Consider the following 86,363-nt stretch of genomic DNA (forward strand, 5'->3'; position numbering starts at 1 on the left):
AAGATAAGGTAGAAAAAACAGCATTAAGATATTATCGCTTAAAAGAAACTTTTGATAATCTAAAATACGAGATTTCTGATGATTCAATAAATCAAATATCTAAAGACTATATTGGATACTTACCAAATTTCAATTATTTGTTTGATAATGCAATAGAAGTGTTAGAGTATTTAGAAAGTAAATATCATTTACATATTATTACAAATGGCTTTGAAGAAGTACAAAAATTAAAACTGAAGAAATCGGGAATTCATAGCTTTTTTAAACAGATAATTACATCTGAGTGTGTTGGAGTTAAGAAACCAAATCCTAAGGTTTTTGAATTTGCGTTAGAAAAGGCAGGAGCAAAGGCAGTTGAATCTGTTATGATAGGAGATAGTTATGAAGCAGATATTATAGGGGCAATAAATTCAGGAATGAGAGCAATTCATTTTTCAGAAGAAGTAAATAACAAAGAAGTTCAACAAGTAACTTCATTAATAGATTTGAAAAAATATTTATAAGTTTATAAAAACAACTTTTTTTAATAAACACAACAAAAACTAAAAATGAAAAAAATACTTTTTATAGCATTATTTGTAACAACAGCAAGTTTTGCACAAAAAACAATTAACAACTATAAATACGTTATAGTACCAAATAAGTTTGATTTTGTGAAGGGAAAAGATAAATACCAAACAAGTTCACTAACAAAGTTCTTATTTAATAAATACGGTTTTACAGCACTTTTAGAAAATGAGAAGTTACCTGATGATGTTGTAAACAATAGATGTTTAGCTTTAACTGGCGTAGTTAAAGATGATTCGAGCTTATTTACTACAAAGAGTATTGTAGAACTCAGAGACTGTTATAATAAGGTGGTATTTACCTCACAAGTAGGTAAAAGTAAAGAGAAAGATTACAAAAAGGCGTATCATGAAGCTATTCGTAATGCTTTTAAATCAGTACAGGCATTAAAGTATACGTACAAACCATCAAAAGAAGTAGCTGCTGTAAAAGAAGAAGTAGTAGCGCCAGTGGTTTCAGCTGTTGAGGTAGTAAAAAATAAAACTATTGAAGTTAAAGAGGGAAATACTATAGAAAATACATTATATGCTCAATCAATAACTAATGGATTTCAGTTAGTAAATACAAAGCCTGAAGTTGTTTTTCAAGTATTAAAAACGAATGTAAAAGACGTTTTTGTAATCAAAGATAAAAATGGAATTTTATATAAAAATGGTGATTCTTGGTTTGCAGAATATTATAAAAATGGAACTAAAGTAATAAAGCAGTACCAAATAAAGTTCTAACACATATTTTCACTACTCTTTAAAAAATGATAATAAAGAGTAGTGAAAAAACACTTATGAATATCCATAAAAGAGAAGCAAAAATAATAGGCTTAATACCGCTTTCCTTTAAGTCTTTAATGGTTAAATTCATTCCTATTAAAAATAAAGTTGCTACCAAGAGTCTTTTAGATAATTCTACGATGTTCATCGAAAAATTTTCTGGAACAATTTGATAGCTGTTGAGTAACATTGCTATAATGAAACCTATTATAAAATAAGGTATTTTAATCTTCCTATCACCAGATTTAAAAAGAAACATAGCAAAAAAAGACAAAGGTATAACCCATAAAGTGCGTGCAAGTTTTACGGTAGTTGCTATTTGCAAAGCTTCATCACCATACTCTAAAGCAGCCCCTACTACAGAACTAGTATCGTGAATAGCTATGGCGCACCAAATACCAAATTGCTTTTGAGTTAGTCCTAAAATATGACCTAAAGAAGGAAATATAAATAAGGCAATAGCATTTAAAAAGAAAACGATTCCAATAGCAATGCTAATAGTTTTATGACTAGCTTTAATTACAGGTGAAATAGCAGCGATAGCACTGCCTCCGCAAATAGAAGTTCCTGAAGTAATCAAAAAACCAATTTTTTTATCAATTGTAAAAAGCTTAATAAAAAATAGGCCTAGAATAACGGTTAGAATAATAGATAAAGTAGTTAAAGTAAGCCCTTCTTTACTTGTTTGTATAGTTTCAGTTAATGACATCCCAAAACCTAAACCAATAACAGATATTTTTAAAAGTATTTGAGTTGCTTTTTTCGTTTTTTCAGGAAAAGGATTACTAAAAATATATGTTATAATGAAGCCAGATATTAAAGCAAAAGAACTAGAAATATAACCGGTTAAAGCTAGTGTTATGAAGAATGTAAAAAAGCTAATTTGACAGAATTGTTTCATTTTTTCTAAGAATTTGATGAAACAAAACTACGATTGAAATATAACTAAAGAGTAAATTAAATAGTTATACAAAATAACTAAAAGTTATAATTGGTTTTGATTAATTTATAAAGTAAGTTCATTTTTTTTGATTGATAATTTGTTCTACAAACAAAATCAAATTCACGCTCAAAAGAAAGTCCTTTAATATCAACAATCTTTAGTTTGTTTTGAATGAGCTTTTCTGTTACAGCATGAATAGATAAGAGAGCATAAGAGTTAGAGTAGTGTAAATATTGCTCAATAGCCTCAGTATTGTTTAATGTAATTACTCTGTTTAGTTTAGTAATGTTATTTTTCTTTAAAGTTTCTTCAATTATTTCACGCGTACCCGAACCAATTTCACGACCTATATAAGGTATTTTACTTAGTTCTTGTTTTGATATAGAGTTTTTACTATTAGTATTGTTAGTACTTGTTACCAGTACAATTTCATCTTTAATAAATTTAGAATATCGTAATAATTGATTAGAGGATTTTCCTTCTACAATACCAAATTCTAATTCTTGATTTAAGATCTTATGTTCAATATCTTTAGTATTGCCACTAATTATATTGAATTTTATATTGTTGGAGTTTTGTTGTATTTTAGCAAGTACTTTTGGCATTATATACGTAGCAATTGTCGTGCTTAATCCTAAATTAAATTCAAGAGAAGTGCTTTCTTCATTTAAAAGAAAAGAATTCTCTAATTCTTCAAACAACTCAGTAATTTTATAAGCGTAATCAAGAAAAATTTTCCCTTCATTTGTTAATGAAATAGAATTTCTAGATCGGTTAAAAAAAGATGTATTGTATTCTTCTTCTAATTTAGAGATAGTTTTAGAAACAGCAGGTTGTGAAATATTCAACTCTTTAGAAGCAAGTGTGAAACTTGAATGCTGAGCAACTTTGATAAAAGTTTTTAGTTTATAATTCATAGCCTTTATGGTATACTAACTAATAATTGTACTTATCTTTCCAACGTTGCTTTAACAGTTCTCTAAATTGATTTTCACGAGCATTGTTTCCAGGTTCGTATAATTTAGTGTTTTTAATTTCATCAGGTAAAAACTCCTGGTTTATAAAATTACCTGCGTAATTGTGAGAGTATTGATATTCCTTTCCGTAGTCTAAATCTTTCATTAGTTTAGTAGGAGCATTTCTTAAGTGTAAAGGGACTGACAGGTCTCCTGTAGTTTTAACAAGGTTTTGTGCTTCACCAATAGCTATGTAAGAAGCATTACTTTTAGCAGAATTGGCTAAATAAACAGCACATTGACTTAAAATAATCCTAGATTCTGGATAGCCAATTACTGAAACTGCTTGAAAAGTATTGTTGGCTAAAATTAACGCAGTAGGGTTTGCGTTACCTATATCTTCAGAAGCAGCAATTAGCATTCTACGCGCAATAAATTTTACATCTTCACCACCTTCAATCATACGAGCTAACCAATATACAGCAGCGTTAGGGTCACTACCTCTAATAGATTTTATAAAGGCAGAAACAATATCGTAATGTTGCTCACCAGTTTTATCATAACGAACCGTGTTTTTTTGAATTTTAGATAACACTAACTCATTGGTAACTTCAATTTCATTATTAGCAGCAACTAATAATTCAAAAATATTCAGAAGTTTTCTGGCATCACCACCAGAAACTTGAAGCAGTGCATCAGTTTCTTTTAAGTCAATTTTTTTTTGAGAAATGATTTCATCTTTTTCTATTGCGCGATGTAACAAAGCAATCAAATCATTTTTATCAAAAGAATTTAATATATAAACTTGGCAACGAGAGAGTAGGGCAGGTATGACTTCAAAACTTGGATTTTCGGTAGTTGCTCCAACCAAAGTTACCCAACCTTTTTCAACAGCACCTAATAAAGAATCTTGTTGTGATTTACTAAAGCGGTGAATTTCATCAATAAACAAAATGGGATTTTTCTGTGTGAACAATCCACCACTTTTCTTTGCTTTTTCAATAACTTCACGAACATCTTTTACTCCGGAGCTAATAGCACTCAAAGTATAAAAAGGACGCCCAGATTCATTTGCAATAATATTAGCTAAAGTAGTTTTACCAATTCCTGGAGGCCCCCATAAAATTAATGATGGAATAATTCCTTGTTTTATATGATTGGTTAATATTCCATTTTCGCCTACTAAATGTTGTTGACTAATATAGTCGCCTAAACTTTGAGGACGGATTCTTTCTGCCAAAGGTTGATTCATAATGTAAAAATAGCAAAGATTTATGACAGAACTTCAGAAATACTACTTTGGATTTATTTTTGTTATTTTCAAGGTCATGAATACAGAACAACAGCTAAAATTTTCTCCATCCATTTTTACTATACCTTTTTTATTTGTTATAGTAATATGGTTTGTGTACTGGATAGAAATTAAATTCGGATGGAATTTTAACAAGTTTGGCGTTTTTCCGAGAAGTTTTGATGGTTTAAAGGGGGTTATATGCTCGCCTTTTATTCACAGTGATACTAAACATCTTTTTAATAATTCAGTTCCTTTATTTGTGCTCTCAGCTTGTCTTTTTTACTTTTACAAGGAAGTAGCAGTTAAAGTTTTGTTGTTTGGAGGGATTATGACTGGATTATTAACTTGGCTAATTGCAAGAGAATCGTACCATATTGGAGCGAGTGGAATTGTGTATCTACTTTTCAGTTTTGTTCTTTTTAGTGGAGTTATAAAGAAAAACTACAGATTAGTAGCTGTTTCTTTCATTACTATATTTTTATACGGAAGCATGGTTTGGTATGTATTACCAATTAAAGAAGGGATGTCATGGGAAGGGCATTTATCAGGATTAATAACAGGGATTGCTCTAGCTCTATTATACAGAAAAAGAGGGATTATAAAAGAAAAGTTTGAATTCACTAAAACAGAGTTTGATTCTATGTTCGATGAAGCAGGAAATTATGCTCCACCAGTAATTGAGGAAGAAGTTGAGTTAGAAGTTGAGTTAGAAGAAATTAAATACAAATATTTTTATAAAGAAGAAGAATAAAATAATCCTGCTGAAAGCAGGATTTTTAATATTATAAACGTTGTCTTACAACTTCATACAAAAAGGCACCACAAGCAACAGATACGTTTAGAGATTCTATTTCACCTAGTAACGGTAGTTTAGCTTTATAATCTGCCATTTTTAATACAGAGTTACTTACACCTTTGTGTTCAGAACCCATAATGATTGCAATAGGTTGATTAAAATCAACATCAAAAACTGAATTTTCAGTTTTTTCAGTAGCAGCAGCTAGCTTAATGTCAGCAGCTTTTAGTTGAAAAATAGCATCTTTGATATGATCTACTTTACAAATTGGTATTTTAAAAGCAGCACCAGCAGAAGTTTTAATGGTTTCAGCATTTACAGGAGCACTACCACTTTTTTGAATGATGATTCCGTTTACACCAGTACATTCAGCGGTTCTGATGATAGCTCCAAAGTTTCTCACATCAGAAACTTGATCTAATAATAAGAATAGGGGAGTATCGTCTGATTCTAACGTAGCTTCTATTAAAGTTTCTAAATCTTGAAAATCAATAGGAGAAATTTTAGCTACAGCACCTTGGTGGTTGTTGTGCTTTGATAAACGATCTAACTTCTCTGTAGGAACTACACTAGTTGATATTTTGTTTTTCTTTAAAAGTTTATCTAATTGAAAAAATAACTCTCCTCGTAAGCCTTTTTGAAGGTATGCTTTATTAATTGAAGCTCCACTTTCTATAGCTTCAATAATTGCTCTAATACCAAAAATATTTGTGTTTTGTTCCATGCTGCAAATGTAGTTGATTTTATGGTATAAAAAAACCACCTTGTTAGAGCTAGTTTTGAAGTTAAATAAATGTCTCACCCTGAAATAGCGTTACAAAAAAACAGATTTCAAATAAGAATATACCAAAAAAGTTAATTTATGACCACTGATAGTGGTTACAGTATTATAGAGAAAGTTATAAAAAGTTATTCTTTAAAAACAAAATACTATTTTTAAATAAGAATTTTTGACTCATATTAAAAATGATTCAAAAAATTGTAAATCAAAATCTCACTATTTACACCTCCAAAAGACCTCATATCTCTTATGAATTATTAACACAAGAGCAAATGCATAATAAAGATAAGATTAAAAGTAAAATAAAAAAAAATCTCATTAAAAACGATTGTTTCTAATAAGATTTAGTATTTATCAAACCTCATAAAATTTAATGATTATTAATGAAGTATAATAACTATATTAATTATTATAGTAAGCTATTCTCTCGATGTTATCGAGAGAATAGCTTAAGCTTACTTTTTAATTAATGAATGGATTATTTTGAATTTCAGAGCGAGGAATAGGGTAAGTTAACCTTTCATCGGTATGAGGAATAGATAATCCTGAAAGAAAAACATGATTAGTACCTCTAGTCATCATTTGTTTGTTTCTCTTCATAGATAAGTAGCTCTTACCTTCACCCCATAGTTCAATTCTTGTTTGTAAGATAATTTCGTCTATTAGAGCCTGACCAGAAAGAGCATCTACATAAGCGTAATCAGCAGGATCAGAAAATCTTCTTGAAAGAACTTCTTTTAAAGTTGTTCTAGCATCTGCTACCATACCTTCTTTTGCTGCCATTTCAGCTGATAACAAATACATTTCAGCAACTCTCATAAATACATAATCGTCTTCAACATTTCTTTGCCCTCCAATAACTCTGTCAGCATTATAAAACTTATTTCTAGGTTGCCAATTGTTAGTTGGATCAAATTGAGTCTTTCTAATATCATTGTCATCTATAGAACTGTATAACAAATCATCAATACCTTTATTGTCACCAGCCCACTGATAACTGTATGTAAAGACATCCATTTGTCCCCACCACGAAACAAGATCTAAACCATTAGCTAAGGTGATATCGAATCCCCAAATCCACCCAGGTGTATTTATATCATTAAACCCACCTGTAACTTCACTAGCACTCATTAATGGATATCCCGCAGCAATTACTTGATCCGCTAATTTTTTTGCTTCTAAATTCGAAGCACTATCACCTTTAGCAGCATATACATAAGCAAGTAAACCTTTAGCAACATCTTGATTTATAATAGCCTTTCCTTTTCTTGAAAAACCATCTAAAAGAGTAATAGATTGTGTAAGATCACCAATCATTAAGTCAAAAACCTCACTCATAGGAGATTGTGGTTGTATAGTACCTACTTCAGTATAAATAGGAAGTATTGCTTCAGCACCATCGTATTCTCGTTGATATAATTGAGATAAATAAAAATACGCGTAAGCTCTTAAAGACTTTGCCTGACCTAAAGAATATTTAGCGCTTTCAGATTCAGGTGTTACGTCATTACCTCCAAGAGATTCAATAATTAAATTGGTTGATTTTATAACTCTATAATAATATCTCCAAGGGATATAGTTATCAGTATTAGATGGATCTAAAGTAGATTGTAAGTTTGCAAAATCACCATATCTATTATAGTTATTAGCTGTTAATGCTAAATCACCTGATAAGAAATCAGTATAAATATCATAACCTTTTTGACCAAAATCACTATGATCATCAGTTCCTCCTGTAAAGGTGTTTATCATCATAGAGTAAACACCATTAAGAGTTGACTCTAAAATAACAGGGTTTAGTTCTCCTGATTTACCTGTATCATCAACATTAATAAATTCTGTAGGAGTTTTATCTAGTAGCTCATCACTACAACTAAACAATGTTGTAATTACAGTAAGAGCAAGCACTGTTTTAATTAAATTATGTTTCATTCTATAATTTTTTAAATTAAATTTTAACACGAATACCTAATGTAAATGTAGATAATGGATTATATCTGTACCTAGCAGAAGAACCTACTAATGATGCAGATGGATTAAATCCTTTTCTCTCACTTAATAAGAAAAGGTTATCACCAGCAAACCATATATTAACAGCAGATAATCCTGTGTTTTCTAAATATGTAGTAGGTAAGCTATAACCAATCCTTACATTATTTAACGCTAAATAATCAGATTTTGTTAAAAAACGAGTAGATTGACTAGTAACTCTAATGTTCTGGTTACTATATAACCTAGGTACATCTGTTATATCTCCTGGGTTTTGCCATCTGTCTCTTATATCTACGTGGTAGTTATTCGAACCAGCTTGACCATTACCCATTACACTAGCATAGTTAGGGTCATAACCATACCCCCCTAAACTATATGCAAATTGAGAGCTGATATCAAAATCGTGTATTTTTGCAGATAACCTAAATGCTCCTCTAATTGTAGGAATTGCCGATTTACCAACAAATTTATTTGAAGCTTCAGTATAATCACTAGTGAGAGCTTGTTTTATATCTGCATCAGGGTTTCTAACTTTATATTCGTATAACTCTAAAATTTCTTCACCAGAATCAAAAGAATCATTGTTGTTTGTGTCTACATAATTAGTTTCCCATAAAGGATTACCATTAGCAGGGTCTACACCAGCCCAAACAGGCATGTAATAATCATATCTACTTCCACCTTCAGCTCTACCAAAATTATCATCAATATCAATTATTTTGTTTCTTCCTTCAGGCTCATCATAAGGCATTTCAGTTATTTCGTTATCTAATAATTCACCATTAACAGATAAGTCTAACTTAAAGTTTTCTTTATCAATAATGTGACCAGTTAAATCAAATTCAAAACCTTTATTTACAATTGAACCGTCATTTGTTGTTATAAGAGCATCACCCGTTGAAATTGGAATACGTACATCAAAAAGTAAATCATCAGTATTTTTTATGTAATAGTCAAATGAACCATCAAGAACATTGTTGAATAATCTAAATTCAGTACCTACTTGGAACATTTCACTAGATTCCCATGTTAATTCTGCGTTTTCTATAGCTCTTAGGATTAAAGAAATATCACCGTTTAAATTATCAATATCATAACCATTTTGACCTGAATAGAAATCAGCACCAGCTTGATCTCCCATTATACCGTAACTAGCTTTAAGTTTTAAGTAATTAACAAAGTTTGCATTACTCATAAAGTCTTCTTTACTCATTATCCAAGATCCTCCAGCAGACCAAAAAGTAGCCCATTTATTTTTTGCAAAACGAGAAGACCCATCTCTTCTTATTGTTCCTGAAAGGTAGTATTTATCATTATAACTATAATTAGCTTGTGCAAAATAGCTTTCTAAACCTGTTTCTTCTTTATAACCTTCAGGGTTTGATCCTACATTTACATAGTTAGAAGGATTATCTAAACCATTAAATAAGTTTACAACAGTATTTTTACTTATATAAGTACGGTCTCTTTCCCATTCATTACTTTCGTGTGCTAATAAAGCATTTATATTATGTTTTCCAAAATTTTTATTGAAATTGAACATTTGCAAAAAGTTCTGAGATAAAGCTTGTCTTTGTTCTTTAAACAAACTACCACCTTGTCCTGCAGCAGATCCATAGAAAGGATTATTAATAGCATTATCAACATAACTATAATAATTTGCTCCATACTTTGCAGTAAAAGATAAGTAGTCAGTAAGGTTTACTTTAAATGAGAAATTACCGTTTATTGAATGACGCTTATTTTGATCTAAATCTAAATTTGCATCAGCAATAGCATTTGTTAATCCTCCAAAACCTCTAGTTGTACCATAATCATATTGGTTTCCTCCAAATACAGGATCTTTAACTATATTACCATTAGCATCGCGTAAAAACAAAGGATAAATAGAAGGAATATTATCTGTAAACCAAAAAATAGATCCAGAATCTTCAGATTGTCCATTAGCTGTTTGTGTAGCATAAGAATAATCAATATTTGCATTAGCTTCTAACCAATCAGTAGGGTTATGTGTTAGGTTTAATCTTGTTGAATAACGTTTGAAATCTGAGTTTACTAGGTATCCTTTATCATTTAAATAACCGAAAGATGAAAAATATGTTGTCTTATCGTTACCTCCGCTCATACTTAAATTAGCCTCTGTTCTTATAGAAGATTGAAATCCATAATCAGACCAGTCTTCAGGAGTATATTTTCTAGTTACTCCAGCTCTAACCTTACCAGTGTTCGGGTCTATAAGCTCACTAACATTTGAAATATTCCACATGTTATAATCAGGGCTAATTCCACCACCTGAAAATAAATTTGCGTTAGCATATGCTGCAGGGTCAGCATTACCTAAGAATTCACCTGTATTTTTTAATGACTCCCAAGAAAGTCCTATGTACTCGTCTTGAGATTTCACTACTTCATAAGCAGGTAAAAGTCTCATGTTAACCCCTGTTTTCACATCTACAGAGATATTTGAAACCCCATTTCTACCTTTTTTAGTTGTGATTACAATAACACCATTAGCACCTCTTGATCCATATATTGAAGTAGCCGTTGCGTCTTTCAAAATAGTTGTAGATTCAATATCTGCAGGGTTTATATTGCTAATACTATTTGTATAAGGTACACCATCAACTACATATAAAGGAGCACTATTACCATTAATAGTACCAAAACCTCTAATTCTTATTGTAGCTGTAGAACCTGGTTGGCCTGAACCATTAACAACAGTTACACCTGCAACCTCACCAGCTAAAGCTTGAGATACATTTGATACAGACTTAGCTTCTAAGTTTTCACTCTTAATTACTGTAGCCGTACCAGTATATGCCTGTTTGGTAGAGGTACCGTATCCAGTAACAACAACTTCTTCTAATAAATTGTCTGTTTCTAACACAACGCTAATTTGGTTAGAAGACCCAATAGTTTTTTCAGTAGTTTTCATACCTATAAAACTAAAAACTAAAACATCCCCTGTTTTAGCTTGAATAGAGTAGTTTCCATCAAAATCAGTTTCAGTACCCTGTGTAGTACCTTTTTTTAAGATCGTAACCCCCGGTAATGGACCAGATTCATCTGAAACAGTACCTGAAATCGTTCTTTCTTGTGCAAAGGATATTTGCACAATTAACGCTAGGAATAGCGTTAAAATTCCATTAAACTTTGTTCTCATTATGTAATTATTTGAATTAATTAGCTGCTAAAATCATAAATATATCTTAAATAAACAATTTTTTAACATAAAAAAGTGCCTTGTTAACAAGGCACTTTTAATAAAAGATGTTATATAAATGTTAATTTACGTCCCAAAATAATTTAGACATCATAGTATCTCCATCAGAGAGCCCTTGTCTAGCAGTATCCCAATTAGAATTATTTAATAATTGTTCTTTTTGTGGATAGTTAACTCTGTTAGGTATTGTGTTTAAGCCTGGTACTAAAGTAGTAAAAGTAGCAGAACCAAAAGTGTCACCTGGAACAGTTAATGTATTAGGGTATCCAGTTCTTCTATACTCAGTCCATGCCTCTAGTCCGTCCATATATAAAGCAATATATTTTTGAGTTAAAACATTTTCTTCATTAGCAACAGGTAACATTGTTACATAGTTATCAGCATCAGTATCAGATACACCCCAAAACATCATTGAAGCCTTAACACCATTTTCATAATTTGTTTGATTCCATCCGTTGAATTCAGATCTAATAAATTCCATTTCTGCATAAGATAATAGATTTTGATTATAATCTGGTTTTATTATTTCGGAGCTAGGTATACTTTCATTTTCAACAGCTCTTGCAACAGCATTACCAAATCCATAAGGAATACCAATAATTTCAGTTGTACCTATAGGATCAAAATATTTAGTAACCCTAGGGTCTTCTTCTGTGATTGAAGAGAATGGTCCAACACGATTATATAGTAAGTCTGTAAAAGATAGGGCAGGTCCAAAGTCTTTACGAGCTTCAACAGTAAAAGCGTTATGCCAAGGCCCACCAGTTATATCATCAGTACCGTATTTAAAAACAGCATTATCTTCATTAGAAGTAAAAGCTTTAGTATTAGATTCATTATAAACGGACATAGCTAATGCATTGTCATACTTGTTAATATGAGTTGCTAGTCTAAGCCTTATAGAATGTGCGAATTTAACCCATTTTTCTCCAGTCATTCCATCTGGTGAACGATATATATGGTCTCCTTCTTTGTAAACAGGTTTTGATATGTCTATTTTGTTTGCAGCATCTAATAACTCAATTAATAAATCTTCATAAATAGTTTTTGCATCAGTATAAGCAGGGCTGTTAATACCTTCTTTTAGGCGTAAAGCTTCAAAAGCAGTATTATCTTTTTGTCCATAACTCCAATAAGGTACATTCCCAAAAGTGTCAACTAATTTAGAGAAAGTAAATGCCATCATTATTCTTGAAGCCTGTATCTGATTATTGTTATCGCCATAAGTAGACATTAAAACAGCTGTTTGAGGATCTTCATTTAATTCGATGACTTTTTTTAAGTCAGTTAAAATTAAATAAGGTTCCTGCCATAAATCATCTACTTGCGAAACTCTTAAGGCATATCTATTTTCATCAGTGTAAAATTCATCAGCCCAGTATTGAGCAAATGCTAATGTCGCTCTCGCGCCAGTCCACTGATTATTTAATTCGTAAGCTAAATTAAATTGAGCACTAGTTACTAATTGAGTAGAAGGTGCTGTTACGGGATTGTCAGGGTCATTAATGTAATCTGTATCACATGCTAAAAAAGAACTTAGCAAAAGTGAAGCGAATATATATTTTATTTTTTTCATCTTATTTTATTATTTAGAAAGATAAGTTTAAGTTCATACCAAAAGATCTAACAGAAGGTTGTAAACCTCCTTCTAAGCCTTGAATGTTACCTGAACCTGTTGATACTGTTTCAGGGTCAATTCCATCATAATCAAGTCCCCAGGTATATAAGTTTCTGCCAAATAAACTAACTCTAGCTTTATCAAAAACTTTTAAAAACTCTCCTTTAAATGTATAACCTAGAGATACCTCTCTTATTTTGTAAAAGTCAGCATCAAATACATTTTGAGCATCAGGTGTTCCTAAACCACCGTAGTGTGAAGTACCATAAGTCTGACCAGATATTTTAGTTGTGTTAGGAGCAGTATTGGTTACCGTATAACTACCGTCATCATTATAAGTTACAGTACCAGTTACACCAGGTAGCACAATACCGTCTTCTCTTATGTTATTGTCAACTGTTTCTTGTAGCATACCAGAGTACATACCCCACATATGTGATGTAGAAAAGTATTTTCCACCTTTACTCATTTCTAGTAATATACCTAAATCAAAGTTTTTATATTTAAAGCTATTTCTTAAACCAGCACTGAAGTCAGGGGTAGCAGAACCTAAAGCAACTAAATCATTAGTAGCTGCATATGTACCATCACTAGTAATTACTTTATTTCCTTGATCATCATAAATAAAGTCAGTACCCATAATCGAACCATAAGCTTTACCAACTGTAGCTGCTAATTGAGCTTGGAAAGGAGCATTTGTTAAAAGAACAGAGTTTAGCCCTTCTTTTAATTCAACTAATTTGTTTTCATTTTTTGCAAAATTCACATCAATGTTCCATGTAAAGTTTTCATTAACTATTGGTTTTAATCCTAGTTGTATTTCTACTCCTTTATTAGTCATTTTACCAGCATTAATCCATTGAGAGCCATAACCTGTTCCATAAGAAAGGTCAACAGGTATAATTTGATCTGTTGTTTCGTTACTGTAATACGTAACATCTAAATTTACTCTTCTGTTTAAAAAGTTTAATTCTGTTCCAACTTCCCATGTAGTAGTTGTTTCGTTAACTAAGTCAGAGTTTAACAGGCTTACGGGAGATGTAACTCTACCATCACCTTTAAAAGGAGTGTCTAAAGTTAAGGTGCTTATAACTCTGTATGGATCCGTATCGTTTCCTACTTGTGCCCACCCAAATCTTAATTTACCATAGTTGAACCAGTTTGAGTTAGGGAACAAAACATCGTTGAATACCCATGCAACAGAAGCTGAAGGATAGAAGTATGAGTTATTGTCTTCTGGTAAAGTAGAAGACCAGTCATTTCTACCTGTTAAGTCAATGAATAATTGATTAGCAAAAGATAAACTAACACTTCCAAACAAACTATTCACTACTTTGTCTATATTATCAGCATTTTTCTCTAAAGGCCCCTTACCATTGTTAATATTATAAATGTTAGGTACTGATAAGCCACCAGTGGTTTGGTTGAAGCGATAATTTAAAGTGTGGTTTCTTTTGTTGGCCCCAAACAAAGCAGATAGTTTAAAATTGTCTGAAAAGTCTTTTTTATAATTAGCAGTAAACTCGTAGTTGTATTCTTTAAAATTGTAGGCTCTTTCTAAGAATTCAGATTGAGCTTGAGAACCTATAGCTTTTTGTTCTGTGTTTCTAAAGTTGTATGTGTCAGCATATACACTACCTTTAATACTTAAATCATCTGTTATTTGGTAATTTAAACTGGCATTTCCATATACACGGGTTCTTCTGTCGGTAGGTAAGTTTTCGGTTATATTCCAGTAAGGGTTGTCAGAATATTTAGGTTTAGAATTGTTCCATGCAGTTCTATTCCAAGTTCTTTGGGTTCCGTCATCATTTTTATAGTTCTGTAGTCTTTTGTAGTCTAATTGTCTTTGTCCCCATTGAAAAAACTTTTGGGTAACACTATTGTCATCATAACCAATAACAGGTCTAGAACCAGATGTTTGAACATAATTTATACTACTAACAGCAGTTAAATCATCGGATAACTTTTGATTGATACTAAATTTTGCAAAATGACGATTAACTTCAGTGTTTGGTACAATACCACTGTTTTCTTGAATACCTGCAGAAAATAATACACTACCTTTATCACTAGCTGAAGTTAGTGTTAGGGTATTGTTAGTAGAAACACCTGTTTTAAAAAATGAATCTACGTCGTTTTCAGGTGCTATCCAAGCTCTTGGTTTTAAATAATCATTAGGGAAACTAGCTTGATCAAAAGCATCCCAGTGTAATACTTTTAAGTTTGGGTTATATTTAGGTCCCCAACTTTCATCGGTATTGTATTGAACTAACATGTATTCGGTTCCACCAATGTTTTGTATTGCAAAACCATTGCGACCTATTCTGTTATTGTCATCATCAAAATCTGGAATTATAGATCCTCCACCGTATTCTCTTTGAAGGTCTGGTAAGACAGCTACTTCAGAAAAAGTAATAGAAGAACTAACGCTTACTCCTAGTTTTTTTGAATTCTTACCTGTCTTGGTAGTAATTAAAACAACACCATTAGATGCTCTAGACCCATACAGAGCTGCTGCTGCACCTTTTAAAACGGTAACAGTTTCAATATTACTAGGGTCAATATCATTAATTGTACTACCAAAATCAACACCACCAGCACCTCTTTGAGCGTTAGAACTGTTAAAATTTGAGTTATCCATAGGTATTCCATCAATAACGAATAAGGGTTGATTTTCACCAGTAACAGAATTTGATCCTCTAATTAAGATTCTTTGAGAACCACCGATATTACCAGAAGGAGAGTTGATTTTTAAACCAGCTACTTTTCCTGACAAAGCACTTATGGCATTGTCATTTTGAGCAGCATTTAATTCAGCAGCTTTTACTTTAGGAGCTGCAAAAGCTAAAGCTCTTTCACTTCTCGATTGCCCTAATGCTGTAACTACAACTTCGTCTAATACGTTATCTGTAGCCATTGTCAGGTTTATTGTGTTAGAACTTCCAATTGTTTTTTCAGTAGTTTTCATACCAACAAAACTGAAAACAAGAACATCTCCAGTTTTTGCTTTAATAGAATACTTACCATCAAAATCTGTCTCTACACCAGAAGTAGTCCCTTTTATTAATACGTTAACTCCTGGTAAAGGACCTGTTTCGTCAGAGACAGTACCTGAAATTACTTTTTCCTGTGCAAAGGACATTTGCACAATTAACGCTAAGAGTAGCGTTAAAATTCCATTAAACTTTGTTTTCATTATGTAATTATTTGAATTAATTGAGTCAAAAATCATAAATAAAACTTAAAAAAACAAGATATTTGTTAAATAATTCTAAAAAAACATGGTGTTTTTGTTTTAAGAGTTGTGTTTGTTGTTGTTGTTTAAAGGTCATTCAATTTTTTAATGCTTATATAGAGTTTTGTTGTCTTTTTTGTGTTTTTATGGTGTTGATAAAAGGATTTGGAGAAGGATGATGTAATTAATGATAGAGTTGTATGTTGTTTTTAAAAATAACTTCTTGATATTTGAATAATTAGAAAATTATCGTACATTTGCACTCTCTTAAAATTAGAGTAATTTAAGTACAAATTAAAAACAAGTAATAATTTAGTATGCCAACTATTCAACAATTAGTTCGTAAAGGAAGAACCAAAATAACTAAGAAGAGTAAATCGGCTGCATTACAATCATGTCCTCAAAGACGTGGAGTTTGTACGCGTGTGTATACCACTACACCTAAAAAACCTAACTCAGCAATGCGTAAGGTAGCAAGGGTAAGATTAACAAACGGTAACGAAATCAACGCGTATATTCCAGGTGAAGGGCATAACTTGCAAGAGCACTCGATAGTATTAGTTAGAGGTGGAAGGGTAAAAGATTTACCAGGTGTTAAATATCACGTGGTACGTGGAGCATTAGATACTGCAGGAGTTGAGGGTAGAACCCAGCGTAGATCTAAGTACGGTGCAAAACGCCCTAAAGACAAAAAGTAAAAATTAATTAGTAACTTTTTTAATGTAAAGACATGAGGAAAAGAAGAGCTAAAAAAAGAGTTTTGTTACCGGATCCTAGATTCAACGATCAATTAGTTACACGTTTTGTGAATAACTTAATGTGGGACGGTAAGAAATCTGTAGCATTCAAAGTGTTTTACGATGCAATGGACATCGTAAACGAAAAGAAAACTGACGAAGAAAAGTCGGCTTTAGAAATTTGGAAAGATGGTTTGTCGAATGTGATGCCTCACGTAGAAGTTCGTTCTCGTAGAGTAGGTGGAGCAACATTCCAAATTCCAATGCAAATTCGTCCAGACCGAAAGGTTTCTATGGCGATTAAATGGATGATTTCATATGCGCGTAAGCGTAATGAAAAAACAATGGCACAGCGTTTAGCTGCAGAAGTATTAGCAGCTGCCAAAGAAGAAGGTGCTGCTGTTAAGAAAAGAGTAGATACTCACAAAATGGCTGAGGCTAACAAAGCATTCTCACACTTTAGATTTTAATAGAAATGAGTAGAGATTTAAAATTTACAAGAAATATAGGTATTGCTGCGCATATTGATGCAGGAAAAACTACAACAACTGAACGTATTCTTTTCTATACAGGAGTTTCTCATAAAATTGGTGAGGTGCATGATGGTGCTTCTACAATGGACTGGATGGAGCAAGAAGCTGAAAGAGGTATTACAATTACTTCAGCAGCAACTACTTGTACTTGGCAGTTTCCATTAGAAAATGCTAAGCCATTACCTGAAACTAAAGATTATCACTTTAATATAATTGATACTCCAGGTCACGTTGATTTTACTGTAGAGGTAAACCGTTCGTTACGTGTGTTAGATGGATTAGTATTCTTATTTTCTGCAGTTGATGGAGTTGAGCCACAATCTGAAACTAACTGGAGATTAGCGGATAACTATAAAGTGCCTCGTATCGGTTTTGTTAACAAAATGGACCGTCAAGGAGCAAATTTTTTAGCAGTTTGTCAGCAAGTAAAAGATATGTTAAAGTCTAATGCAGTACCAATCGTGTTAAATATTGGTGATGAAGCAGACTTTAAAGGAATTGTTGATTTAGTTAAAAACCGTGCTATTGTATGGCATGATGATAATTATGGGTCAACTTTCGATGTTGTAGATATTCCAGAAGAATTAAAAGAAGAAGCTCGTGAGTTACGTGGTAAGTTAATCGAAGAGGTTGCTGCTTATGACGAAAACTTATTAGAGAAATATATGGAGGATGAAGATTCAATTACAGAAGAAGAAGTGCACGCTGCACTTAGAGCTGCTGTAATGGATATGTCTATCATTCCAATGGTATGTGGGTCTTCATTTAAGAATAAAGGGGTGCAGTTTTTATTAGATGCTGTATGTCGTTATTTGCCTTCTCCAATGGATAGAGATAATATTATAGGTACTAACCCAGATACAGGTGAAGAAGAAATTCGTAAGCCAGATGCAAAGTCACCTTTCGCAGCGTTAGCGTTTAAAATTGCTACCGATCCTTTCGTGGGGCGTTTAGCATTCTTCCGTGCGTATTCTGGTCGTTTAGACGCAGGTTCTTATATCTTAAATAACCGTTCAGGTAAAAAAGAGCGTATTTCTCGTATCTATCAAATGCACTCTAATAAGCAAAACGCAATCGATTATATCGAAGCAGGAGATATTGGAGCTGGAGTAGGATTTAAAGATATTAAAACAGGTGATACTTTATCAGATGAGAAGAATCCAATCGTTTTAGAATCTATGGATTTCCCAGACCCAGTAATTGGTATTGCTGTTGAGCCAAAAACTAAAGCTGACGTTGATAAATTAGGAATGTCTTTAGCTAAGTTAGCAGAAGAAGATCCTACATTTACTGTAAAAACAGATGAAGCTTCAGGGCAAACTGTAATATCAGGAATGGGTGAGTTACACTTAGATATTATTGTAGACCGTTTAAAACGTGAGTTTAAGGTTGAAGTAAATCAAGGACAACCACAAGTAGAGTATAAAGAAGCTTTAACAGCTACTGCAGATCACAGAGAGGTTTATAAAAAGCAATCTGGTGGACGTGGTAAGTTTGCTGATATTGTGTTTACTATGGAGCCTGCTGATGAAGGTGTAACAGGGTTACAATTTGAGTCTATTATTAAAGGTGGTAACGTTCCTAAGGAATTTGTACCGTCAGTAGAAAAAGGATTCAAAGAAGCAATGAAGAATGGTCCTTTAGCTGGTTACGAAATGGATTCGATGAAGATTACTTTAAGGGATGGATCTTTCCACCCTGTAGATTCTGATCAATTATCATTCGAATTAGCTGCTAAGTTAGGTTACAAAGCTGCAGCTAAAGCTGCAAGAGCTGTAATTATGGAGCCAATGATGAAGTTAGAAGTGTTAACTCCAGAGGAGAACATGGGAGATATCGTTGGAGACTTAAACAGAAGAAGAGGACAAGTAAACGATATGAGCGATCGTGCTGGATCTAAAGTAGTAAAAGCAATCGTTCCTTTATCAGAAATGTTTGGATATGTTACTTCTTTAAGAACATTATCTTCAGGTAGAGCAACTTCTACAATGGAATTCTCTCACTATGCAGAAACTCCAAGTAACATTTCAGAAGAAGTAATCGCAAACGCTAAAGGTTAATTAAGATGAGTCAAAAAATTAGAATAAAGTTAAAATCTTACGATTATAATTTAGTAGACAAGTCTGCTGAAAAAATCGTAAAGACAGTAAAGAGCACTGGTGCTGTAGTAAACGGACCAATTCCTTTACCAACAAATAAAAAGATTTTTACCGTATTACGTTCACCACACGTAAACAAAAAATCAAGAGAGCAATTTCAATTATCTGCCTACAAGAGGTTATTAGACATTTATAGTTCTTCTTCAAAAACTATTGATGCATTAATGAAACTTGAGTTACCAAGTGGAGTTGAAGTTGAGATCAAAGTATAAGTAAATCAATAACTTTCGGTTTAATTTTGTTAAGCCGAAAGTTTTTTTTACTTTTGCACACCGAAATTTTAGTTTCGGAGTGTGAAAATTTCTGAAAAGTATTCAGAAATGACATGTCCTGAGGGTTTCGCGAAGGAAAAACGGTAAAAACAAATTCAGAGAGTGAAGATGTTTTCGCTCTTTTTTTTTGAGAAGTTCAAAGGTAAAACAAGAAACATTTGTTTCAAATATTTATTTTATTAATAGACGCGCTGGATAAAAAAAATATCTAATCGTCTGAAAATTAACAAATATGTCTGGGTTAATAGGGAGAAAAGTAGGAATGACCAGCTTATTCGACGAGAACGGGAAGAATATTCCTTGTACTGTAATCGAAGCGGGTCCTTGCGTTGTTACCCAAGTCAGAACCGAAGAGGTTGACGGCTATAACGCGTTACAACTTGGTTTCGATGACAAAAAAGCAAAAAGCTCTAATAAAGCTTTAGATGGTCACTTTAAAAAGGCTGGTACATCTGCTAAAAGAAAAGTCATTGAATTTCAAGGGTTTGAAGGTGAGTACAAATTAGGTGACTCAATTACTGTTGAACACTTTGCTGAAGGGGAATTCGTTGATGTATCAGGAGTTTCTAAAGGTAAAGGTTTTCAAGGTGTTGTTAAACGTCATGGTTTTGCCGGAGTTGGACAAGCAACTCACGGTCAGCATAACCGTTTAAGAGCTCCAGGTTCAATTGGTGCAGCATCTTACCCTGCAAGAGTGTTCAAAGGAATGCGTATGGCAGGTCGTATGGGTGGAGACAAAGTAAAAGTTCAAAATTTAAGAGTTTTAAAAGTGGTTGCAGATAAGAATCTTATCGTTGTAAAAGGAGCAATTCCTGGTCACAAAAACTCTTATGTAACTATCGAGAAATAATGAAAGTAGCAGTATTAGATATTACAGGAAAAGATACTGGTAGAAAAGTTGAACTTTCTAGCGAGGTATTCGGAATTGAGCCAAATGATCACGCAATTTATTTAGATGTAAAGCAGTATTTGGCTAATCAAAGACAAGGTACTCATAAATCGAAAGAAAGAGCTGAGATTGCTGGTAGTACAAGAAAGATTAAAAAACAAAAGGGAACTGGTACAGCTCGTGCGGGTAGTATCAAGTCTGGTGTTTTTAGAGGTGGAGGACGCATGTTTGGTCCAAGACCAAGAAACTATTCTTTTAAGTTAAATAAAAACTTAAAGCGTTTAGCACGTAAATCAGCTTTAAGTATTCAAGCAAAAGAAAACAATTTAGTAGTTGTAGAAGACTTCAATTTTGAAGCTCCAAGAACTAAAGAGTTTATCAATGTATTAAAAGCTTTAGAATTAGACACTAAAAAGTCTTTATTCGTATTAGGTGAAGAAAGTAAAAATGTTTACTTATCATCTCGTAACTTAAAAGGTTCTAAAGTAGTAGATGCTTCAGGTATTAACACATATAGCGTTTTAAATGCTAGTAAAGTAGTTATTTCTGAAAGCTCTCTAGAAGGAATTGAGTCTAATTTAAGTAAATAGGGAACAAGATGAGTATTTTAATTAAACCTATTATTACAGAAAAAGCTACAAATGATAGCGAGTTAAATAACCGTTATACATTTGTTGTAAATAAGAAAGCTAACAAATTAGAAATCAAAGGAGCTGTTGAAGCTACTTATGGTGTAGCGATTGAATCTGTAAAAACAATGAACTATCCTATTCAAAGAAAAACTAAATACACTAAAAAAGGTTTAGTAACAGGGATAACAAGTGGGTACAAGAAAGCAATCGTTCAGTTAGCTGAAGGAGAAACTATTGATTTTTATAACAATCTTTAAGAAAAGACAGAATGTCAGTTAGAAAATTAAAACCAATAACACCAGGTCAGCGTTTTAGAGTTGTAAATGGGTTCGACACCATTACTACTGATAAGCCGGAGAAATCTTTATTAGCTCCGAAAAAACGATCTGGAGGTCGAAACAATCAGGGTAGAATGACTACACGTAACATAGGTGGAGGTCATAAACAAAAATACCGTATTATCGATTTTAAAAGAGATAAGCAAGGTATTCCTGCAACAGTAAAAACTATCGAGTACGATCCAAACCGTACGGCATTTATTGCATTAGTTAGTTATGCTGATGGTGAAAAACGTTATGTAATTGCACAAAACGGATTAAAAGTAGGTCAAACAATCATTTCAGGAAAAGATGCAGCTCCAGAAGTTGGAAATGCTATGTACTTAAGTGAAATTCCTTTAGGTACTACAATTTCTTGTATAGAGTTACATCCAGGTCAAGGAGCTGTTATGGCTCGTTCTGCTGGAGCTTTTGCTCAATTACTAGCGAAAGAAGGTAAATATGCAACAGTTAAATTACCTTCTGGAGAAACAAGATTTATCTTATTAACTTGTATGGCTACAATTGGAGTAGTGTCTAACTCAGATCACCAGTTATTAGTTTCAGGTAAAGCAGGTAGAAGTAGATGGTTAGGAAGAAGACCAAGAACGAATGCAGTAAGAATGAACCCAGTTGATCACCCAATGGGAGGTGGTGAAGGACGTTCTTCTGGAGGGCATCCAAGATCTAGAAACGGTATTCCTGCTAAAGGATATAAGACTAGATCAAAGACCAAAGCTAGTAATAAGTATATCGTAGAACGTAGAAAGAAATAATAAACCATGGCAAGATCATTAAAAAAAGGACCTTACGTTCACTATAAGTTAGAGAAGAAAGTGTTAGCTAACGTAGAAGCAGGTAGTAAGTCAGTTATCAAAACTTGGTCTAGAGCAAGTATGATTACCCCTGATTTCGTAGGACAAACAATTGCAGTTCACAACGGACGTCAGTTTGTACCAGTTTACGTTACTGAAAACATGGTAGGTCATAAATTAGGCGAATTTTCACCAACACGCTCGTTTAGAGGACACGCTGGTGCAAAAAATAAAGGTAAAAAATAGTAGGAAATTATGGGAAGTCGTAAACATAACATGGCAACACAGTTAAAAGAAGCTAGAAAGTCTAGAGCTTTTGCTAAATTAACTAATTGTCCTACATCACCAAGGAAAATGCGCTTGGTAGCAGATTTAGTAAGAGGAGTAGAAGTTGAAAAAGCTTTACAAATTTTAAAGTTCAGTTCAAAAGAAGCATCACGTAACTTAGAAAAGTTATTATTATCAGCTATTGCTAACTGGCAAGCTAAAAATGAAGATGCGAGTATCGAAGATGCTGGATTATACGTAAAATCAATTTGTGTTGATAGCGCAGGTATGTTAAAAAGGTTAAGACCAGCTCCACAAGGTCGTGCACATAGAATTCGTAAGCGTTCTAATCACGTAACTTTAGAGTTAGGAACTAAAAATAACAGTAATTAATCAAAGTAGAAATGGGACAAAAGACAAATCCAATAGGAAATCGTTTAGGAATTATCAGAGGATGGGAATCTAACTGGTATGGTGGAAATGACTACGGAGATAAGATTGCTGAAGATGATAAGATAAGAAAGTATTTATATGCTAGATTATCTAAAGCAAGTGTATCAAGAGTTATTATTGAGCGTACTTTAAAGCTTGTAACCGTTACTATCACTACTGCACGTCCAGGTATCATTATTGGTAAAGGAGGTCAAGAGGTAGACAAGTTAAAAGAAGAGCTTAAGAAAATTACTGGTAAAGAAGTTCAAATTAATATTTTCGAAATTAAACGTCCAGAATTAGATGCAAAATTAGTTGCAGCTAGTGTTGCTCGTCAAATCGAAAACAGAATTTCTTACAAGCGAGCTACTAAAATGGCAATCGCAGCTGCAATGAGAATGAATGCAGAAGGAATTAAAGTGCAATTATCAGGTCGTTTAAATGGAGCTGAAATGGCACGTTCTGAGCATTACAAAGAAGGAAGAATTCCTCTTTCTACCTTTAGAGCAGATATCGATTATGCACTTGTTGAAGCACATACTACATACGGAAGAATCGGTGTGAAAGTATGGATTATGAAAGGTGAGGTTTATGGAAAACGTGAATTATCTCCATTAGTTGGACTATCTAAGCAAAAAGGTAGTGGAAACAAAGGTGGTGGTAAACGTCAACCTCGCAGAAGAAAATAATTTTTAAAAGAAATTAACAATGTTACAGCCAAAAAGAGTAAAATACCGTAAGGTACAGAAGGCGAAAGGAAATATGAAAGGTAACTCTGGTAGAGGTACTGAACTTTCTAACGGAATGTTTGGTATCAAATCATTAGACCAGAACTTACTTACCTCTCGTCAAATTGAGGCAGCTCGTATTGCGGCAACTCGTTATATGAAAAGAGAGGGGCAACTTTGGATTAAAATTTTCCCAGATAAACCTATCACTAAGAAACCATTAGAGGTACGTATGGGTAAAGGTAAAGGTGCACCAGACCATTTTGTAGCAGTTGTGAAACCAGGTAGAATTTTGTTTGAAATTGGTGGAGTACCAATGGAAGTAGCAAAAGAAGCTTTACGTTTAGCAGCGCAAAAACTTCCTGTAAAAACGAAGTTTGTAATAGCAAGAGATTTTGATTATAACGCTTAATTCTATTAGATCATGAAACAATCAGAAATTAAAGAATTATCAACAGCTGACTTACAAGAAAAGCTAGGGGCGTTGAAGAAAAATTATACTGATCTTAAGATGGCTCACGCCATAACTCCATTGGAAAACCCATTAGAGTTACGCAGCTTAAGAAAAACTGTAGCAAGAATTGCTACAGAGTTAACTAAAAGAGAATTACAATAATTCTAGTCAGTTTTAAAGATGGAAAAAAGAAATCTTAGAAAAGAGAGAATCGGTGTAGTATCTAGTAACAAGATGGAGAAATCTATCGTTGTAAACGAGGTAAAAAGAGTAAAGCACCCAATGTACGGAAAGTTCGTATTAAAGACTAAGAAGTACGTTGCACATGACGAGAATAACGATTGCAACGAAGGTGATACTGTAAGGATCATGGAAACACGTCCTATGAGTAAATCTAAGCGTTGGAGATTAGTAGAAATCCTAGAAAGAGCTAAATAATATGTTACAGACAGAATCAAGATTAAAAGTCGCAGATAACACTGGAGCAAAAGAAGTTTTAGTGATTAGAGTTTTAGGAGGAACAAAAAAGCGTTACGCTAGCGTTGGAGATAAAATCGTAGTATCGGTAAAATCTGCAACTCCAAACGGAACTGTAAAGAAAGGTCAAGTATCTCGTGCAGTTGTTGTTCGTACTAAGAAAGAAGTTAGACGTAAAGACGGATCATATATCAGATTTGATGATAATGCTTGTGTACTTTTAAATCCTACAGAGGAAATGAGAGGAACACGTGTATTCGGACCTGTGGCTCGTGAATTACGTGAGAAACAATTTATGAAAATAGTATCATTAGCACCTGAGGTGTTATAAAATCAGATTTTAAAATGAAAAAATTTAAAATTAAATCAGGAGATACTGTTAAAGTTATAGCAGGAGATCACAAAGGATCTGAAGGGAAAGTTTTACAAATTCTTAAAGATAAGGATAGAGTAGTAGTAGAAGGTGTAAATATGGTGTCTAAACACACTAAACCAAGTGCTGCAAATCCACAAGGAGGAATTGTAAAGAAAGAAGCTCCATTACATATATCAAACGTTGCCTTAATCGAAAATGGTAAAACAGTAAGAGTAGGGTATGACTTTGATAAGGAAAGTGGAAAAAAAGTTAGAGTTTCAAGAAAATCAGATAAAGCAATATAACAATGAGTTACGTACCAAGATTAAAAGAAGAGTACAAGAGCAGAGTTATCAAAGCTCTTACTGATGAATTTGGTTATAGCAATGTAATGCAAGTACCTAAATTACAAAAAATCGTTGTAAGTAAAGGTGTTGGTGCAGCTATAGCAGATAAGAAATTAATAGAATATGCTATTGACGAGTTAACTACTATTACAGGTCAAAAAGCAGTATCTACCATCTCTAAAAAAGACGTTGCAAACTTCAAATTACGTAAAGGAATGCCAATTGGTGTAAAAGTTACGTTAAGAGGAGATAAAATGTACGAATTTTTAGATAGGTTAGTTACAGCTTCTTTACCACGTGTAAGAGATTTTAACGGAATCAAGGCAAATGGTTTTGATGGTAGAGGTAATTACAACTTAGGAGTTACTGAACAAATCATCTACCCAGAGATTAATATTGATCAAGTGAAAAAAATTAGTGGTATGGATATTACTTTTGTAACATCTGCAAATACTGATAAAGAAGCTAAATCATTATTAGGAGAATTAGGATTACCATTTAAAAAGAATTAATAAGATGGCTAAAGAATCAATGAAAGCGCGTGAGCGTAAAAGAGCTAAAATGGTTGCTAAGTATGCAGAAAAGAGAAAAGCTTTAAAAGAAGCTGGAGACTACGAAGCGTTACAAAAGTTACCAAAAAACGCATCACCAATTAGAATGCACAACCGTTGTAAACTAACTGGACGTCCAAAAGGATATATGCGTCAGTTCGGAATTTCACGTGTTACTTTCCGTGAAATGGCTAACCAAGGATTAATTCCAGGTGTTAAGAAAGCAAGCTGGTAAAATAGCTCTTTAGATACAAAATATAAAGGTGTACAACAATACAAAGTTGTACACCTTTTGTGCTTAAAAATAGAGTTGTAATAAGTAGTTTTTTTGAGTTTCATTTTAGATTAAACATACTGGCTAAAACGTAATATTTTGATAGTAAAAATGATAATCATCAAAAAGGTTTGATTTTCAAAAAGTTTATGTATATTTGCACACTGTTTTTGTGAGGTAAATTACGCCTTGTAAGTAAATACTTGTAATAGTATAATGCCTACGAGATTTTACCTTGAAAAGCGAAAAATAAATATTAACTGGTTTCAGGTTTAGTAACTGTACTTTATCAAGTGAAATAGAGTCGCTAAAAACCAAAACCACAATTTAATTAACTATGTATACAGATCCAATCGCGGATTTTCTTACTCGTGTGAGAAATGCTATTGCAGCAAATCACAGAGTAGTTGAAGTTCCTGCTTCAAAGTTGAAGAAGGAAATGACGAAAATTTTGTTCGATCAAGGTTACATTTTAAGTTATCAGTTCAATGAAGATAAAGTTCAAGGAACTATTAAAATAGCTTTAAAATACGATCGTGATACGAAAGAGTCAGTAATCAGAAAGATTCAAAGAATTTCAACACCAGGTTTACGTAGATACGTTGGCGCTAAAGAAATGCCAAGAGTATTAAACGGGTTAGGTATTGCTATTGTTTCTACATCAAGAGGTGTAATGACAAACAAAAAAGCAAGACTAGAGAACGTAGGTGGAGAAGTATTATGTTACGTTTACTAAAAAACATTTTGTAAGATGAGTAGAATAGGAAAAAATCCAATCGCATTGCCACAAGGTGTTGAAGTAAAAGTAGACGGAAATGTGGTAACAGTAAAAGGAAAATTAGGAGAGTTAACTCAAGAAATTAAGTCTGGAATTACTGTAAAAGTTGAAGATGGTACAGTCACTTTAGAAAGACCATCAGAAAGTAAAGATCATAGAGCTGCACATGGTTTATACCGTGCTTTAATCAATAACATGGTTGAAGGTGTAAGTAAAGGTTTTACTAAAGAATTAGAGTTAGTAGGTGTTGGTTATAGAGCATCTAACCAAGGACAGAAGTTAGATTTAGCCTTAGGTTTCTCTCATAACATTGTTTTAAATTTAGCTCCAGAAGTTAAGGTTGAAACTGTATCTGAAAAAGGTAAGAATCCAATTGTAAAATTAACTTCACATGACAAACAATTAGTTGGTCAAGTTGCAGCAAAAATTCGTTCATTCCGTAGGCCAGAGCCTTACAAAGGGAAAGGAGTTAAGTTTGTAGGAGAAGTATTAAGAAGAAAAGCAGGTAAATCTGCATAATAAATAAGAGAAATTATTATGGCATTATCAAAGCTTGAAAGAAGACAACGAATTAAGTATAGAATTAGAAAAATTGTTACAGGTACAGCTGAGAAACCAAGGTTATCAGTTTTTAGAAGTAACAAAGAAATCTATGCTCAGTTAATCGATGACGTTGCTGGTGTAACATTAGCATCTGCATCATCAAGAGATAAAGAAATTACATCTAGCTCTAAAGCAGAAGCGGCTACATCTGTAGGGAAAGCAATTGCTGAAAAAGCTGTTAAAGCTGGCGTAGATACTGTTGCTTTCGACCGTAACGGATATTTATACCACGGTAGAGTTAAAGTATTAGCAGACGCTGCAAGAGAAGCTGGTTTAAAATTTTAAGAAATTATATTATGTTAGGATATAAAAACGTAGAAAGAGTAAAACCAAGCGGATTAGAGCTTGTAGATAAATTAGTAGGTGTACAACGTGTTACCAAAGTAACTAAAGGAGGTAGAGCATTTGGTTTCTCTGCAATCGTAGTGGTAGGAGATGGTAACGGAGTTGTAGGTCATGGATTAGGAAAGTCTAAAGATGTTTCTTCTGCAATTGCAAAAGCAGTAGAAGACGCAAAGAAAAATTTAGTACGTATCCCTATTTTAGAAGGAACATTACCACACGAGCAAAAAGGTAAATTTGGTGGGGCGAAAGTATTCGTTAAGCCTGCTTCACACGGTACCGGGGTTATTGCCGGGGGTGCTGTACGTTTAGTATTAGAAGCTGTTGGTATTAAAGATGTATTATCAAAATCTCAAGGGTCATCAAATCCTCATAACGTAGTAAAAGCAACTTTTGATGCTTTATTACAATTACGTAGTGCGGCAACTATTGCTAAGCAAAGAGGTATATCTTTAGAGAAAGTTTTTAACGGTTAAAATTTAAGACGATGAGTAAAATTAGAGTTACACAAGTAAAAAGTCAAATCGGTCGCCTTAAAAATCAAAAAAGAACGTTAGAGGCGTTAGGTTTACGTAAAATGAACCAAACTGTAGAACATGATGCATCAGCTACAATTTTGGGTATGGTAAGTAAAGTTTCACACTTAGTTTCTGTTGAAGAAATTAAATAAGACAATATAAAGATGAGTTTACACAACTTAAAACCAGCAGCAGGATCTACAAAAAGCGGTAAAAGAATCGCTCGTGGAGAAGGTTCTGGTCACGGAGGTACCTCTACAAGAGGACATAAAGGAGCTAAATCTCGTTCTGGTTATTCTCGTAAAATAGGATTTGAAGGAGGGCAAATGCCACTTCAAAGACGTGTACCTAAATTTGGTTTCACTAACATTAATCGTAAAGAATATGTTGGTGTAAATTTAGACAAGTTACAATCATTAGTAGATAACGGAAAGATAACAGATACAGTAAATTTAGACATTTTAGTAGAAAACAGATTAGCTCGTAAAAATGACTTAGTTAAAATATTAGGTGATGGAGAGTTAAAAGCTAAATTAAATATAACTGTACATAAATTTACAGCATCAGCTAAAGCGGCTATTGAAGCAGCAGGAGGTGAAGCAGTAACATTATAAGAATTGTAAATGATGAATTTTATAAATACTTTAAAAGACATTTGGAAGATTGAAGAGTTAAAAGAGAAATTACTTTTAACCTTAGGTTTAATCGCTGTTTACCGTTTTATGGCAGCAGTTCCATTACCAGGAATTGATCCTACTCAGTTATCAGCATTAAAAGACAGTACTGACAGTGGACTTTTAGGTTTATTAAACGCATTTACAGGAGGGGCATTTGCTAGAGCGTCAGTAATGGCACTTGGTATAATGCCTTATATTTCTGCATCAATTGTAGTTCAGTTAATGGGTATTGCGGTACCATATTTACAGAAATTACAAAAAGATGGAGAAAGTGGACGTAAGAAGATTACGCAAATAACAAGATGGCTTACTATTGCTATTACATTATTTCAAGCACCAACCTATATTGGAGTAATTCAAAATCAAATGGGTTTACCGCAAGAAGCATTTTTAGTAACAGGAGCAACATTTTGGATATCATCTATCATTCTTTTAAGTGCAGGAACAATTTTTGCAATGTGGTTAGGAGAGCGTATTACTGATAAAGGAGTTGGTAATGGAATATCATTATTAATTACCGTTGGTATTATCGCAAACTTCCCAGCAGCATTTATACAAGAGTTAGTTTCTAAGCAAACTGCAGGTGCTGGAGGAATTATGATGATTTTAATCGAATTAATAGTTTGGTTTGTAGTAATCTTGTTAACCGTATTATTAGTTACAGCAGTACGTAAAGTAGCCGTTCAATACGCACGTCGTACAGCAGTTACAAACATTAAAGATGTTGATGGCGCAAGACAGTACATTCCATTAAAATTGAATGCAGCTGGAGTAATGCCAATTATTTTTGCACAAGCTATTATGTTTTTACCAATAGCACTAGGGCAAAAGTACCCAGCATTAAACAGTTTAACTGATATTAACGGTTTATGGTATAACGTTATATTTGCATTATTAATTATTATCTTTAGTTACTTCTACACTGCTATTACTATTCCAACGAATAAAATGGCAGAAGACTTAAAGAGAAGTAATGGTTTTGTTCCTGGATATAAACCAGGTGAAGAAACTGCTAACTTTTTAGATTCAGTATTGTCGAGAATCACATTACCAGGGTCTATATTTTTAGCAGCTTTATCTATTTTACCAGCAATTATTGTAAAGTTTGGAGTTACTCAAAACTGGGCAATGTTTTATGGAGGAACATCATTAATCATTATGGTAGGGGTTGCAATCGACACGATACAGCAAATAAACTCGTATTTATTAAACAGTCGTTATGATGGTTTAATGAAAACAGGTAACAGTAACAGAAAATCATTAAAATAATATGGCTAAGCAACCAGCAATTCAACAAGACGGAACAATTACTGAAGCATTATCAAATGCAATGTTTCGAGTAGAATTAGAAAACGGACATATTGTTACGGCACACATTTCAGGAAAAATGCGTATGCATTACATTAAATTATTACCTGGTGATAAAGTGAAGTTAGAAATGAGTCCGTATGATTTATCAAAGGCAAGAATTACTTACAGATATTAAAAACACACACTGATGAAAGTAAGAGCATCAATTAAGAAAAGAAGTGCCGACTGCAAAATTGTACGCAGAAAAGGCAGATTATATGTAATTAACAAAAAGAATCCTAGATTTAAACAAAGACAAGGGTAGTTATGGCAAGAATCGCAGGTATAGATATTCCAAAGAATAAAAGAGGTGTTATCGCTTTAACTTACATCTTTGGTATAGGAAAAAGTAGAGCTAAAGAAGTTTTAGCTGCTGCTAATATAGATGAGAGTATCAAAGTTCAAGATTGGACTGATGATCAAATTGCGGCAATTCGTGAGCAAGTAGGAGCTTTCACTATTGAAGGTGAGTTACGTTCTGAAGTTCAATTAAGCATTAAGCGTTTAATGGACATCGGATGTCAAAGAGGTATTCGTCACAGACTTGGTTTACCATTAAGAGGTCAAAGAACGAAGAATAACTCTCGTACTAGAAAAGGTAAGAGAAAAACTGTAGCTAACAAGAAAAAATAATCATTGATTATTTTTTACTAATAGTAAAGAATCATGGCAAAGTCGAAAGTAACAAAAAAACGTAAAGTTGTAATAGAATCAGTTGGTGAAGCTCACGTAACTGCATCGTTCAACAATATTATTATTTCTTTAACAAACAAAAAAGGTGACGTTATTTCTTGGTCATCTGCAGGTAAAATGGGTTTCAGAGGTTCTAAAAAGAACACTCCTTACGCAGCTCAGTTAGCAGCAGAAGATTGTGCTAACGTTGCTAAAGAGGCAGGTTTACGTAAAGTAAAGGTGTATGTTAAAGGACCAGGTAATGGTAGAGAATCTGCAATCAGATCTATCCACAATACAGGTATCGAGGTAACAGAAATTATTGATGTTACTCCAATTCCTCACAATGGATGTCGTCCACCAAAAAGACGTAGAGTATAAGTTGAATTAATTTTCAACTTATATTTTATTTAAGTGTACTATTGTGCACAAAAAATAAATATTTTAACAACAGTAGGATATACAGATTATCGAAGGAGTAAGCCTTAATTCATAATCCCTACTAAATTAATTAGAAATGGCAAGATATACAGGACCAAAAACTAAAATTGCTCGTAAGTTTGGCGAAGCAATCTTCGGAGACGATAAAAACTTCGAAAAAAGAAATTACCCTCCAGGACAACATGGTGTAGGTAAACGTAGAGGAAAAAAATCTGAATATGCTATCCAGTTAATGGAAAAGCAGAAAGCTAAATATATGTATGGTATATTAGAGCGTCAGTTCCGTAATTTGTTTAAAAAAGCATCATCTTCTCAAGGAGTTACAGGTGAAATTTTATTACAATTATGTGAGTCTCGTTTAGATAATGTTGTTTACCGTTTAGGTATTTCACCATCTCGTAGTGGAGCTCGTCAATTAGTTTCTCACCGTCACATTACAGTAAATGGTGAGATTGTAAACATTCCATCTTACAGTTTAAGAGAAGGAGATGTTATTGCGGTTAGAGAGAAATCTAAATCTTTAGAAGCTATTGAAAATTCATTAGCATCTAACAGCAATGTTTATGAGTGGTTATCTTGGAATGCTGATCAAAAATCTGGAACATTTGTAAAAGTACCAGAAAGGTTACAAATTCCTGAGAATATCAAAGAGCAGTTAATCGTAGAATTATACTCTAAGTAATAAATTAATCATATTGGTGTTCAGCCAAAGGGTTTGTTTGTATTTCTTCACACTTATAAATCGCGCAACTGAATAACAATTAAAACGAAGAAAAAAAATATGGCAATTTTAAATTTTCAAAAGCCTGATAAAGTAATAATGATTGAATCTACTGATTTTTCAGGAAGATTCGAATTCAGACCTCTTGAACCAGGTTTTGGATTAACAGTTGGTAACGCTTTAAGAAGAGTATTATTATCTTCTCTTGAAGGATTTGCCATTACATCATTACGTGTTGACGGAGTTGATCATGAATTTTCAACAATTCAAGGTGTTGTAGAAGATTTAACTGAAATTATCTTAAACTTAAAACAAGTGCGTTTTAAGAAGCAGATTGAAGAATCTGATAGAGAAACAGTTTCTATAGCAATATCAGGACAAGAGCAATTAACAGCTGGTGATTTACAAAAGTTTATCTCAGGTTTTCAAGTACTAAATCCAGATTTAGTAATTTGTAACATGGATAAATCAGTAACGTTAAATGCTGAAATTACCATTGAAAAAGGTAGAGGTTTTGTACCAGCAGAAGAAAACAAAAGAGCTGGTGCTCCTTTAGGAACTATTTTTACAGATTCTATTTACACTCCAATAAAGAATGTAAAGTATGCTGTTGAAAATTTCCGTGTAGAACAAAAGACCGATTACGAAAAATTAGTTTTCGATATTGATACTGATGGATCTATCAATCCTAAAGATGCCTTAACAGAAGCAGCTAAGATTTTAATCCACCACTTTATGTTATTCTCTGATGAGCGTATCACTTTAGAGGCAGATGAAATCGCACAAACTGAAACATATGATGAAGAGTCATTGCATATGCGTCAGTTATTAAAGACGAAATTAGTTGATATGGATTTATCAGTTCGTGCTTTAAACTGTTTAAAAGCTGCAGAAGTAGATACTTTAGGAGACTTAGTATCATTTAACAAAAGCGATTTAATGAAGTTCAGAAACTTTGGTAAAAAATCATTAACTGAATTAGATGAGTTAGTGGCTAACAAAGGTTTAAATTTCGGAATGGATTTAAGCAAATACAAATTAGATAAAGATTAACCTTTCATATTTTGCTCCCCTAAACTAGGGTTAGTAGCAAGATGAAAGCTAAAACCAAATGTCATGAGACACGGAAAGAAATTTAATCATTTAGGAAGAAAAACAGCGCACAGAAAAGCGATGTTATCTAACATGGCTTGTTCTTTAATAGAGCATAAGCGTATCAATACTACTGAAGCTAAAGCTAAAGCTTTACGTAAGTTTGTAGAGCCTTTAATTACAAAATCTAAAGACGATACAACTCACAACCGTCGTACAGTATTTAGTTATTTACGTAGTAAGGAAGCTGTAACAGAATTATTCAAAGAAATTTCTGTAAAAGTAGCAGACAGACCAGGAGGATACGTACGTATCATCAAATTAGGAAACCGTCAAGGAGATAACGCTTCTATGGCAATGGTAGAATTAGTTGATTATAACGAATTATACGATCCAAAAGGAAACAAAGCTAAAAAGACTACTCGTCGTAGCCGTCGTGGTGGAGCGAAGAAGACTGAAGGAGCTGCTGTTGAAACTAAAACTTCACAAGAAGAAGAATAAAAATGAAAATTTTTATAAATTATATCAAAGGGATAAACATTTAATGTTTGTCCCTTTTTTTATATATTTTTGCAAACAAATTACACAACACACTAAATGAAATATCAAACACGTAAAAAAGCATTAGTTCTATTAGCAGACGGAACTATTTTCTACGGGAAATCTATTGGAATAGAAGGAACCGCAACAGGAGAAATTTGTTTTAATACAGGTATGACTGGATACCAAGAGATTTTTACAGATCCTTCTTACTTTGGACAATTAATGGTAACTACCAATGCACATATTGGTAATTATGGAGTTAATAATGAAGAAATAGAGTCTGAAGGAATTAAAATTTCAGGATTAATTTGTCGTAACTTCAGTTTTACACACTCTCGCGTAGATTCTGATGGAAACTTATTTGATTGGTTCGAGAAGCATAATTTAGTAGCCATTTCAGATGTTGATACACGTGCGTTAGTATCTTATATTAGAGATAATGGAGCCATGAATGCTATCATTTCTACAGAAGTAGATAAAATTGACGAATTAAAAAAGCAATTAGCTGATACACCTAACATGGAAGGATTAGAGTTAGCTTCAAAGGTATCAACCAAAGAACCTTATTTTGTTGGTGATGAAAATGCCTCAATTAAGATATCAGCATTAGATATTGGTATTAAGAAAAACATTTTAAGAAATTTAGCAAAAAGAGGTGCTTATGTTAAAGTATATCCATACAATGCTAGTTTTGAACAAATGAGTGAATTTAATCCAGATGGGTATTTTATTTCTAACGGACCTGGAGATCCAGAACCATTAGAAGAAGCTCAAAATACAGCAAAAGAAATTATTGAGAAAGATTTACCATTATTTGGAATCTGTTTAGGGCACCAAGTAATTGCATTAGCCAATGGAATTTCTACTTATAAAATGCACAATGGTCATAGAGGTATTAATCACCCTGTAAAAAACTTATTGACAGGAAAAGGAGAGATAACTTCTCAAAATCATGGTTTTGCTATTAATAGAGAAGAAACAGAAGCGCATCCTGATGTAGAAATTACACATGTACACTTGAACGACAATACAGTGGCAGGTATCAGAATGAAAACAAAAAATGTATTTTCTGTTCAGTATCATCCAGAAGCCAGTCCTGGTCCACACGATGCAGAATACTTATTTGACGAGTTTATCGAAAACATCAAAAAAGTAAAAGCTTAAATAAATAAAAATATAGAGATTCTCGTAGACTAAAATTCACGGGAATCTATAATGAAAATAAATTACAGATCACTCTTGGCATTGTTCAAGAGAAAAAAATAAACACTATGAGTATTATCATCAACATTCACGCACGTCAAATTTTTGATTCAAGGGGTAATCCAACAGTAGAAGTAGATGTAACTACTGAAAACGGAATCATAGGTAGAGCAGCAGTACCATCAGGAGCCTCTACAGGAGAACATGAAGCTGTTGAGTTACGCGATGGGGGAAATGATTATATGGGTAAAGGAGTGTTAAAAGCAGTTGAAAATGTAAACACTGCTATAGCGCAAGAATTATTAGGAGTATCAGTTTTTGAGCAAAACATGATTGATCAACTAATGATTGATTTAGATGGAACTCCAAATAAATCAAAACTAGGAGCCAATGCCATTTTGGGAGTTTCTTTAGCAGCAGCGAAAGCAGCAGCAAATGAGTTGGGTTTACCATTATATCGCTATGTAGGTGGAGTATCAGCAAATACGTTACCAGTTCCAATGATGAATATCATAAATGGGGGTTCACATTCAGATGCACCAATCGCATTTCAGGAGTTTATGGTTATGCCAATTAAAGCCCAAAATTTTACTGAAGCAATGCAAGTAGGTTCTGAAATCTTTCATAACTTAAAGAAAGTACTACACGATCGTAATTTATCTACAGCAGTAGGAGATGAAGGAGGGTTTGCACCAACATTAGAAGGAACAGAGGATGCTATTGAAACAATTGCTTTGGCAACTAAAAATGCTGGATATAAATTCGGAGACGAAATTATGATAGCGTTAGATTGTGCTTCCGCTGAATTTTATGTAGACGGTAAATATGATTATACTAAATTTGAAGGAGCAAAAGGTAAAGTTCGTACTAGCCAAGAACAAGCAGACTACTTAGCAGAGTTATGCGAAAAATACCCTATTATTTCTATTGAAGATGGAATGGACGAAAATGATTGGGATGGATGGAAATACTTAACAGAAAAAGTAGGAGATAGAGTTCAGTTAGTAGGAGACGACTTATTTGTAACTAATGTAGAGCGTTTATCAAAAGGAATTGAGAATGGAATAGCAAATTCAATTTTAATAAAGGTAAACCAAATTGGTACATTAACAGAAACAATTGCAGCTGTGAATATGGCACATAATGCAGGGTATACTTCTGTGATGAGTCACCGTTCAGGAGAAACAGAAGATAATACCATTGCAGATTTAGCGGTAGCATTAAACTGTGGGCAAATTAAAACAGGTTCAGCTTCACGTTCAGATCGTATGGCAAAATACAATCAATTATTACGTATTGAAGAACAATTGGTTGATGTAGCTTACTATCCACAAGAAAAAGCGTTTAAAATAAAATAATTTATTTTAATGGAGTCTTTAAAGCTTGCACATACATGTGCAAGCTTTTTTTAGTTATTACTATTTTTTTTTAAAAAAAAAGTAGGGTAATGTCCTTTTATTCTGTTATTTAATTATAAAAATTAACTATGAAAAGAACAATGCTATTTATCAGTAGCTTAATAACTATGACATTATTTTCTCAAGAAAAACTAACGCAGCGTGTTTGGAGAGTAAATTTTTTAAACCCAGGAATTGAATATGAAATGCCTATTGGAAATAACTCAACCCTTTCTATAGGGGTAGGAATAGGATATAGTGGAAGTTATCCACACTCTTCAGCTTCTGATGTAGATACAGGGTTAGTATATGCCATAAACCCTTTTTTAGACGTGCAACAGAGATGGTTTTATAATTTTGATAAACGTAAAACTAAAGGTTTGAATATAACCAACAATTCAGCAAATTTTATATCAGCTCGTATTTTAACAAGAGGTAAAACTCTTTTTGGAGATGATGTAGTAACTGATAATTTAGATTTTGCTGTCGGACCTACTTGGGGTATCCAACGTAAATACGGTAAAAACTTTCACTTATTATTTGATATGGGACCTATTTATTATTTTGATGTAAATGGAGGTCATGGTTTTTTCCCCTTAATGTTACAACTAAATTTAGGGTTTGATTTATAGAAATATGAAATACTTATACATATTACTTGCTGTTATTGTAATTACGTCTTGTAATTCGGTAAAATACACTCATTCAGGAGATGTAAATTCACGATTAGATTTCAGAAAAGGAAAGTGGTTGTTAAATGATGTTACCTCTTTTAAAAACATTAGAAAAGATGGTTTAACTGAAATGGCAAATGAACGATTTTCTGAACTTATAGGTAATAGACTTTTGGTGGTTAGCAACATGAAAGGACTATTAATTCCTAGTAATATTTCACCTAGTCTTGATAAATCTATTTTAAAAGATATAAAAAACGGCACAGGTTATGATTACTTTATTGATATTAGAACTAAAAATATATCCAATGAAGTAGGTGTTTTAGGGGCAAGTAATTCTCAAACTGATCCTTCAAAAAACATAGGTGAGGTGGTACTTAGTATCTACGATTTAAATATGTTTAAAATAATATATAGTCAAACAGTAGTTGGTAAATTAGTTGTTTCTGAAAAAGATAATGATTATGCGCTTTCAAAAAACTCAAACCTTATTATTCATAGTGCTTTGAAAAGAATTATGAAGAAGATCAAGAAAAACCAAATCAAGGTTAAGTAGTATAAAAATAAAAAAAACAAAAGCTGTCTTACATGTAAGACAGCCTTTGAAATTCAATTCAATTCGTTTATTTTAGTTGATTATATTTTAATTTAAGTTTAAGAATTCTTCTTCAGAAATTTCTCCTGAAGCAATTTTTTGTAACTCTTCTAAGTGTGCTACAATATGCTCGTGCTGACTTTGTTCGATAGTAGAAGGCTTAACCAATTCTAATTTTAATCTACCACCTTTTACATAATAGTCATAGTAGTAAAAAAAGTTTGAATCAAAGTTTTTGTTAGAATAAGTACCGTTATCCCCTAATAAGTAACCTAACCTAAAAGCAGACCTTCTTTGTGCAGCTGTACCATGAGAACTACCATTAGGACCAGCTAATGTTTGTGAGAAGTTGTAAGCACCCGCTGCAGTATTCCAATCACTAGTATAAGTTCTACGAATAAAATATCCTCCAAACCCATCGGCTTCTAATTCAGTAGCACTAACATGATTACCACTAGGAATAGTGTTGTCTCTAAACTGTACCTGATGTGCCATTTCATGAGCAGCAACGTAAGCAATAGCAACATTACCATAATTTAAAGCACTAGCTAATAACTCTTCTCCCCATACTACGTAACCATTAGAATAAGAAAGAGCATTGAAAGTTCCGTCGCCACCTGCTAAGTATAAAGGTACATTACCCATTCCAAAAAAACTCGCAGCTTCGTTGTGTTCAGTCTTTAAAAAATTAGTAGTAGATTGGTTAACTATATATTCAGCCCAATAAGAATTTGGACCAAAACCATCAACAGTGTAGCACTCAGCATTGTTAATTTCTAACATACTTGGAGAGTTAATCCCCATAGGCGAGTTGTCACTTGTTAAATTGCTTTCTTCTTGGGTGCATTGTACAGTAAAAAAGGATATGCATAATAATGCAATAATAAATTTAAATTTTTTCATTGTGAAAGGGTTTTATGAATTGAATTAATTTTTTCTAAAAATATATGTTTATTGATTATTAATGAAATAATAACAAAAAATTAACATTTTTTTTAATAATGTTATTTAATGTGTGAGGTGTAAAGAAATATCCATTTTGTATTTTAATCTTTTTATCAATAAAAAAATCATATACCTAAAAGAGCACGAGAACTATCATATTAAAATGAGTTTGTAAGGGTGAAAAAATAAAATAATCTAGATAAAACTAATTTTGTAAGGAAAATTCACACCACTTTTTTCTATATAAAACATTGTATCACAGGTAAGGGGGGGGGAGTGTTTTCAAGTTTATTTTAAATAAAATAAATTGATTTTTTTATATTAAAAATCTATTAATAGAGCCTTTTAAAATAATCCAAAAAATGGTATCTTCGCAATTCACTTCAATCATAAAAAATTATAGTTAAAAAATGTCAGATATAGCAAAAATACAAATTGGCGAAAATACGTACGAGTTTCCTTTAGTAAAAGGAACAGAAAATGAAACTGCAATTGATATTAAAGCCTTAAGAGGAGCCATGGGTGGGATTATAACCATTGACCCAGGATACAAGAATACAGGTTCATGCCAAAGTGCTATAACATTTTTAAATGGTGAAGAAGGAGTTTTAAGATACCGTGGATACTCAATTGAAGAATTAGCAGCAAAAGCAGATTTTTTAGAAGTAGCTTATGCGTTAATTTTTGGAGAGTTACCAACTAAAGAGCAATTAGATAAATTTTATGGTGATATCTTAGATGAAGCTATTGTAGATGATGATATCAAAAAAATTATTGATGCTTTTCCAAAGAATGCACATCCGATGGGAGTGTTATCATCGTTAACATCAGCATTAACAGCTTTTAATCCATCTTCTGTAAATGTTGATTCAGAAGAAGATATGTATAAAGCTATTGTTAAAATAATGGGGAAATTCCCAGTATTAGTAGCTTGGACTTTACGTAAGAAACAAGGGTTACCATTAAATTATGGGTCTCGTAAGCTAGGTTATGTTGAAAACATCTTAACGATGATGTTTCAAAAACCAAACGATGAGTATGAGTTAAATCCAATTGTTAAAGATGCATTAGACAAATTATTAATTTTACATGCAGATCATGAGCAGAACTGTTCTACATCTACAGTACGTATCGTAGGATCATCACATGCAGGGTTATTTGCATCGTTATCAGCAGGGATTTCAGCTTTATGGGGCCCTTTGCATGGAGGAGCAAACCAAGCAGTACTTGAAATGTTAGAAGCAATTAAAGAAGATGGAGGAGATACTAAAAAGTATATGGCAAAGGCCAAAGATAAAAACGACCCTTTCCGTTTAATGGGGTTCGGACATCGTGTGTATAAAAACTTCGATCCAAGAGCGAAAATTATTAAAAAAGCTGCTGATGAAGTACTAAATAACTTAGGAGTTGAAGATCCAATCTTAGATATCGCAAAAGGATTAGAGCAAGAAGCATTAAATGATCCATATTTTGTTGAAAGAAAGTTATATCCTAACGTAGATTTCTATTCAGGAATTATTTATAGAGCTATGGGAATTCCTGTAGAAATGTTCACAGTAATGTTTGCCTTAGGACGCTTACCAGGTTGGATTGCTCAATGGAGAGAAATGCGTTTAAACAAAGAACCAATAGGTCGTCCACGTCAAGTTTACGTTGGAGAGAACTTAAGAGATTTCGTAGAGTTAGACAAGAGATAAACTATTTGAAAAGTGTCATTTAAAATAATTAAATGACATTTTTTTTATATAAAATAACTGATGATGAAAGAAATTAAAATTATTAAAAATAGATCAGATATCGGAGCAGGGACTCGTGGTTCTGATATGGGGGTAGATGCAATTGAAATTGCAGCTATAAATCAAAAAAGTAATTACTTTGATTCGTATGATTTTGAAGATGTAATTACAGAGAATGAATCTATTTACAATAAAGTAAATAACTCATTTGCAAAACGAATTGATAGCGTCTTCAATCAATGCAAACGCTTAAGTAATCATGTAAAAGTAAATTTACAAGAAGGGAAGTTTCCAATTGTATTGTCAGGAGACCACTCTTCAGCATTAGGAACAATTAGTGGTGTAAAAGCAGCAAACCCAACTAAAAGAGTTGGAGTAGTTTGGATTGACGCCCATGGAGACTTGCATTCACCTTATACATCACCATCTGGAAATATTCATGGAATGCCTTTGTCAGCTGCTATTTCAGATGACAACTTAGATTGTCAAATTAATGATGTAGATAGGGAAACATCAGAGTTATGGGAGCGAATGAAAAATATAGGAACTTCTGGACAAAAAGTTTTACCAGAAGATATTGTATTCTTTGGAGTTCGTGACACAGAAGAACCTGAGGATAAACAAATGGAAAAATATGGTATTAAAAACTATATGGTAGCAGAAGTTCGTTACCGTGGATTAGATGTTTGTGTGAATGAAGCTTTGGAAAAACTTTCTAACTGTGATGTGATTTATGTGTCGTTTGATGTAGATTCAATGGATTGTGACATGATTTCTTATGGAACAGGAACTCCAGTACCTAAGGGATTTGATCAATACGAAATCATCAATCTTATAAACGGATTATTAGCAAGTAAGAAAGTAGCTTGTTTAGAGTTTGTAGAAGTAAACCCGTTATTAGATTTAAGAGGTAATAAAATGGCCGAAACCGCTTTTGAGGTGCTTGAAGAAGTAACAAAAAAAGTAAAGAGTTTATAAAAAACATACAAGAAATATTTTGAAAGAAAGCGGGCTTTTTAAAGCCCGCTTTCTTTTTTGAATAAAAAACGTTAACGAAAAAGAATATGCTTAATTGTTTTTGTTTATATAATGAACAAACGTTGCTTTAATAGTAAAATCATTAAAGAAACCTTCAACACTTAAAGTACCTTCTTGAAACCCTGGATTTAATGAAATATTTACTTTGGCTTTAATAGGTTTAGGTGCATTAGGTCTTATAGTAATAGTTCCGATAGAATTTGCTTGGATGCTTGTATATCCCGTACTACCATTAAAGTTACCTGTACCAGTAAATTTAAGATTGGTATACGATCCCAATCCTCATAGTGTATTAATCTCTATTTCTCCAACTGCAACTTCCTTGTCAGAGTTGTTACCAGAAAGAGTTAATTCTAAAGTGCCAAATGGTCCGTTGATGGAATACGGGTTTTGAAAAGCATATTTTGCTATAATTCCAACTTCTCCAGAAGCTAATTTTTCTAACTCTTGATTTGACTTAACGTGAGTTTTTTCTATTGTAGTTGCCATAATTTTTAGTTTTTAATTATAAACGGATAATTCCAATAATTCTAGGTTTACCATTAATAGGTTTATAAATTTCTACAATAGCTTCCCAAACTACTTCAGCAGGAGGCATAGAGGCGGTACATTTAAAACGATAGTTAACTCCGTTAACTATTTGGGTAGATACAGCAAAAGGAGTATAGTCAATCCCTAATGGTTTTGGAGTTTCATTCCAAATAACTTTGTCTTCAGAGGTTAAATCTCTGTAAGGAGACCATCCTCCAACTAAATTTTCAGTGTTTTGGTGTAAAGTTTCAGTTTTCATAATAAATAAGGTTAGTTTTACCTACTCATAAGGCTTTTCAGTTTACGGCCTTCTGTTATTAACTCAACAGAAAGAGTCGTTTTTTTAAGAGGGGCTTCTCCACTTAGGTATATAAATTTCATAAAATAAAACAAGAGAAATTGGTTTAATGTTTTGTATGTTAGTTGTTTAGGTGTGAGTGTCGGAAAATGAGGTAGAAAAAGTAAATAAGAAAAAAATAAACATCTATATTTGTTGCGTAAACTTTAGGAGTAGCTAGTTCACTAGTTTGAGAAACATCCTTAGAACCTGATATGGTTAACACCAGCGTAGGGAAAAGTTGTAGTATTGTATGCTAGTATATAAGGTTAATAATAACCACGTTATATTTCTTCTTCTATAGTTTACTTTGAAAAATGTTAATACAATGACAATAAGAGTAAACGAATCTTTAAGAGAATTTTCAAGTACATTAACGTTACAAGAACTAATAAATGAGCTACAGGTTCAAGTGAACGGTATTGCTGTTGCTGTTAACGAGAATGTAATAAAAAAAGAAAATTGGAATTCATATAAACTTAAAGGAAATGATAATGTGTTAATTATTAAATCTACACAAGGAGGATAATTCGAACAATTAACAAACAACAGTATACAAACTAATAGCCTTAAAAAATGAAAAAAAAGGACACAGCACCTAAAAAAAGTGGTATTACAAGACATCCATTTCCTAATTCAAAAAAAATATACGTTCAAGGAAAGGTTTATCCAGAGATAAACGTAGCAATGCGTGAAATCGAATTAAGTGACACGGTGGATTCGATGACAAAAAAAAGAACCCCTAACGAACCCGTAACAGTGTACGACACTTCAGGACCTTATACTGATCCAACTAAAGAAATTAATATTCATAATGGGTTGGAACGTATTCGTGAACAATGGATTTTAGACAGAGGAGATGTAGAGGAATTAACAGAATTTACTTCTGAATATTGTAACGAACGATTGAATGATAAAGGCTTAGATCATTTACGATTCAATTTAAAAAGTAAACCAAAGAGGGCTAAAAAAGGACATAATGTAACACAGCTACATTATGCTAAAAAAGGAATTATTACTCCAGAAATGGAATACATTGCCATTCGTGAAAATCAGCGAATAGATGAAATGACGCGTTTGTCAGAACAACATCAAGGGCAAGATTTTGGAGCGAGTATTCCAGCAAAAATTACTCCAGAGTTTGTAAGAGAAGAAGTAGCTAGAGGTCGTGCAGTAATTCCTTCTAACATAAACCACCCAGAAGCCGAACCTATGATTTTAGGGCGTAATTTCTTAGTGAAAATCAATGCTAATATTGGAAATTCAGCGACAACCTCATCAATAGAAGAAGAGGTTGAAAAAGCAGTATGGGCATGTCGTTGGGGAGCAGATAATATAATGGATTTATCTACAGGGAAAAACATTCATGAAACACGTGAGTGGATTATTCGTAACTCACCTGTACCTGTAGGAACTGTACCTATTTATCAAGCATTGGAAAAAGTAAATGGGATTGCTGAAGACTTAACTTGGGAAATTTTTAGAGATACTCTAATTGAACAAGCAGAGCAGGGAGTAGATTATTTTACGATTCACGCAGGAGTTCGTTTGCGTTACGTACCTATGACGGCTAAACGTATTACAGGGATTGTATCAAGAGGAGGGTCTATTATGGCAAAATGGTGTTTAGCGCACCATAAAGAGAGTTTTTTATATACCCATTTTGAAGAGATTTGTGAAATAATGAAAGCTTATGATGTTGCCTTTTCGTTAGGAGATGGTTTACGCCCAGGTTGTATTGCCGATGCGAATGACGAAGCACAGTTTGCTGAACTAGAAACCTTAGGGGAATTAACAAAAATAGCACGTAAGCATGAAGTACAATGCTTTATAGAAGGTCCAGGTCACGTGCCAATGCACATGATTAAGGCGAATATGGATAAGCAATTGGAAGCCTGTGATGAAGCACCTTTTTATACCTTAGGGCCTTTAACAACTGATATTGCTCCGGGGTACGATCATATTACTTCAGGTATTGGAGCAGCGATGATTGGATGGTTTGGTTGTGCTATGTTGTGTTATGTTACACCGAAAGAACATTTAGGTTTACCAAATAAAGAAGATGTACGTACAGGAGTCGTTACTTATAAATTAGCAGCTCATGCAGCTGATTTAGCAAAAGGACACCCAGGAGCGCAACACAGAGATGACGCGTTGAGTAAAGCACGTTTTGAATTTCGTTGGGAAGACCAATTTAATTTAGGATTAGATCCAGAATTAGCTAGAGAATATCACGATGAGACTTTACCAGCAGAAGGAGCTAAAATTGCACACTTCTGTTCTATGTGTGGACCAAAATTCTGTTCTATGAAAATATCGCAGGAAGTGCGCGACTTTGCAGCTGAAAATAAAGTAGAAGGAGATGAAGTCTTTGCAAAAGGAATGGAAGAAAAATCAAAAGAATTTAAAGACAAGGGTTCAGAAGTTTATCTATAAAATATAAACTTAGAATTATGAATTACGAGTTGACAATTTCTAAATTCGTAATTCATAATTTAAAATTCACTATATGATTGTTTTAATAGCTCCAGAAAAAGATATTCCCAATGAAATTGAAACCCTTCAGCGATTATTTAAAGAAGGATTGGAATATTATCATTTCAGAAAACCAGAGAAGAATTATGAAGAGCATGTGGCTTATTTGAATCAGATAGACGAACAGTATCATGATAGAATAGTTACTCATTATTTTCATGAACTCATTAATGAATTCAAACTAAAAGGAATTCATTTTCAAGAACAAAAAAGAATTGATGCTTTAGAGAATGGAAGTGAATATTTTATAGGATTAAACATGATAGGAAAAACGATGAGTAGCTCTTTTCATGAACCTTCAGTTCTGGCGAATTGCGACATCGAATTTGATTATCATTTATTAAGCCCTATTTTTTCTTCTATATCTAAAAAAGGATATGAAGGAAGAGGTTTTGATGTAAACCATATTGATAAGACTATTATAGGCATGGGAGGAATCAATACAGATACCGTTCAAGAAACCTTAGCATTAGGTTTTCAAGGAATTGGTGTTTTAGGAGGAGTTTGGAATGCAGAAAACCCAGTAGCAAGTTTTAAAAATATTAAGAGTCATTATAAGGAATGTACAGAATAGTCTTTTGATTAAAGTTAGTAGAACTAGATAAAGTCATAGTCAAATCGAGTCATTAAAATCCACCACAAGAAGTGTTAAAAATGAAAAGCTATTTGAACGAAGTGAGTTCTTTTCATTTAACTTCGAGGATGAGATTTTATGAACGAAGAGGTGACAAGACTAGATTTTTTTGTTTCTTTTTTCATCAATGGAAAAAAGAAAGTATAGTAAAAGAATGAAGCGAAAAAATTACATATTAACAATTGCAGGATTTGATCCGTCAAGTGGAGCAGGATTGACTTCGGATATTAAAACTTTTGAGGCACATGGTTTATATGGGGTATCGGTATGTACTGCGGTTACTGTTCAAAATGATGTTGATTTTAAGGAGTGTACTTGGATTGATAGAGAAACAATTATCAATCAAATAAGAATACTTTTTGAACGCTTTGATATTTCTGTAGTCAAAATAGGAATTATTCAATCTTGGGAAGTATTATTAGAGGTTGTTCAAGTGTTAAAAAGTTGTAACCCTACAATAAAAATAGTGCTAGATCCAATATTAAAATCGAGTACTGGATTTGATTTTCATTCCAAAGAAAACTTAAAAGTATTTGAAAAAGTATTGCTGCATTGTGACTTTATAACTCCAAATTATGATGAAATAAAAGCTTTATTTCCTAAAAAAACAATCGAAGAAACCGTTGAGTTTATCACAGAAAGAACCAATATCTATTTAAAAGGAGGTCATAGAGAAGAAAAAAGAGGATGGGATGAAATATACCATAGTAAAATAGTACAACTAAATATTCCACCGATTACAGGTTCGGTTTTTGAAAAACACGGAAGTGGTTGTGTGTTGTCTTCAGCTTTAGCTTCAAATATAGCAAATCAACTTCCTTTAGAAGATGCTTGTAAAAATGCCAAGTATTATACAGAACAATTTTTGAATTCTAATGACTCACTTCTGGGAGAACATTCTTATAAGTAATTGAGTGTTTTAGGAGTTAAGGATTATAGGAGAAATAGTACTGAAAAAATAAGCATATGAATAAAACAACATCATTTGAAGATTTATTGGTTTGGCAAAAAGGACATCAGTTTGTATTAGAAGTGTATAAAATGTCAAAACAATTTCCAAAGGAAGAAGTATATGGTTTAACATCACAATTTAGAAGAGCAGCCATATCAATAACAGCAAACATAGCAGAGGGTTATAAAAGAATTAGTGATAAAGAAAAACTACGGTTTTATAATATAGCGCAAGTATCATTAGAAGAATGTCGTTACTTTTTAATTCTATCTAAAGATTTAGAATATGTGAAAAGTATATCCAAAGAAAAAGGACTACTAGAAGAAGTAAGTAAAATGCTGAATGCATATTGTAGAAGTATTCTAAAAAAATCTTAATATTTGATGTCCTTAATTTCTTAACTCCTAAACTTCTAAAAAAACAGTAACAACTAAAAACAAAATGATAAGTAAATTACATTATATAACGCAAGGGAAAACTTCCGAAGAACATTTAGAAAATATTCAAAGAGCTTGTGCTTCAGGAGCGGAATGGGTGCAACTTAGATTAAAGAATCTGGATCCGAAAACAATTTTAGAAACAGCACAAAAAGCGAGAGAAATTACAAGTCATTTTCAAACACGATTAATTATAAACGACTATTACAAAGTAGCCAAAGAAGTAAATGCAGATGGCGTTCATTTAGGGAAAAAGGATATATGTCCGTTAAAAGCCCGTGAGTATTTAGGTAAATGGTATGCTATTGGAGGAACAGCTAATACTTTAGAAGATTGTAAAATTCTACTAGAAAAAAAAGTAGATTATATCGGTTTAGGACCTTTTCGATTTACAGAAACAAAAAAGAATTTGAGTCCTGTTTTGGGAATTAAAGGTTATAAAATACTACTTGAAAAATTGCAAACCGAAACTCCTATAATAGCTGTTGGTGGAATTACTTTAGAAGATGTTTCTGATATTATTAGCATTGGGATATATGGTGTTGCCGTTTCAGAAGCCGTTACTCAAAATTTCAATTTGATACCGACTTTTCATAAAATTTTAAACGCACCGAGTACCAACGAGCAAGTGTATAAATTAGGTGATAACAACTAGTAAAAATGAACACAAAATTAACGATAGCCGATAAAACGTTTACCTCTCGATTATTTACAGGAACAGGAAAGTTTGGTTCATCAGAATTAATGAGAGATGCTTTATTCGAAAGTGAAAGTGAATTAATAACGGTGGCATTAAAAAGAGTAGATGTGCAGAATGAAGAAGATGATATTTTAACACATTTAAATCACTCTCGAATTAATTTATTACCCAATACATCAGGAGTTAGAACAGCAAAAGAAGCCATTTTTGCTGCTGAATTATCAAGAGAAGCGTTAGAAACAAATTGGGTGAAATTAGAAATACATCCAGATCCAAGATATTTATTACCAGATCCTATAGAGACGTTAAAAGCGGCTGAAGAATTAGTGAAAAAAGGGTTTGTAGTGATGCCTTATATTCATGCTGATCCTGTATTATGCAAACGATTAGAAGAAGTTGGAACCCAATGTGTAATGCCGTTAGGAGCTCCTATTGGAAGTAACAAAGGACTAAAAACGTTGGAGTTTTTAGAAATTATTATAGAACAATCAAATGTGCCAGTAGTGGTAGATGCAGGAATAGGTTCTCCATCGCATGCAGCAAATGCGATGGAACTAGGTGCGGATGCGGTGTTGGTAAATACCGCAATAGCAGTTTCACAAAACCCAGTAGCAATGGCAAGAGCATTTAAAATGGCAGTTGAAGCAGGAAGAATGGCCTATGAAGCAAAACTAGCCCCTGTAAGAAAACAAGCAGAAGCAAGTAGTCCGTTAACCAGTTTTTTAGGTTAGAGCTTTTGACTTTTGCCTTTAGCTTTTTTAAATTGATAGTATGTTACTAAATAAAACAAAGAGTAATACTCAAAAGCTGACAACCAATAGCCAAGAGCTAAAGACTAATAGCTTTAAAACAATATTCAACCAATATAATTGGGATGAAACCTTGCAAAGCATTTTCAATAAAACAACCATTGATGTTGAAAATGCTTTAGCAAAGGACAAACTTGATTTGGAAGATTTTAAAGCGCTCATTTCTCCTGCAGCAAAACCATTTTTAGAGAAAATGGCGCAAAGGAGTCGTATGCTTACCAAAAAACGATTTGGAAACACGATTCAGATGTATGCTCCTATGTATTTGAGTAATGAATGTCAGAATATATGTACGTATTGCGGATTCAGTTTTACAAACAAAATTCCGAGGAGAACTTTAACCGATGCCGAAATACTGAAAGAAGTTACTTTTTTAAAAGGAAAAGGCTACGATCATATTTTGTTAGTTACAGGGGAAGCCAATAAAACGGTTGGTGTTGATTATATAAAAAATGCTATTCAACTTATCCGTTCTCAGTTTTCAAACATTACCATTGAAGTACAACCTTTAGACCAAGATGAATATGAGTTGTTAATTGAAAACGGATTGTACGCCGTATTAGTATATCAAGAAACGTATCATCAAGAAGAATACAAAAAACATCACCCAAAGGGAAAAAAATCTAATTTTGAATATCGTTTAGAAACTCCTGACAGATTAGGAAAAGCAGGAATTCATAAAATTGGTTTAGGAGCTCTATTTGGATTGGAAGACTGGCGTGCCGATAGTTTTTTTACCGCATTGCATTTAAAATATTTACAGAAAACCTACTGGAAAACGAAGTATTCTATTTCTTTTCCAAGGCTTAGGCCACATTCAGGAGGTTTAGAACCTAAGGTTGAAATGACAGATGCAGATTTGGTGCAATTAATCTGTGCTTTTCGTATGTTAGATGAAGATGTTGAATTATCAATGTCAACCCGAGAAAGTGAAGTTTTTAGAAATAATATAGTTAATTTAGGGGCTACCTCAATCAGTGCAGAATCTAAAACAAACCCTGGGGGGTATAGCGTTGAACCACAATCGTTAGAGCAGTTTGAAATTTCAGATGAACGAAGTACCGAAGAAATTGTAGGGATGCTAAAAGGTCAAGGGTTAGAAGTAGTTTGGAAAGATTGGGAAACATTTAATAACAAAATGTAAAAGAATAAAAGATGAAATTATATACAAATTGCCAATCTTGTAAAAAGGATATAGTTATAAAGTCAAGTGCTCAAACTAGGCCTGATTTGCAAATGGAAAAAGGAGAAGAGCTTACAGTAAATTGTTTGAATTGTGGTAAGGTAGAGAAAAAGCATGTAAATGATATAAAAGCAAAATCTAATAGTTTTATATTGTTATTAGGTTTAGTCATTGGAACTATAATGACCAGTATTTTATGGTTCTTTTATGGAGCAATAGCCAGTATAGTATTTGCAATACCTTTAGTATTTTGGCAACAGCAGATGAAAGCAACAAAATCGTTTAACTCATATATGATTAGACGAAAGTAAAAGCTAATCAATAGCCAAAACCCAATAGCCAAATGCTAACAAACGAAGAACAAAAACAATACAACCGTCATCTTATTCTCGATAAAATAGGAGAGAAGGGACAACTCAAACTAAAACAAGCAAAGGTTTTAGTAATTGGAGCTGGTGGATTGGGATGCCCTGTATTACAATATTTAACAGCAGCGGGTGTAGGGATCATTGGAATTATTGACGATGATGTGGTAGATCAAAGTAATTTACAACGTCAGATTTTATATGCGGTAGATGATATAGGAAAATCTAAAGCAGCAACAGCAGCAAGTCGCTTATCAAAATTGAATCCGTTTGTTCAGTTCAATGTATACAGAGAAAAACTAACCAATCAAAATGCAATTTCTTTATTTCAGCAGTACGATGTAATTGTTGATGGGAGCGATAATTTTGCCACACGCTACCTAACAAATGATGCAGCAGTATTAACTCAAACACCTTTGGTATATGGTGCTATTTTTAAGTTTGAAGGGCAGGTAAGTGTGTTCAACTACGAAGGAAGTGCTACGTACCGATGTTTATATCCAACACCACCCAAACCAGAAGAATCTCCGAATTGCTCAGAAATTGGTGTACTAGGTGTTTTACCAGGAATAATAGGAAGTTTACAAGCCAATGAAACTATTAAAATTATTTGTAGAATAGGAGAAGTGTTGGCTAATAAATTATTGATGTATGATACATTAAGCATGCGTCAAATGATATTAAAGTTTGAAAAGACCGATAAGGCTGAGGTTACTGAATTAGAAAAAGATTATGAGTTTTTCTGTGGAATTAAAACAGCCACTCACGAAATAACCTTAGAAGAATTGCAAAACAATCTGTCAATCTATAATTTGTTAGATGTTCGTGAAGATTGGGAACGGGAACAGCAGCATATAGGTGGACAGCACATTCCTTTAGGAGAACTTGCCCATCGATATGATGAAGTAAATACAGAAAAACCTGTAGTGGTTTATTGTAAATCAGGAATACGTAGCCAACGAGCTATAGATTTTTTAGAACAACAATTTGACACCGTTACTTTTATAAATTTAAGGGAAGGAATGTAAATACTTAGATAAAGGTTGTTATATACCTGTAAACTTCTTTCTTGTAAAGGATTAACAATGTTTTAAGTGGAATTAAGCGAAGGCTATAAGAAAAAATATTATAAAAGAATAAAACTTTTGTTGTGATTATAATTTTCATTTAATTTGCAGGCTATTAAAGGGAAATAAAAAATTAAGTTTACTATAAAAAACTATGTTAAGGGAAATTGCTGTTTTCGTTCTTTTGTGGTTGTTTACTGTTCAGGTAACAATTGCTTCAGAAGACTATAATGATATTAGAGAAATACCAAAAGGTAACTCAAAGGTTAAGTCTATAAACTCTTTTTCTAATTCTTTATTAAAAGAAACTTATGAAATAGAAACTTCACAAAAGACAAAAGAGTTTTCTTGGACTAATATTAAAAAGTGGTATCCAACTCCTTCACTTGTAATTAATGATAAGGAAAAAGCGTTAGCTTCATTTGAACAAATTGAAAAACATAAGTCTTGGGTAGACAATTTTTCAAATGAAGATATAAAAGAACTTCCGGTTGGGGTTAAGCATACTAGAGAAAATATTCAATATGCCATAGGGATAACACAAGCCAATATTTATAAAGACTATACAGAATTAACTGTTTTTGCAAGGGTGCGTTTGCCTCAAACTAATGAAAATGGTTATCCGATAGAACTATTTTTTGGAGCTAATAATGTAAAGTTATCGCATGATGGAGGTATTATAGGAGATGCTAACTTGGTGCTATTGGGAGATATGCATATACCTTTTAATGGAGGCAAATGGATGCTAACTTTAAAAGGAGGGTTTGATTATAGAACAGGTATTACTCAAAACAAAACGTATGTAACCATTAATTGTGATGGTGTTAAAGAGTTAGGAATAGAAGGAGAGGTTGAGTTTTCGAGAGAGTTGATATTACCTTTAGAAGAAAATGGAGAGGTAAATGAAGGAAAAACAAAAGTACCTTATAAAGTAAAAACAGAAAATGGAACGCAAACTCTTCAGGTACCTTATCGTGTAAAAGGGGCTTTTAAAGCGATTGCTTCAGATTGGAATGATTTATTGGTTGGAATAAGCTTACAGCCGTTTGTGTTGGCAAAAAAAAGAAATAAAAAAGACTATGGTGGAAATTTTCAATTTTATTTGAATGAAGCTGTCTTAGATTTTAGTGATTTACGAAACTCTCCTAGTGTTAAATTTCCTGAGCATTATCATAAAAACGGATTATTACTACCAAATCAAAATATTTGGAGAGGAGTATATGTAAATACATTAGATGTTAAACTACCTAAGGAGTTTAAAACTTCAGAAACCATATCACAAGGAGGTAAAAGAATAGCTTTCGGAGCTCATAACCTATTAATTGATGGTCATGGAGTTTCAGGTTCTTTTTATGCAGAAAACATTTTTCCTTTAAATGAAGGAAGAACAAATAAAGAAAAAGCTTGGGCATATTCTTTAGATAAAATAGAAGTGTCATTAGCAGCAAATAAATTAGTAGGGGCATCTTTTGATGGTCGTATTCAATTACCTGTTTCAAAACCAGAAGGAAAAAATAAAATACTTGGGCTAAAATATACAGGAATTATTTCAGAAGAAGAATATTTGTTGAATGTACGTAATGATTCTATTATTGATTTTAACTTATGGAAGGCTAAAGGAGAACTATTACCTAATAGTGCTATAGAATTAAAAATACATGACGGAGAGTTTAAGCCGAAAGCAATACTTCATGGTCGTTTAGCAATAAGCGCCAATCAAGTTAAAAGTTTAGAAAATGAAGGAGAAGAAATAGCTGATGCATCTGGTAATAAAAAGCTTGTAGAGTTTAAAGGGGTAGTTTTTCAAAATTTAGTTTTACAGACAGAAAGTCCAGTTTTTTCAGTGGATTACATGGGGTACCGCGATAAGGTCGCTCTAGCTGGCTTCCCTGTGTCAATAGAGAATATAGGGATTACGGCAAATAAAACAAATGCAAACTTATATTTTGACTTAGGGATTAACCTAATGGGTGAAAATAACGGTTTTGCTGCAAAAACCAGCTTAGGTATTATAGGAGTCTTTGAGGAAGAGAATTATAGACAAAAGTGGAAGTTTCAGGAAATAGAACTCAATGCTATAGCCTTAAAAGCTGACTTAGGAGGTTTTTCTATGGAAGGAAACCTAACATTAATGAATGATGACCCAGAGTATGGTAATGGTTTTGCAGCTAATTTGAAGGCTGAGTTTAAGTCAGGAAATGGAATTAAGGTGGAAGCTAAAGGAGTTTTCGGAAAAACTACTTTTAGGTATTGGCAGTTTGAAGCGATGGTAGATGATTTACCTCCGGGGACAGGATCGGGAATACTGAATTTAGAAGGTTTTTCAGGAGGAGCTTCTTATCGAATGAAGCGTACCGATTTTTCGTCTTCTTTTTCACCTTCTGGTATAGGCTATGTTCCAGATAGTAAGGTTGGTTTAGGTGTAAAGGCTATGGTAATGTTTAATGCTGTTAAGAAAGAGTTAGTAAAAGGAGGAGCTGGGTTTGAAATTGTTTTTAACAGTAGAGGAGGTGTTGATTTTTTAGGTTTTTATGGGCAAGCAACACTTATGGGAGTAGAAATTCCAGGAATGGGAAAAGTAAGTCAGTTAATGTCAAAGCTAAAGGAAAGTACTGTAGCCAAAGAAAAATTTTTAGGGGTAACTAATGAGAATATAGACAATTCTTGGACAGGAAGAAATCTCTTAAATAAAGCATCAGGAGATTTTCCACAAACACCAACAGATAAAATGGCTATTAGTGCTAAAGTTGGAATAACTTATGACTTTCAAAATGATGTGCTTCATGGTGAATTAGACGCTTATGTAAATGTAGCTGGTGGTTTTGTGGAAGGTAGAGGAACAGGAGGTAGAGCAGGTTGGGCGGTCTTACACTTTTCACCGGAAGATTGGTATATATATATAGGTACACCAGAAGATCGTTTAGGATTGCGCATAGGTGTTGGTCCTGTAAGTGTAAAGGCAGGAGGGTATTTTATGGTAGGGTCTAAACTACCAGGTTCTCCACCACCTCCGCCTATAGTTGCTGAAATTTTAGGAGTTGACGCTAATGAACTTGACTATATGCGAGATGAAAATAGCTTAAGTAATGGGGGAGGATTTGCTTTTGGAGCTGATATCTCTATTGATACAGGAGACTTACGTTTTTTAATCTTTTATGCTCGTTTTCAGGCAGGGGCTGGTTTTGATATTATGTTGAAAGATTATGGGGAGGCAAAATGTTCAAATACAGGAGATCAAGTAGGAATTAACGGATGGTATGCTAATGGACAGGCGTACGTGTACTTACAAGGGGAGTTAGGGATTCATGTTAAGTTATTCTTTATAAGTAAAAAAATACCTATTATAAAAGCTGGCGCAGCTGTATTGTTACAAGCTAAAGCTCCAAACCCTGTATGGATGAGAGGTTATGTTGGAGGACATTTTAATGTTTTAGGAGGATTGATTAAAGGGAGATTTAGGTTTAAATTAACATTAGGAGAAGAGTGTGTGTTTGAAGATGCTTCTCCGTTAGGTGGACTAAAAATAATTACAGATGTTACACCTGATGATGGAGGTAAAGATGTAGATGTATTTGCTATACCTCAAGCTACTTTTAGTATGAAAGTAGGTGAACCTATTATAATACCAGAAGATGAAGGAGATAAAACATATAAGATTATTCTTGAAAAATACAGAATATTAAATAAAGGTAAAGAAATACCAGGAGTAATAGAATGGTCTAATTATAAAGATAGAGCCAACTTTATTTCTACTGATATTTTACCACCAAATGAAGAATTAACAGTTGAAGTTGAAGTAAGTTTTAAAGAAAAAGTAAAAGGAGTCTTTAAAACAATAATGATAGATGGTAAAAAAGCTATTGAAATAGAAGAAAGAACCTTTATTACAGGAGGAGCACCAACAGTAATTCCGTTACATAATATTACCTATGCATACCCTGTTTTGGATCAAAAGTATTTTTTAGAAAAAGAATATGATAAAGGATATATCCAGTTAAAAAGAGGGCAAGATTACTTATTTGATGATACACAATGGAAGAGTCATATAGCATATAAAAAAGAAGGAGAGTTACCTGCAGAATATATTTTTAATTACAATACATCAGACAATATACTTACATACAATTTACCTAATGTAGCACAATCATCCAAATATCATTTAAGTATTGTAAGTAAGCTAAAAGGTACTATATCTAGCACCAACATTTCGTCAAAAGAAAATAATACTTCTGAAAATGAAAGCTCTTATAATAATAATGTAGAAAGTACTGAAGTAGAAGTTAAACAAAGTAAAGCTGAAAATATTTCAAAGGATGGAGAGATAGAAAGATTAGCCTATGATTTTAGTACTTCGAAATATAAAACGTTCAAGGATAAAATAAATTCAATAAATACAAAGGAATATAACTGGGGTAAAATTTATTCAGATGTTATTTATTTAAGCAATAGAATAGAGAGCCATGAACCATTTGATATAGTAGAACTATTAGGAACAAGTTACACCGATAATGTTCCTTTAGTGACTATTGAGGCAACTTTAGAAGACGATTATTTTGAAAAAGATATAAATCCACCATTGTACGCACGATATCCGTTAGGAGGTTACCGAGTAAAAAGACGTGATGAAAACGAATTAGGAGCACCTCCAAAATATGCACTTCCATTATTAAATACCTATGTAAGTAACGCAGAGTATGAGGTAAATAAAAAGATGTTAGAAACGACGTTTCCTTTCAGATATAATTTAGGGTACGTATACAAACAAGATTGGATAGATATACAATCACAAATAGTAAATGACTATAGTGACGGAATTATAAACGATGGAAATTCAGTATTGAAATTCTTAGATAAGAATTATTTATTTATGAGGTATGGAGATTATAAAATAAAACTGTTCTATACATTACCAAGTGGAATAAAAGGAACTAGTGCCGTATATAAATTTAAAAACCCTAATAAGTTTAGGTAAACAAGTAACTTAATTATAAACCCAAATAAATTTTAAAAATGAGAACAATTAAAAATGCAATGATTTTAACCTTAGTAGTATGTGTAAATGTATTTTTTACATCATGTAGTGACGATGATACACCACAAGATACATTAATAGGAAAGTGGCAGATACTTAAAGATGTAGCGTCTAATGGAGAGGTAGATGAACTTACCGAGTGTGAAAAAAAAGCAGTATTAGAATTTAAATCGGACAACACTTTTAAAGATGTTTCTTATGAGGAAAATATGAATAATGAGTGTGTTTCGTATACGGAAGAAGGAAAATGGAAGGAAAAAGGAGATAATATATTGGAAGTAACTAGAGAAGGGGAGATAGAAGAGGTAAAATATTATTTTGTAGATGGAAACTTGAAATTCTTGGGAGAAGATGAAGAAGGAAAAGAAAATGGAAGTTATACCCTCTACCAAAAAATATAATTAAAATAAAGGGTAGGTTATGCTAACTAACACCTACCCTTTTAATTAATAAAAAAAGCTTAAAAAGGCATGAAGAAGTTATTTGCTGTATCGTATTTGCTAATTGTAAATTTTTTAGTTACTCAAGGAGTTTTTTCGCAAGTAAAAGAACTCCATCAGTCTAGTGTACAAATACTTGCAAGAGTACAAAAAGATAAAATTTTATTACGTTGGGCGGTAACTACAGCAAATGCTTGGAAAAAGACAAACAAAAGTGGTTTTACATTAGAAAAATACGTGCTTTCTCGTGATGGTAAACGATTACCAAGTTTAGAAAAAGTATGGGCAAAAAAGATACAAGCAGCTCCGATTGAAACTTGGCAAGAAATTGTAGAAGAAGATAACAACGCAGCCATTATTGCACAAGCGCTATTTGGCGAAAGTTTTTTTATAGAAGGAGGAAGTGAAGGACAATTGGCAGATATTTACAATTTAGTGAATGAAAATGAACAGCGTTTTTCATTCTCTTTATTAGCGGCTGATATGAGTTTTGAAGCTGCAAAAAAAGCAGGGTGGGGGTTTGAAGATACAGATGTAAAACTTCATGAAAAATATGTGTACAAAATTAAACCTGCAACTATAGAGAATACTTCAGAAATTGTTAAAATAAAAGGAACAGCTACCATAGCTAGTATTAAAGAATATGAGCCATTACCTGCTCCGATAGATTTTCAAGGGATTTTTGGAGATAAAAATGTAATTCTAACATGGGAGTATCAACTGTTTAAAACAATATATACCTCTTATAATTTAGAACGTTCAGAAGATGGTGTAAACTTTACATCGTTAAGCAAAGAACCTTTGGTGAACTTAAATGATAAACCAGAAGCCCCAGCCAAACGTATGTTTTATATTGATTCCTTGGCAAATAATACAAAGACGTATTATTATAGAGTTAACGGAATTTCCCCGTTCGGAGAAAAAGGATTGTATTCTACAATAATTTCAGGAGAAGGAAAGCCTATTTTGCCTTACACGCCTAGAGTTTTTGATGTACAACTTACCAAAAACACCAATGAAGCCATAATTACATGGGAGTTTCCCGAAAAGGGAGAAACATTGCTAGAAAAATTCCAACTATTGATTGCTCCAGTAGATAAAGGTCCATACGTAGTAGCCGTAGATAATATTTCTCCGCAACAACGTAAACTTACCTATTCCAAATTACAAGCATCAAATTATGTCAAAATAAAAGCAATAGGAAAAGATCCAAAACAAGAAAAAACATCGTTTTCAACACTGATACAACCTTTAGATAGGATTCCTCCGGCTATACCTACAGAATTAAGCGGAAAGATAGATAGTTTAGGTGTGGTTCACATAACTTGGAAACAAAATATAGAACCTGATTTCTTAGGGTATCGAGTTTTTAGAAGTTTTTTAAAAGATGAAGAACCTTCACAAATAACAGTATCTCCTATAAGCCAAAATAGTTTTATTGATACAGTAACAGTAAAAAACTTAAATGCAGAGGTTTTTTATAGTATAGTAGCTGTTGATAAGCGTCACAATCACTCCGAAAAATCAGAAGTGCTAATACTAGAAAAGCCTGATGTAATACCACCAACAGCTCCTGTTTTTTCAGGATATAAAATAAAAGAAGGAAAAATTATCATAGAATGGATACCTTCTTCAGAAGAAAAAGCAACACATGTTTTGTTAAGAGAGAATCTTACCGAAAAGAAGGAGTTAGAAACTGTATTTAGTACTAATGATACAATACATCAATATATAGATACCAAATTGAAATCGAACAATAGGTATCGATATCATATCAAAGCCATTGATAAAAGCGGGTTGACTTCGCCCCCTTCCACTCCTTTAACTATTGAAATGATAGATTTAACACCAAAGGAGTATATAAAGGGATTAGACTTTGTAGTAAATAGAGAAACCAATCACATAGAGCTTTTTTGGAGAGCAAATAAAGATGAAATAGCTGAATATACCATTTATAAACAGTTAAAAGAAGAGCAGCCCAGTACCTGGCGAATTGTACCATCAGATATTAAAAAGGTGGTTGATACAGAAGTAAGCCCTAACGAAACATATATCTACCATATACGAGCGCTACTCAAAAAAGGCGGCTACGCTAAAGTAAAAACGATTGAAATAAAATTTTAGAAAATGAAGAAAGCCATTTTTTTTCTTATGCTAACTTTTTCAAGTATAAATACTTTATTTTCTCAATATTATAATTTTGAAATAAAAGGGAATATTAAAACTGTTGGAACAAGAGCCACTTGCGGGCATTTATTTAGAATTGAAAAAATCTTGATGAATGGCTCTAAAGAAGTAATAAAAGATGTTAATTTAGGAGGAAAAGAAAACAAAAGCTTTTCAATAGATGTAGTAGAAAAATACCATTTGGATGAAGTAAAGAAAATTAAAAAAATTAATTTTTATGCAAAAAGAGGCAGGAAGAGTTGGGGAAAATGTAAAACTTATGGAAAGTCATCTCAAGCTTATGATATTAATACTTCTTGTGATTTATATACAATCTCAAATGTATTTAAAGGTGATGGGGATGTTATAACAACTAATAATACGCTAGAGGTATCACTTAATCCTATCATTTCTATAGTACAACCCACGAATAATTTAATAGGTCATGAAGATAACTTTACTGTAAGTGTAGTTTCTAATTCTTTAGGTTTTGATTCCTCAGTTTATAATTGGCAATATCAGGTGGTTGCTAGTGGTACACCAAAATTGAATAATTGGAAAAATATGCCAATACATACCAATGCAAAAGGGAAACCTTCATTTACAGTAAAACCGTCCTCATTTTTGTCTATAGACGATGTAGGCAAAAGAGTTTATTTCAGAATTAATACTTGTAATTCTCAGGAGTCACAAAATATAGTTTTTTATACTCTACGTCTTTCTGCTCCACATATAAATTCAAAAGAAGTAAAACCTGTGAACTGTTATGAAACCAAAGATGGAAGTGTGAAGATTAATTTTGATAGGTCTTTGAAAACATCAGAATTGCTTAGTATATCTTTAAAAAACAACACCAATGGTTTAGATTATTCTGTTTCAAATATAAATAGGCTAGAAGTAGATAATTCATACAAAATTAACAATTTACCACCAGGGAATTATATAGTTAAGTTGTTGGGGTCAGTTCCTGGGTATAATGGACAAATATTTAATACATATACAGAAGGAACTAGTCATGAAACAACGTTTACAATTAATCGTCCAAAACCTATAGAATTTTCAGCAAGTTCTACTAGTGTTTGGTGCCATGGGGGAAGTGACGGTACCATTACTATAAAAGCCAGTGGAGGACAAGATAGAAAAAAGTATAAATATTTATTACGAGATAAAGGAGATACAAGCCCTGTGTTAGATAGTGATTGGATTGAATTTAAAAACCTAGCAACTTTTACAGGAACCTTTCCATATGTAAAACGAGAAGCTACCCAAGTTATCACAGGAAAACCAGCTGGAGATTATATTATTCAAATAAAAGATGCTAATAATTGTATCGCTAAAGTGCCTGTAAGAGATGGAGCAGGAAATATAATAGGCTTAGGAGAAGAAAAAAAAGAACCTATAAAAATTGATGAGCCTAAATCACCTGTAAAAATAAATTTTGTACATGAAGAACAACCAACAGCTTTTGGGTTTTCAGATGGAAGAATCCGTGCTGAAATTACAGGAGGAACTCCATTACCTAATGGGAAGTATAATTTTACGTGGAAACACGAAAATGGTACTACATGGAATACCTTTAGTGATATTGTAAATGCCGACGGGTGGTACCTAACGTTGGAAAATGCAATTGCAGGAAAATATAGACTAACTATAACAGATGCAAATTATAATAAAGCTACAAATAAAGAAGGGTGTACGATGGTTAATGCTGAATATACCTTACAGCAACCACCGAAATTAAAGTTAAAAATAGAAGAAACGAATTCCATTTCTTGTAATAGTAGTAATACTTATGGAGATCCATCTAGTGACGGAGAGCTTACAGCTATAGCTTCAGGAGGAGTTCCTTTTAGTCCACTTATACAAGGTAAGTACAAGTATAAATACACTTGGAAAAAGAAAGATGCATCAGGTGTTTATCAAATCATACCTGGAGAAACAGGAAGTGTACTTAAAAATAGAGGAGCAGGAGAATATGCAGTTAATATTAAAGACGCAAATGGAATTATTATAGGAACATATACCAATAATACATTAGTCAATCCAACAGATATAGAATACGAGCTACAACAGCCAGAATTATTAAAAATAATATACACTAAACAAGATGTATTTTGTCATCAAGGGACAGATGGAGCCATTAATGCAACAATAATAGGAGGAACGGGGAGCTATACCATCTCTTGGAATACAGGAGAAACTACAGAAGATATATCAAACTTAGTAGCAGGAGATTATACCATTGAAGTAACCGATGAAAGAGGTTGTCAAGCGCAAGAAACAATTACTATAAAAGAACCTCAGAATCCTATTAAAATAAGCTACACTTTTTTTGAACCAACATTTGCTGGAGCTACAAACGGGTGGATTAAAGCTACAATAACTGGAGGGACTCCTTTAAATGATGGCTCTTATACTTTTATTTGGCAAGATGCCAATGGAAATAATTTAAATACTCAGGTAACTACAAGATTTAATGCTGGGAGTTATGAGTTAACACTCAATAATATTGGTGAAGGAACGTATAAGTTAACAATTCAAGATAAAAACTACCCTTTAGCAGTTGATAAAAAAGGGTGTACTGTAATTGAAAGTGAGTATTATATTGATGATCCAGAACCATTAAAAGCAGGTATTGAATTAAGAAAACCAATTTCATGTAATAGTAGTAATAGTTATGGAGATCCTTTTTCTGATGGCGTTTTAGAAGTAATAGCTGAAGGAGGGATAAAACTACAACCCAATGAAAATAATGGTTTATCCTATTACTATACTTGGAAAAAAGAAACAAGTCCAGGAGTTTGGACAATATTGACTACACAAACCTCAAATATAGCAAGCGGATTAGACGCAGGAAATTATGCCGTAAATATTAAAGACGCAAATGGTATTATTTTAGGTGTATATAAAAATAACCTATTAGTAACACCAACAGATGTAATTTATAATTTTGAAGAGCCGGTATTACTGGAATTAACCTTTGAAAAACAAGATGTATACTGTTATGAAGGTAGTGATGGTTGGGCAAAAGCAATTATTAAAGGAGGAATACCTCCATATAACATTGAGTGGGAAAGAGGAAACAAAGTAGCACAAATAAATTCCCTAACAAAAGGAGAATATAGTGTAAGGGTTACAGATACTAGAGGTTGTCAAGTAACGGGGAGTGTTTTAATAAAACAACCAGAGAATCCAATAAGTATAGATTTTACAGCTTTTGCTACGCCTTCTACAGGACAAGCATCAGATGGTTGGATACAAGCCGAGATAGAAGGAGGAACCTCTTTTGCTGACGGTAGTTATACTTATTATTGGCAAGATGAAAAAGGAGCAATATTGAATGGGCAAACGGAAACAAGTATCGTGAATGGTAAATTTCAAATAAAAATTAACAATATCCCCAAAGGGTTATATCACTTGACTATTGAAGATGCAAATTATATGGCAGCAACGACAAAAGAAGGGTGTACTTATGTAGAGAAAGAATTCATCTTATATGATCCAATAGAAGCCACTATTAGCATTGAAAAACCAATTTCATGTAATCAGAATAATAGTTTTAACAATCCTTATGCGGATGGAGCTTTGAAGGCGAGTGTAACTGGAGGTTTACCGTTTAGTACAGGGGAATCGTACATATATTATTGGAAAAAGAAAAATAGTAGTGGAATATATGAAGATTTGAATCAAAACAATCCAATAGCCACTGATTTATCAACAGGAGAATACGCTTTAAATGTAGAAGATAGTAGAGGAGTTATAATAGGTGTTTATGAAAGTTTACAGTTAATCAATCCATCAGATGTATTGTTTAGCTTTGAAGAACCAGAATTACTTGCACTATCGTTATCTGCTACAGAAATTTCTTGTGATACAGGAAACGATGGAACTGCAACTGTGGTTATTTCAGGAGGAATCCCACCATACAACATTCAGTGGTCTAATGGAGCAACCACTACCATGGCAGAAAACTTAATAGCGGGAAACCATTTGGTGTTTGTTACCGATGCTAGAGGGTGCGAAGCAACAGGAAATGTTACAATTGGACAACCAGGAGGGTTAAAGATTGAAGTAAATAAAAAAGACCCTACTTGTTATGGTGCAAATGACGGAGCCATTTCTTTAGATATCTCAGGAGGAGAAGCACCATATACTTACGAATGGGAAACAGGAGAAAAAGCTACAAGCTTACTGAATTTGGTAGAAGGAACTTATAAGTTTTCATTAATAGATGCTAATGGGTGTAAAGCTTTTTCAGAAATAAAGTTAGAAAATCCTGAAAAATTAACTATAGATTTAGGAAGTGACAAGACCTTATGTATAGATCAAACCTATCTTTTAGACGCCAGCATTGATGATGAAAATGCAACCTATAGTTGGGCATCAAATAATGGGTTTAGTTCAAATGAAGCATCAATAATTATAACAAAAGGAGGTACTTATACTGTTACAGTAACATCTTCCTTAGGTTGTGTGGCTACTGATACCATAATAATTAATTACAGTAACCAAGAAATAAATGCTGAGTTTTTAATGTCGTCACAAACCTATATTGATGAAGAAGTTGTTGTCTTTCATACAAGTAACCCCACACCTGAATCTTTTGATTGGATGTTGCCAAACGAAGCAAAAGTAGTAGAAGAGAAGGAAAAAGCAGTAGTGCTTAGTTTTTCTAAAGCAGGAACCTATGAAGTAGGTTTATTAACAAAAGTTGGCGACTGTGTACAAGAAACATATAAAAAAGTAGTAGTTGAAGAAGAAAGTGGTTTAGTCGACCCAGGAGATACAGAAACTCCATTTATTGAGGTGTTTAGTATTTCTCCAAATCCAAATAAAGGAAATTTTGAGGTTAGCATAGATTTAGTAGAAGCAACCCCTATTTCTCTCCGTATTTTTAACACACAAGGGCAATTTATAACAAAACATATACCCAATGAGACATTAGAAGAATATAGTATTCCATTTACAATGAATTTAGCTTCAGGAATGTATGTAGTAGTGCTAGAAACAGCAAAGCAAACACAGGTAAAAAGAATGATTGTAGATTAAAAAGAATGAAGAAAACTTATAACTATACATATATTTTACTAGCAGTAATTTTTGTGATGACTGCATGTTATAAAGAGACCCCAATTTTTATAAAAGCAGATTTTGAAACTTCTTTTGTTAATGAAGATGAATCAGTACCTGTACAAATAAGTATTCGAAACAAAACTGAAGGAGCAGATACTTACGAATGGACTTTTGAAGGAGCAACAATAATTTCTTCTTCAGATAAAAACCCAGGAGGTATTGAATATACGAAAGCAGGAACATACACAATAAAATTAAAAGCCTCTAATTTTGATGGTTTGGAAGAAACCTTAACAAAAGAGATTACAGTTGTAGAAGGAATAGACATACAGTTTTCAACAGAAATAATTAAAAGTAATTACCCACCGGTAGAAGTTAAATTAACAAATAATACAGTTGGAGAAAGCTTAACGTATGAATGGACTTTTGAAGGAGGAAAATCAGTAAAGTCAACAGATAAAAATCCTACAAATATAGTTTTTGAAGAACCAGGAGAACACCGTATACAAGTCGCGGTGTCAAACGGTTTTGAAACAATAACTAAAGAAGAAACCATAACAGTTTTACCAGATATAGATATAGATTTTGATTGGGAAGTCGATTTTTTTGATGATGATTATCAAGCTCCAGTAACTATTACCTTACAGAATAAAACAACCGATGCCATAAGTTATCAATGGACTTTTGAAGGAGGAGCACCTAGCAAAAGTATAGAAGAGAATCCAGAGGTTACTTTTCAAAATATAGGGACATATACAATCAAGTTGATTGCTTCTAATGGGAAGACAGAAAAGACAACAACAAAAACTATACAGATTAAACCAAATACTAATTTAAGAACATTTACAGATGTTAAGTTAGGAATCAACTCTGCCCATGGTAACAATAATGTGGGAGCCTTTTTTTCAACAGAATTAAGAAAAACAGTTACTGCAAATGAAGTAACTGCAGAAAACGGGTCCAAAATAGATCTCGTTTTTCTGGGACTTAGTAATGGTTTTACCTATAATAAATTTCTGTCACCAACCGAAGCAGGTTCCAATGGTTTTGTATCAATACCTAATGCACAACAAACTAAATTAATTAACTCTCAAGAAAGTTGTAGCTGTGGGGTAAGTTTTAGTGTTGCTCAATTTGATGCAATGAATAATGACACTCCTTTACAAACTATAACAATTACGGAAACTCCAAACGGATTATTACATTTTGATAGTACTATGAAACCAAGAATTGTACTGTTTCAAACTGTTGATGGAAGAAAAGGAGCTATAAAAATAAAGGAGTTTGTAGATAACGGAAGTAATTCATACATCCTTTGTGATATTAAAGTTCAAAAATTGCCTTAGAATGAATGTATCGAAATTAAAATATAGATTAAAACAATCATTGTTTTTTTATTGCTTACTTATAGTTGTAGGAGTATATGCACAACGTTATCCAGTACAGGTAACGCAAACCATTATTCCTCCATATTCAACAAAATTAAGTGATTATGCAACGGCAAGCGATGTTAAGTTTCGTTTAAACTTGCTATTAACTGATGTTGTAGCCAGTAATAAACAAGTACGATTAAAACTACATATCAAGGGGAATGGTTTTGATATCCAGTCAACAGATTTTGTTGCGGGAGCTTCACAAGTGACTTTGAATGGGGGAGTACTACAGCAGTTTACAAATATCGATTTAGCTGCTTATTTTCAGCCTAATAATTTAATAGGTATTTCGCCTCAACAATATAATAAACCTTTGCCAGAAGGTATGTACTCCTTTTGTTGGGAAGTATACGATGCGTATACAAATCAACAATTAAATCACCCAACAGCTGGCTGTTCTAACGTTTATTTATTACTAAACGATCCACCGTTTTTAAATTTACCTTATAAAGGAGATCAAATTGTGGCACAAGATCCGATGAATATTATTTTTCAATGGACGCCAAGACATACGAACGCTACCAATGTATCCTACGAGTTTGAATTACGAGAGTTGTGGGATACGCAAATAAATCCGCAAGCAGCTTTTTTAGCATCGCCTAACTATTATTCAGAAACTACCTATACAACAACGCTGTTATATAATATAGGAAAACCTACCTTATTGCCTAATAGAAGATATGGTTGGCGCGTAAAAGCCAAATCGACTACAGGAGTTAGCGAAAATTCCATTTTTAAAAATGATGGTTATAGTGAAATTTATTACTTTACCTACACTAATGCCTGTTACCCACCAACTTTTGTATTGTCAGAAGTAGTAGCCAAAGATCGTATTAAACTTACTTGGCAAGGGCACCCAGACCATAAAAAATACCATGTACAATATAAAAGAGCAGATATACCCGATGCTGAATGGTTTGAAGTATATACTTATAACACACAAGCACAAATAAGTAATTTACGAGAAGGAAAAACGTATATGTTTCGAGTAGGAGGTACTTGTAATGAACTGACAGATTTTGACCAAAACTATTCGTACAGTCATATGAGTCAGTTTACCATGCCTGCAAAAGACGAAATGGGGAGTAGTTATAACTGCGGAATTATTCCAGAAATACAAATAGATAATAACGACCCACTAAAAAATATAGGAATTAATGAAACTTTCACTGCAGGTGATTTCCCTGTAACTGTGAAACAGATACAAGGAGGAAACGGAACCTTTACAGGAGTAGGGTACATCGTAGTTCCTTATTTGGGCGACACTAAAATAGCGGTAACCTTTGATGCTATAAGTATCAATACCGACTATCAATTGATAGAAGGTGTGGTAAAAACTACCTACGACCCAACTTGGGGAGATGTAGAAGATACCAATGACTGGACTCAAGGAGGAACTGGAAACTCAGAATCAACTAAGGTAGATTTCCCAGTTTCAGATGTACAGATAGATCCGAATGGAGATATATTAGTTATAGGAGGAAATGGAGAAGTGGTAGAGTTACCTGGAGGGGAAGATATTGTAATAACTGATAGTAACGGACAAGTTTGGGCAGTTGATGAAGAAGGTAATGTAACTCCGCAAGGAACACAAGCAGAAGGAGGAGCTAGTAATCCAGAAAACACCAATGGTGTTAATAACAACGGTCAAGCAACAGCTATATCAGCTAAAGGAGTGGTAGTCACCTTTACAAAAGCTACTGATAGTAAATATGGGTTTGATGCTTACGAAAGTAATTATAGTGCTACGAAAGATTTATATAAAAAATTAGGGAACAATTATTATGTTCCTTATAAAGCTGTTGCAAAAAACGATACAGAAACTATTGTAGCGAATTTAGCGATTACAGACAGTAAGATTAAACCTCAAAATATTGTTTTTAAAACAAAAGACGGAGTAGCTATCAAAAAAATAGATAGTACAGCTACTTCTTATACCTTACAATTAAAAGGAATTTTTGACGATGCCGAAATAGAAACACAAGCCTTAGTAAAACAAGGAACCAAATATGAGGTTGCGGGAGCTTTTATACAATACCAAGCAACTTCTAAAAACGTAAAAGTAGTAGTGGTTAATACTTCTAATACTAGTGCACGTACAATAAAAGAAACGTTACAGAACATATATCAACAAGCAATGGTAAACCTTACCATTACTGAAATTAACGATTTTAAAAACGATTTAGAAACCTTAGCTCCAAATGGAACCATACAAAGTGGAGAAAGTGGTTTTGCAGCACAATATACCGAACAACAACGTCAAATAAATAATAAGCTAAAGCAGCATCCACAATACCAGCAAGATGCTTACTATTTGATTGTAACAGACAAAACACCTTCTTCTGCTAACGAGAAAGGATTAATGCCACTCGGCAGACAATTTGGATACATATACACAGCTAATGCTCCCCCTTCGGGGGTTGGGGGGCTTGCTGCTCACGAGTTAGGACATGGAGCTTTCCAATTAAAGCACCCGTTCTCTTCACAGAGTTATCAATATGCACAAAAAGCTACCAATTGGTTGTTAGATTATAAAGATGGTACTAAACTTCCTTTTGTACACTGGCAAACCATACACAACCCTAAATTACGTGTCGGAGTTTTTGATAAGGATGAAGAGGGGCAAAATACAGTTATATCAGGTATTCCAAAAGAATTTGAAAACCCTGATGGTACTTTTAGTTTCTTAACTATGAATGGAAGTTATATAACACTTCCTAAAAAAGTTAGAAAATTGAGTTTTGTGACTGGTGTGGATAAGTTAAATCCTTATGTATACTATCCTACAGGTGCATTACAATCTTTTGAAATAGATAGTGTAAAGTATTCTGCGAGTATAGATAAAATAACGACTCAAGGTGAATACACTATTGAGGATTTTGGGTTTGTTTATAAAGGTTTTAAAGGATATGATGTTGAAAAAAGAAAAGAATTCCATAAAAATATAATTACAGTAGTTCCTGATGGAGATTCAAGACGACTCTTAAAGTCAAAAGTAGAAGCGTTAAGCTTTAAAGAGAACGAAGAGGTAAATATACTTAAACCTAATACTTATAATAAATTACAGACTGTAACAAATAGATCATTTAAAATATATGAAAAGAACTATAAGTATGGAGTTACTACTCCTTATGACGAATCTTACAAGTTAAATCAAAAATTAGTACAACACTTTTTTGGTGAGCATATAGATTGGGGAACCAAATATTTTATAGTATCAAAATTAGCATTTCTAAATAATTCATATCCAGATATCATAAAGAATGAGTTTCCTCAATTAGCCCTAAAAGACAAAGCACAATCTCACGTCCCTTCTGATAAGGCATATCTTGCCCTCAAGGATTTAAGTAGTGATAAATTAATCAATATATATATAAAATTAATCAATGCTGTAAATAAAGAGCAAGGGAATTGTAAAGAAACATTAGATAATATAACGGAAAACTCTTCATTTAGCAGAGTTAAGAACTGTATTGATAATTTATCCAATCAAGAGTTAAAAGAAGTTAGTGTTGCTAACAAAATAATGGCTATAAGTATTTTAACTCAACGAGGTATATCAACAAATAATAGTGCAGAGATAGAAATTATCAGGTTGTTGAAATTTACAAAAAATGAAGATGTAGATAATTTACTTACAGCTTTATTAGGTAAATCTAAAATTAACACTGAAGACTTTTTATTAAAAAGGTTAGCATATAAAATAGACAATGATCATACATGGTTAACAGACGATAACTATAAAAAATTTGTTGAAGTACTGATTGGTTTATCATCAAAATCAGATTTATTTAAAAAGAAAGCTTTAGAGTATACAGATGATGAGTTTGCAGACCGAATTATAAACTTTTATCATAGAGGTTTTTGGGATTTCATGAAAGAAGTGGGCTCAAATGTGCCAACAGCTTTTTTCTATACTTGTACTTTAGATACTAAAGTAGATTGGGATTCGGAAAAAACAGTTGACATTTCTATACATAATGAAATGAGCTGTAATGCTCAAAATGTTTATAAAGAAACCCCAGTTCCTTTATCGCCTTTAGATCCTATATGGTTTGTTAATAAATCATCACTAAGCATGCTTAGTGATTATAACAAAGAAACTCCAGTAATTGCTCCAGCAATGCTTGCGTATTATGCAAATGATGTTGGAGATACTAAAAATACCATAGATGGAATTGAAGCAGCAATAGACGTAGTAAGTTTAGCTACTGGAGCTGGAGCATTAGCAAAAGCACCTTCAACCTTACGTAAAGTTTATATAATTGCTGATATGGTAGGGTCTGGTGTTAATATTACATTAACATCGTCGTCGAAAAATTTATCTCCTAACGCAAAAATATTTTTAGAATCATTAAATATTTTAACAGCAACAATTGCTATTGATGAGTTTTTAAAAGATGGTGTAAAGAGTATTAACAAACTGTATAAAAAAGTAGCTAAGCAGAATACAAAATCGTTACCATCTAAAAAGCAAGTTAATAACTTTATAGATAACATCTTAAACGAAGATTTAACAGCAACTCAAATTGCCGAGATAGGAGCTAATAAATTAAGAGAATCTGAAAAATGGTTAGATAATATTATAGCAGAAGGAAAAATTAATAGTGAATTAACAAATTTAGCAGTAAGAGCTAGAAGTGCTAAAGCAAAAATATTAGCGGTTAAGAAGTTATTAAAAATCGATGCAAAACATCTAAAAAATAGTATTATTGATTTAGTAGGTCCACCACCAGTAGATATAAAAAAGGTAAAGAGTTTTATTAATGAAGGGGATAATTATATAGATATTGTAGTTCATTCAGATGATGCAGGGGAAAACTTTTCTATGTTGATTGAAGTTGCAGGAAAAGTAGAAAATACAACTTTAACAGCTAGTGAATTTGCAAAAGCATTACGAAATGTATCAAAAGAAAAGCAAATACGTTTATTAAGTTGTAACAATTCTGAAAGTGCACAAGAAATAGCGGCTGTTATAGGAAGAAATGTTATAGGCTCTAATGGAGAAATGAGGATTTATGAAAACGGAGTTGTAAAAGCAGAAGATTGGTATAATGCTAAACCTAACGGACAAATTGATGAACTTACCATAAATTCTGGTACACCATCAGGAGAATCGGTATTATTAAAACAAAAGTTTGTTGATAACCTATCTCCGCAGATTAAAGATGACCTTGTAAAAATGTTTAAAGGCACAGAAGGTAGGTATAAAGAATTTGAAGAAATGCTTACCAGAAGTAATTTACCAGGTACATGGAAATTAGAAAAAGTAGGAGAGAAAATACAATTGGTAGATAAAAAAGGAACTGTATGGGCAACGATTACAGATGGTAAAATTGTAGCCAAAGCAGGAGGAAATGGAGATGGATGGAACCACCTATTAAATGTAGACCCACCACTTATGAAAGGGTTTAAGTATGAAGTAGATAACGGACGCTTTATATTTGAAACAGATGAATTGGGTCGAGTAAAAAAGATAACAGACAATGATGTTCGATACGATGCAGGTTATAAAAGAAACGAACCAGCCCAACAAAGAGCTAAAGAGGTAAAAGATGGTGTAAACCCTGGAGACGATGGAGGACACATGGCAAGTGCAGAAAGTGGCGGACCTGCAGAACAAATTAATTACTTTCCACAGAATCCAAAATATAATCAACCAGGAGACCCTGGAACTTGGAGAAAAATGGAGGTATATTTACAGAAATTAAAGATAGATAATCCGAGTAATACATATAGGCTTGAGATTACTCCTATTTTTCCAGGGACATCTAAAAGGCCTGAAAAATTTTATGTGGAAATTTATAATAATGATGAATTGATGGAGATACCCTCACAATTCATAGAAATACCTAATCCTCTATAATTATGATTGATTTTACTAAACTTGTAGACTTTATTAAAGGAAATTTAAAAAAACTTAATTGGGATAAAGCCATATTTAAAATAGAATTTGGAATAGGAAATTCTCGAGGAGGAAAATTGAGATATTATTATCAAGCGCAAGAATTTAAAAAAGTCTTAAGTGTAATTAAATATGGTCCCATTTTAGGAGATATTTTTTATGATTTTGATAAAGGCATAAAAAAAAGAGATTTTAACAAAGTAATTATAACCATTACAAAAGAAGACTATTCAGTAGAATATGAGATGGATGAAGAAAAGATAATAGAAGAAAGACAAAGCAGTGCACTTCTTTTTTCTAATTATTTATATGAAAGTATGCGTACTCAAATTTTTGAGCATGAACAAGCCAATAATTTACTGATACCTATTTATGATGAAGATGGAGAGTTTTTAGAGTATGAAGATACGTGGGATAGGGGAGTTTTTACATTTATAGTAGATAGTAAAGCTGAAGAAATAAAATATACAATAGAATTATTTAAAAATGGTATTAAGCGTTTGGTTCCTATAGAATTAACAAAAGATTATAAAGAATCTATTTTATATCACCATAAGTTAACACATAATGAATTAAAAAAATATTGGCAGCCGTGGAATAAAATAATATTAACAGCACCAGGCGATTTTATTCCTTTAGGTAAAGAGCAAGAGTATATAGAGTATTCACAAATAAACTATTCAGAAGGAGTTTAAAAATTTCGTTGAATTAGGTAGAGTATTTAAAGCAAAAATGAACCCTGTTACCATTGATAAATCAGTAAAAAGAGGTGAAGTATTTCAAGCAAAAACAAAAGAAATAAAAGATGGGGTTCAACAGTAAATACCGATGATGGAGGGCATATTTTTAGAAATGAATGGGGAGGTTTAAGTGAACAAATTAACTATTTTTCACAAAATGCAGTAGAAAATAGAACAGGAGCATGGTATAAAATGGAAGATACCATTTCAAAAATGTTAAAATCAGAGAACCCACCAACTGTAAAAATTGAAATGGAGTTTAATTTTACAGGAAATTCTAAGAGACCAGACTCTATAGATGTAGACGTCTATACTAATAATAAATTAAATGGTAACTTAACTGATACTTATCAAAATCCATTATAAAAATGAAAAAATTAAAAAAAGATTTTATTGATGAAGTAAGTTCTTTATTGCCAATAACTAATTGGAAAAAAATACTTATAAATATATATATATCAAAATCAAAACTAAGTTTAAAGATAAAATATTCGAATGAAAATAACCAATCAGAGGATCTTGTAGTTAGTTCTAGGTATTTCAAAGAATTTAAAAAAGAACTTTATAATCTTTATCTAAAGAATATAGAAAGTAAGAAAGAACGCTTTAACAAACTTCAATATTTAGTGGTTCCAGAAGGGAATTTTGAAGAAAATTATTACTGGGATGAAACTAAAGAAAAAGAAGATAAACTCACAGCAGCTAAATATTTTTATCAATGGGTAAATGAAACGATGATGAACCGCATTTTCGAGTATGAAAAAGAAAATAAACTATTAACTCCAAACTATGATGAAGAAGGAGATTTAATTGATTATAAGGATTCATGGGATTCAGGGATATTTACATTTAAGGTAGTAGATAAGAAAATTGATTATACTATTGAGTTAATTAAAGGGTTAGTTTCTAGAATCTTACCTGTGTTATTACCTGAATATTTTATCAACGGGTTATTGGAACATCACCAAATAACCAACGAAGAATTAAAAGACGAATGGCAACCATGGAATACCTTGGTAATAAAGTCACCACATAATGATATTCCTTATGATAGCTGGGAAGAGTATGTGACTTATAGTTTAGAGAGATAGAAAACTATTGAAGAAGAAAAAAAGAGTATTGAAAAGGGGGAAACAGTACATATTAGTAAGCTTACTATGTTTAGTAAGTAGTATAAGTTTAGCGCAAAATTTAGATATAGAGACCATTACAAAATCAACTAAGGTTAAAGTAAGTGGTAATGTTAATGCCAATATGGTGTATTACAATGCAAATACCCGTAATGCACGTATTCCGTTCACGTATTTTTTACAAGGAACAGTGAATGTAAGTTGGTTGAGTTTTAATATCCCTTTTACCTATAGTTTCTCTAATCAAGGAGATAACTTTGACTATCAATTACCTTTTAAGTTTAACAGGTTGAGTTTACACCCAAAATACAAATGGATACAAGCGCATATAGGAGATGTTACTATGAATTTTTCTCCTTATACCTTAAACGGACATCAATTTACTGGAGGAGGTATTGAATTAACTCCTAACAAGCCAATAAAGTTCAGTGCCATGTATGGTCGTCTATTGAAAGCAACAGAAGATGATGGTAATCCACAAACCTTACCAGCTTTTAAGCGTACAGGATATGGAGCAAGAGTAGCTTGGGAAAAACCAAATTATAAGTTAGGACTAATAGGTTTTTATGCAAAAGATGCTGAAAACTCTATTGCAGCAATACCAGAAGAAAGAAATATAAAACCTAAAGAAAACTTAGTAATAAGTCTTACAGGAGAAACTACCATTGCTAAAAAATACACCATAAGGGCAGAATATGCCTCAACAGCCATTACACAAGATACAAGAGCAGATAAAAGTAGTAATACCTCTAACAATTTAGCAGGGTTTTTGTTTAATAATCGTACATCAACCGAATATTACAATGCGATTAAAGCAGATTTAGATGTAAAATTAGGACAAATGAAAGTTGGTTTGGGCTATGAACGTATTGATCCTAATTATGAAACCTTAGGGGCCTATTATTTTAATAATGACTTTGAGAACATCACACTAAATATGGCTCAATCATTATTTAAAAATAAGTTGAACTTATCGTTTAATATAGGATACCAAAGAGATAATTTAAACAATCAAAAAGCACAATCTACAGGAAGAAATATAGGAAGCGTTAATGCAACGTATCAGATGACAGATGCGATTACTTTATCAGGAATGTATTCTAACTTCACAACGTTTACGAACAAAAGTTTAAATCAGTTTGATGACATTAACGACAATGATTTAACAGATGAAGAACAAGAAGCATTAAATTTTAAGCAACTGTCACAAAATGCCAATATAAACTTGAATTGGATGTTGGCTAAAAAGAAAAATATTACACAGAATGTTAATCTAAACTATTCATTAGCATCTTCAGCAAATAAAGAGAATGGTATTATTAGAATTGGTCAAGCTAATAATTTTCATAACGGAAATGTAGTTTATACATTAGGGTTTCCTGAAAAAGCGCTAACAGTTTCGCCTTCACTTAACTACAATTATAGCGATATCGGTAGAGATGATAGTAAAGCATACGGAGCGTCTTTAAATATGAATAAACTGTTTTTTAAAAACATATTAAATACCACTTTAGGAGCTTCGTATAATAGTAATGTAAACAAAGAAGTTACAAGTAATGTTTTAAATTTTAGGGCAAGTGCTTCTACAACTATTGCACAAAACCATAATTTAAATTTAAATGCAATACAGTTATTCAGAGAAGCCACACAGCAAGAAAAACTAAGCGAATTAACCATAACTTTTGGTTATAGTTATAGTTTTGGCTTGAAAAAACCGAAATTCAGATTTGAAAAAAGAGAAAGAAACAAAAAAGTAAAAGAATTTTCATTCTCGTATAAAGAGCATACTTTTAGTGGAGAACATCCTAAAATTACAGCTGAGCTTACACAGTTATTAAACGATTCTGCTTTTGTGAGTATAAAAAGTATAGAAAAAGTAAGAAACGATTTAAGCTTGTTGGAAACAGATGTTGTAAACAATGAAAATGTAAGTAATAAACATTATAAGAAGGCAGCAGTAAATTATTTAGACTATTTATATAAACACAAAGGTTTTATAGATACGTATCATAAGTTAGCGTTTAAAAGTTTAAAGAAGCTTTACGATCAAGCAGTCTTACTAGATGAAGAAGTTAAAGCTAGTTATAATCGTTTACTACACTTAATGAAACAAGAAGCGAAAAGAGGAAACTTTATATCTAAAAGTGATAAAAAAGACTTACAGACTAGAAAAATAAAAATGGAAGCACATGAATGGATGCAGTCAGAATTGCAAAAGTTAACATATCAGGACGTTGTGGCTAATAATGGAATCCTCAATGAGTTTAAAAAAAATCATATATCAACTATTTTTAAAATGATAGAAGAAAAGAAAACAGAAGAGGAAATTGAAAACTTTTTAGCTTTAGAATTTGCTAAATTCTATCATAAAAAAAGTATTAAGAAACCGCAAAAGTAATTTTTTATTTGGTGAGCTTAGTTAAGTTAACTATATGGTGATGCATTCTTTTAAGAAAAAGAAGCTAGCCAAAGAAAGAAATAGCTTATTATACCAATAAATAATTTTGAGCTAGTATTTTGGAATTTTCCAATTATAAATTCCATAGTATTTTATTGTACGCAAAATTTATTTTATGACTTGTTAATTTAAGTTCTAATACCCTTATAAATCAGTTTCAGTTAAATTCATTTATAAGGATAAAAAATGGAATTTAGATATGCTACGAAATCTTTGTCCCGTTTTTAACAGTACGTTCAGCAGTTAATAAGGTTACTTCTTTGTCATCACCTAAACCACCTAATACTAAGCATTCACTCATCATATTCGCAATTTGCTTTTTCGGGAAGTTTACCACAGCAACCACTTGTTTTCCTATCAAATCTTCAGGTTTGTATAGCTTAGTGATTTGCGCTGAGGTTTTTTTAATTCCGTAATCACCAAAATCAACCTGCATTTTATAGGCAGGATTTTTAACCTCTTTAAAAACCTCGGCAGAAATAATCGTGCCAATACGCATTTCTACTTTTGTAAAATCGTTCCAAGTGAGGGTGTTATCTTCCATATGTCTGTAAATTATATACCAGTTAGGTATTTATTAGTTGTTTAAAAATAAAATTTTATTAAGTGCCCATTATGGGCTCCATAGTTTAGTTATTTTCTAGCAATCGTTTTGCTGCAGTAAACGGTGTCGTTTTCCCGTTTTCTAGCTTTGCAATTTCCTGTTGTAAACGATCTTTAATTTTTGGGTTGTTGTAAAAATTACTTTTTAATTGCTGATTGATGGTTTCTAACAACCAATAATTATTTTGTTCATTTCTTTTCTGTTGAAAGTAGCCAGATTTTTTTACCAAATCCATGTATTCATTAATCATAGCGTAAATAGCATCAACTCCTTGATGATGGAGTGCACTCGCTAATAAAACTTTAGGTTGCCAGCCACTTTCTTTAGCGGGATACAAGTGTAAGGCTCTGTTAAATTCTACCTTCGCAAGTTTAGCATTTTTTTCATTACCGCTATCTGCTTTGTTAATCACAATAGCATCAGCCATTTCAATAATTCCACGTTTAATACCTTGTAATTCGTCTCCAGCACCTGCCAATTTCAGTAATAAAAAGAAATCGGTCATAGAATGTACGGCGGTTTCCGATTGTCCAACACCTACAGTTTCAATAATAATAGTATCAAAACCAGCTGCTTCACATAAAATAATACTTTCACGTGTTTTTTGAGCAACACCGCCTAATGAAGTTCCAGAAGGAGAAGGGCGTATAAAAGCATTCTCATCGGTAACTAACTCCTCCATGCGTGTTTTATCACCTAAAATACTCCCTTTGTTAATAGAACTGCTTGGGTCTACCGCTAAAACAGCTACTTTTTTTCCTAAAGAAGTTAAATGCTTACCAAAAGCTTCAATAAACGTACTTTTTCCTACACCAGGAACACCCGTAATTCCAATTCTAACCGATTTATTGGCATGCGGTAAACAAGCTTCTAAAATTTCATTGGCTTGTTGTTGGTGTTTAGGATTCGTGCTTTCTACTAACGTAATTGCTCTACTTAAAAAAGGAATATTACCAGCAACTATTTGAGTAACAAATTCTTCGGTTGAGGTAGTTTTTCTTCTGTTACGCTTTATTTTTTCTGCAGATGATTTACTGGTGGTTTCAGGCTGAGAAACTCCGTCTTTTTCAGAAAGTGCAGATGTGTCTTTGTCGGTCATTATGTAGGTAAAACAAAATAATAACGTAAATTTAGAAATAAAAATGCAGGAAAATGCAACGCGACGGAAAAAGTCTCGTCTTTAGGGTAAGAAATCAAGAATGAAATCAACTAAACAGTTACATCAATCGGTAATAGATGCCTGTAAAAACAATGATGCAAAAGCACAAATGCAACTGTATGATTTGTATTGTGATGCTATGTGTACAGTGGCGTTTCGGTATGTAAAAGATTCGTTTATAGCGGAAGATGTAATGCAAGAAGCATTTATAAAAGCATTTAAAAATATTGATTCCTATAAAGAAGGAGTAGCGTTTGGTGCTTGGTTGAAAAGAATCGTTATAAATCAAAGTATTGATTATTTAAAGAAGAAAAAACTAGAACTGGTTTCGATCAATGAAGAAATTACCACAGTAGTAGATGATGATAATTGGAATGTAGCCGCTACGATATCGCATCAAGATATTGTAAACTGCATTCAGCAATTAAAAGAAAAATATAGAGTTGTGTTAACCCTGTTTTTATTAGAAGGGTATGACCACGGAGAAATTTCACAAATATTAGGAATTTCGGAAGTGAGTTCGAGAACACATTTATTAAGAGGAAAAAGACAAGTGCAAGAACAATTAAAAGCAGTACATCATGTCTAAAGATATTAGAGAAATACTAAAAAACAATGTTGAAAACACAGAGAGGTTATCAACAAATCACAGACAGCGTTTTCAACAAAAGTTGATGGATGAATTGCATTCAACACCATCAATAAAAAAATCATATCAATGGCTGTATATAGCAGCATCTATTGTGTTGTTGGTAAGTTTAGGAATTCAGTTTTATCCAACAAATACTGTAGATCCAATAATAACAGAGCTTCCAAAAGACACTCAAAATCAAATTAGTTTAGGAACCATATCTCCTGAGTTAAAAACGGTGGAAGACTACTATGTAAATACCATTAATTACGAGTTAAGTCAGTTAGAATTAACTGACGATAACAAAGAACTTTTTGATGGTTATTTGACCAAAATAGGAGAATTAACCAAAGAATATAAATCGTTAACCGAAGAGCTCAATACAAAAGGAATTAACGACGATACTATCAATGCATTGATTGGAAACCTGCAATTACGTTTACAGCTGTTAAAACGTATGCAAAAACAATTACAAGAATTTAAAAATCCAACTCAAAATGACATTCAAACAATTTAAAATCAGTGTTTTTTTACTGTTAGTGACAGGCGTTGTATCTGCACAGAAATACAACAAGAAGTTCAGTGAAAATTTTAAGACAAATAAAGACGTAGTAGTTAATATCAATGCATCTAATGCGGATGTTGATGTGACTACATGGAACAGAAATGAAGTTTCAGTAGAAGCAGTTGTAGAAGTTGAAGGGCTAGATAAAAAAGAAGCTCAAAAATATTTAGACAACTGGAAATTTGAAGCCTTAGGGAATAAAAGTAAGGTACAAATTAATGCCAATAGAAATAGCTTTAGAATAGGAAGAGACAATATTGTATTCTTCAATTCATCAGACAATAATTACCCAAGAATATTTGAGTATGATACAGAAAGTGAGGTTGCTGTGATACCAGAAATACCAGAGGTAAGTATCCCAGAAATGCCTGAGATTCCAGAAATGCCTGAAATAGAAATCCCTGAAATTAATTTTGAAAATTTATTTCAAGATGTAGATTTTGATGTAGAAAAAATGTTTGAAACTGAAGAACTTGTTAGATTTAAATGGAAAGATGGTAAACATAATGTAAACATTACATCAAAAGAAGAGTGGGAAGAATTTAAGAAAACTAAAGCATATAAAGAATATCTTAAGAATAATAAGAATTCTAAGACAAAGATGTTTTTCTCAAAAAAACATCAAGTTCTCAATGAGAAAAAATTAAAAGAAGAACTTAAAAGAGTTAAAAGTGAACTTAAAAAAGTTGATAGAGAGAGGATTAGAAAACAATTAGCAAAAGCACGAGAAGAAATGCATAAGGTTAGAGAGGAAATGAAAAAAACTCGTATGAACTATTCTTACTCTTCTGACAGTAATAACCTTATGATTAATGGAAAAAAAGTAAAAATCACAAAGAAGATTATTATAAAGGTTCCAAAATCAGCAACGTTTGATTTGAATACCCGCCATTGTAAAGTAAAACTGCCAAAAACCAAAGCTTCAGGAAAGGTTAGTTATGGAACCTTCAAAGCTGACGCACTTGACGGTGGAAAATTAAATATTTCATTTTCACCAGTAAATATAAATTCATTAAACGCTTGTACGTTGTTCTTAAATAATGTAACCGATGCTCAATTAGCATCGGTTACCAACACAACAGTAAATTCGAACTCTTCAGGCTTGGTGGTAAGTAATGTATATAGTAATGTTGAAGTAAATAATAAGTTTGGAAACTTAACCATTACCAAAATACACCCAAGTCATAATAATTTAAAAGTATTTTTAAGTTATTCAGATGCTGGAGTTGATTTAACAGGTATAAATAAGAAATTTGATATCCAAAGTGATAAGGTTAAGAAACTAAAAGATGGAAATGTAGAGTATAACGGAGAGTTCATTTTAATTTCTAACGATAAAGAAATTGAAATAGACGGTAAATACAGTCAATTAAAAGTTAAAAATCAATAAGAAATACAAACAAAACTACCTTCTATTTCTATAAAATTGCTGCCAAATTCTTTTTCTATATTCTTTATAAAGTGCCTATATTAGCGATTACAAATAGTCACTTTTACTATGGAATTATACAAAGAAAATCAACTTAAAATATATAACTCTTTAACTAAATCAAAAGAGCTTTTTAAACCAGTAATTGAAGGACGCATAGGTATGTATGTGTGTGGTCCTACAGTATATAGCAACGCCCATTTAGGAAACGTAAGAACTTTTATGTTTTTTGATGTGGTGTATCGTTATTTATTACACTTAGGGTATAAAGTACGTTATGTACGTAATATTACTGATGCAGGTCACTTAGAAAACGATGCAGATGAAGGTGAAGACAGAATTGCAAAAAAAGCACGACTAGAGGAAATTGAACCGATGGAAGTAGTGCAACGTTATACAGTTGATTTCCATAATGTATTAAACAACTACAACTTTTTACCACCAAGTATAGAGCCTACTGCAACGGGTCATATTGTAGAGCAGATTGAAATGATTAAGGAAATCATGGAAAAAGGTTTTGCTTATGAAGTAAACGGTTCAGTGTATTTTGATGTGTTAAAATATAACGAAACAGGCAACTACGGAATTCTTTCAGGTAGAAAAATAGAAGATGCTATTCATAATACTAGAGCGTTAGACGGACAATCAGATAAGAGAAACCCACAAGATTTTGCACTTTGGAAGAAAGCCGATGATCGTCATATCATGCGTTGGCCTTCACCTTGGAGTGATGGTTTCCCAGGTTGGCATTTAGAATGTTCAGTAATGAGTACAAAGTACTTAGGTGAACAATTTGATATTCATGGTGGAGGAATGGATTTAAAATTCCCGCATCATGAGTGTGAAATAGCTCAATCGCATACCTGTTCTGGAGTACAGCCAGTAAACTACTGGATGCACACCAATATGTTGTTGTTGAACAGTCAAAAAATGGCTAAATCAACAGGGAACTTTATTTTACCAAACGAAATTTTAACTGGTGAAAACGATATCTTAGGAAAAGCATTTTCTGCAAGTGTGGTTCGCTTTTTTAATATGCAAGCGAACTATAGAAGCATTTTAGATTTTTCTGGAGAAGCGTTAGAAGCTGCTGAAAAAGGGCATGCAAAGTTGATGGAAGCTGTAGATTTCTTAGATAAAATTGAAGCAGGTGCTACTTCTTCATTTGATGTTCAAAAATGGAGACAAGATTGCTACGATGCTATGAATGATGATTTTAATACGCCAATTTTAATATCACATTTATTTGAAGCTGTAAAAGTTATCAATCAAATAAAAGAAGAAAAGGCAAGTTTAACTGCCGACGATTTAGTGGTATTTAAAAATACAATCAACGCGTTTGTTTTTGATGTATTAGGATTAATGAATGAAACTTCAGAAGGAAACAATTCTGATAAGTTAAGCGGAGTAGTGGATATGTTAATTAGCATGCGTAAAGAAGCACGTGAAAATAAAGATTGGGCATTGTCTGATGAAATTCGTGATAGATTACTGGAATTAGGGATTCAATTAAAAGACGGTAGAGAAGGAACAACGTTTACAGTTAACTAATTGAAAAAAATACTAACATATCCGTTTATATTACTAGTTCGATTTTATCAAACAGCCATATCTCCGTTTACACCAGCAACATGTAGATATTCACCAACGTGTTCAAGCTACACCATTGAAGCGTTGCAAAGGCATGGATTGTTTTATGGTGGTTGGTTGGCATTAAAAAGAATTTTTAGTTGTCACCCATGGGGAGGAAGTGGTTACGACCCTGTTCCAGAGAAAAAAGAAAAATAATAATTGTCATTGAGGAGTTTATTAAGAAGTAATCTTAAGATTATTTCATTTTAACTTGTCTTTAGCGACAGCCGAAAGGTTCGCAATGACACTAAAACTAAATTAAAGTAGATGAATTTTTTATCCATAGTGTGGGATTGGAACCCAGAAATAATAAATTTAGGAGGTTTTGGTATTCGTTGGTACAGTTTAATGTTTGTAGCAGCGTTTATTTTAGGACTTCAATTAATGAAAAAGATTTATATCAATGATAACATTTCTGTTGAAAAACTAGACCCGTTATTTATGTACGTATTCGTTTCTATGTTGGTAGGAATGCGTTTAGGAGATGTTTTCTTTTACAGTTGGGATTATTATCAAAACCATTTATTGGAAATCATATTACCATTTAAAAAACAAGAAGGAGCTTCGGCTTTATTCGGATTGTTAGATGGATGGAAATTTACAGGGTTTACAGGATTTGCAAGTCACGGAGCGGCGATTGGAATTCCTATTGCGATGTACTTTTATGCTAAAAAGCACTTACAAAAACCATGGTTATTTATCTTAGATAGATTAGGAATCATGGTAGCCTTAGCAGGATTTTTTATTCGCTTTGGAAACTTTTTTAACTCAGAAATTTACGGAAAACCAACGGGAAGCAGCTTTGGGGTAATTTTTAAAAGAGCAGGAGAAACCGTGCCACGTCATCCAACTCAGTTATATGAAGCGTTAAGTTATTTAGTTTTATTTTTTGCATTATGGCATTTCTATTGGAAAACAGACAAGAAAAACCAAACAGGATTTTTATTCGGGTTGTTTATGGTTGTGTTATGGTCGTTACGTTTTGTAATAGAGTTCTTAAAAGAAGCGCAAGTAGATGGACGAGAAGATTGGGTGTTTAATACCTTAAATACAGGACAAGTATTGAGTATTCCGTTAGTATTAATCGGTTTTTGGTTAATGTTTAGAAAACCCAAAGCAACCGCATAAAAACAATAAAAAAACTCCAAGGTTATCCTTGGAGTTTTTTGTTTATGAGAAAAAAGTTTTACCCTTTTATAGTTGCTAATTCTTGTTTTTTAGCATCAATTTCATTTTGAATTTTTAACAGGCGATTTTCAATCTTACTAATAATAGCCTCTTTTCTTTCAATACTTTCTTTAGAAGTAGAAGCATCTTTTTTAGCCTCTTCTAATTTAGACTTCATTTTAGCTAAACCTTCTTTACCACTAACTAAAATCTCTTCATTAATGCTAATGTCATCTTCAAGATCACTAATTAAAGTGTTTTTCTCTTTACTAATGTTTTTCTCTTTAACTTTAATTTGATTGCTTAATTGCTTCAGTTTTTCTTCTTCTAAACGTAAAGCCTCTTGCTCTTTTAAGTAAGCAAGCTCTCTAGCTTTTCTTTCATCATCTAATTTTTTACGAGCCTCTTCAAGTTTTTGTTTTTGTAAAATAATTTCTTTTTGTTCAGCACTAATATTGTCTTCATATACCACCTCGGTATTGTCAGTTTTTTTCGAAGACTCTTCTTTTTTTGAAGATTCTTCTTTCTTTAGTTTTCTAGCTAACTTTCTTTCTAAAGAAGCCAAATCTTTTTTATGCAAATCAATTTGATTGTTTAGCTTGCTTAATCTTTGTTGCATGTTTGCAGCAATTTTTTCTTTTCTTTCTACTTCCTGTTTTGTAGCTTTTTTACTTTTCTTAAAACGCTCTAAATTTCCTTTTACACGCTTTAAAGCATCAACACCACTAATTAAGATTTCTTCATTAGCGCTAATTTGATTTTTTTTGTTTTTTACCTGAATCTTTAACGTTTTAATGTCATTTTGAGCAGTTACTTGTTGTAAGCAAGTAAAGGATATAAAAAAAGTTAAAGTAGCTAAGAATCTTAGTGTTTTCATATTTATTTTATGTTATATAAGTTTTATTTTTCGGGGCGCAAAAGTATGGCTAAATGCAAAAATAAAATAACTTTTTAACAGGTTTTTTACTATGCTTTTCTGGAAATTAAAAGCATAATGCTTTGACTCACATAAAATTTGATGTAAATAAAAGTTTTAGGATTTTTACTCGTGATGATAAGGCTCGTTTCTAAGAATAGTAAAACCACGATACACTTGCTCAACTATAAATAAACGAATCATTTGGTGAGAAAACGTCATTTTAGAGAGCGATAACTTTCCTTGTGCTTTATTGTATACAGCTTCAGAAAAACCATAAGGTCCTCCAATAACCAACACCAGTTGCTTAATACCAGAGTTCATCTTCTTTTGTAAGTATTGTGAAAACTCTACGGAAGTATGTTGCTTTCCTTTATCGTCTAATAAAACTAGTTGATCAGTAGGTTGTAGTTTAGATAAAATCAACTCGCCTTCTTTTTCTTTTTGTTGCGCCTCACTTAGGTTTTTAACGTTTTTAATATCTGGAATAATCTCCAACTCAAACTTTACATAGTGTTTTAAGCGGTTTTGGTATTCGTCAATTAATTGCTGTAACTGCTTATTGTCAGTTTTACCTATGGCGAGTAGTTTTATTTTCATACGGCAAAATTACGAATGTTTTATAAACTCTTAAAAGTGTGTTTCAGAGTAAAAAGTTAGCATTAATAGCCGTGTGTAATAAACTATTAAAGCAAGCATTTGCTATCGCAAAATCAGGGCTAACCTATGATAATAATTATAGAAGTATTTTAGTGAAAAGTTAATGAGTTTTTACTTGTTTTTTACCACAGTACTTTGTTGGCAAAAGTTTTTATTTACATTTAATTTTTTCAAAAGTAGGATAATCTTTATTTATCTCAGATTTTAAAATATATCCTATGTCAAAGCTAGTATTTTTGTTTTTTAAATAATTTTTAATTTTAAATGCATTAACTCCATTTTGAGGTTTATATGTTTGACTGAATACATGCCAATTTTCTCCATTATCTCTAATTTCTGTAACTGTTATTAGAATATAGGCAATTTTAGGAATTAACTTTTCATCTTGAAATCGTAATTTCAAATCTAAATAATCAGAGCTTATATCTTGAGGACATTTAAATAAAAAATTAGAAGTATTTCCACTAGTTGTGTGTCCTTTTAGAGTTTTTTCGGGCTTTATTATTTCATTATATGATTTAATTAAACCAATCTCATTATTAGTATTAGATATTTTTTCAGTTATTCGATTTTTGATATTTGAATTATTTCCTGTTATTTTTTCTTGCTTTTCTACATTTGCAAGTAGTTTATTTAATTTTGCTTTAAGTAAATTTAAACTATCTATAGTTTCATCTTTCCTTTCACTACTCAAAAAAATACTATCATTTAAGGTTAATTTTTTTTCAAGTAATTCAAATTTTTCTTTTTCATTTCTTAGTTGGTTTTCATAATAATTTGAAATGAAAAAAACTCCAATGATAAACGAGATTACAGATATTAAAGGGAAGTATTTAGTCCATTTAAATTCAATTTTCTTTTTCTTTTTGTTTCCAATATATAGAAAAGAAAAAAACGAGATTAATAAACCTAATAAAGGTATTATATATGCTAAATCAATATTATTCATCATTTGATTTTTCTGATATTTGGTTATTATTTCTCTTCAATAGAGCTATTAATGTTCCACTCCAACTTAAACCAGCAAAGATTGATGATTTTAAACTTATCGGGTCTAATAATACATAAGCCAATAAAGCTCCAATTAGCGGTAAGACTAAAAAGTCAAGTCTGAAATAGAAAGCAGGCTTTTTTTCAGGGAATATTTTTTTTAAAAAAGGTATTGTTCCTTTAAATTCTTCGGAATAAAGCGATAAAATATGGGCGCAAATTGCACCTAACCAAGTTTTAAAGAAAATACTTCCAAAAATTATAGTTATTATTTCCAAATTCTTTCTTTCATTGTTTGTTCATATTTTAATTTTTGCCAACTCGTTATATACCAAACTTTATTTGTTTTATCCCGGTAAAAACATGTGATATCGTAAGGTTTAGTGTTTTTTTACGCTATCAAATATATTAAAACCAACACTTTATTAAAAGTAAAGTTATTAACGAGTTATTGTTATTTGTTAATTAATTATAAAAATCGGGTTATTCTTACAATTCCTACGAACCTAATACAAAGTGAGCATACATTCTTACGGAAACCCATAAGCCCAATTATTTAGGTAATAAAAGTTGTTTTAGTTGTTATTAACGATCTCTGATACCTTATTTAGAAAATTAAAAACCAAGTTGACACACTTTATTGAATACTCCCTCTGTTTGGGTCGCTGACACCACGGCATGCTCCGCAGACACCACGGCATGGGTCGCTGATACCACGGCATGCTCCGCAGACACCACGGCATGGGTCGCTGATATCACGGCATGGGTCGCTGACACCACGGCGCGGGTCGCTGACACCACGGCACGGGTCGCTGATACCACGGCATGGGTCGCTGATACTACGGCATGGGTCGCTGATATCACGGCATGGGTCGCTGATATCACGGCATGGGTCGCTGACACCACGGCGCGGGTCGCTGACACCACGGCACGGGTCGCTGATA

86 protein-coding genes, 1 pseudogene and 1 riboswitch (1 of these 88 only partly in view) are annotated in these 86,363 nt (G+C 32.6%); of the genes and pseudogenes, 68 read left to right on the forward strand and 19 right to left on the reverse strand.

Annotated features, from left to right (window positions below; translation table 11 throughout):
- Nucleotides 1–503 carry the 3' portion of a YjjG family noncanonical pyrimidine nucleotidase gene (locus tag MK851_RS06095; RefSeq protein ID WP_303506808.1) on the forward strand. 187 nt of this gene lie to the left of the window's left edge, so the window shows 503 of its 690 coding nt (coding positions 188–690); its start codon lies beyond the left edge, outside the window; it ends in the stop codon at nucleotides 501–503.
- 45 nt (nucleotides 504–548) lie between these two features.
- The gene (locus tag MK851_RS06100) at nucleotides 549–1,292 is read left to right on the forward strand and encodes a hypothetical protein (protein WP_320242352.1); all 744 of its coding nucleotides are present in this window, start codon (nucleotides 549–551) and stop codon (nucleotides 1,290–1,292) included.
- Between the two features lie 19 nt (nucleotides 1,293–1,311).
- Here the strand turns inward: MK851_RS06100 and MK851_RS06105 are convergent, their stop codons facing one another.
- The 3 genes from MK851_RS06105 to MK851_RS06115 form a co-directional block, all read right to left on the reverse strand.
- Entirely contained in the window at nucleotides 1,312–2,235 is a 924-nt protein-coding gene (locus MK851_RS06105; RefSeq protein WP_320242354.1) for a YeiH family protein, read from the reverse strand.
- Between the two features lie 77 nt (nucleotides 2,236–2,312).
- Nucleotides 2,313–3,194 (reverse strand): LysR family transcriptional regulator, encoded by an 882-nt coding sequence (locus MK851_RS06110; protein ID WP_320242356.1) that lies wholly within the window; start codon nucleotides 3,192–3,194, stop codon nucleotides 2,313–2,315.
- 19 nt (nucleotides 3,195–3,213) lie between these two features.
- Complete coding sequence (locus MK851_RS06115; RefSeq protein WP_320242358.1) at nucleotides 3,214–4,485, reverse strand: replication-associated recombination protein A; 1,272 nt, start codon at nucleotides 4,483–4,485, stop codon at nucleotides 3,214–3,216.
- A 76-nt stretch (nucleotides 4,486–4,561) separates the two neighbouring features.
- On the opposite strand from MK851_RS06115, the gene MK851_RS06120 reads away from it, so the two are divergent.
- Nucleotides 4,562–5,278: a rhomboid family intramembrane serine protease gene (locus MK851_RS06120; RefSeq protein WP_320242360.1), complete on the forward strand. Its 717-nt coding sequence runs from the start codon at nucleotides 4,562–4,564 to the stop codon at nucleotides 5,276–5,278.
- A 31-nt stretch (nucleotides 5,279–5,309) separates the two neighbouring features.
- Here MK851_RS06120 and rlmB read toward each other — a convergent pair whose 3' ends face one another.
- From rlmB to MK851_RS06145, 5 genes are all read right to left on the reverse strand, one after another.
- Nucleotides 5,310–6,047: a 23S rRNA (guanosine(2251)-2'-O)-methyltransferase RlmB gene (gene rlmB / locus MK851_RS06125; protein WP_320242362.1), complete on the reverse strand. Its 738-nt coding sequence runs from the start codon at nucleotides 6,045–6,047 to the stop codon at nucleotides 5,310–5,312.
- A 519-nt stretch (nucleotides 6,048–6,566) separates the two neighbouring features.
- Nucleotides 6,567–8,036 (reverse strand): RagB/SusD family nutrient uptake outer membrane protein, encoded by a 1,470-nt coding sequence (locus tag MK851_RS06130; protein ID WP_320242364.1) that lies wholly within the window; start codon nucleotides 8,034–8,036, stop codon nucleotides 6,567–6,569.
- A 16-nt stretch (nucleotides 8,037–8,052) separates the two neighbouring features.
- The gene (locus MK851_RS06135) at nucleotides 8,053–11,259 is read right to left on the reverse strand and encodes a SusC/RagA family TonB-linked outer membrane protein (protein ID WP_320242366.1); all 3,207 of its coding nucleotides are present in this window, start codon (nucleotides 11,257–11,259) and stop codon (nucleotides 8,053–8,055) included.
- Between the two features lie 121 nt (nucleotides 11,260–11,380).
- Nucleotides 11,381–12,895 carry a SusD/RagB family nutrient-binding outer membrane lipoprotein gene (locus MK851_RS06140; protein ID WP_320242368.1) on the reverse strand — a complete coding sequence of 505 codons (1,515 nt, stop codon included), beginning with the start codon at nucleotides 12,893–12,895 and terminating at the stop codon, nucleotides 11,381–11,383.
- 13 nt (nucleotides 12,896–12,908) lie between these two features.
- Nucleotides 12,909–16,136 carry a SusC/RagA family TonB-linked outer membrane protein gene (locus MK851_RS06145; RefSeq protein WP_320242370.1) on the reverse strand — a complete coding sequence of 1,076 codons (3,228 nt, stop codon included), beginning with the start codon at nucleotides 16,134–16,136 and terminating at the stop codon, nucleotides 12,909–12,911.
- Between the two features lie 356 nt (nucleotides 16,137–16,492).
- Between MK851_RS06145 and rpsL the strand changes: the two genes are divergently transcribed.
- From rpsL to MK851_RS06325, 36 genes are all read left to right on the forward strand, one after another.
- Nucleotides 16,493–16,873, forward strand: a complete 381-nt coding sequence (gene rpsL / locus MK851_RS06150; protein WP_115900422.1) for a 30S ribosomal protein S12 — start codon at nucleotides 16,493–16,495, stop codon at nucleotides 16,871–16,873.
- A gap of 32 nt (nucleotides 16,874–16,905) precedes the next feature.
- Nucleotides 16,906–17,382 (forward strand): 30S ribosomal protein S7, encoded by a 477-nt coding sequence (rpsG, locus tag MK851_RS06155; RefSeq protein WP_100925426.1) that lies wholly within the window; start codon nucleotides 16,906–16,908, stop codon nucleotides 17,380–17,382.
- A gap of 5 nt (nucleotides 17,383–17,387) precedes the next feature.
- Nucleotides 17,388–19,505, forward strand: coding sequence for an elongation factor G (fusA, locus tag MK851_RS06160; RefSeq protein WP_320242376.1), 2,118 nt, complete (start codon nucleotides 17,388–17,390; stop codon nucleotides 19,503–19,505).
- A 5-nt stretch (nucleotides 19,506–19,510) separates the two neighbouring features.
- Nucleotides 19,511–19,816, forward strand: a complete 306-nt coding sequence (rpsJ, locus tag MK851_RS06165) for a 30S ribosomal protein S10 (protein WP_024740605.1) — start codon at nucleotides 19,511–19,513, stop codon at nucleotides 19,814–19,816.
- Between the two features lie 292 nt (nucleotides 19,817–20,108).
- Nucleotides 20,109–20,726 (forward strand): 50S ribosomal protein L3, encoded by a 618-nt coding sequence (gene rplC / locus MK851_RS06170; RefSeq protein ID WP_303506792.1) that lies wholly within the window; start codon nucleotides 20,109–20,111, stop codon nucleotides 20,724–20,726.
- Nucleotides 20,726–21,355, forward strand: coding sequence for a 50S ribosomal protein L4 (gene rplD, locus MK851_RS06175; protein ID WP_303506790.1), 630 nt, complete (start codon nucleotides 20,726–20,728; stop codon nucleotides 21,353–21,355). The genes rplC and rplD overlap by 1 nt, the downstream gene beginning before the upstream one ends.
- A gap of 8 nt (nucleotides 21,356–21,363) precedes the next feature.
- Nucleotides 21,364–21,654, forward strand: a complete 291-nt coding sequence (gene rplW / locus MK851_RS06180; RefSeq protein ID WP_115900426.1) for a 50S ribosomal protein L23 — start codon at nucleotides 21,364–21,366, stop codon at nucleotides 21,652–21,654.
- Nucleotides 21,655–21,665: 11 nt separating this feature from the next.
- Nucleotides 21,666–22,490 carry a 50S ribosomal protein L2 gene (rplB, locus tag MK851_RS06185; protein ID WP_115900427.1) on the forward strand — a complete coding sequence of 275 codons (825 nt, stop codon included), beginning with the start codon at nucleotides 21,666–21,668 and terminating at the stop codon, nucleotides 22,488–22,490.
- Between the two features lie 6 nt (nucleotides 22,491–22,496).
- Nucleotides 22,497–22,775, forward strand: coding sequence for a 30S ribosomal protein S19 (gene rpsS / locus MK851_RS06190; RefSeq protein WP_028890729.1), 279 nt, complete (start codon nucleotides 22,497–22,499; stop codon nucleotides 22,773–22,775).
- A gap of 9 nt (nucleotides 22,776–22,784) precedes the next feature.
- Nucleotides 22,785–23,189 carry a 50S ribosomal protein L22 gene (gene rplV, locus MK851_RS06195; RefSeq protein WP_115900428.1) on the forward strand — a complete coding sequence of 135 codons (405 nt, stop codon included), beginning with the start codon at nucleotides 22,785–22,787 and terminating at the stop codon, nucleotides 23,187–23,189.
- A gap of 11 nt (nucleotides 23,190–23,200) precedes the next feature.
- Nucleotides 23,201–23,917: a 30S ribosomal protein S3 gene (gene rpsC, locus MK851_RS06200; protein ID WP_115900429.1), complete on the forward strand. Its 717-nt coding sequence runs from the start codon at nucleotides 23,201–23,203 to the stop codon at nucleotides 23,915–23,917.
- A gap of 19 nt (nucleotides 23,918–23,936) precedes the next feature.
- Entirely contained in the window at nucleotides 23,937–24,368 is a 432-nt protein-coding gene (rplP, locus tag MK851_RS06205) for a 50S ribosomal protein L16 (RefSeq protein ID WP_115900430.1), read from the forward strand.
- Between the two features lie 12 nt (nucleotides 24,369–24,380).
- Nucleotides 24,381–24,572 carry a 50S ribosomal protein L29 gene (gene rpmC / locus MK851_RS06210; RefSeq protein WP_028890733.1) on the forward strand — a complete coding sequence of 64 codons (192 nt, stop codon included), beginning with the start codon at nucleotides 24,381–24,383 and terminating at the stop codon, nucleotides 24,570–24,572.
- Nucleotides 24,573–24,590: 18 nt separating this feature from the next.
- Nucleotides 24,591–24,848, forward strand: a complete 258-nt coding sequence (gene rpsQ / locus MK851_RS06215; RefSeq protein WP_099215304.1) for a 30S ribosomal protein S17 — start codon at nucleotides 24,591–24,593, stop codon at nucleotides 24,846–24,848.
- 1 nt (nucleotide 24,849) lies between these two features.
- Complete coding sequence (rplN, locus tag MK851_RS06220) at nucleotides 24,850–25,218, forward strand: 50S ribosomal protein L14 (protein ID WP_099215305.1); 369 nt, start codon at nucleotides 24,850–24,852, stop codon at nucleotides 25,216–25,218.
- Between the two features lie 14 nt (nucleotides 25,219–25,232).
- On the forward strand, nucleotides 25,233–25,547 hold the full coding sequence (gene rplX / locus MK851_RS06225; protein ID WP_303506777.1) for a 50S ribosomal protein L24: 315 nt from the start codon (nucleotides 25,233–25,235) through the stop codon (nucleotides 25,545–25,547).
- 2 nt (nucleotides 25,548–25,549) lie between these two features.
- The gene (gene rplE, locus MK851_RS06230) at nucleotides 25,550–26,101 is read left to right on the forward strand and encodes a 50S ribosomal protein L5 (protein ID WP_320242400.1); all 552 of its coding nucleotides are present in this window, start codon (nucleotides 25,550–25,552) and stop codon (nucleotides 26,099–26,101) included.
- Between the two features lie 4 nt (nucleotides 26,102–26,105).
- Nucleotides 26,106–26,375 (forward strand): 30S ribosomal protein S14, encoded by a 270-nt coding sequence (gene rpsN / locus MK851_RS06235; protein WP_028890738.1) that lies wholly within the window; start codon nucleotides 26,106–26,108, stop codon nucleotides 26,373–26,375.
- 376 nt (nucleotides 26,376–26,751) lie between these two features.
- Complete coding sequence (rpsH, locus tag MK851_RS06240) at nucleotides 26,752–27,150, forward strand: 30S ribosomal protein S8 (RefSeq protein WP_115900434.1); 399 nt, start codon at nucleotides 26,752–26,754, stop codon at nucleotides 27,148–27,150.
- Nucleotides 27,151–27,165: 15 nt separating this feature from the next.
- The gene (gene rplF, locus MK851_RS06245) at nucleotides 27,166–27,711 is read left to right on the forward strand and encodes a 50S ribosomal protein L6 (RefSeq protein WP_115900435.1); all 546 of its coding nucleotides are present in this window, start codon (nucleotides 27,166–27,168) and stop codon (nucleotides 27,709–27,711) included.
- Nucleotides 27,712–27,729: 18 nt separating this feature from the next.
- Nucleotides 27,730–28,080, forward strand: coding sequence for a 50S ribosomal protein L18 (gene rplR, locus MK851_RS06250; protein WP_303506767.1), 351 nt, complete (start codon nucleotides 27,730–27,732; stop codon nucleotides 28,078–28,080).
- Between the two features lie 8 nt (nucleotides 28,081–28,088).
- Nucleotides 28,089–28,613 carry a 30S ribosomal protein S5 gene (rpsE, locus tag MK851_RS06255; protein WP_115900437.1) on the forward strand — a complete coding sequence of 175 codons (525 nt, stop codon included), beginning with the start codon at nucleotides 28,089–28,091 and terminating at the stop codon, nucleotides 28,611–28,613.
- An 11-nt stretch (nucleotides 28,614–28,624) separates the two neighbouring features.
- A complete protein-coding gene (gene rpmD, locus MK851_RS06260) occupies nucleotides 28,625–28,807 on the forward strand; it encodes a 50S ribosomal protein L30 (RefSeq protein ID WP_115900438.1) in 183 nt (60 codons plus the stop codon).
- A gap of 12 nt (nucleotides 28,808–28,819) precedes the next feature.
- Nucleotides 28,820–29,269: a 50S ribosomal protein L15 gene (rplO, locus tag MK851_RS06265; protein WP_320242405.1), complete on the forward strand. Its 450-nt coding sequence runs from the start codon at nucleotides 28,820–28,822 to the stop codon at nucleotides 29,267–29,269.
- A 12-nt stretch (nucleotides 29,270–29,281) separates the two neighbouring features.
- Entirely contained in the window at nucleotides 29,282–30,601 is a 1,320-nt protein-coding gene (secY, locus tag MK851_RS06270) for a preprotein translocase subunit SecY (protein ID WP_320242516.1), read from the forward strand.
- 1 nt (nucleotide 30,602) lies between these two features.
- Nucleotides 30,603–30,818, forward strand: coding sequence for a translation initiation factor IF-1 (gene infA / locus MK851_RS06275; protein WP_024740627.1), 216 nt, complete (start codon nucleotides 30,603–30,605; stop codon nucleotides 30,816–30,818).
- 12 nt (nucleotides 30,819–30,830) lie between these two features.
- Nucleotides 30,831–30,947: a type B 50S ribosomal protein L36 gene (gene ykgO, locus MK851_RS06280; protein WP_010519235.1), complete on the forward strand. Its 117-nt coding sequence runs from the start codon at nucleotides 30,831–30,833 to the stop codon at nucleotides 30,945–30,947.
- 2 nt (nucleotides 30,948–30,949) lie between these two features.
- Nucleotides 30,950–31,315: a 30S ribosomal protein S13 gene (rpsM, locus tag MK851_RS06285; RefSeq protein ID WP_115900441.1), complete on the forward strand. Its 366-nt coding sequence runs from the start codon at nucleotides 30,950–30,952 to the stop codon at nucleotides 31,313–31,315.
- Nucleotides 31,316–31,348: 33 nt separating this feature from the next.
- Nucleotides 31,349–31,735 carry a 30S ribosomal protein S11 gene (gene rpsK, locus MK851_RS06290; protein WP_115900442.1) on the forward strand — a complete coding sequence of 129 codons (387 nt, stop codon included), beginning with the start codon at nucleotides 31,349–31,351 and terminating at the stop codon, nucleotides 31,733–31,735.
- Between the two features lie 136 nt (nucleotides 31,736–31,871).
- On the forward strand, nucleotides 31,872–32,477 hold the full coding sequence (gene rpsD, locus MK851_RS06295) for a 30S ribosomal protein S4 (RefSeq protein ID WP_320242434.1): 606 nt from the start codon (nucleotides 31,872–31,874) through the stop codon (nucleotides 32,475–32,477).
- A gap of 99 nt (nucleotides 32,478–32,576) precedes the next feature.
- Complete coding sequence (locus MK851_RS06300) at nucleotides 32,577–33,569, forward strand: DNA-directed RNA polymerase subunit alpha (protein ID WP_320242436.1); 993 nt, start codon at nucleotides 32,577–32,579, stop codon at nucleotides 33,567–33,569.
- Between the two features lie 63 nt (nucleotides 33,570–33,632).
- Nucleotides 33,633–34,109, forward strand: coding sequence for a 50S ribosomal protein L17 (rplQ, locus tag MK851_RS06305; RefSeq protein ID WP_320242438.1), 477 nt, complete (start codon nucleotides 33,633–33,635; stop codon nucleotides 34,107–34,109).
- A gap of 96 nt (nucleotides 34,110–34,205) precedes the next feature.
- On the forward strand, nucleotides 34,206–35,315 hold the full coding sequence (carA, locus tag MK851_RS06310; RefSeq protein ID WP_320242440.1) for a glutamine-hydrolyzing carbamoyl-phosphate synthase small subunit: 1,110 nt from the start codon (nucleotides 34,206–34,208) through the stop codon (nucleotides 35,313–35,315).
- Between the two features lie 107 nt (nucleotides 35,316–35,422).
- Nucleotides 35,423–36,712: a phosphopyruvate hydratase gene (eno, locus tag MK851_RS06315; protein ID WP_320242442.1), complete on the forward strand. Its 1,290-nt coding sequence runs from the start codon at nucleotides 35,423–35,425 to the stop codon at nucleotides 36,710–36,712.
- A 128-nt stretch (nucleotides 36,713–36,840) separates the two neighbouring features.
- Nucleotides 36,841–37,383: a hypothetical protein gene (locus MK851_RS06320; protein ID WP_320242445.1), complete on the forward strand. Its 543-nt coding sequence runs from the start codon at nucleotides 36,841–36,843 to the stop codon at nucleotides 37,381–37,383.
- Between the two features lie 4 nt (nucleotides 37,384–37,387).
- Nucleotides 37,388–37,981 carry a hypothetical protein gene (locus tag MK851_RS06325; RefSeq protein ID WP_320242447.1) on the forward strand — a complete coding sequence of 198 codons (594 nt, stop codon included), beginning with the start codon at nucleotides 37,388–37,390 and terminating at the stop codon, nucleotides 37,979–37,981.
- Nucleotides 37,982–38,068: 87 nt separating this feature from the next.
- Here MK851_RS06325 and MK851_RS06330 read toward each other — a convergent pair whose 3' ends face one another.
- Nucleotides 38,069–38,923 (reverse strand): hypothetical protein, encoded by an 855-nt coding sequence (locus MK851_RS06330; RefSeq protein WP_303506717.1) that lies wholly within the window; start codon nucleotides 38,921–38,923, stop codon nucleotides 38,069–38,071.
- A gap of 452 nt (nucleotides 38,924–39,375) precedes the next feature.
- Here MK851_RS06330 and MK851_RS06335 point away from each other — a divergent pair, with 452 nt between their 5' ends.
- A complete protein-coding gene (locus MK851_RS06335; protein WP_320242450.1) occupies nucleotides 39,376–40,662 on the forward strand; it encodes a citrate synthase in 1,287 nt (428 codons plus the stop codon).
- Between the two features lie 63 nt (nucleotides 40,663–40,725).
- On the forward strand, nucleotides 40,726–41,679 hold the full coding sequence (locus MK851_RS06340; protein WP_320242452.1) for an arginase: 954 nt from the start codon (nucleotides 40,726–40,728) through the stop codon (nucleotides 41,677–41,679).
- Between the two features lie 90 nt (nucleotides 41,680–41,769).
- Here MK851_RS06340 and MK851_RS06345 read toward each other — a convergent pair whose 3' ends face one another.
- From MK851_RS06345 to MK851_RS06355, 3 genes are read right to left on the reverse strand one after another with little or no spacing between them, the layout of a single operon-like run.
- On the reverse strand, nucleotides 41,770–42,018 hold the full coding sequence (locus MK851_RS06345) for a hypothetical protein (RefSeq protein ID WP_320242454.1): 249 nt from the start codon (nucleotides 42,016–42,018) through the stop codon (nucleotides 41,770–41,772).
- A gap of 3 nt (nucleotides 42,019–42,021) precedes the next feature.
- Nucleotides 42,022–42,228 carry a hypothetical protein gene (locus MK851_RS06350; protein ID WP_320242456.1) on the reverse strand — a complete coding sequence of 69 codons (207 nt, stop codon included), beginning with the start codon at nucleotides 42,226–42,228 and terminating at the stop codon, nucleotides 42,022–42,024.
- A gap of 16 nt (nucleotides 42,229–42,244) precedes the next feature.
- Complete coding sequence (locus MK851_RS06355; protein WP_320242458.1) at nucleotides 42,245–42,529, reverse strand: hypothetical protein; 285 nt, start codon at nucleotides 42,527–42,529, stop codon at nucleotides 42,245–42,247.
- Nucleotides 42,530–42,766: 237 nt separating this feature from the next.
- Nucleotides 42,767–42,861: riboswitch (TPP riboswitch) on the forward strand.
- Nucleotides 42,862–42,935: 74 nt separating this feature from the next.
- Between MK851_RS06355 and thiS the strand changes: the two genes are divergently transcribed.
- The 20 genes from thiS to MK851_RS06455 all read left to right on the forward strand — a co-directional run bounded on the left by thiS (nucleotide 42,936) and on the right by MK851_RS06455 (nucleotide 75,606).
- Nucleotides 42,936–43,136 (forward strand): sulfur carrier protein ThiS, encoded by a 201-nt coding sequence (gene thiS, locus MK851_RS06360; protein ID WP_303506708.1) that lies wholly within the window; start codon nucleotides 42,936–42,938, stop codon nucleotides 43,134–43,136.
- 47 nt (nucleotides 43,137–43,183) lie between these two features.
- Nucleotides 43,184–45,043, forward strand: coding sequence for a phosphomethylpyrimidine synthase ThiC (gene thiC, locus MK851_RS06365; RefSeq protein ID WP_320242460.1), 1,860 nt, complete (start codon nucleotides 43,184–43,186; stop codon nucleotides 45,041–45,043).
- A 73-nt stretch (nucleotides 45,044–45,116) separates the two neighbouring features.
- On the forward strand, nucleotides 45,117–45,716 hold the full coding sequence (locus tag MK851_RS06370; RefSeq protein WP_320242462.1) for a thiamine phosphate synthase: 600 nt from the start codon (nucleotides 45,117–45,119) through the stop codon (nucleotides 45,714–45,716).
- 187 nt (nucleotides 45,717–45,903) lie between these two features.
- Nucleotides 45,904–46,686, forward strand: coding sequence for a hydroxymethylpyrimidine/phosphomethylpyrimidine kinase (locus tag MK851_RS06375; protein ID WP_320242464.1), 783 nt, complete (start codon nucleotides 45,904–45,906; stop codon nucleotides 46,684–46,686).
- 56 nt (nucleotides 46,687–46,742) lie between these two features.
- Nucleotides 46,743–47,105, forward strand: a complete 363-nt coding sequence (locus MK851_RS06380) for a four helix bundle protein (protein WP_303506699.1) — start codon at nucleotides 46,743–46,745, stop codon at nucleotides 47,103–47,105.
- Between the two features lie 64 nt (nucleotides 47,106–47,169).
- Nucleotides 47,170–47,820 carry a thiamine phosphate synthase gene (thiE, locus tag MK851_RS06385; protein ID WP_320242467.1) on the forward strand — a complete coding sequence of 217 codons (651 nt, stop codon included), beginning with the start codon at nucleotides 47,170–47,172 and terminating at the stop codon, nucleotides 47,818–47,820.
- A gap of 5 nt (nucleotides 47,821–47,825) precedes the next feature.
- On the forward strand, nucleotides 47,826–48,596 hold the full coding sequence (locus MK851_RS06390; RefSeq protein ID WP_320242469.1) for a thiazole synthase: 771 nt from the start codon (nucleotides 47,826–47,828) through the stop codon (nucleotides 48,594–48,596).
- A 40-nt stretch (nucleotides 48,597–48,636) separates the two neighbouring features.
- A complete protein-coding gene (gene thiH, locus MK851_RS06395; RefSeq protein WP_320242471.1) occupies nucleotides 48,637–49,818 on the forward strand; it encodes a 2-iminoacetate synthase ThiH in 1,182 nt (393 codons plus the stop codon).
- 11 nt (nucleotides 49,819–49,829) lie between these two features.
- The gene (locus MK851_RS06400; RefSeq protein WP_320242473.1) at nucleotides 49,830–50,168 is read left to right on the forward strand and encodes a hypothetical protein; all 339 of its coding nucleotides are present in this window, start codon (nucleotides 49,830–49,832) and stop codon (nucleotides 50,166–50,168) included.
- A gap of 32 nt (nucleotides 50,169–50,200) precedes the next feature.
- Entirely contained in the window at nucleotides 50,201–51,250 is a 1,050-nt protein-coding gene (locus tag MK851_RS06405) for a HesA/MoeB/ThiF family protein (protein WP_320242475.1), read from the forward strand.
- A gap of 193 nt (nucleotides 51,251–51,443) precedes the next feature.
- Nucleotides 51,444–56,261 (forward strand): hypothetical protein, encoded by a 4,818-nt coding sequence (locus tag MK851_RS06410; protein ID WP_320242477.1) that lies wholly within the window; start codon nucleotides 51,444–51,446, stop codon nucleotides 56,259–56,261.
- Between the two features lie 38 nt (nucleotides 56,262–56,299).
- Complete coding sequence (locus MK851_RS06415) at nucleotides 56,300–56,722, forward strand: lipocalin family protein (RefSeq protein ID WP_303506686.1); 423 nt, start codon at nucleotides 56,300–56,302, stop codon at nucleotides 56,720–56,722.
- Between the two features lie 69 nt (nucleotides 56,723–56,791).
- Complete coding sequence (locus MK851_RS06420; RefSeq protein ID WP_320242479.1) at nucleotides 56,792–58,885, forward strand: hypothetical protein; 2,094 nt, start codon at nucleotides 56,792–56,794, stop codon at nucleotides 58,883–58,885.
- 3 nt (nucleotides 58,886–58,888) lie between these two features.
- Nucleotides 58,889–63,976, forward strand: a complete 5,088-nt coding sequence (locus MK851_RS06425) for a T9SS type A sorting domain-containing protein (protein WP_320242481.1) — start codon at nucleotides 58,889–58,891, stop codon at nucleotides 63,974–63,976.
- A 5-nt stretch (nucleotides 63,977–63,981) separates the two neighbouring features.
- A complete protein-coding gene (locus MK851_RS06430) occupies nucleotides 63,982–65,346 on the forward strand; it encodes a PKD domain-containing protein (RefSeq protein ID WP_320242483.1) in 1,365 nt (454 codons plus the stop codon).
- A 1-nt stretch (nucleotide 65,347) separates the two neighbouring features.
- Nucleotides 65,348–71,299 carry a DNA/RNA non-specific endonuclease gene (locus tag MK851_RS06435; protein ID WP_320242485.1) on the forward strand — a complete coding sequence of 1,984 codons (5,952 nt, stop codon included), beginning with the start codon at nucleotides 65,348–65,350 and terminating at the stop codon, nucleotides 71,297–71,299.
- A 2-nt stretch (nucleotides 71,300–71,301) separates the two neighbouring features.
- Nucleotides 71,302–72,033, forward strand: a complete 732-nt coding sequence (locus MK851_RS06440; RefSeq protein WP_320242487.1) for a hypothetical protein — start codon at nucleotides 71,302–71,304, stop codon at nucleotides 72,031–72,033.
- Nucleotides 72,034–72,180: 147 nt separating this feature from the next.
- Nucleotides 72,181–72,444: a DNA/RNA non-specific endonuclease gene (locus MK851_RS06445; RefSeq protein ID WP_320242518.1), complete on the forward strand. Its 264-nt coding sequence runs from the start codon at nucleotides 72,181–72,183 to the stop codon at nucleotides 72,442–72,444.
- A 2-nt stretch (nucleotides 72,445–72,446) separates the two neighbouring features.
- Nucleotides 72,447–73,169 (forward strand): hypothetical protein, encoded by a 723-nt coding sequence (locus MK851_RS06450; protein WP_320242489.1) that lies wholly within the window; start codon nucleotides 72,447–72,449, stop codon nucleotides 73,167–73,169.
- A 28-nt stretch (nucleotides 73,170–73,197) separates the two neighbouring features.
- Nucleotides 73,198–75,606: a hypothetical protein gene (locus MK851_RS06455; RefSeq protein WP_320242491.1), complete on the forward strand. Its 2,409-nt coding sequence runs from the start codon at nucleotides 73,198–73,200 to the stop codon at nucleotides 75,604–75,606.
- Between the two features lie 262 nt (nucleotides 75,607–75,868).
- Here the strand turns inward: MK851_RS06455 and MK851_RS06460 are convergent, their stop codons facing one another.
- Together MK851_RS06460 and meaB are read right to left on the reverse strand one after the other, a co-directional pair.
- A complete protein-coding gene (locus MK851_RS06460; RefSeq protein ID WP_320242493.1) occupies nucleotides 75,869–76,210 on the reverse strand; it encodes a tRNA-binding protein in 342 nt (113 codons plus the stop codon).
- A gap of 85 nt (nucleotides 76,211–76,295) precedes the next feature.
- Nucleotides 76,296–77,369: a methylmalonyl Co-A mutase-associated GTPase MeaB gene (meaB, locus tag MK851_RS06465; RefSeq protein WP_320242495.1), complete on the reverse strand. Its 1,074-nt coding sequence runs from the start codon at nucleotides 77,367–77,369 to the stop codon at nucleotides 76,296–76,298.
- A 100-nt stretch (nucleotides 77,370–77,469) separates the two neighbouring features.
- Here meaB and MK851_RS06470 point away from each other — a divergent pair, with 100 nt between their 5' ends.
- From MK851_RS06470 to lgt, 6 genes are all read left to right on the forward strand, one after another.
- A complete protein-coding gene (locus MK851_RS06470) occupies nucleotides 77,470–78,018 on the forward strand; it encodes an RNA polymerase sigma factor (protein ID WP_303506650.1) in 549 nt (182 codons plus the stop codon).
- Complete coding sequence (locus tag MK851_RS06475) at nucleotides 78,011–78,577, forward strand: hypothetical protein (RefSeq protein ID WP_303506648.1); 567 nt, start codon at nucleotides 78,011–78,013, stop codon at nucleotides 78,575–78,577. The genes MK851_RS06470 and MK851_RS06475 overlap by 8 nt, the downstream gene beginning before the upstream one ends.
- On the forward strand, nucleotides 78,558–80,015 hold the full coding sequence (locus MK851_RS06480) for a hypothetical protein (protein WP_303506646.1): 1,458 nt from the start codon (nucleotides 78,558–78,560) through the stop codon (nucleotides 80,013–80,015). Before MK851_RS06475 ends, MK851_RS06480 begins: the two co-directional genes overlap by 20 nt.
- Nucleotides 80,016–80,123: 108 nt before the next feature.
- Nucleotides 80,124–81,605 carry a cysteine--tRNA ligase gene (gene cysS / locus MK851_RS06485; protein WP_320242499.1) on the forward strand — a complete coding sequence of 494 codons (1,482 nt, stop codon included), beginning with the start codon at nucleotides 80,124–80,126 and terminating at the stop codon, nucleotides 81,603–81,605.
- Nucleotides 81,606–81,842, forward strand: a complete 237-nt coding sequence (gene yidD / locus MK851_RS06490; RefSeq protein ID WP_320242501.1) for a membrane protein insertion efficiency factor YidD — start codon at nucleotides 81,606–81,608, stop codon at nucleotides 81,840–81,842. It abuts the gene before it with no gap.
- 111 nt (nucleotides 81,843–81,953) lie between these two features.
- Nucleotides 81,954–82,814 (forward strand): prolipoprotein diacylglyceryl transferase, encoded by an 861-nt coding sequence (gene lgt / locus MK851_RS06495; RefSeq protein ID WP_115900471.1) that lies wholly within the window; start codon nucleotides 81,954–81,956, stop codon nucleotides 82,812–82,814.
- A 58-nt stretch (nucleotides 82,815–82,872) separates the two neighbouring features.
- Here lgt and MK851_RS06500 read toward each other — a convergent pair whose 3' ends face one another.
- Together MK851_RS06500 and rlmH are read right to left on the reverse strand one after the other, a co-directional pair.
- The gene (locus MK851_RS06500) at nucleotides 82,873–83,730 is read right to left on the reverse strand and encodes a hypothetical protein (protein ID WP_320242505.1); all 858 of its coding nucleotides are present in this window, start codon (nucleotides 83,728–83,730) and stop codon (nucleotides 82,873–82,875) included.
- Between the two features lie 165 nt (nucleotides 83,731–83,895).
- On the reverse strand, nucleotides 83,896–84,369 hold the full coding sequence (rlmH, locus tag MK851_RS06505; protein ID WP_320242506.1) for a 23S rRNA (pseudouridine(1915)-N(3))-methyltransferase RlmH: 474 nt from the start codon (nucleotides 84,367–84,369) through the stop codon (nucleotides 83,896–83,898).
- Nucleotides 84,370–84,413: 44 nt separating this feature from the next.
- On the opposite strand from rlmH, the pseudogene MK851_RS06510 reads away from it, so the two are divergent.
- Nucleotides 84,414–84,533, forward strand: a pseudogene (locus MK851_RS06510) (IS110 family transposase); the annotation flags it as partial.
- Nucleotides 84,534–84,580: 47 nt separating this feature from the next.
- Here the strand turns inward: MK851_RS06510 and MK851_RS06515 are convergent.
- The 3 genes from MK851_RS06515 to MK851_RS06525 all read right to left on the reverse strand — a co-directional run.
- Nucleotides 84,581–85,381 (reverse strand): hypothetical protein, encoded by an 801-nt coding sequence (locus MK851_RS06515; RefSeq protein WP_320242508.1) that lies wholly within the window; start codon nucleotides 85,379–85,381, stop codon nucleotides 84,581–84,583.
- The gene (locus tag MK851_RS06520) at nucleotides 85,371–85,697 is read right to left on the reverse strand and encodes a hypothetical protein (protein ID WP_320242510.1); all 327 of its coding nucleotides are present in this window, start codon (nucleotides 85,695–85,697) and stop codon (nucleotides 85,371–85,373) included. Before MK851_RS06520 ends, MK851_RS06515 begins: the two co-directional genes overlap by 11 nt.
- A 359-nt stretch (nucleotides 85,698–86,056) precedes the next feature.
- Nucleotides 86,057–86,363, reverse strand: a 307-nt coding sequence (locus MK851_RS06525; protein WP_320242512.1) for a hypothetical protein, incomplete at its 5' end; no start/stop codon positions are given.

It is taken from the genome of Tenacibaculum sp. 1B UA (genome assembly GCF_033978845.1).
Classification (GTDB): Bacteria; Bacteroidota; Bacteroidia; order Flavobacteriales; family Flavobacteriaceae; genus Polaribacter.

Coding starts and splice junctions, on each gene's coding strand:
- MK851_RS06100 (WP_320242352.1), top strand. CDS start 549: ATGAAAAAAATACTTTTTATAGCATTATTTGTAACAACAGCAAGTTTT.
- MK851_RS06105 (WP_320242354.1), bottom strand. CDS start 2,235: ATGAAACAATTCTGTCAAATTAGCTTTTTTACATTCTTCATAACACTA.
- MK851_RS06110 (WP_320242356.1), bottom strand. CDS start 3,194: ATGAATTATAAACTAAAAACTTTTATCAAAGTTGCTCAGCATTCAAGT.
- MK851_RS06115 (WP_320242358.1), bottom strand. CDS start 4,485: ATGAATCAACCTTTGGCAGAAAGAATCCGTCCTCAAAGTTTAGGCGAC.
- MK851_RS06120 (WP_320242360.1), top strand. CDS start 4,562: ATGAATACAGAACAACAGCTAAAATTTTCTCCATCCATTTTTACTATA.
- rlmB (WP_320242362.1), bottom strand. CDS start 6,047: ATGGAACAAAACACAAATATTTTTGGTATTAGAGCAATTATTGAAGCT.
- MK851_RS06130 (WP_320242364.1), bottom strand. CDS start 8,036: ATGAAACATAATTTAATTAAAACAGTGCTTGCTCTTACTGTAATTACA.
- MK851_RS06135 (WP_320242366.1), bottom strand. CDS start 11,259: ATGAGAACAAAGTTTAATGGAATTTTAACGCTATTCCTAGCGTTAATT.
- MK851_RS06140 (WP_320242368.1), bottom strand. CDS start 12,895: ATGAAAAAAATAAAATATATATTCGCTTCACTTTTGCTAAGTTCTTTT.
- MK851_RS06145 (WP_320242370.1), bottom strand. CDS start 16,136: ATGAAAACAAAGTTTAATGGAATTTTAACGCTACTCTTAGCGTTAATT.
- rpsL (WP_115900422.1), top strand. CDS start 16,493: ATGCCAACTATTCAACAATTAGTTCGTAAAGGAAGAACCAAAATAACT.
- rpsG (WP_100925426.1), top strand. CDS start 16,906: ATGAGGAAAAGAAGAGCTAAAAAAAGAGTTTTGTTACCGGATCCTAGA.
- fusA (WP_320242376.1), top strand. CDS start 17,388: ATGAGTAGAGATTTAAAATTTACAAGAAATATAGGTATTGCTGCGCAT.
- rpsJ (WP_024740605.1), top strand. CDS start 19,511: ATGAGTCAAAAAATTAGAATAAAGTTAAAATCTTACGATTATAATTTA.
- rplC (WP_303506792.1), top strand. CDS start 20,109: ATGTCTGGGTTAATAGGGAGAAAAGTAGGAATGACCAGCTTATTCGAC.
- rplD (WP_303506790.1), top strand. CDS start 20,726: ATGAAAGTAGCAGTATTAGATATTACAGGAAAAGATACTGGTAGAAAA.
- rplW (WP_115900426.1), top strand. CDS start 21,364: ATGAGTATTTTAATTAAACCTATTATTACAGAAAAAGCTACAAATGAT.
- rplB (WP_115900427.1), top strand. CDS start 21,666: ATGTCAGTTAGAAAATTAAAACCAATAACACCAGGTCAGCGTTTTAGA.
- rpsS (WP_028890729.1), top strand. CDS start 22,497: ATGGCAAGATCATTAAAAAAAGGACCTTACGTTCACTATAAGTTAGAG.
- rplV (WP_115900428.1), top strand. CDS start 22,785: ATGGGAAGTCGTAAACATAACATGGCAACACAGTTAAAAGAAGCTAGA.
- rpsC (WP_115900429.1), top strand. CDS start 23,201: ATGGGACAAAAGACAAATCCAATAGGAAATCGTTTAGGAATTATCAGA.
- rplP (WP_115900430.1), top strand. CDS start 23,937: ATGTTACAGCCAAAAAGAGTAAAATACCGTAAGGTACAGAAGGCGAAA.
- rpmC (WP_028890733.1), top strand. CDS start 24,381: ATGAAACAATCAGAAATTAAAGAATTATCAACAGCTGACTTACAAGAA.
- rpsQ (WP_099215304.1), top strand. CDS start 24,591: ATGGAAAAAAGAAATCTTAGAAAAGAGAGAATCGGTGTAGTATCTAGT.
- rplN (WP_099215305.1), top strand. CDS start 24,850: ATGTTACAGACAGAATCAAGATTAAAAGTCGCAGATAACACTGGAGCA.
- rplX (WP_303506777.1), top strand. CDS start 25,233: ATGAAAAAATTTAAAATTAAATCAGGAGATACTGTTAAAGTTATAGCA.
- rplE (WP_320242400.1), top strand. CDS start 25,550: ATGAGTTACGTACCAAGATTAAAAGAAGAGTACAAGAGCAGAGTTATC.
- rpsN (WP_028890738.1), top strand. CDS start 26,106: ATGGCTAAAGAATCAATGAAAGCGCGTGAGCGTAAAAGAGCTAAAATG.
- rpsH (WP_115900434.1), top strand. CDS start 26,752: ATGTATACAGATCCAATCGCGGATTTTCTTACTCGTGTGAGAAATGCT.
- rplF (WP_115900435.1), top strand. CDS start 27,166: ATGAGTAGAATAGGAAAAAATCCAATCGCATTGCCACAAGGTGTTGAA.
- rplR (WP_303506767.1), top strand. CDS start 27,730: ATGGCATTATCAAAGCTTGAAAGAAGACAACGAATTAAGTATAGAATT.
- rpmD (WP_115900438.1), top strand. CDS start 28,625: ATGAGTAAAATTAGAGTTACACAAGTAAAAAGTCAAATCGGTCGCCTT.
- rplO (WP_320242405.1), top strand. CDS start 28,820: ATGAGTTTACACAACTTAAAACCAGCAGCAGGATCTACAAAAAGCGGT.
- secY (WP_320242516.1), top strand. CDS start 29,282: ATGAATTTTATAAATACTTTAAAAGACATTTGGAAGATTGAAGAGTTA.
- infA (WP_024740627.1), top strand. CDS start 30,603: ATGGCTAAGCAACCAGCAATTCAACAAGACGGAACAATTACTGAAGCA.
- ykgO (WP_010519235.1), top strand. CDS start 30,831: ATGAAAGTAAGAGCATCAATTAAGAAAAGAAGTGCCGACTGCAAAATT.
- rpsM (WP_115900441.1), top strand. CDS start 30,950: ATGGCAAGAATCGCAGGTATAGATATTCCAAAGAATAAAAGAGGTGTT.
- rpsK (WP_115900442.1), top strand. CDS start 31,349: ATGGCAAAGTCGAAAGTAACAAAAAAACGTAAAGTTGTAATAGAATCA.
- rpsD (WP_320242434.1), top strand. CDS start 31,872: ATGGCAAGATATACAGGACCAAAAACTAAAATTGCTCGTAAGTTTGGC.
- MK851_RS06300 (WP_320242436.1), top strand. CDS start 32,577: ATGGCAATTTTAAATTTTCAAAAGCCTGATAAAGTAATAATGATTGAA.
- rplQ (WP_320242438.1), top strand. CDS start 33,633: ATGAGACACGGAAAGAAATTTAATCATTTAGGAAGAAAAACAGCGCAC.
- carA (WP_320242440.1), top strand. CDS start 34,206: ATGAAATATCAAACACGTAAAAAAGCATTAGTTCTATTAGCAGACGGA.
- eno (WP_320242442.1), top strand. CDS start 35,423: ATGAGTATTATCATCAACATTCACGCACGTCAAATTTTTGATTCAAGG.
- MK851_RS06320 (WP_320242445.1), top strand. CDS start 36,841: ATGAAAAGAACAATGCTATTTATCAGTAGCTTAATAACTATGACATTA.
- MK851_RS06325 (WP_320242447.1), top strand. CDS start 37,388: ATGAAATACTTATACATATTACTTGCTGTTATTGTAATTACGTCTTGT.
- MK851_RS06330 (WP_303506717.1), bottom strand. CDS start 38,923: ATGAAAAAATTTAAATTTATTATTGCATTATTATGCATATCCTTTTTT.
- MK851_RS06335 (WP_320242450.1), top strand. CDS start 39,376: ATGTCAGATATAGCAAAAATACAAATTGGCGAAAATACGTACGAGTTT.
- MK851_RS06340 (WP_320242452.1), top strand. CDS start 40,726: ATGAAAGAAATTAAAATTATTAAAAATAGATCAGATATCGGAGCAGGG.
- MK851_RS06350 (WP_320242456.1), bottom strand. CDS start 42,228: ATGGCAACTACAATAGAAAAAACTCACGTTAAGTCAAATCAAGAGTTA.
- MK851_RS06355 (WP_320242458.1), bottom strand. CDS start 42,529: ATGAAAACTGAAACTTTACACCAAAACACTGAAAATTTAGTTGGAGGA.
- thiS (WP_303506708.1), top strand. CDS start 42,936: ATGACAATAAGAGTAAACGAATCTTTAAGAGAATTTTCAAGTACATTA.
- thiC (WP_320242460.1), top strand. CDS start 43,184: ATGAAAAAAAAGGACACAGCACCTAAAAAAAGTGGTATTACAAGACAT.
- MK851_RS06370 (WP_320242462.1), top strand. CDS start 45,117: ATGATTGTTTTAATAGCTCCAGAAAAAGATATTCCCAATGAAATTGAA.
- MK851_RS06375 (WP_320242464.1), top strand. CDS start 45,904: ATGGAAAAAAGAAAGTATAGTAAAAGAATGAAGCGAAAAAATTACATA.
- MK851_RS06380 (WP_303506699.1), top strand. CDS start 46,743: ATGAATAAAACAACATCATTTGAAGATTTATTGGTTTGGCAAAAAGGA.
- thiE (WP_320242467.1), top strand. CDS start 47,170: ATGATAAGTAAATTACATTATATAACGCAAGGGAAAACTTCCGAAGAA.
- MK851_RS06390 (WP_320242469.1), top strand. CDS start 47,826: ATGAACACAAAATTAACGATAGCCGATAAAACGTTTACCTCTCGATTA.
- thiH (WP_320242471.1), top strand. CDS start 48,637: ATGTTACTAAATAAAACAAAGAGTAATACTCAAAAGCTGACAACCAAT.
- MK851_RS06400 (WP_320242473.1), top strand. CDS start 49,830: ATGAAATTATATACAAATTGCCAATCTTGTAAAAAGGATATAGTTATA.
- MK851_RS06405 (WP_320242475.1), top strand. CDS start 50,201: ATGCTAACAAACGAAGAACAAAAACAATACAACCGTCATCTTATTCTC.
- MK851_RS06410 (WP_320242477.1), top strand. CDS start 51,444: ATGTTAAGGGAAATTGCTGTTTTCGTTCTTTTGTGGTTGTTTACTGTT.
- MK851_RS06415 (WP_303506686.1), top strand. CDS start 56,300: ATGAGAACAATTAAAAATGCAATGATTTTAACCTTAGTAGTATGTGTA.
- MK851_RS06420 (WP_320242479.1), top strand. CDS start 56,792: ATGAAGAAGTTATTTGCTGTATCGTATTTGCTAATTGTAAATTTTTTA.
- MK851_RS06425 (WP_320242481.1), top strand. CDS start 58,889: ATGAAGAAAGCCATTTTTTTTCTTATGCTAACTTTTTCAAGTATAAAT.
- MK851_RS06430 (WP_320242483.1), top strand. CDS start 63,982: ATGAAGAAAACTTATAACTATACATATATTTTACTAGCAGTAATTTTT.
- MK851_RS06435 (WP_320242485.1), top strand. CDS start 65,348: ATGAATGTATCGAAATTAAAATATAGATTAAAACAATCATTGTTTTTT.
- MK851_RS06440 (WP_320242487.1), top strand. CDS start 71,302: ATGATTGATTTTACTAAACTTGTAGACTTTATTAAAGGAAATTTAAAA.
- MK851_RS06450 (WP_320242489.1), top strand. CDS start 72,447: ATGAAAAAATTAAAAAAAGATTTTATTGATGAAGTAAGTTCTTTATTG.
- MK851_RS06460 (WP_320242493.1), bottom strand. CDS start 76,210: ATGGAAGATAACACCCTCACTTGGAACGATTTTACAAAAGTAGAAATG.
- meaB (WP_320242495.1), bottom strand. CDS start 77,369: ATGACCGACAAAGACACATCTGCACTTTCTGAAAAAGACGGAGTTTCT.
- MK851_RS06470 (WP_303506650.1), top strand. CDS start 77,470: ATGAAATCAACTAAACAGTTACATCAATCGGTAATAGATGCCTGTAAA.
- MK851_RS06475 (WP_303506648.1), top strand. CDS start 78,011: ATGTCTAAAGATATTAGAGAAATACTAAAAAACAATGTTGAAAACACA.
- MK851_RS06480 (WP_303506646.1), top strand. CDS start 78,558: ATGACATTCAAACAATTTAAAATCAGTGTTTTTTTACTGTTAGTGACA.
- cysS (WP_320242499.1), top strand. CDS start 80,124: ATGGAATTATACAAAGAAAATCAACTTAAAATATATAACTCTTTAACT.
- lgt (WP_115900471.1), top strand. CDS start 81,954: ATGAATTTTTTATCCATAGTGTGGGATTGGAACCCAGAAATAATAAAT.
- MK851_RS06500 (WP_320242505.1), bottom strand. CDS start 83,730: ATGAAAACACTAAGATTCTTAGCTACTTTAACTTTTTTTATATCCTTT.
- rlmH (WP_320242506.1), bottom strand. CDS start 84,369: ATGAAAATAAAACTACTCGCCATAGGTAAAACTGACAATAAGCAGTTA.
- MK851_RS06515 (WP_320242508.1), bottom strand. CDS start 85,381: ATGATGAATAATATTGATTTAGCATATATAATACCTTTATTAGGTTTA.